114 protein-coding genes and 1 pseudogene (2 of these 115 only partly in view) are annotated in these 113157 nt (G+C 74.5%); 56 read left to right on the top strand and 59 right to left on the bottom strand.

Annotated elements, in window-relative coordinates:
- The 7 genes from KPL60_RS01205 to KPL60_RS01175 form a co-directional block, all read left to right on the top strand.
- Positions 1-1167 carry the 3' portion of a methane monooxygenase gene (locus tag KPL60_RS01205; RefSeq protein ID WP_043276429.1) on the top strand. Its footprint begins 471 nt before the window's first position, so the window shows 1167 of its 1638 coding nt (coding positions 472-1638); its start codon lies off the left edge, out of view; the stop codon is at positions 1165-1167.
- A gap of 206 nt (positions 1168-1373) precedes the next feature.
- Positions 1374-2438 carry a 2Fe-2S iron-sulfur cluster binding domain-containing protein gene (locus KPL60_RS01200; RefSeq protein ID WP_208824608.1) on the top strand — a complete coding sequence of 355 codons (1065 nt, stop codon included), beginning with the start codon at positions 1374-1376 and terminating at the stop codon, positions 2436-2438.
- Positions 2435-3643, top strand: a complete 1209-nt coding sequence (locus KPL60_RS01195; RefSeq protein ID WP_226364612.1) for a toluene hydroxylase — start codon at positions 2435-2437, stop codon at positions 3641-3643. The genes KPL60_RS01200 and KPL60_RS01195 overlap by 4 nt, the downstream gene beginning before the upstream one ends.
- On the top strand, positions 3640-3996 hold the full coding sequence (gene mimD / locus KPL60_RS01190) for a propane 2-monooxygenase effector subunit MimD (protein WP_374228581.1): 357 nt from the start codon (positions 3640-3642) through the stop codon (positions 3994-3996). Before KPL60_RS01195 ends, mimD begins: the two co-directional genes overlap by 4 nt.
- A 180-nt stretch (positions 3997-4176) precedes the next feature.
- Complete coding sequence (gene groL / locus KPL60_RS01185; protein ID WP_226354967.1) at positions 4177-5865, top strand: chaperonin GroEL; 1689 nt, start codon at positions 4177-4179, stop codon at positions 5863-5865.
- Between the two features lie 92 nt (positions 5866-5957).
- A complete protein-coding gene (locus KPL60_RS01180) occupies positions 5958-7106 on the top strand; it encodes an amidohydrolase family protein (protein WP_226354968.1) in 1149 nt (382 codons plus the stop codon).
- A 66-nt stretch (positions 7107-7172) separates the two neighbouring features.
- Positions 7173-8186 (top strand): ABC transporter substrate-binding protein, encoded by a 1014-nt coding sequence (locus KPL60_RS01175; RefSeq protein ID WP_226364611.1) that lies wholly within the window; start codon positions 7173-7175, stop codon positions 8184-8186.
- Positions 8187-8290: 104 nt separating this feature from the next.
- Here the strand turns inward: KPL60_RS01175 and KPL60_RS01170 are convergent, their stop codons facing one another.
- The 7 genes from KPL60_RS01170 to KPL60_RS01140 all read right to left on the bottom strand — a co-directional run bounded on the left by KPL60_RS01170 (position 8291) and on the right by KPL60_RS01140 (position 16608).
- Positions 8291-9448: an MFS transporter gene (locus KPL60_RS01170; protein ID WP_226364610.1), complete on the bottom strand. Its 1158-nt coding sequence runs from the start codon at positions 9446-9448 to the stop codon at positions 8291-8293.
- Positions 9449-9899: 451 nt separating this feature from the next.
- A complete protein-coding gene (locus KPL60_RS01165; protein WP_226364609.1) occupies positions 9900-10526 on the bottom strand; it encodes an MBL fold metallo-hydrolase in 627 nt (208 codons plus the stop codon).
- Positions 10526-11614 carry an S-(hydroxymethyl)mycothiol dehydrogenase gene (locus tag KPL60_RS01160; protein WP_226364608.1) on the bottom strand — a complete coding sequence of 363 codons (1089 nt, stop codon included), beginning with the start codon at positions 11612-11614 and terminating at the stop codon, positions 10526-10528. Before KPL60_RS01160 ends, KPL60_RS01165 begins: the two co-directional genes overlap by 1 nt.
- 198 nt (positions 11615-11812) lie before the next feature.
- A complete protein-coding gene (locus KPL60_RS01155) occupies positions 11813-12181 on the bottom strand; it encodes a hypothetical protein (protein ID WP_226354973.1) in 369 nt (122 codons plus the stop codon).
- A 301-nt stretch (positions 12182-12482) separates the two neighbouring features.
- Complete coding sequence (locus KPL60_RS01150) at positions 12483-13154, bottom strand: SRPBCC family protein (protein ID WP_226364607.1); 672 nt, start codon at positions 13152-13154, stop codon at positions 12483-12485.
- Between the two features lie 129 nt (positions 13155-13283).
- Positions 13284-15968: an AAA family ATPase gene (locus KPL60_RS01145; protein ID WP_226364606.1), complete on the bottom strand. Its 2685-nt coding sequence runs from the start codon at positions 15966-15968 to the stop codon at positions 13284-13286.
- 73 nt (positions 15969-16041) lie between these two features.
- Entirely contained in the window at positions 16042-16608 is a 567-nt protein-coding gene (locus KPL60_RS01140) for a hypothetical protein (RefSeq protein ID WP_226364605.1), read from the bottom strand.
- Positions 16609-16759: 151 nt separating this feature from the next.
- Here KPL60_RS01140 and KPL60_RS01135 point away from each other — a divergent pair, with 151 nt between their 5' ends.
- Entirely contained in the window at positions 16760-17935 is a 1176-nt protein-coding gene (locus KPL60_RS01135) for a fumarylacetoacetate hydrolase family protein (protein WP_226364604.1), read from the top strand.
- Positions 17936-17984: 49 nt separating this feature from the next.
- Here KPL60_RS01135 and KPL60_RS01130 read toward each other — a convergent pair whose 3' ends face one another.
- On the bottom strand, positions 17985-18422 hold the full coding sequence (locus KPL60_RS01130; RefSeq protein ID WP_073577845.1) for a thioesterase family protein: 438 nt from the start codon (positions 18420-18422) through the stop codon (positions 17985-17987).
- A gap of 30 nt (positions 18423-18452) precedes the next feature.
- Positions 18453-19241: a MerR family transcriptional regulator gene (locus tag KPL60_RS01125; RefSeq protein WP_226354979.1), complete on the bottom strand. Its 789-nt coding sequence runs from the start codon at positions 19239-19241 to the stop codon at positions 18453-18455.
- A 179-nt stretch (positions 19242-19420) separates the two neighbouring features.
- Here KPL60_RS01125 and KPL60_RS01120 point away from each other — a divergent pair, with 179 nt between their 5' ends.
- Both KPL60_RS01120 and KPL60_RS01115 read left to right on the top strand, forming a co-directional pair.
- Positions 19421-20641 carry an acetyl-CoA C-acetyltransferase gene (locus KPL60_RS01120; protein WP_226354980.1) on the top strand — a complete coding sequence of 407 codons (1221 nt, stop codon included), beginning with the start codon at positions 19421-19423 and terminating at the stop codon, positions 20639-20641.
- Positions 20642-20664: 23 nt separating this feature from the next.
- Positions 20665-22842, top strand: coding sequence for a 3-hydroxyacyl-CoA dehydrogenase NAD-binding domain-containing protein (locus tag KPL60_RS01115; protein ID WP_226364603.1), 2178 nt, complete (start codon positions 20665-20667; stop codon positions 22840-22842).
- A gap of 63 nt (positions 22843-22905) precedes the next feature.
- Here the strand turns inward: KPL60_RS01115 and KPL60_RS01110 are convergent, their stop codons facing one another.
- Positions 22906-23265: a DUF1330 domain-containing protein gene (locus KPL60_RS01110; protein WP_226364602.1), complete on the bottom strand. Its 360-nt coding sequence runs from the start codon at positions 23263-23265 to the stop codon at positions 22906-22908.
- A 63-nt stretch (positions 23266-23328) separates the two neighbouring features.
- Here KPL60_RS01110 and KPL60_RS01105 point away from each other — a divergent pair, with 63 nt between their 5' ends.
- From KPL60_RS01105 to KPL60_RS01090, 4 genes are all read left to right on the top strand, one after another.
- Positions 23329-23622, top strand: a complete 294-nt coding sequence (locus KPL60_RS01105) for a Dabb family protein (RefSeq protein WP_226354983.1) — start codon at positions 23329-23331, stop codon at positions 23620-23622.
- 55 nt (positions 23623-23677) lie between these two features.
- Complete coding sequence (locus KPL60_RS01100) at positions 23678-24310, top strand: DedA family protein (RefSeq protein ID WP_226354984.1); 633 nt, start codon at positions 23678-23680, stop codon at positions 24308-24310.
- 166 nt (positions 24311-24476) lie between these two features.
- On the top strand, positions 24477-25337 hold the full coding sequence (locus tag KPL60_RS01095) for an ATP-binding cassette domain-containing protein (protein ID WP_226364601.1): 861 nt from the start codon (positions 24477-24479) through the stop codon (positions 25335-25337).
- Positions 25334-26050: a hypothetical protein gene (locus tag KPL60_RS01090; protein ID WP_226364600.1), complete on the top strand. Its 717-nt coding sequence runs from the start codon at positions 25334-25336 to the stop codon at positions 26048-26050. The genes KPL60_RS01095 and KPL60_RS01090 overlap by 4 nt, the downstream gene beginning before the upstream one ends.
- A 50-nt stretch (positions 26051-26100) precedes the next feature.
- Here the strand turns inward: KPL60_RS01090 and KPL60_RS01085 are convergent, their stop codons facing one another.
- The 5 genes from KPL60_RS01085 to KPL60_RS01065 form a co-directional block, all read right to left on the bottom strand.
- Positions 26101-26787 (bottom strand): TetR/AcrR family transcriptional regulator, encoded by a 687-nt coding sequence (locus KPL60_RS01085; protein WP_226364599.1) that lies wholly within the window; start codon positions 26785-26787, stop codon positions 26101-26103.
- Positions 26788-26887: 100 nt separating this feature from the next.
- Positions 26888-27622, bottom strand: a complete 735-nt coding sequence (locus tag KPL60_RS01080; RefSeq protein ID WP_226364598.1) for a helix-turn-helix transcriptional regulator — start codon at positions 27620-27622, stop codon at positions 26888-26890.
- Positions 27619-28566 (bottom strand): DMT family transporter, encoded by a 948-nt coding sequence (locus KPL60_RS01075; RefSeq protein WP_226364597.1) that lies wholly within the window; start codon positions 28564-28566, stop codon positions 27619-27621. Before KPL60_RS01075 ends, KPL60_RS01080 begins: the two co-directional genes overlap by 4 nt.
- Before the next feature lie 43 nt (positions 28567-28609).
- On the bottom strand, positions 28610-29113 hold the full coding sequence (locus tag KPL60_RS01070; protein WP_226354990.1) for an SRPBCC family protein: 504 nt from the start codon (positions 29111-29113) through the stop codon (positions 28610-28612).
- Positions 29110-29436, bottom strand: a complete 327-nt coding sequence (locus KPL60_RS01065; RefSeq protein WP_226364596.1) for a helix-turn-helix transcriptional regulator — start codon at positions 29434-29436, stop codon at positions 29110-29112. Before KPL60_RS01065 ends, KPL60_RS01070 begins: the two co-directional genes overlap by 4 nt.
- 122 nt (positions 29437-29558) lie before the next feature.
- On the opposite strand from KPL60_RS01065, the gene KPL60_RS01060 reads away from it, so the two are divergent.
- Genes KPL60_RS01060 through KPL60_RS01050 form a run of 3 tightly spaced genes read left to right on the top strand, consistent with a single transcriptional unit; the run spans position 29559 to position 31560 of the window.
- Positions 29559-29918: a GntR family transcriptional regulator gene (locus KPL60_RS01060; RefSeq protein ID WP_226364760.1), complete on the top strand. Its 360-nt coding sequence runs from the start codon at positions 29559-29561 to the stop codon at positions 29916-29918.
- Positions 29915-30820 carry an ABC transporter ATP-binding protein gene (locus KPL60_RS01055; RefSeq protein ID WP_226354992.1) on the top strand — a complete coding sequence of 302 codons (906 nt, stop codon included), beginning with the start codon at positions 29915-29917 and terminating at the stop codon, positions 30818-30820. The genes KPL60_RS01060 and KPL60_RS01055 overlap by 4 nt, the downstream gene beginning before the upstream one ends.
- On the top strand, positions 30817-31560 hold the full coding sequence (locus KPL60_RS01050; protein WP_226354993.1) for a hypothetical protein: 744 nt from the start codon (positions 30817-30819) through the stop codon (positions 31558-31560). The genes KPL60_RS01055 and KPL60_RS01050 overlap by 4 nt, the downstream gene beginning before the upstream one ends.
- A gap of 50 nt (positions 31561-31610) precedes the next feature.
- Here KPL60_RS01050 and KPL60_RS01045 read toward each other — a convergent pair whose 3' ends face one another.
- Together KPL60_RS01045 and KPL60_RS01040 are read right to left on the bottom strand one after the other, a co-directional pair.
- Complete coding sequence (locus KPL60_RS01045) at positions 31611-32168, bottom strand: hypothetical protein (RefSeq protein ID WP_226364595.1); 558 nt, start codon at positions 32166-32168, stop codon at positions 31611-31613.
- On the bottom strand, positions 32165-33178 hold the full coding sequence (locus tag KPL60_RS01040) for an NAD(P)-dependent alcohol dehydrogenase (RefSeq protein WP_226354995.1): 1014 nt from the start codon (positions 33176-33178) through the stop codon (positions 32165-32167). Before KPL60_RS01040 ends, KPL60_RS01045 begins: the two co-directional genes overlap by 4 nt.
- Before the next feature lie 193 nt (positions 33179-33371).
- Here KPL60_RS01040 and KPL60_RS01035 point away from each other — a divergent pair, with 193 nt between their 5' ends.
- Complete coding sequence (locus KPL60_RS01035) at positions 33372-33812, top strand: VOC family protein (RefSeq protein ID WP_062399945.1); 441 nt, start codon at positions 33372-33374, stop codon at positions 33810-33812.
- Here KPL60_RS01035 and KPL60_RS01030 read toward each other — a convergent pair.
- Positions 33809-35257: an MFS transporter gene (locus tag KPL60_RS01030; protein WP_226364594.1), complete on the bottom strand. Its 1449-nt coding sequence runs from the start codon at positions 35255-35257 to the stop codon at positions 33809-33811. The genes KPL60_RS01035 and KPL60_RS01030 overlap by 4 nt on opposite strands.
- A 93-nt stretch (positions 35258-35350) precedes the next feature.
- Between KPL60_RS01030 and KPL60_RS01025 the strand changes: the two genes are divergently transcribed.
- On the top strand, positions 35351-35956 hold the full coding sequence (locus KPL60_RS01025; protein WP_226354997.1) for a TetR/AcrR family transcriptional regulator: 606 nt from the start codon (positions 35351-35353) through the stop codon (positions 35954-35956).
- On the opposite strand, the gene KPL60_RS01020 is transcribed toward KPL60_RS01025, so the two are convergent.
- Positions 35953-37140 carry a class I SAM-dependent methyltransferase gene (locus KPL60_RS01020; RefSeq protein WP_226364593.1) on the bottom strand — a complete coding sequence of 396 codons (1188 nt, stop codon included), beginning with the start codon at positions 37138-37140 and terminating at the stop codon, positions 35953-35955. The genes KPL60_RS01025 and KPL60_RS01020 overlap by 4 nt on opposite strands.
- Positions 37141-37178: 38 nt before the next feature.
- On the opposite strand from KPL60_RS01020, the gene KPL60_RS01015 reads away from it, so the two are divergent.
- From KPL60_RS01015 to KPL60_RS01000, 4 genes are all read left to right on the top strand, one after another.
- Complete coding sequence (locus KPL60_RS01015) at positions 37179-38495, top strand: MFS transporter (protein WP_308016621.1); 1317 nt, start codon at positions 37179-37181, stop codon at positions 38493-38495.
- Between the two features lie 292 nt (positions 38496-38787).
- Positions 38788-40377: a family 16 glycosylhydrolase gene (locus KPL60_RS34225; protein WP_305080641.1), complete on the top strand. Its 1590-nt coding sequence runs from the start codon at positions 38788-38790 to the stop codon at positions 40375-40377.
- Positions 40378-40415: 38 nt separating this feature from the next.
- A complete protein-coding gene (locus tag KPL60_RS01005) occupies positions 40416-40745 on the top strand; it encodes a hypothetical protein (protein WP_226364592.1) in 330 nt (109 codons plus the stop codon).
- Entirely contained in the window at positions 40739-41599 is an 861-nt protein-coding gene (locus KPL60_RS01000) for an HTTM domain-containing protein (protein WP_226364591.1), read from the top strand. The genes KPL60_RS01005 and KPL60_RS01000 overlap by 7 nt, the downstream gene beginning before the upstream one ends.
- Here KPL60_RS01000 and KPL60_RS00995 read toward each other — a convergent pair.
- Both KPL60_RS00995 and KPL60_RS00990 read right to left on the bottom strand, forming a co-directional pair.
- Positions 41586-41942, bottom strand: a complete 357-nt coding sequence (locus KPL60_RS00995; RefSeq protein ID WP_224403647.1) for a tetratricopeptide repeat protein — start codon at positions 41940-41942, stop codon at positions 41586-41588. The genes KPL60_RS01000 and KPL60_RS00995 overlap by 14 nt on opposite strands.
- A gap of 74 nt (positions 41943-42016) precedes the next feature.
- Positions 42017-42844, bottom strand: coding sequence for an NmrA family NAD(P)-binding protein (locus tag KPL60_RS00990; protein ID WP_226355002.1), 828 nt, complete (start codon positions 42842-42844; stop codon positions 42017-42019).
- A gap of 95 nt (positions 42845-42939) precedes the next feature.
- Here KPL60_RS00990 and KPL60_RS00985 point away from each other — a divergent pair, with 95 nt between their 5' ends.
- A complete protein-coding gene (locus tag KPL60_RS00985) occupies positions 42940-43317 on the top strand; it encodes a helix-turn-helix domain-containing protein (protein WP_062399957.1) in 378 nt (125 codons plus the stop codon).
- Between the two features lie 10 nt (positions 43318-43327).
- On the opposite strand, the gene KPL60_RS00980 is transcribed toward KPL60_RS00985, so the two are convergent.
- Positions 43328-44815 (bottom strand): SulP family inorganic anion transporter, encoded by a 1488-nt coding sequence (locus KPL60_RS00980; protein WP_226364590.1) that lies wholly within the window; start codon positions 44813-44815, stop codon positions 43328-43330.
- A 207-nt stretch (positions 44816-45022) separates the two neighbouring features.
- Here KPL60_RS00980 and KPL60_RS00975 point away from each other — a divergent pair, with 207 nt between their 5' ends.
- Positions 45023-46414 (top strand): glycosyltransferase family 2 protein, encoded by a 1392-nt coding sequence (locus KPL60_RS00975; RefSeq protein WP_226364589.1) that lies wholly within the window; start codon positions 45023-45025, stop codon positions 46412-46414.
- Between the two features lie 4 nt (positions 46415-46418).
- Here the strand turns inward: KPL60_RS00975 and KPL60_RS00970 are convergent, their stop codons facing one another.
- Both KPL60_RS00970 and KPL60_RS00965 read right to left on the bottom strand, forming a co-directional pair.
- A complete protein-coding gene (locus KPL60_RS00970; protein ID WP_226355006.1) occupies positions 46419-47564 on the bottom strand; it encodes an acyl-CoA dehydrogenase family protein in 1146 nt (381 codons plus the stop codon).
- Positions 47564-48289 (bottom strand): GntR family transcriptional regulator, encoded by a 726-nt coding sequence (locus tag KPL60_RS00965; RefSeq protein ID WP_226364588.1) that lies wholly within the window; start codon positions 48287-48289, stop codon positions 47564-47566. The genes KPL60_RS00970 and KPL60_RS00965 overlap by 1 nt, the downstream gene beginning before the upstream one ends.
- A gap of 59 nt (positions 48290-48348) precedes the next feature.
- Here KPL60_RS00965 and KPL60_RS00960 point away from each other — a divergent pair, with 59 nt between their 5' ends.
- The gene (locus KPL60_RS00960; protein WP_226364587.1) at positions 48349-49887 is read left to right on the top strand and encodes a long-chain-fatty-acid--CoA ligase; all 1539 of its coding nucleotides are present in this window, start codon (positions 48349-48351) and stop codon (positions 49885-49887) included.
- Positions 49888-49936: 49 nt separating this feature from the next.
- Positions 49937-50353: a hypothetical protein gene (locus KPL60_RS00955; RefSeq protein WP_226364586.1), complete on the top strand. Its 417-nt coding sequence runs from the start codon at positions 49937-49939 to the stop codon at positions 50351-50353.
- Here the strand turns inward: KPL60_RS00955 and KPL60_RS00950 are convergent.
- Positions 50338-50625: a DUF1540 domain-containing protein gene (locus tag KPL60_RS00950; protein ID WP_100879494.1), complete on the bottom strand. Its 288-nt coding sequence runs from the start codon at positions 50623-50625 to the stop codon at positions 50338-50340. The genes KPL60_RS00955 and KPL60_RS00950 overlap by 16 nt on opposite strands.
- Positions 50626-50888: 263 nt before the next feature.
- Here KPL60_RS00950 and KPL60_RS00945 point away from each other — a divergent pair, with 263 nt between their 5' ends.
- Positions 50889-51695 (top strand): SGNH/GDSL hydrolase family protein, encoded by an 807-nt coding sequence (locus KPL60_RS00945; protein ID WP_226364585.1) that lies wholly within the window; start codon positions 50889-50891, stop codon positions 51693-51695.
- A gap of 10 nt (positions 51696-51705) precedes the next feature.
- Here KPL60_RS00945 and bla read toward each other — a convergent pair whose 3' ends face one another.
- The gene (gene bla, locus KPL60_RS00940) at positions 51706-52611 is read right to left on the bottom strand and encodes a class A beta-lactamase (RefSeq protein ID WP_226364584.1); all 906 of its coding nucleotides are present in this window, start codon (positions 52609-52611) and stop codon (positions 51706-51708) included.
- 84 nt (positions 52612-52695) lie between these two features.
- Here bla and KPL60_RS00930 point away from each other — a divergent pair, with 84 nt between their 5' ends.
- A complete protein-coding gene (locus KPL60_RS00930; RefSeq protein ID WP_308016619.1) occupies positions 52696-53565 on the top strand; it encodes a LysR family transcriptional regulator in 870 nt (289 codons plus the stop codon).
- Complete coding sequence (locus tag KPL60_RS00925; protein WP_226364583.1) at positions 53562-54461, top strand: serine hydrolase; 900 nt, start codon at positions 53562-53564, stop codon at positions 54459-54461. The genes KPL60_RS00930 and KPL60_RS00925 overlap by 4 nt, the downstream gene beginning before the upstream one ends.
- Before the next feature lie 6 nt (positions 54462-54467).
- Here KPL60_RS00925 and KPL60_RS00920 read toward each other — a convergent pair whose 3' ends face one another.
- Entirely contained in the window at positions 54468-55697 is a 1230-nt protein-coding gene (locus tag KPL60_RS00920; RefSeq protein ID WP_226364582.1) for an amidohydrolase, read from the bottom strand.
- A gap of 178 nt (positions 55698-55875) precedes the next feature.
- Here KPL60_RS00920 and KPL60_RS00915 point away from each other — a divergent pair, with 178 nt between their 5' ends.
- The 8 genes and pseudogenes from KPL60_RS00915 (at position 55876) to KPL60_RS00880 (ending at position 65131) form a co-directional block, all read left to right on the top strand.
- On the top strand, positions 55876-57069 hold the full coding sequence (locus KPL60_RS00915; RefSeq protein WP_226364581.1) for a hypothetical protein: 1194 nt from the start codon (positions 55876-55878) through the stop codon (positions 57067-57069).
- Between the two features lie 49 nt (positions 57070-57118).
- Positions 57119-58207, top strand: a pseudogene (locus tag KPL60_RS00910) (oligosaccharide flippase family protein); the annotation flags it as partial.
- Between the two features lie 996 nt (positions 58208-59203).
- On the top strand, positions 59204-60049 hold the full coding sequence (locus KPL60_RS00905) for a 3-hydroxybutyryl-CoA dehydrogenase (protein WP_226364758.1): 846 nt from the start codon (positions 59204-59206) through the stop codon (positions 60047-60049).
- Between the two features lie 129 nt (positions 60050-60178).
- Positions 60179-62338 carry a molybdopterin-dependent oxidoreductase gene (locus tag KPL60_RS00900; protein ID WP_226355015.1) on the top strand — a complete coding sequence of 720 codons (2160 nt, stop codon included), beginning with the start codon at positions 60179-60181 and terminating at the stop codon, positions 62336-62338.
- Between the two features lie 82 nt (positions 62339-62420).
- Complete coding sequence (gene fdxA, locus KPL60_RS00895) at positions 62421-62735, top strand: ferredoxin (protein WP_226355016.1); 315 nt, start codon at positions 62421-62423, stop codon at positions 62733-62735.
- Positions 62732-63706, top strand: a complete 975-nt coding sequence (locus KPL60_RS00890) for an NAD(P)/FAD-dependent oxidoreductase (protein ID WP_226364580.1) — start codon at positions 62732-62734, stop codon at positions 63704-63706. Before fdxA ends, KPL60_RS00890 begins: the two co-directional genes overlap by 4 nt.
- Entirely contained in the window at positions 63703-64173 is a 471-nt protein-coding gene (locus KPL60_RS00885) for a CBS domain-containing protein (protein ID WP_226355018.1), read from the top strand. Before KPL60_RS00890 ends, KPL60_RS00885 begins: the two co-directional genes overlap by 4 nt.
- Before the next feature lie 22 nt (positions 64174-64195).
- Positions 64196-65131, top strand: a complete 936-nt coding sequence (locus KPL60_RS00880; RefSeq protein ID WP_226364579.1) for a helix-turn-helix domain-containing protein — start codon at positions 64196-64198, stop codon at positions 65129-65131.
- 9 nt (positions 65132-65140) lie between these two features.
- On the opposite strand, the gene KPL60_RS00875 is transcribed toward KPL60_RS00880, so the two are convergent.
- Positions 65141-66697 carry a class I adenylate-forming enzyme family protein gene (locus KPL60_RS00875; protein WP_226364578.1) on the bottom strand — a complete coding sequence of 519 codons (1557 nt, stop codon included), beginning with the start codon at positions 66695-66697 and terminating at the stop codon, positions 65141-65143.
- 19 nt (positions 66698-66716) lie between these two features.
- Positions 66717-67367, bottom strand: coding sequence for a nitroreductase family protein (locus KPL60_RS00870; RefSeq protein ID WP_226364577.1), 651 nt, complete (start codon positions 67365-67367; stop codon positions 66717-66719).
- Between the two features lie 86 nt (positions 67368-67453).
- Here KPL60_RS00870 and KPL60_RS00865 point away from each other — a divergent pair, with 86 nt between their 5' ends.
- Both KPL60_RS00865 and KPL60_RS00860 read left to right on the top strand, forming a co-directional pair.
- On the top strand, positions 67454-69331 hold the full coding sequence (locus KPL60_RS00865) for an NAD(P)/FAD-dependent oxidoreductase (protein WP_226364576.1): 1878 nt from the start codon (positions 67454-67456) through the stop codon (positions 69329-69331).
- Complete coding sequence (locus tag KPL60_RS00860; RefSeq protein WP_226355023.1) at positions 69328-69945, top strand: TetR/AcrR family transcriptional regulator; 618 nt, start codon at positions 69328-69330, stop codon at positions 69943-69945. The genes KPL60_RS00865 and KPL60_RS00860 overlap by 4 nt, the downstream gene beginning before the upstream one ends.
- Before the next feature lie 23 nt (positions 69946-69968).
- Here the strand turns inward: KPL60_RS00860 and KPL60_RS00855 are convergent, their stop codons facing one another.
- Complete coding sequence (locus tag KPL60_RS00855) at positions 69969-70778, bottom strand: alpha/beta fold hydrolase (RefSeq protein ID WP_226364575.1); 810 nt, start codon at positions 70776-70778, stop codon at positions 69969-69971.
- Positions 70779-70812: 34 nt separating this feature from the next.
- On the bottom strand, positions 70813-72285 hold the full coding sequence (locus tag KPL60_RS00850; protein WP_226355025.1) for an NAD(P)/FAD-dependent oxidoreductase: 1473 nt from the start codon (positions 72283-72285) through the stop codon (positions 70813-70815).
- Positions 72286-72426: 141 nt separating this feature from the next.
- Between KPL60_RS00850 and KPL60_RS00845 the strand changes: the two genes are divergently transcribed.
- Together KPL60_RS00845 and KPL60_RS00840 are read left to right on the top strand one after the other, a co-directional pair.
- Positions 72427-74148: a sigma-54-dependent Fis family transcriptional regulator gene (locus tag KPL60_RS00845; RefSeq protein WP_226364574.1), complete on the top strand. Its 1722-nt coding sequence runs from the start codon at positions 72427-72429 to the stop codon at positions 74146-74148.
- 104 nt (positions 74149-74252) lie between these two features.
- Positions 74253-74624, top strand: coding sequence for a hypothetical protein (locus KPL60_RS00840; RefSeq protein WP_226364573.1), 372 nt, complete (start codon positions 74253-74255; stop codon positions 74622-74624).
- A 47-nt stretch (positions 74625-74671) separates the two neighbouring features.
- Here the strand turns inward: KPL60_RS00840 and KPL60_RS00835 are convergent, their stop codons facing one another.
- Positions 74672-75745, bottom strand: coding sequence for a tartrate dehydrogenase (locus KPL60_RS00835; protein ID WP_062400013.1), 1074 nt, complete (start codon positions 75743-75745; stop codon positions 74672-74674).
- 104 nt (positions 75746-75849) lie between these two features.
- Here KPL60_RS00835 and KPL60_RS00830 point away from each other — a divergent pair, with 104 nt between their 5' ends.
- Positions 75850-76788, top strand: a complete 939-nt coding sequence (locus KPL60_RS00830; RefSeq protein ID WP_226355030.1) for a LysR family transcriptional regulator — start codon at positions 75850-75852, stop codon at positions 76786-76788.
- Here the strand turns inward: KPL60_RS00830 and KPL60_RS00825 are convergent.
- Genes KPL60_RS00825 through KPL60_RS00815 form a run of 3 tightly spaced genes read right to left on the bottom strand, consistent with a single transcriptional unit; the run spans position 76745 to position 78922 of the window.
- Entirely contained in the window at positions 76745-77449 is a 705-nt protein-coding gene (locus KPL60_RS00825; RefSeq protein WP_226355031.1) for a TIGR02206 family membrane protein, read from the bottom strand. The genes KPL60_RS00830 and KPL60_RS00825 overlap by 44 nt on opposite strands.
- Positions 77450-77456: 7 nt before the next feature.
- Positions 77457-77924, bottom strand: coding sequence for a cupin domain-containing protein (locus tag KPL60_RS00820; RefSeq protein WP_226355032.1), 468 nt, complete (start codon positions 77922-77924; stop codon positions 77457-77459).
- 14 nt (positions 77925-77938) lie between these two features.
- A complete protein-coding gene (locus KPL60_RS00815) occupies positions 77939-78922 on the bottom strand; it encodes a DUF808 domain-containing protein (RefSeq protein WP_226364572.1) in 984 nt (327 codons plus the stop codon).
- 133 nt (positions 78923-79055) lie between these two features.
- On the opposite strand from KPL60_RS00815, the gene KPL60_RS00810 reads away from it, so the two are divergent.
- The gene (locus KPL60_RS00810; RefSeq protein WP_226364571.1) at positions 79056-80333 is read left to right on the top strand and encodes a cytochrome P450; all 1278 of its coding nucleotides are present in this window, start codon (positions 79056-79058) and stop codon (positions 80331-80333) included.
- Positions 80334-80337: 4 nt separating this feature from the next.
- Here the strand turns inward: KPL60_RS00810 and KPL60_RS00805 are convergent, their stop codons facing one another.
- From KPL60_RS00805 to KPL60_RS00790, 4 genes are all read right to left on the bottom strand, one after another.
- Positions 80338-81171, bottom strand: coding sequence for an ABC transporter permease (locus tag KPL60_RS00805; protein ID WP_226355035.1), 834 nt, complete (start codon positions 81169-81171; stop codon positions 80338-80340).
- On the bottom strand, positions 81168-82118 hold the full coding sequence (locus KPL60_RS00800; protein WP_226364570.1) for an ABC transporter ATP-binding protein: 951 nt from the start codon (positions 82116-82118) through the stop codon (positions 81168-81170). The genes KPL60_RS00805 and KPL60_RS00800 overlap by 4 nt, the downstream gene beginning before the upstream one ends.
- 51 nt (positions 82119-82169) lie before the next feature.
- A complete protein-coding gene (locus tag KPL60_RS00795; RefSeq protein ID WP_226364569.1) occupies positions 82170-83015 on the bottom strand; it encodes a DUF4097 family beta strand repeat-containing protein in 846 nt (281 codons plus the stop codon).
- Positions 83016-83082: 67 nt separating this feature from the next.
- Positions 83083-83598, bottom strand: coding sequence for a hypothetical protein (locus KPL60_RS00790; protein WP_226355038.1), 516 nt, complete (start codon positions 83596-83598; stop codon positions 83083-83085).
- A 94-nt stretch (positions 83599-83692) separates the two neighbouring features.
- On the opposite strand from KPL60_RS00790, the gene KPL60_RS34405 reads away from it, so the two are divergent.
- Both KPL60_RS34405 and KPL60_RS00780 read left to right on the top strand, forming a co-directional pair.
- Positions 83693-84937 carry a cytochrome P450 gene (locus tag KPL60_RS34405; protein ID WP_226364568.1) on the top strand — a complete coding sequence of 415 codons (1245 nt, stop codon included), beginning with the start codon at positions 83693-83695 and terminating at the stop codon, positions 84935-84937.
- Positions 84938-84992: 55 nt separating this feature from the next.
- Positions 84993-86243, top strand: coding sequence for a sorbosone dehydrogenase family protein (locus KPL60_RS00780; RefSeq protein ID WP_226364567.1), 1251 nt, complete (start codon positions 84993-84995; stop codon positions 86241-86243).
- A gap of 39 nt (positions 86244-86282) precedes the next feature.
- Here KPL60_RS00780 and dctA read toward each other — a convergent pair whose 3' ends face one another.
- A complete protein-coding gene (gene dctA / locus KPL60_RS00775; protein WP_226364566.1) occupies positions 86283-87773 on the bottom strand; it encodes a C4-dicarboxylate transporter DctA in 1491 nt (496 codons plus the stop codon).
- Between the two features lie 129 nt (positions 87774-87902).
- Between dctA and KPL60_RS00770 the strand changes: the two genes are divergently transcribed.
- On the top strand, positions 87903-88841 hold the full coding sequence (locus KPL60_RS00770) for a TAXI family TRAP transporter solute-binding subunit (RefSeq protein WP_226364565.1): 939 nt from the start codon (positions 87903-87905) through the stop codon (positions 88839-88841).
- A 10-nt stretch (positions 88842-88851) separates the two neighbouring features.
- Here KPL60_RS00770 and KPL60_RS34400 read toward each other — a convergent pair whose 3' ends face one another.
- The gene (locus KPL60_RS34400; RefSeq protein WP_226364564.1) at positions 88852-90243 is read right to left on the bottom strand and encodes a HAMP domain-containing sensor histidine kinase; all 1392 of its coding nucleotides are present in this window, start codon (positions 90241-90243) and stop codon (positions 88852-88854) included.
- Entirely contained in the window at positions 90240-90911 is a 672-nt protein-coding gene (locus KPL60_RS00760; RefSeq protein WP_226364563.1) for a response regulator transcription factor, read from the bottom strand. Before KPL60_RS00760 ends, KPL60_RS34400 begins: the two co-directional genes overlap by 4 nt.
- Positions 90912-91006: 95 nt before the next feature.
- On the opposite strand from KPL60_RS00760, the gene KPL60_RS00755 reads away from it, so the two are divergent.
- Positions 91007-91288 carry a hypothetical protein gene (locus tag KPL60_RS00755; RefSeq protein ID WP_226364562.1) on the top strand — a complete coding sequence of 94 codons (282 nt, stop codon included), beginning with the start codon at positions 91007-91009 and terminating at the stop codon, positions 91286-91288.
- Between the two features lie 10 nt (positions 91289-91298).
- Here the strand turns inward: KPL60_RS00755 and KPL60_RS00750 are convergent, their stop codons facing one another.
- From KPL60_RS00750 to KPL60_RS00740, 3 genes are all read right to left on the bottom strand, one after another.
- Complete coding sequence (locus KPL60_RS00750; RefSeq protein ID WP_226364561.1) at positions 91299-92387, bottom strand: alpha/beta hydrolase fold domain-containing protein; 1089 nt, start codon at positions 92385-92387, stop codon at positions 91299-91301.
- A gap of 44 nt (positions 92388-92431) precedes the next feature.
- Complete coding sequence (locus tag KPL60_RS00745) at positions 92432-93307, bottom strand: CHASE3 domain-containing protein (RefSeq protein WP_226364560.1); 876 nt, start codon at positions 93305-93307, stop codon at positions 92432-92434.
- A gap of 74 nt (positions 93308-93381) precedes the next feature.
- A complete protein-coding gene (locus KPL60_RS00740) occupies positions 93382-94008 on the bottom strand; it encodes a TetR/AcrR family transcriptional regulator (protein ID WP_226364559.1) in 627 nt (208 codons plus the stop codon).
- A gap of 91 nt (positions 94009-94099) precedes the next feature.
- Between KPL60_RS00740 and KPL60_RS00735 the strand changes: the two genes are divergently transcribed.
- A complete protein-coding gene (locus KPL60_RS00735) occupies positions 94100-95347 on the top strand; it encodes an FAD-dependent monooxygenase (RefSeq protein ID WP_226364558.1) in 1248 nt (415 codons plus the stop codon).
- Between the two features lie 14 nt (positions 95348-95361).
- Here KPL60_RS00735 and KPL60_RS00730 read toward each other — a convergent pair whose 3' ends face one another.
- From KPL60_RS00730 to KPL60_RS00705, 6 genes are read right to left on the bottom strand one after another with little or no spacing between them, the layout of a single operon-like run.
- Complete coding sequence (locus tag KPL60_RS00730) at positions 95362-96381, bottom strand: MerR family transcriptional regulator (protein WP_226364557.1); 1020 nt, start codon at positions 96379-96381, stop codon at positions 95362-95364.
- Complete coding sequence (locus KPL60_RS00725) at positions 96375-97028, bottom strand: HEAT repeat domain-containing protein (protein ID WP_226355051.1); 654 nt, start codon at positions 97026-97028, stop codon at positions 96375-96377. The genes KPL60_RS00730 and KPL60_RS00725 overlap by 7 nt, the downstream gene beginning before the upstream one ends.
- A 20-nt stretch (positions 97029-97048) precedes the next feature.
- Positions 97049-97624, bottom strand: a complete 576-nt coding sequence (locus KPL60_RS00720) for a TetR/AcrR family transcriptional regulator (RefSeq protein ID WP_226364556.1) — start codon at positions 97622-97624, stop codon at positions 97049-97051.
- Entirely contained in the window at positions 97621-98211 is a 591-nt protein-coding gene (locus tag KPL60_RS00715) for an NADPH-dependent FMN reductase (protein WP_226364555.1), read from the bottom strand. The genes KPL60_RS00720 and KPL60_RS00715 overlap by 4 nt, the downstream gene beginning before the upstream one ends.
- Positions 98212-98250: 39 nt before the next feature.
- The gene (locus KPL60_RS00710; RefSeq protein ID WP_226364554.1) at positions 98251-98832 is read right to left on the bottom strand and encodes a hypothetical protein; all 582 of its coding nucleotides are present in this window, start codon (positions 98830-98832) and stop codon (positions 98251-98253) included.
- Positions 98826-99527: a haloacid dehalogenase type II gene (locus KPL60_RS00705; protein WP_226364553.1), complete on the bottom strand. Its 702-nt coding sequence runs from the start codon at positions 99525-99527 to the stop codon at positions 98826-98828. The genes KPL60_RS00710 and KPL60_RS00705 overlap by 7 nt, the downstream gene beginning before the upstream one ends.
- 93 nt (positions 99528-99620) lie before the next feature.
- Here KPL60_RS00705 and KPL60_RS00700 point away from each other — a divergent pair, with 93 nt between their 5' ends.
- On the top strand, positions 99621-100163 hold the full coding sequence (locus tag KPL60_RS00700) for an ABATE domain-containing protein (RefSeq protein WP_226364552.1): 543 nt from the start codon (positions 99621-99623) through the stop codon (positions 100161-100163).
- Positions 100164-100180: 17 nt separating this feature from the next.
- Positions 100181-101386 carry an acyl-CoA dehydrogenase family protein gene (locus KPL60_RS00695; RefSeq protein ID WP_226355056.1) on the top strand — a complete coding sequence of 402 codons (1206 nt, stop codon included), beginning with the start codon at positions 100181-100183 and terminating at the stop codon, positions 101384-101386.
- Positions 101387-101432: 46 nt separating this feature from the next.
- Here the strand turns inward: KPL60_RS00695 and KPL60_RS00690 are convergent, their stop codons facing one another.
- Together KPL60_RS00690 and KPL60_RS34395 are read right to left on the bottom strand one after the other, a co-directional pair.
- Positions 101433-102479 (bottom strand): alcohol dehydrogenase catalytic domain-containing protein, encoded by a 1047-nt coding sequence (locus tag KPL60_RS00690; RefSeq protein WP_226355057.1) that lies wholly within the window; start codon positions 102477-102479, stop codon positions 101433-101435.
- A 149-nt stretch (positions 102480-102628) separates the two neighbouring features.
- Positions 102629-104506, bottom strand: coding sequence for a helix-turn-helix domain-containing protein (locus KPL60_RS34395; RefSeq protein ID WP_226364551.1), 1878 nt, complete (start codon positions 104504-104506; stop codon positions 102629-102631).
- Positions 104507-104888: 382 nt separating this feature from the next.
- On the opposite strand from KPL60_RS34395, the gene KPL60_RS00680 reads away from it, so the two are divergent.
- The gene (locus KPL60_RS00680) at positions 104889-105365 is read left to right on the top strand and encodes a DUF5994 family protein (RefSeq protein WP_226364550.1); all 477 of its coding nucleotides are present in this window, start codon (positions 104889-104891) and stop codon (positions 105363-105365) included.
- A 31-nt stretch (positions 105366-105396) separates the two neighbouring features.
- Entirely contained in the window at positions 105397-106188 is a 792-nt protein-coding gene (locus KPL60_RS00675) for a GAF and ANTAR domain-containing protein (RefSeq protein WP_226364549.1), read from the top strand.
- On the opposite strand, the gene KPL60_RS00670 is transcribed toward KPL60_RS00675, so the two are convergent.
- Positions 106130-106447: a sigma factor gene (locus tag KPL60_RS00670; RefSeq protein WP_226364548.1), complete on the bottom strand. Its 318-nt coding sequence runs from the start codon at positions 106445-106447 to the stop codon at positions 106130-106132. The two genes, KPL60_RS00675 and KPL60_RS00670, sit on opposite strands and share 59 nt — an antisense overlap.
- 206 nt (positions 106448-106653) lie before the next feature.
- On the opposite strand from KPL60_RS00670, the gene KPL60_RS00665 reads away from it, so the two are divergent.
- Positions 106654-108000, top strand: a complete 1347-nt coding sequence (locus tag KPL60_RS00665; protein WP_226364547.1) for a PP2C family protein-serine/threonine phosphatase — start codon at positions 106654-106656, stop codon at positions 107998-108000.
- Here the strand turns inward: KPL60_RS00665 and KPL60_RS00660 are convergent.
- On the bottom strand, positions 107993-109036 hold the full coding sequence (locus KPL60_RS00660) for an isopenicillin N synthase family oxygenase (RefSeq protein ID WP_226364546.1): 1044 nt from the start codon (positions 109034-109036) through the stop codon (positions 107993-107995). The genes KPL60_RS00665 and KPL60_RS00660 overlap by 8 nt on opposite strands.
- Before the next feature lie 185 nt (positions 109037-109221).
- Here KPL60_RS00660 and KPL60_RS00655 point away from each other — a divergent pair, with 185 nt between their 5' ends.
- Together KPL60_RS00655 and KPL60_RS00650 are read left to right on the top strand one after the other, a co-directional pair.
- Complete coding sequence (locus KPL60_RS00655) at positions 109222-109983, top strand: DUF3761 domain-containing protein (protein ID WP_226364545.1); 762 nt, start codon at positions 109222-109224, stop codon at positions 109981-109983.
- A gap of 88 nt (positions 109984-110071) precedes the next feature.
- A complete protein-coding gene (locus tag KPL60_RS00650) occupies positions 110072-110584 on the top strand; it encodes a hypothetical protein (protein ID WP_226364544.1) in 513 nt (170 codons plus the stop codon).
- Here KPL60_RS00650 and KPL60_RS00645 read toward each other — a convergent pair whose 3' ends face one another.
- The 4 genes from KPL60_RS00645 to KPL60_RS00630 all read right to left on the bottom strand — a co-directional run.
- Entirely contained in the window at positions 110585-111259 is a 675-nt protein-coding gene (locus tag KPL60_RS00645; RefSeq protein WP_226364543.1) for a class F sortase, read from the bottom strand.
- Positions 111260-111364: 105 nt separating this feature from the next.
- The gene (locus KPL60_RS00640; RefSeq protein WP_226355067.1) at positions 111365-112165 is read right to left on the bottom strand and encodes a hypothetical protein; all 801 of its coding nucleotides are present in this window, start codon (positions 112163-112165) and stop codon (positions 111365-111367) included.
- A 176-nt stretch (positions 112166-112341) separates the two neighbouring features.
- Positions 112342-112587 (bottom strand): hypothetical protein, encoded by a 246-nt coding sequence (locus tag KPL60_RS00635; protein WP_226364542.1) that lies wholly within the window; start codon positions 112585-112587, stop codon positions 112342-112344.
- Between the two features lie 73 nt (positions 112588-112660).
- Positions 112661-113157, bottom strand: partial view of a CE1758 family FMN-dependent luciferase-like monooxygenase gene (locus KPL60_RS00630; protein WP_226364541.1) — the 3' portion only. It continues 688 nt past the right edge of the window; the window shows 497 of its 1185 coding nt (coding positions 689-1185); the start codon falls outside the window, past its right edge — the gene reads right to left on this strand; it ends in the stop codon at positions 112661-112663.

Below are 113157 nucleotides of genomic sequence, written 5' to 3'. Positions count from 1 at the left end.
TGCGGCACCATCGGCCGCCAGTTCGCGGAGGGGTTCATCACCGGTGACGCCATCACCGCCGCGTCGATCTACCTGACCATCGTCGCGGAGACCGCGTTCACGAACACCCTGTTCGTGGCGATGCCGGCAGAGGCGGCCGCCAACGGCGACTACCTGCTGCCGACGGTGTTCCACTCGGTGCAGTCCGACGAGTCGCGGCACATCTCCAACGGCTACGCCACGCTCCTGATGGCGCTGTCGGACGAGGACAACCGCCAGCTGCTCGAGCGCGACCTGCGCTACGCGTGGTGGAACAACCACCGCGTCGTCGACGCCGCCATCGGTACCTTCATCGAGTACGGCACGAAGGACCGCCGCAAGGACCGCGAGTCCTACGCGGAGATGTGGCGCCGCTGGATCTACGACGACTACTACCGCAGCTACCTGCTGCCGCTCGAGAAGTACGGCCTGGTGATCCCGCACGACCTGGTCGAGGAGTCCTGGAACCAGATCTGGAACAAGGGCTACGTCCACGAGGTCGCGCAGTTCTTCGCCACCGGCTGGTGCGCCAACTACTGGCGCATCGACGGCATGACCGACACCGACTTCGAGTGGTTCGAGTACAAGTACCCGGGCTGGTACGACCGGTACGGCAAGTGGTGGGAGAACTACAACCGCCTCGCCAAGCCGAACGGTCACCACGCCATCGTGGCCGAGGACGTCGACTACGTGTACCCGCACCGCTGCTGGACCTGCATGGTCCCGTGTCTGGTGCGCGAGGACATGGTCGTCGACAAGGTGGACGGCCAGTGGCGCACGTACTGCCACGAGGTCTGCCGCTGGACCGACGCCGAGGCCTTCCGGCCCGTGTACCAGGGTCGCGAGACCCCGAACATGGGCAAGCTCGTGGGTCACCGCGAGTGGGAGACGCTCTACCACGGCTGGAACTGGGCCGACGTCATCCAGGACATGGGCTTCGTCCGTGACGACGGCAAGACGCTGACCGCTCAGCCGCACCTCGATCTCGACCCGAAGAAGATGTGGACGCTGGACCACATGCGGCGCATGCCGCACCTGGCCAGCCCCAACGTCATCCTCAACGAGATGAGCGACGCCGAGCGCGAGGCGTTCGTGGCGGACTACAACCGCCAGGGGCCGGGAGGCCGGCCCGCGCCCACCGACGCCTGAGCGCGGGTCAGGCGAGGGGAGGGGGTTCCCGTCACGCCATGACGGGTCCCTCTTCCCGCGGCCCGGCCGGGGGGTCGTCTTCCCCGGCCGGGTCACCCCGGGACTCCCGTCCGCCGGGCGGGGCCCGGGGCGACGCCTCCCCCCATCTGTCCGATTGGTCTTTTTTCTCACGCCACTAGTCACGCCAAGAGAGGTGGTCTGCGCTCGTGGGCGACAAACACGTCGTGCGGTTCGAGCCCGTCGGCATCGAGATCGAGGTCGACGAGGACCAGAACATCCTCCGCGCCGCGGCCGAGCAGGGCGTCCAGCTCATGCACGGCTGCAAGGAGGGCCAGTGCTCGGCCTGCAAGTCCTTCGTGCTCGAGGGCGAGGACATCGAGTACGACAGCTACTCGACCTTCGCGCTCCCGGACTACGAGAAGGAGGAGGGCCACACCCTCCTGTGCCGGGCGCACGCCTATGAGGACCTGGTCATCGAGCTGACCAACTACGACGAGGAGATCATCCGCTCCGGCCTGCCCCTCACCAAGGGCGTGGTCGAGGTCGTGTCGGTCGAGGCCGTCACCCACGACATGCGGCACCTGACCGTCAAGCTGGTCGAGCCGTCGGAGATCAAGTTCTTCCCCGGGCAGTACATGGACCTCGTCTGCCCCGGGACCGAGGAGAGCCGTTCGTTCTCCATGGCCAACACCCCCAACCGGGACGGCCTGTACGAGTTCGTGATCAAGGTCTACCCGGGTGGGCTGTTCGGGACCTGGCTCGACGAGAAGGCCGCTCCCGGTGACCGGCTCGACGTCGAGGCGCCCTTCGGCACCTTCACCCTCCGCCAGAACCGCAGCTCGCCGATCGTCTTCGTCGGCGGTGGCGCTGGCATGGCGCCGGTACTGGGCCTGCTGCGGGCGATGGCCGAGGGCGGCGTCGAACGACGGGCCACCTTCTACTACGGCGCGCGCACCGCGGCCGATCTCTGCTTCGAGAAGGAGATCGCCGAACTGGCGCCCCAGCTCAACGGCTTCCGGTACGTCCCCGCCCTGTCCGACGTCGACGGCGGCGACGGCGGGGACTGGGCCGGCGAGACCGGCCTGATCACGGAGGTGGTCAGGCGGAACGAATCCGATCTGAAGGGAGCGGATGCCTACGTCTGCGGTCCCCCGCCGATGGTCGACGCGGCGATCGCGACGCTGACCCAGCTGGGTGTGAGTGAGACCAACATCTTCTACGACAAGTTCACCACGACCGGTGAGCAAGAAGGCGAGGACGGACAGCAATGACTCAGTCCCCCACCACGCAGGACACGTCGTCCGGTTCGCAGCGCAGCGTTCCCAAGCCCGTCTTCACCGACGCGGAGGCCGGGGCGCGGGAGTTCCCCGACTCGAGCTCGAACGCGCGCCGCTACAACTACTACGCGCCCGCCAAGCGCAAGCAGACGCTGTACGAGGACACGACCGTCGAGGTCCAGCCGGACCCGCGGCACTACCTCTCGCAGGGCTGGATCTACGGCTTCGCGAACGGCGAGGGCGGCTACCCGCTGCACTGGACCAAGCTCAAGGCCTGGGGTGTCGACGAGCCGGAGCCGCAGCGCGGCATCGGCAGCGGCGGCATGCACGTGAAGAACTGGCCGGCCCACGGCTGGCACGAGTTCCGCGACCCGAACGAGGAGTGGGAGCAGAGCCTCTTCCGCTACAACGCGAACGTCGTACGGCAGCTCACCCAGAACATCGAGAACGCCCGCAACGCGAAGGCGTTCGAGCTCTGGAACTCGAACTGGGTGCGCTTCGTCGAGCGCAACGTCGGCGCCTGGATGCACATCGAGCACATCCTCGGCCTCTACGTCTTCGCGTCCAACGAGCGGTCCGCGCCGACCAACATGCACAACACGGCGCTCGCGGCGAACTCCACCCGCAAGATCCGCTTCGCCCAGGACCTCGCGCTCTACAACCTGACGCTCTCCGAGGAGATCGACGGGTTCGACGGCGCCGCCCACCTCGACGCGTGGGACAACGCGCCGGAGTGGCAGGGCGCCCGCAAGTTCACCGAGGCCCTCACCGCGGTCCAGGACGACTGGGGCGAGGCCATCTTCGCGGCCAACTGCGTCTTCGAGCCGCTGGTCGGTGAGCTGTTCCGCTCGAACCTGGTCATGCAGTCCGCCGCCACCAACGGCGACTACGTGACCCCGACGGTCATGGGGGCCGGCGAGTACGACTACGCCCAGCGCGACCTGCGCTGGTCGATCGCCTGCTTCGCGCCGCTCACCCAGGACCGCGAGTTCGCCGAGCACAACCGCTCGCTGATGGGCGGCTGGCTGCGGACCTACGTCCCGCAGGCACTGGAGGCCGCCCGGACCATGCAGCCGATGTGGTCCCAGTCGGACTCGAAGCCCCCCACGTTCGAGGACTCCCTCGACCGCGCCAAGAACCGGTTCGCCGGGATCTGCAGCGATCTCGGCCTCGACGTCCCCGAGGAGCTGAAGCAGTGACCAGCACCAGCCCGTTCAAGCAGGACAGCACCGCGTCGAACATGTGCGGCTTCACGCTGATGAACAACCAGATCGGCGCGGTCATCGCGACCGTCCTGGACCGTCAGGAGAACGTGACCGTGCAGCACCTGCCCTCGATGATCCGCGTCGACGGCACGGGCAAGTTCGAGCTGGACTACGTCGCGATGGACGAGGAGGCCGGCCAGGAGGAGGGCTGGTTCGACGCCGCCCAGTTCGAGGAGAACATGTCCACCCACTACGGGCGGATGGTCCACCTCGATGACAAGACCATCATGTTCGCCAATCCCGAGGACGCCGCCGAGTACATCGACTTCGACCTGAAGCCGGTGTAAGGACCCGCTCCTCACCCGGATCGCACCGCCCGGGACGACGACCCGTCCCCGGCCCACCACGCCCGGCGACGGCCCGGGCGGTGCGCTCCACCCGCGCAGCGCGCCTCCGCGGCGCCACGGCTGCGCACGTTGATCCACACCCGCGCACCTGGACCGACTCTTTCTCCGGGAGGACCCACCATGGCCAAGGAACTCCGCTTCGGCGCCGAGGGCCGTCATCTGCTGCAGGCCGGCGTCGACCAGCTGGCCGAAGCCGTCAAGAGCACGCTCGGCCCCAAGGGCCGCAACGTCATCCTGGAGAAGATCACGGGCTCGCCCGAGGTCACGAACGACGGCGTCACGATCGCCCGCGAGATCCACCTGCGCGACCCCTTCGAGAACATGGGCGCCCAGCTGGTCAAGGAAGCGGCGGTCAAGACCAACGACACGGTCGGCGACGGCACCACGACCGCGACCGTCATCGCCCAGGCCATCGTCAAGCAGGGCATGAGCGCCATCGAGCGCGGTGGCAACCCGGTGCTGGTCAAGCGGGGCATCGACATCGCGGTCAACGCGCTCGTCGACCGCCTGCAGACGGTGTCGCACCCGGTCAGCACCGAGGAGGACTACGCCCGCGTCGCCTCCATCTCGGCCAACGACGACTACACGATCGGCCGGGTCGTCGCGAAGGCGCTGCACACCGTCGGCGACGACGGCGTGGTCACCGTCGACGACACCCCGCTGCCGGGCGTCTCGGTGGACTTCGTCGAGGACTTCGAGTTCGACAACGGGTACGTCTCGCCGTACATGGTGACCAACCCCGGCACGCTCGAGGCGATCGTCGACGACCCCTACATCCTGTTCACCGCGCACAAGATCAAGGACGTCCAGCAGATCATGCCGGTGCTGGACCGGATCATGCGCAACGACCGGCGCCCGCTCGTCATCGTCGCGGAGACCGTCGAGGGCACCGCCCTGCAGATGCTGGTCCACAACCACGTCAACGGGCATTTCCAGGCCGTCGCGATCAAGGCGCCCGGCTTCGGCGAGAAGCGCATCCACCTGCTGGAGGACATGGCCGCGCTCTGCGGCGGGCAGGTGCACTCCAAGAGCTCCTCGTTCTCGCTCGAGCAGATCGACGTCGAGCACCTGGGGCGCGCGGTGCAGGTGCAGGTCACCAGCGAGGGCACCACGATCATCGGCGGCCGCGGGGACAAGCAGAAGCTGGAGTACCGGCTGTCGCAGCTGCGCGCCGAGCTGGCCCGCGCGACCATCGGCACCGACGAGGACTTCTTCTCCGACCGCATCGCCCGGCTGTCCGGGAAGGCCGCGATCATCTCGGTCGGGGCACCGACCAACGCCGAGGCCCGCGAGATCCGGCACCGCGTGGACGACTCGCTGCAGGCGACCCGGGCCGCGGTGGCCGAGGGCATCGTCGCCGGTGGCGGCGCGGCGCTGCTGCACGCCGAGCCCGCCCTCGACGAGCTGGACGTGACCGGGGACTACCGGATCGGCGTCGAGATCGTCCGGCACGCGCTCACCGAGCCCGTGCACCTCATCGCCTCCAACGCCGGCTACGACGGCGACGAGGTGGTCAAGCAGGTCACGACCATGGGCGTCGACGAGGGCTTCGACGCCCTGGAGGGCCGCTTCGGGGACATGGTCGAGATGGGCATCATCGACCCGCTGCGGGTCGTGCGCTCCGCCCTGCAGAACGGCGCCTCGGTCGCCGGGCTGATCCTCACCACCAACTCGCTGGTGGCCGAGGAGGTCACGCCCTGGAACAAGGCGCTCATGACCGAGTTCGGCCAGCTCGACGAGGGCATCCCGCAGCCCAGCCCGGACTCGAGCACGCCCCAGTCGATGGGGCTCGGCCCGTCGGTCGGGTAGGTACCGGCCCGTCCGGTCACAGGAACAGGGGGAGCGGCCCGGCACGCGCTGCGCGTGCCGGGCCGCTCCGCGACAGTGGAGAGGTGGTCGGCGTGGACCGGTGCTGCGAAGCGCCCCAGGGGCGTGGTGGTCTCCCGGCGGTCGTCGACGCCCAGGTGCACGGCTGGGACGGCCGGCCGCACAACCAGGCGGGCCCGGCTGGGGAGCAGTTCGTCGCCGACCTGCTGCACCGTCACCGGATGGTCGACCCGTCGCCGCGCCCGCTGTCCGCGGACGCGTTCGAGCTAGTCACGCCCCAGGCGCTGGCCGCGCACGTGCTCTCCGCGGTGGACCGCGCGGTGCTCGTCCCGGCCGGGTTCGAGGACCTGTTCGTGCTCGGGTTCGCCGCACCGGCCTGGCACGCCGAGCTCGCCGCCGAGCACCCCGGGCGGCTCGCGCTGGCGGGGGAGCTCGACCCCGCCGACCGGGCCCGCGCCCGCGGCATCGGGGCCCGGGTCGGGCGCGACGGTCTGCGCGCGCTGACCGTGCTGCCCGCCCGCCGACCGGAGACCGCGCTGTCGCTGCGGGCGCCGTGGCTGCGCCGCACCCTGATCCGGGCCGAGCAGGCCGGCGCCGGGGTGGTCCACATCGGGATCGCGCCGACCGCGCGACCGTCGCGCGCGGCACCGGAGTGGGCGCACGCGGGCGTCGTCGCCGAGGGCGACGCCGTACCGCGGCCCCGGTGGCCGGAGTGGGCCGAGCCGGTCCGCGCCGGGTCCGCGCTCCCGGTCCGGGTGCGCAGCGCCGGGCCGCTGCCGGCCGGTGCCGTCGACGTCACCGAGGTCGCCGCGCTGGCCACGGCCCTGCCCAAGATCCGGTTCGTGGTCGGCGCCGCCTGCGCCCCGACCGCGTCGCTGGTCCGGCTGGCCCGCCTGCCCAACGTCTACGTGCTGCTCACCGACCTGCTGATCGCCCTGCGTCGGCACCGGGTGCCCGCCGCCGAGGCGCTCGGCGAGCTGCTGGCCGCCTATGGTCCGGACCGGCTGATGTTCGGCAGCGGCTACCCGCTGGTACGCCCGGCGCGCCTGATCCGCGACCTCATGACCTTCCGCTACCCCGACGAGCTGCGCGGACGGTTCCCCGAGCTCGACGACGACGTCCGCGCCGCCCTGCTCGGCGGCACCGCGGCACGGGTCCACGGGCTCGACCTGGCCTGCGCCACCGTGCGTCCGCGCCGCCGAGGAGTGTTGAGCCCCACCTGAATGCAGGGGAGGCAACCCTCAGAAGGTGTCCTATCCTTCCGCCGGACGAGCGAAGGGAAAACGGACATGGGACTCACCCGACGGCAGATGCTCCTCACGACGCTGGCTGCGGCCGGCGGCGCCGTACTGGCCGGGTGTGGCGGGGGCGGCAGGTCGGAGACCGGCACCGGTGCCGCGACGGGGAGCGCCGGGTTCCCGGTGACGATCGACGGCAAGCTCGGTGCGGCGACGATCCCGCAGGCCCCGCAGCGGGTGGTGTCCGTGGGCTACACCGACCACGACGCGATCCTCGCGCTCGGCGTGGCGCCGGTGGCGGCCCGCTACTGGTACGGCGACGAGAAGGTCGTCGTGCAGCCGTGGGCCCAGGCGGCCGCGCAGGCGGTGGGCGCGGCACCGGCGGTGCTGAACATGTCCTCCATCGAGCCGGAGAAGATCGCAGCGCAGCGCCCCGACCTGGTGATCGGCCTCTACTCCGACCTCGACGCCCAGAACTATCCGGTGGTGAGCGCCGTCGCGCCGACCGTCGGACCGCCCCGGGGGTTCGACGACTACGGCGCACCGTGGCAGGAATCCACCCGCGAGACCGGACGGGCGCTGGGCAAGGAGGCCGAGGCCGAGAAGCTGGTCACCGACCTGGAGGCCAGGTTCGTCGCCGCCCGCGATGCCGACCCGCAGTGGAAGGGGCGCTCGGTCGTCGTCGCGAGCCGCAGCGCGGACAAGATCAGCGTGTTCTCTTCGCAGGACCCCCGCTCGCGGTTCTTCACCCAGCTGGGGTTCACGGTGCCGCCCCGGATCGACGAGCTGGCCGCGGGCAAATTCTACACCGAGTTCAGCTTCGAGCAGGCGAGCGAACTCGACCACGACCTCATCGTGTGGGATCAGCTGTCGTTCACCCCCGGCGGCAAGGCGACGGTCGTCGGGGATCCGCTGCTGTCGCGGCTGCCCGCGATGCGCGACGGGCGCACCGTGTTCCTGGAGGGGGCCACCGAGCTGGCCTTCGCCTGGCAGACCGTGCTCAGTCTTCCGTCCGTGCTCGACGCGGTCGTCCCCCAGCTGCAGCGGGCGATTCCGAAGACCTGACCCGCTGGCGCCGAGGAGGGGCGCCCCCGTACCCCCCCCCCGGGGTCCGCCCCGCCACGCGACGCTCCTGCCTGACCGCCGCTCCGGTGTTGCCGTGGCGGTGGTCAGGCACGGCGACGCCGGACGGTCGGGGTGAGCAGGAGCAGCACCGCGGCCGTCGTGCCGAAGGCGGCGGCGAACCCGAAGGGCTCGGCGATCGCGCCGAGCCCGGTCGCGCCCAGGCCCGTCCCGGCGTCGTAGGCGATGTTCCAGGCGGCGCTGGCCGCGCCGTAGTGCAGCGGCCCGGCGGCGGCGAACAGGGCGACCATCGCGTCGTTCTGCACCAGCCCGAACCCGGCGCCGACGACGGCCGCCCCCACCACCAGCAGGACCGACGCGTACGGCGCGGCGAGCACCCCGAGCAACCCGACCGTGGCGCACGCCGTCCCGACCGGCAGCAGCGCCCCGGGGCGTCCGCTGCGGTCGGTGAGGGTGCCCGCGACACCGCGGCCGAGCAGCGCGCCGAGCGCGGTGGCGAACAGCGCGGCGGGCACCGCGACCGTCGCCCCGGGTGCGACGAGCGGGGCGAAGGTGATCACGCCGCCCTGCGCGGTGGAGCAGCCCAGCATCGCCAGCACCGGCGCGGCGGGGAGCCGGCGGCGGTGCTCCCGGGGGTGCTCCCGGGTGTGCGGGACGGCGTCGTCGCGGCGGGGTGCCGGAGCGCGCCGGGGACCCCGCACGAACGCCACGACCAGCGCCCCGGCGACCGGGGTGATCCCGGCCAGCAGGAACACCCCGGTGAACCCCAGCGCGTCGACGACCGCGACTCCCGCCGGCAGGAACAGCAGCTGGGGCAGGCCGACGGCGTAGCCGTAGCGCGCCGACGCGCGACCGTGAGCGGAGGGCTCGACCAGCTCCGCGACGAGCGCGCTCCCGGCGACCGTGGCCAGCCCGAACCCGATCCCGCGGACGGTGGAGATCGCCAGCACCGGACCGAGGTCGGCGGTCAGCGCGAGCAACGGCGTCGGGAGGCCGAGCAGCAGCGACCCCACGACCAGCACCGGACGGTGCCCGACCCGGCGCAGCATCGCGGGCACCAGCAGCTGGGTGGCCACGGTGGCCGCCATCAGCACACCGGTGCTCAGCCCCGCGCCGAACTCGCCGGAGCCGCCCCGGGACACCCACAGCGGCACGACCGGCAGGAGCAGGGCGTACCCGCCGAACGCCAGCGCGGTCGCGGCGAGGAGCAGGCGGAACGGGAGCGACGACAGCGAGCGGGGCACGCCCCACCGTGTCAGACATCCCCGTCGCGCCGCGCCGCGCCCGGGCCCGCCGAGATGCGGCTCAGGGCTGCGCCGGACCGGAGGCGACGACCGTGCAGCGCATCTCGACGAGGGCCCGGTGCGCGGAGCTACCCGGCCGCTGGGGCCGGTCCGGCTCGGGAGGCCCCCTGCCCAGGGTCCGGGCCGTCGGCGCGGGCGCACGTCGCCGAGATGCAGCTGAGCGGGAGTTGTGGATCTCCCCGGCCCGCTGAGGTGCATCTCGGCGACGGAATCCGCGTCGAGATGCAGCTCAGGGCTGTCCGTGGCGCCCGGGGACGACCCTGAGGTGCTTCTCGGCGTCGGTCGGTGCGCAGGGCGGCCCGGCCGCTGGGGTGCGATCCGGTCGGGGAACGGCTGCGGCCCGGTCCCTCGGGGTGAGGGGCCGGGCCGCGTCGTGCGTCCAGGGGCGGGGTCAGGATCCGTTGCGGATCCATTCCTCCAGGTGGGGCGCCTCGTCGCCGATGCTGGTGGAGTCGCCGTGTCCGGTGCGGACGCGGGTGTCGGCGGGCAGGGGCAGCAGCGTGGTCCGGATCGACTCGATGATCGTGTCGAAGCTGGAGTAGGACCGTCCGGTGGCGCCGGGTCCGCCCTGGAACAGGGTGTCGCCGGTGAACACGATGCCGAGTTCGGGTGCGTAGAGGCAGGACGAGCCCGGTGAGTGGCCGGGGGTCTGCAGCACGGTCAGGTCGATCCCGCCGGCGGAGAGGACCTGGCCGTCGGCGAGTTCCTGGTCGGGCTTGCGGTCGGGCCAGGTCATGTCCCACAGCACCTGCTCGGCGGGGTTGAGCAGGATCGGCGCGCTGAACCGGTCGGCGAGGGCGGGGGCCTGGTTGACGTGGTCGTCGTGGGCGTGGGTGCACACGACGGCCTTGACGCGGCGGTCGCCGACGGCGGTGGCGATGGCGTCGGCGTCGTGGGCGGCGTCGATGACGAACACCTCGCGGTCGTCGCCGACGATCCAGACGTTGTTGTCGACGTCGAAGGATCCGCCGTCGAGGTTGAAGGTGCCGGAGGTGACGACGTGGTCGACCGGGGCCATCAGAGGATCACCACCGAGCGGAGGACCTCACCGGCGTGCATCTTCTCGAAGGCCTGCTCGACGCCGTCGATCCCGATCTCCTCGGTGACGAACTTGTCGAGCGGGAAGCGTCCCTGCAGGAACAGGTCGACGTACATCGGGAAGTCGCGGCTGGGCAGGCAGTCGCCGTACCAGGAGGACTTGAGGGCGCCGCCGCGGCCGAAGTAGTCGATGAGCGGGATCTCGGGTGCCTGCAGGTCCGGGGTCGGGACCCCGACGAGGACGACGGTGCCGGCGAGGTCGCGGGCGTAGAAGGCCTGCTTGTAGGTCTCGGGGCGTCCGACGGCTTCGATGACGACGTCGGCGCCGTTGCCGTCGGTCACGCTCTGGATGTACTCGACGGGGTCGGTGTCCTTGGCGTTGACGGTGTGGGTCGCGCCGAACTCGCGGGCCCAGTCGAGTTTCCGGGGGTCGGTGTCGACGGCGATGATGGTGGTGGCGCCGGCGAGCTTGGCGCCGGCGATGGCGGCGTCGCCGACGCCGCCGCAGCCGATGACGGCGATGGAGTCGCCGCGTCCGACGCCGCCGGTGTTGACCGCAGCGCCGAGTCCGGCCATGACGCCGCAGCCGAGCAGGCCGGCGACCTTGGCGGGGGCGTCGGGGTTGACCTTCGTGCACTGTCCGGAGTGGACGAGGGTCTTCTCGATGAACGCGCCGATGCCGAGTGCGGGGGACAGTTCGGTGCCGTCGTCGAGGGTCATCTTCTGGGCGGCGTTGTGGGTGTCGAAGCAGTACTGGGGTTTGCCTTTCTTGCAGGCCCGGCAGTTGCCGCAGACGGCGCGCCAGTTCAGGACGACGTAGTCGCCGGGTTCGACGTCGGTGACGCCCTCGCCGACGGATTCGACGATGCCGGCGGCTTCGTGGCCGAGCAGGAAGGGGAACTCGTCGTTGATGCCGCCGAGTTTGTAGTGCAGGTCGGTGTGGCAGACCCCGCAGGCCTGGATCTTGACCACGGCCTCACCGGGACCGGGATCGGGCACGTTGATCGTCTCGACGGTGACCGGCTCACCCTTGGCGCGGGCCACGACCCCGCGTACCTGCTGTGCCATAACTCGTACTCCACTCGTCCTCGATGCCGTCCGCGCGGGACGGATGCTCGGATGGCGACTCTGGCATGGGTGACCGGACGGTGCCAGGTCGGCTCCGGCCCTGCAACAGATGTTTCGGCATGTGGGGGAACCGGTGGCTGCGATCGCCGGTCGCAGCCACCGGTCGGCGCTCCGGTCCGGCTGGATGCACGTGGACGGTCACGCCGCTGCCCGGCCGGCGGCGCCCCGCGACCGGAAGCGGAGGACCGTGAGCGCGACGGCCACGAGGACCCCGGTCGCGACGACCACCGCCGTGGCGGTCGGGCTCAGGTACGTGGTCAGGCTGGGCGCCTCGCTCGAGGAGAACCGCCACGATGCCAGCGGGATGAGGTAGGCCAGTGCCATGACGGCGGTCAGGACACGCTGCGCACGTGCGCAGCGACCGCGGACCGCGGAGATCACGGCCGCGATCACGGGCAGGCCCGAGATCAGTGCGAAACCGCCGACGACGAAGACCGGGAACGCCCACGCCGAGATCAGGGCGACGCGGGACGGGCCGACCGGCGGGGCGTCGGGTGGCGTACTCATGGTGCACATCCTGTGTGAGTCGGGTGGTGATCCGACGTCTGCGCCGTGCGTACGTGCACGTCGCGCCAGCCGTGCCACGCGCGGCACAGCACGTAGGCGACGGCCGTCGTGACCACGACGATCCCCCCTGCGAACGCGACGAGGGTGGCGAGCGCGTCGAGAACCATGAGGCCCCGGCCGATGCGGTCCGCCCAGGGAGCCGGGGCGGCCCGTGTGGACGTGGTGGAGGTGCGGATGGTCGACATGAACGGTCTCGCTCTCGTGGTGTCGGCACGTACTCGCGCTGTCGATGGTCGGGCGTTCACCGGGGAGCGGGACCCTCGGCGGCTGTCGTCAGCTCGTCCAGCCACGTCTCGAGTCCCGCGCCGAGCGCCGAGGTGGCCAGGGGGACGTCGGCCTCGACCTGTGCGCCGGTCCAGGTCTCCTCGGTGCGCACGAGGACGCCCCCGTCCGCCGGGGTGAAGGTCCAGACGTGGGTGCCCTCGTCGATGTTCAGGCCGGTGCCGACGGCGGGCCCCGTCCACCGCAGGCAGCTCTCCTTCTCGACCTGCTGCAGGCTGGAGGTGACGGTCAGCGTCGTGGCCGGTGTGGCGGGGGTGGCGGGGATCGGCGTCGTCCACCGGAACTGCGAGCCGGGCTGCAGCGGGCGGTCCCCGTCGAGCCGTTCGATGGTCGACACGGCCGTCTGCCACGTCGGGTAGCGCTCGACGTCGGTCTGCAGGTCCCAGACCCTGTCGAGCGGCGCCTTGACCAGTCGCTCGGAGCCGTAGCGGATGGTCGCCGTCGGGTCGACACCCGCGCCGTCGCAGGTCAGCCCGCTGGTCTGCCCCGGGGCTGCGGCGGCCGTGGTCGTGGGGGGAGCTGCCGGCGCCGGCGGTGCCGCCGGTGCGCAGGCGGCCACGCCGATCACGGCCGTGACGACGAGCGGGACCGCCCACCGGGTCGCTGCGCGTGGGCTGCTGGACGTGGTCATCAGATCCTCCGTGGGGGCCGTGGAGCCGGTACGGACAGACCGTCTCCCACGCAGCACGGGCATCGCGTCGGCAAGAGTTACCTACGCGCTCCGCGGAGGGTTCCTCCGGACCGGCCGCCCGGTCCCCGATCAGCTGAGGATGTCCGGCCGGTCCCGGAGCTGACGGCGGGAGGTGATGTCCAGCTTGCGGAAAATGTTGCGCAGGTGCGCATCGATGGTGCGCCGGCTCAGGAACAGCCGGCCCGCGACCTCGTTGGACGTCGCTCCGGTGGCGACCAGCCGGGCGATGGACATCTCCTGCATGGTGAGCTGGTCGAAGCCGTGCCCGGACCGCTTGCGGGCCCGTTCACCGGTGGCCCGCAGCTCGTCGGCGGACCGTCGGGCGAACGCCTCGATCCCGGCGCCGGAGAACAGGTCGTGGGCGGTGCGCAGCTGCTCGCGGGAGTCCCGGCGGCGGCCCTCGCGCCGCAGCCATTCGCCGTAGAGGAGGTGGGCCCGTCCGCGGTAGGGCAGGAGCGGGCTGTCCGCCAGGAGCTCGATCGCCTCCCGGTGGTGACCCTCGACGCCGGTCACCAGGCCACGCGCGTACGCCGCGATGCCCAGCCCGGTCCCGGTGGACGCGGCCTCGGTGCGCTCGGTCAACGCCTCCAGCGCGGCGGCGGCGGTGTCGTCCTCGCCGCAGCGCACGGCCGCCTCCACCAGCTCGGGCAGGCTGAAGGCGGCGGGTCCGAGATCGTCGTGTGCGACGGCCCGCCGGGCCGCGGCGAGTGCGGCCGGGTAGTCGGCCGAGCCGTTGTTCAGGACCGCTGCGGCCCAGTCCGCCGTCACGACGAGCTGCTCACCGCCGTCCGCTTCGGCCTCCGCGGCGGCGGACCGGAACACCTCGTCGGCCTCCCCGCGGCGGCCCCGCATCGCCGCCAGGTACAGCCGCGGGTAGAGCACCGGCGGCAGCCCGACCGCGTCGGCGATCGCCGCCTCCTCCGCGATCGCGGCCATCGCCTGCCCGATGTCACCGGTCAACGCGGAGTGGGAGGTGGTCAGCGCGAGCCCGAGGCGCAGCACGAGCGGCGACCCGGACTGGCGACCGGACTTGACCAGCCACTCGACGATCTCCCCGTGCAGGTCGGGGTCCCACAGCTCCACCGCCAGTACCGAGGCGAGCGCGGGGCGGTGGGTCCAGAGCGGGCCGTCGTCGCCGTCGAGGACGGTCCGCAGCAGCGGGACCGCGGCGCGGTGTCCGTCGGTGGTCAGCAGCGTCAGCGCGTCCAGGACGTCCGGGGGGCGTGTGGGACGCGCCGGCCCGGCCGCGTCGAGGACCCGGTCCAGCACGCCACCGGCCCGGCCGACGACGAGCGCCATCTCGAGGGCGTCCACCAGGCAGTCCCGGGCCCGGGCCGGATCGAGGTCCGCGAGCCGTCGCGCGGCGCGCAGGACGAACGACGGGCCGTCCCCGTCGTGGCGGCGGACGAAGGCGACCTGCCCGCGCAGCAGGTCGGCGGTGGCGTGCCGGGTCTCGTCCAGCACCGCGTCGTCGACGGTGGTGAGCAGCTCCGCGGCCGTGTCCGTGGCACCCGCCTCGAGCGTGGCCCGGGCGGCCTCGAGCGTGCGCTCGACCCGCTCGGCCGGGTCCAGCGACAGGGCCGCGGCACGCTCGAGGAATGCCGCAGCGGCTGCGACGCCCCCACGGGAGCGCGCGCGGGACGCCGAGCGCTCCAGCTCGGCGGCGACCTCGTCGTCGGGACCGGCGCAGGCCTGGGCCCGGTGCCACGCCCTCCGGTCCGGGTCCATGGCCGGTTCGACCACCTCGGCCAGCGCCCGGTGGGCCGCCCGGCGCTGCTCGGCGCCCGCGGCCCGGTACACGGCGGACCGGGCCAGCGGATGGCAGAAGCGGATGCGGGTGCCGAACTCGACGAGACCGGAGGCGGCCGCGGCCGTGCCGGCCGGCGGCACGTCGATGGCCAACCGCTGCGCGGCGGCCCACAGCAGAGCCGCATCGCCGGTCGGGTCGGCACTGGCGACGGTCAGCAACAGCTGTGCGTCGGCCGGCAGCCCGGCCGACCTGGCCCGGAAGCTGCGCTCGATCCGGCTCGGCACCGACGAGGCGTCCGGTGGAGCGAAGCCGCCGGCCCTGGGGAGCTCGCGCAGGGCCAGCGGATTGCCGCGTGCCTCGGCCAGCAGGCGGTCGCGCACCTGGTCGTCGAGCATCACGTAGCTCCCGGCGGCCAACAGGGAACGCGCGTCCGCGTCGCTCAACCCGTCGACGACGAACCCCGGCAGCTCGTCGAGCTCGCCTCCCGCCACGGGCAGGCGGACGGCGAACAGCAGGGCGACCGGTTCGGCGGCGACGCGTCGGGCGAGGAACGCCAACGCCCGCGACGACGCCACATCGAGCCACTGCGCGTCGTCGACCGCACACAGCAACGGGCGGTCCCGCGCCGCGGACGCCAGCAGCTCCAGGGCCGCCAGCCCGACGCGGAACGGGTCGGGCTCACCCTGGGCCAGGCCGAACGCGATCCGGAGGGCCTCACGGTGCCGGGCAGGCAGGTCGTCGAGATGCGCCATCACCGGTGCGCACAGCTGGTGCAGGGCGGCGAAGGGCAGTTCCGACTCGAACTCCGCACCCTCGGCGTCGATCACCCGCAGTCCGGTGGCGGCCCGGCGGGCGTGGTCGAGCAGCGCCGTCTTGCCGATGCCCGCCTCACCACGCAGGACCAGCGCGCCGCCCGTCCTCGCCCGCGTGGCGCCGATCAGCTCCTCGAGGCGCCGGGCCTCGCTCCGCCTGCCCGTGAGCGCGGGAGGGGTGCCGACGTCCACACGCGCCCACGCTAATGCGTCGCCCGTGCGGGGACGCGCGGGCTCGGTGCCCGCGCGTCCCCGCCGGGGGACCTCAGAAGTCGAAGTCACCACCCATGTCCATGCCGCCGTCGTCGAAGCCGGGATCCTCGGCCGGGGGCTCCTCGGCCGCGGCCACGTCCTCACCGGCACCGGCGTCGTCGAACATCGCGCCGGCGATCGCCGTGCCGATGAACGCGCCCGCGACACCCGCGAGCAGCGACCCGGCGATCATCCCGCCCATGCCCGGGCCACGGCCGCCGCCGAGCGAGCGCTCCATCGTGCCGGGGTTGCGCATCTCGGCGCGGGTCGCCATCCGCGCAAGCTCCTGCGGGTCGGTCGACCGCGCCCGCTCGGCCTCGGGGACCTGCGCGCCGACGTCGTTCAGCACCGCCTGCCGCTGCTCGGGGGTGAGCTTCGCGAAGGCCTCCGCGTGCGCCTGCTCCACCTGCTCCGGCGGGGCGGTGCGGAGCATGTAGCGGTAGCGCTCGATCGCCTGCTGGTCGGGATCCTGCTGCTGCGCCCGGCCGTAGCCCTGGTGGGGCGCGCCCCCGAAGTCCTGCTGCGGCTGTGCCTGCGCGCCTCCGGTGAGGCGCTCCTTGAGCTTGTCGAGCAGACCCATCTGCGGGTGTCCTCCTGCGTTCCGGGTGCGTTCCCGGTGGTGTGTCGGTACGTGTCCGATCCGGACGGACCGGGCACACCGGTCGAACGCGTGACAACCGCGGCGAGTTCCCACACCCACGCCGTCGCCGGATCGCCTACGGTCGGGGACCGTGACGACTGCGCCACCGCCGACGACCGTTCCCGCCCTCGCACTCGGCGCCGTCGCCGGGAAGGGGCGCCCCGGGAGCTCGCGCATCGCCTGCCCGCTGCCCGACGGCGGCCTGCTCGACGTCGGCTCGCTGGCCACCGCGCAGCGCGGCCCGTACCCGGACCTGCTGACCGCGCCCGACCTGACCCCGCTGCTCGACGCCGGTGCCCCGGCCTGGCGCGAGGTCGTCCAGTGGCTGCGCGGCTGGCGCGAGGACCACGAGCGGGCCGCCGCGCACCGCCTGCCCGACGAGGGACTGGTCCCGGTGCTGCCCTTCGCCGTCGCCGACTACGTCGACTTCTACGCCTGCGAGCAGCACGCACGGAACGCCGGACTGATCTTCCGTCCGGACGCCGAGGACCCGCTCACCCCGAACTGGCGGCGGATGCCGGTCGGGTACCACGGCCGCTCCGGCACGGTCCGGGTCAGCGGCACCCCGGTCGCGCGCCCGTCGGGGCAGCGCGGGCCCGAGGACTTCGGTCCCTGCGCCAAGCTCGACTTCGAGGCCGAGCTCGGATTCGTCCTCGGCGGGCCGGTCCCGGGGCCGGTCGGGATCGACGACGCCGCCGACCACGTCTTCGGCGTCGTGCTGCTCAACGACTGGTCCGCCCGCGACATCCAGTTCTTCGAGTCCCGCCCGCTCGGCCCGCACCTGGGGAAGTCGTTCGCGACGTCGATCTCGGCGTGGGTGACCCCGCTCGAGGAGCTGTCCGCGGCCCGGGTCCCGCTGCCCGCGCACGACCCCGCGCCGCTGCCCTACCTCACCCCGGGCGAGCCCGCGCTCGGCCTGGACCTCGACCTCGCCGTGCACGTCAACGGCGAGCTGGTCGCGTCCCCGCCCGCGAGGGACCTGTACTGGTCCCCGGAGCAGATGGTGGCCCACCTGACCTCGGGCGGCGCCGGGCTGCGCGCCGGCGACCTGCTCGGCTCGGGCACGGTCTCCGGCCCGGAGCGCAGCGGGTTCGGCTCGATGCTGGAGCTGTCCTGGAACGGCCGCGACCCGGTCGTGCTCGCCGGTGGCGCCTCGCGCACCTGGCTGGAGGACGGCGACGAGGTCGTGATGACCGCGACCGCGCCCGCCCGCGAGGGCGGTCGGGTCGCCCTCGGCGAGGTCCGCGGCCGGATCCGCGGCGCCTGACCGCCGGAGCCGGTGGGGGAGACGCCCGGCCGGATCCGCGCCGGGGTGCTCAGGGGCGCAGCGGCATCAGCGGCTCGGGGTCGCCGAGCGCGTTCAGGATCAGCGCCGGCACCTCCTGCTTGCCGCTGCCGTCGACGGCGATGACCACGTAGACGGTGCGGCAGTCGCAGGTGACGATGCGTTCGCCCGCGTCGTCGAGGGCGCGGACCTGGAAGTCGAGCGCGAAGCTGGTCCGGCCGATCCGCGCCGTCGACACCGCGACGACGACGTCCTCGCCCCACCCGACCCCGGCCCGCCAGTCGAGCTCGGTGTGGACGAGCTGGACGTCGTAGCCGGCGTCGAGCATCGCCCGGTAGGTGAGGCCGCGGGACTCGAGGAACTCGGTCATCGCCTCGTCGAACCAGGCCAGGTACCAGGCGTTGAAGACGACGCCCTGGGCGTCGACCTCGTGGTAGCGCACCCGGACCGGGAACTCGAAGCTCGCCATGGGCCGATGCTACGACTCACCCGGCCGGGCTCACCCCTCGTGCCGGTCGGAGCCCCCGGAGGAGTCGACGCGCTCCCGGATGGCCCGGTTGACCGCCCGCCCGAACGCCGCGACGACGCCCTGCACGGTGATCGGCTTGAGCCGGGAGAAGGCGGCGGCGAGCCGTCGTCGCTCGTCGGCGGGGCGGCCGCGGTCCCGGTAGGGCTGGAGGACCTCGTCCTGGAACAGCGTCATCAGGTCCTCGGCGAGCGCGGCGGTGTGCCGCTCGATGAGGTCGTGCGAACGCTTCCACAGCTCGGGGGGCAGGCCGGAGTCCAGTGCCTCCAGCGCGGAGCCGAGCGCGACCGCCCCGTGCAGCCGGACGGTCGCCGGGCCGTCGCCGGGCAGCCGGGTCAGGGCACCGAGCCGTTCGAGGGTGGTGACGTCGTCGTCGGACAGGCGGCGGCCGGCGCGCCGGTCGAGTCCGGCCCGGTCCAGCTCCTCGTCGACCTCGGGCAGCCAGGGCGTGAGCAGCGCGCGCTGCAGAGCCAGCTCCTCCGGCGTGGTCTCCAGCGGCACCCGTTCCAGCTGCCGTTCGATCGCGGCGAGGGTGAAGCCCAGCCCGGTGAGCTCGCCGATCAGCTCCAGCCGGGCGCGGTGCGCGGCGTCGTAGAGACCCGTGCGGCCGCGCAGCCGGGGCGCGGGGATGAGTCCCTTGCTCGCGTAGAAGCGGATGGTGCGCACCGACATCCCGGTCCGCTCGGCGAGCTGGTCGACGGTGAGGAGATCCCCGTCGTCGGGGGTCGGGCTCCCCGCGGAGCTGTCGATGGCGGCGGACATGGCGAGCAGGTTACGGGTCGTCCGCTCGATATGACAGTGCCGGTGTGACATCATCCGTGTCACATGGACGCCGGTCCGTCTTGACCCATGTGACAGTGCTGCTGTAACAAAAGCTACCAGTAAGTAGGGGCAGTGCCGCCTGTACCGCCCCGGTGCCGACCACCCCACGAGAGGTTCGGATGAGCGAGATTCCCGAGGCCTACATCTACGACGCGATCCGTACACCGCGCGGACGGGGCAAGGCCTCCGGTTCGCTGCACGAGGTCAAGCCGATCTCGCTGGTGACCGGGCTGATCGACGCGGTCCGCGAGCGTCACCCGGACCTGGACACCAACACCATCGACGACCTCGTGCTCGGCGTCGTCTCGCCGATCGGCGACCAGGGCGGCGACATCGCCAAGACCGCTGCGATCGCGTCCGGACTGCCCGACACCGTCGCCGGTGTGCAGCTCAACCGCTTCTGCGCCTCCGGCCTGGAGGCCGTGAACACCGCCGCGCAGAAGGTCCGCTCCGGCATGGAGGAGCTCGTCCTCGCCGGTGGCGTCGAGGGCATGAGCCGGGTGCCGATGGGCTCCGACGGCGGCGCCTGGGCGATGGACCCCGACACCGCGTACACCACCGGCTTCGTGCCCCAGGGCATCGGCGCCGACCTCATCGCGACGCTCGAGGGCTGGTCCCGCACCGACGTCGACACCTTCGCCGTCGAGTCGCAGACCCGCGCCGCCAAGGCGTGGGCCGACGGCCGCTTCGCGAACTCGGTCATCCCGGTCAAGGACCGCAACGGCCTGACCGTCCTCGACCGCGACGAGCACATCCGTGCCGGCGCGACCGTCGAGGCGCTCGGCGGGCTCAAGCCGTCCTTCGAGATGATGGGCCGCGACGGCGGGTTCGACGCCGTGGCGCTGCAGAAGTACCACTGGGTCGAGAAGATCGACCACGTCCACCACGCGGGCAACAGCTCCGGCATCGTCGACGGTGCCGCGCTCACCCTGATCGGCACCGAGGCCGCGGGCAAGGCCAACGGCCTGACCCCGCGTGCCCGCATCGTCGCCACCGCGCTGTCCGGCGCCGACCCGACGATCATGCTGACCGGTCCGGCGCCCGCCGCCCGCAAGGCGCTGGCCAAGGCCGGGCTGTCGGTCGGCGACATCGACCTGTTCGAGATCAACGAGGCCTTCGCGGCCGTCGCCCTGCGCTTCATGCGCGACATGGACATCTCGCACGAGATCACCAACGTCAACGGCGGCGCCATCGCGATGGGCCACCCGCTCGGCGCCACCGGCGCGATGATCATCGGCACCCTCGTCGACGAGCTGGAGCGCCGTGACCTGCGCCGCGGTCTGGCCACGCTGTGCGTGGGCGGCGGCATGGGCATCGCCACCATCGTCGAGCGCGTCTGAATCCCGGAAGGACTGAACAAGCAGTGAGTGAGCAGAAGGCCGTCCGCTGGGAGAAGGACAGCGACGGCATCGCCGTCGTCACCCTCGACGACCCCGCCAGCAGCGCCAACACCATGAACGACGCCTACCGCGAGGCCATGCGGGAGGTCGTCGACGACCTGGAGAAGAACAAGGACGACATCGTCGGTGTCGTCATCACCTCGGCGAAGAAGACCTTCTTCGCCGGCGGGAACCTGGAGCAGCTCTCGTCCGCCGGCCCGGACGACGCCGGGAAGATCTTCGAGCTGGTCACCGAGGTCAAGGCCCAGCTGCGCAAGCTGGAGACCTTCGGCCGCCCGGTCGCCTCCGCGCTCGTCGGCACCGCGCTCGGCGGTGGCCTGGAGATCGCGCTCGCCACCCACCACCGGGTCGGCGTCGACGCGAAGGGCGTCGTCTACGGCCTGCCCGAGGTGAGCCTGGGCCTGCTGCCCGGCGGCGGCGGCGTCACCCGCGTCACCCGCATGCTGGGCATCGCGAACGGCTTCATGAACGTCCTCGCGCAGGGTCAGCGGCACAAGCCGGCCAAGGCGCTCGAGCTCGGTCTGATCGACGAGCTCGCGGCCACCCGCGAGGAGGCCTTCGGCAAGGCCCGCGCCTGGGTGCTCGCCAACCCCGAGCACACCACCCAGCCCTGGGACCAGCCGAAGTACCGGATCCCCGGCGGTACGCCGTCGAGCCCGTCGCTGGCCTCGATCCTCCCGGCGTTCCCGGCGAACCTGCGCAAGCAGCTCAAGGGTGCGCCGATGCCGGCCCCGCGCAACATCCTCGCCGCGGCCGTCGAGGGCAGCCAGGTCGACTTCGAGACCGCGCAGAAGATCGAGGGCCGCTACTTCGCGGAGCTCGTGACCGGCCAGGTCTCGAAGAACATGACCAAGGCGTTCTTCTTCGACCTCAACGCCATCAACGGCGGCAAGTCCCGTCCGGACGGCCCCGCGAAGTGGCAGCCGACCAAGGTCGCCGTGCTCGGCGCCGGGATGATGGGCGCGGGCATCGCCTACGTCTGCTCCCTCGCCGGCTGGGACGTCGTCCTCAAGGACGTCTCGAAGGAGGCCGCCGAGAAGGGCAAGGCCTACTCGCAGGGTCTGGTCGAGAAGGGTGTCAAGCGCGGGAAGACCACGCAGGAGAAGGGCGACGCGCTGCTCGGTCGCATCCTGCCGACCGACGACTACGCCGACCTCGCCGGCTGCGACGTCGTCATCGAGGCCGTCTTCGAGTCCGTCGAGCTGAAGCAGGAGGTGTTCCGCGAGGCCGCGAAGTACATCAACTCCGACGCGCTCCTGTGCTCGAACACCTCGACGCTGCCCATCACCGAGCTGGCCAAGGGCGTCGACCGCCCGGACGACTTCATCGGTCTGCACTTCTTCTCGCCGGTCGACAAGATGCCGCTGGTCGAGATCATCAAGGGTGAGCGCACGAACGACGACGCCCTGGCCAAGGCGTTCGACCTGACGCTGGGGATCAGGAAGACCCCGATCGTCGTCAACGACTCCCGCGGCTTCTTCACCAGCCGCGTGATCGGCACCTTCATCAACGAGGGCGTCGCGATGATCGCCGAGGGCATCGACCCGCAGACGATCGAGCAGGCGTCGTCGCAGGCCGGGTACCCGGCCCCGGTGCTGCAGCTGATGGACGAGCTGACCCTCACGCTGCCGCGCAAGATCCGCGAGGAGACGAAGAAGGGCGTCGAGGCCGCCGGTGGCACCTGGACCCCGCACCCGTCCGACCCGGTGATCGACCGGCTCGTCGACGAGTTCGACCGCAAGGGCAAGAGCACCGGCGCCGGGTTCTACGACTACGCCGACGGCAAGCGCACCGGCCTCTGGCCCGGCCTGCGCGAGCAGTTCGGCGCGACGAACCACGACGTCGACCTGCACGAGCTGTCCGAGCGGATGCTCATCATCGAGTCGATCGAGACCGTGAAGTGCGTCGACGAGGGTGTGCTGACCACCGTCGCCGACGCGAACATCGGCTCGATCTTCGGCATCGGCTTCCCGGCCTGGACCGGCGGTGTGCTGCAGTACATCGAGGGCTACCCCGGTGGCCCGGCCGGCTTCGTGGCCCGCGCCGACGAGCTGAAGGCGAAGTACGGCGAGCGCTTCGAGGTCCCGCAGTCGCTGCGTGACCGCGCGGCGAAGGGGGAGTCGGCCACCGCGGCCGCCTGATCCCGCCCGACACGGACCCCCGCCGGCCCCTGGCCGGCGGGGGTCCGTGCGTTCCGGCTCCGTTCAGCGGGGCACGGTGGGCTGCAGCGTCGCCTCGACCAGCGCCTCGGTCCGGATGTGGGTCCCCTCCTGGTAGCCGGGGTCGCGGACCATCTCGGAGAACGCCCGCCGGCTCGGGTAGGACACCAGGAGCACCGCGTCCCACTCCTGGCCCGGCTCGGCGACGACCGGTGCCAGCCCGCGCCCGAAGTAGACGACCTCGGCGCCGAACCGGGCGGCGGTGGCCCGGAAGTGGGTGACGTAGTCGTCGTAGCGGGCCTCGCCGCCCTCGGCGAAGCGGAGCAGGTTCAGCATCACGATCGGCTGGTCGGGGTCCTCGGCGAGGAAGGCCGTCATGTCCGCGCCGGTCGGGTTCACTGCCATCGGCCGAGTCTAGGGTCGGTCGGCGGGGGAGAGCCCCGGACGACGACGGAAGGAGCCCGGGACATGATCCGCAACGTGGTGGTCGGCCGGCTGAAGGACGACGTGGCCCCGGCCGATATCGAGAAGGGGCTGCAGGCGCTGCGCGACCTGCGGATCGAGGGCCTCGACCTCGACCTGAAGGCCGGCCTGGACCTGGGGCTGCGCGAGGGCAACGCGCACTTCGTGCTCACCCTCGACCTGCCCGACGAGGAGTCCTACCGCGTCTACGACGCCGACGACGAGCACAACCGGATCCGCCGCGAGCTGTTCGCCCCGCTCTGCTCGTCGATCGAGCGGATCCAGTTCCGCCTGCCCTGACCGGGGAGGAACCGGACCAACAGGACGGACGCGCCCATCAGGCACCATGGTGTGCGTGACGCAGTGGGTGTTCGACATCGTGGACCGGCTCGGCGCCGCCGGCATCGGGTTGCTGATCTTCCTGGAGAACGTGATCCCGCCGATCCCGTCGGAGGTGATCCTCCCGCTGGGTGGCTTCCGCGCCTCGACCGGCGCGATGAGCCCGGTCGGCGTCTGGGCGGCGGCCACGATGGGTGCCGTCGCCGGTGCACTGGTGCTCTACGCACTGGGGCACTGGCTCGGCTACGAGCGGGTGCACCGGCTCTGCGGCCGCCGCTGGTTCGTCGTCTCCAGCCAGAAGGACCTGGAGAAGGGGCTCGCGCTGTTCGAGCGCTGGGGGAACTGGTTCGTCCTCGGCGGGCGCTGCATCCCGATCGTGCGCAGCCTCATCTCGATCCCGGCCGGGATCGCCCGGATGCCGCTGCTGCGGTTCACCGCGCTGTCCGCGCTCGGCAGCGGCGTGTGGAACGCGCTGTTCGTCTACCTCGGGTTCGTGCTCGGCGAGCGCTGGGAGGTCATCGAGGTCTACATGTCGCCGATCAGCAAGGTCGTCGCCGTGCTCGGCGCGGCGGTGATCGTGTGGCTGGTCGTGCGGAAGCTCCGCCAGCGCCGCCACCGCGACGCCGGGGTGTCGACCGGGACCGGCTGAACGCGCCGAGCCGACGCCCGGCTGCGCCGGGCGGGTGATCACGACAGCCCTGCGTACCGGTCCCGCCACGGGCCGTACCGCCGTGCCACCGCCGGGCCGTGGGCCCGCGCCGCTGTGCGAACCTGATCGTCACGCACGGGCGGCGACGAGCGGTGGAGGTGGTCGGGTGCGCCTGGTCGGGATCCACCACACCCACCCGTCGGGAGCGGTCGCCCTGCGCGGTGCCGACCTCGACGTCGACCCGGCCGTGCCGACCGTCGTGCGGGGAGGCAACGGCGCGGGCAAGTCCACGCTGCTGCGGATCGCCGCCGGTGCGCTCGCCCCGACCGCGGGCGAGGTCGAGGACGTCCCCGAGGTCGTCGGCTACCTGCCCGACCGGTTCCCGGCCGCCCGCAAGCTGACCCCGCGACGCTGGCTCGACCACATCGCCCGGGTGCGCGGCGTCGACATCGACGACGCCGCCGACCGCGCCGAGGTGCTGCTGACCGAGCTCGGGTACGACGGCGACGACGACGAGCCGATGGCCGACCTGTCCACCGGCAACGCCCGCAAGGTCGGGCTGGTGCAGGCGCTGGCCTGCGAGCCCGGTGTGCTCGTGCTCGACGAACCCTGGAACGGTCTCGACGACGACGCCGCGGACGCCCTGACCCGGCTGCTCACCGCCCGCGCCGCCCCGACCCTGCTGACCGACCACACCGGTACCGCGGCCGGTCTGCCCGGCGCCCGTCTGCACCGGCTGCGCGAGGGCCGGATCGCGACCGCCTCCGACCCGGACTCCGTGCCGTTGCCGACCGCTCCGCCGCCCGGGGCGATGATGCGCCTGGACATGGCCTGTGCGGGAGACCCCCGCCCGCTGCTGGAACGGGTGCTGCCACCGGCCCGCGTCGAGGGCGCGGCGCCGGGCCGGTTCACCGTGCGGGTCCCCGCCCCCGAGAGCGACGCCTGGCTGGCGGCCGCGCTCGCCGCGGGCTGCGCGGTCCGCTCGGTGCGGCCGGTCCGCCCGGCTCCCCGGGAGGGCGGCCGGTGAGGCGGCGGGTGCGCTCGGCGTTCGCCGTGGCGATGCTGCTGGGCGAGGACGTCGGCCGCACCGAACGCTTCGTCGCGCCGCTGGTGCTCTACGCCGGCGCCCTCGCCGTGCTGTTCGGCGGCGCGCCCGGCCCGCTGCCCGCGCCGTGGGCGGCCAGCGCGCTGTTGCTCTACCCGGTCGGGGCCTGGCTGGCGCACGCGCTTGCCGAGTCCGAGGACGACGACGCCCGCACCGTCACCCTGTCCGCCGCGGGCGGCCCCTGGCCGGTCGCGGCCGGCGTGCTGATCGCCGCGACGGCGGGCGTGGCGCTGCTCGGGCTGCTCGCCGTGGTGTGGGGCGTGGTCGCGGCCTGGGGCACGGCGACGACCGGGAGCCTGCTCGACGGGCTGCTCGCCCACCTGGCCTGCGGGATCACCGGCGCCGCGGTGGGGTCGGTGTTCTCCCGGCCGGTGGTCCGCAACGAGGGTGTCGCGCTGATCGGTGCGCTGGTCGTGCTCGTGGTGACCGGGACGCAGTCGTGGCTGCCGCCGGTCGGGACCGCGGCCGCGGCCCTGGGGAGCGGACGGCTCGGGGTGGGCCCGTTCGGCGACCTGGTCGTCGCGCTGCTGGTGGCGGTGGCGGCGACGGCGCTGGTGGTCCGGGTCGAGCAGGGCGGCGGGCTGCGCGAGCTGGGCGCACGTCTCGGCCGGCTCGCCGGCCGCCTGCGCCGCTGACCCCGTCCCACCCGACCGTCCCGCCCTGGCCGGCCCCGTTCACGGGCCGGTCAGCGGACCAGGCCCGCGACCCGGCCCAGGCGCTCGACGGTGCCGGCGAACAGGGCGTCGCGGGCGTCGACGGCGTTGTCGAACTGGCCGAACAGCTCGAAGGAGAGGTGCCCGAACAGGCCGGTCCACGCGGTGAGGGCGGCGAGCACGGCCCCGTCGGACAAGTCAGGGAGGTCCAGCGCGGCGCGGACGCGGGCGGCGTCGGCGGCGAGCGCGGGGTCCGGGGCGGGCGCCTCGGGGAGGGTGCCCGCGGCGTGCGCGGCGCCCAGGGCGCGGGCGAGCGGCTCCAGGACGCGTGCCGCGGCCGGGACGGTGTCGGTCGGCGCGCGGTATCCGGGCACGGGGGAGCCGTAGATCAACGCGTACTCGTGCGGACGGGCCAGCGCCCAGCCGCGCACGGCGTGCGCGACGGCCCGCCAGTGCTCCGCCGGGCCGGTGCCGGGATCGGCCGCGGCGAGGGCGTCGGCGAGCCCGTCGTAGCTCTGCACGATCAGGGCGGTGAGCAGGTCGTCGCGGGTGGGGAAGTAGCGGTGCAGCGCCGAGGACACCATTCCGATCTCGCGGGACACCGCACGCATGGACAACGCGGCCGCGCCGGTCTCGGCCAGCTGCCGCCGGGCTGCCGCGGTGATCTCGGCGACGAGCTCGGCGCGGGCCCGCTCGCGGGCGGTGCGGGAGGCGTTCACGCGGCCACGGTAGAGCATCGGTCTGTTCCCCGAGCGCTGAGCTGATCGAAGAGCGGTGATCTCGTTCGGTGGCCGTCGCCCCGGTGGGTCTCCGCTGCCGTCAGTCCGGCAGTGCCACCCCGACCAGCGCCGGGAGCGCGGTGCGACCCGACGCCGTGAGGCGCACGGACCGCCGGTCGCGGCCGCGTTCGACCCAGCCGCGGTCGAACAGGGCCCGGCACAGCACCGCGCCCGCCGTCCCCGCGAGGTGGTGGCGGCGTTCGGTCCAGTCCAGGCACGCCCGCACCACCGGGCGGCCGCGGCGGGTGAGCGCATCCGGTCCGGCGAGCCCGGCGAACCACAGCCGCCCGGCGGGTGTGAGGGCGAGGCCGTCGCCGGTCGCGAGCAGGTCGTCGGCGACGAGCCCGTCGAAGAGCGCGACACCCAGGGTGCCTGCAAGGTGGTCGTAGCAGGTCCGGGCGGTGGCGAGCCTGGCCGCGGCGCGCGAGGCCCGCAGCGTCGGGGCCGCCGGGGCGGGCGCGGTGCCCGCGGCGAGCGTCTCGATCGTGCGCGCGACGTCCGGTCCGCCGAGTCGCAGGTAGCGGTGCCGGCCCTGCCGCTCGGCGACGAGCAGGCCCGCGTCGACCAGCCGGTCCAGATGGGCCGACGCCGTCGACGGGGCGACGCCGGCGTGCCGGGCCAGCTCGCCCGCGGTCCAGGCGCGACCGTCGATCAGCGCGAGGCAGAACGCGGCCCGGGTCCGGTCCGCGAGCAGCGCGGCCCGGGCGGCGAGGGCGGCCGGGTCGATCGGGCCCCCGGAGCCGCGGACGCCGCCCGTGCCGGGAGCGCCGGTCACCGACGGCCCCGGTCCCCGCCGGACCCCGGCACCCCGCCTGCCGCGACCCGGCTCTCCCGCACCGGTCGCCCCCGGTGGCGGGACAGCGCCACCCCTGTCAGCGCGAGCACCCCGCCGAGCAGCGCCAGCGGTGGCGGCAGCTCCCCGAGCACCGGCCACGCCATGAGGACCACCAGCGTCGGGACGAGGTAGGTGGTGACGCCGAGCCGCCCCGCGTCGGTCCGCGACAGGGCGTACGCCCAGGTCCCGAACGCGAGCGCCGTCGGCACCAGCCCGAGGTAGACCATCCCGGCGACCTCCGGTCCGGACGCCGTGCCGAGGGCGTCGGCCAGGTCCCCGGCCCACGGCAGGGTGGTGATCGCGCCGACCACGCAGGAGACCTGGGTGACCTGCACCGCCGGCAGGCGCCGGAGCACGGGCTTCTGGGTGAGCACCCCGATCGTCCAGGTCGCGGCGGCCAGGAGGCACAGCAGTGCGCCCACGGGACCCCCGGCGCCGGCCGGACCGGCGCCCGATGTGGCGAACCCGATCAGCACCGCGCCGGCGAACCCGATCCCGGCGCCCGCGAGCAGCGGGCGCGGGAAGCCCTCCCGCAGCACGACGCCGGCGGACAGCGCGATGAGGATCGGTCCGACGTTCACCAGCATCGCCGCGGTCCCGGCGTCGAGACGTTCCTCCGCCGCGTTGAGCGCGACGTTGTACACCGCGAACCAGCTCACCCCGCACACCACCATCAGCAGCCACTCCCGCGCGGTCGGCCGGACCCAGGACTGCGACGCCAGCACCGCGAGCGTGAGCGCCGCCCCGCCGACCACCAGCCGTCCGAGCGCGAGCGCGCCGGCGCCGAACGCCGGGCCGACCGCCCGGATCGCCACGAACGCCGACGCCCACGCCAGCACGGTCACCCCGGCCGCCGCGGCGACCCGCATCCCTGTTCCCGTCACGGGAGGCGACGCTAGGCGCCCGACGTTTCGGTGTGCACCGAATTCAGCTGCGGTAGTACGGCGACGTCGCCGCGAGGGTCGCCTCCCAGTCCGGCATCGGCGCCCCGGCCAGGACCGCGGCGAGCCGGTCGAGGTACCAGTGCCAGCCCGGGCCGGCGTCGGCCGGGGAGAACCCGTCGGGCAGTACCTGCTCGAACACGAGCACGGTGCCCCCGCCCTCCGGGGTGAGCGTCACCGACAGCTCCCACGGCTCGCCGTCGCCCTCCCGGATGTCGACGACCAGCCGGTGCGGGGGATCGCAGTCCCGGACGAGCACGGTGGACGGGGCGCCGCCGCCGTCCTCGTCGCTGGTCAGGACGAGCTCGACGGTGCCGCCGGGTCGCCCGTCGCCGCTCCACCGCCCGAACCACCGCGCGCAGCGGTCCGGGTCGGTGACTGCCGACCAGACGTCGGCGACGGGTTCGTCGTGGACGCGGCGGAACCGCAGCACGGCACGCCCGTCGGTGCCGCGGACCACCTCCCCGGCACGGCCTCCGGTATCGGTCACGGGTTCCTCCTCGATCCACGGGCCAGTTCGGTGTCGAGCGCGTCGAACCGGTGCGCCCAGAAGCCGCGCAGCCCGGCCAGCCACTGCTCGGCCGCAGCAGGCCCGGACGGGTCGACCGCGTAGAGCCGCCGGGTCCCCTCCGCGCGGACGGTGGCGAACCCGTTGTCCCGCAGCACACGCAGGTGCCGGGAGACGGCCGGCTGCGAGATCCCGAACTCGGTGCGGACGACCTCGGTCACCCGCCCTGCCGTCCGCTCGCCGCCGGCGAGGAGCTCCAGGATGCGCCGCCGGACGGGGTCGCCCAGCACGTCGAACGCTTCCACAACTCCGAGCTTATATAACTTGGAGCGGAAATAGTAGGCCTCTGGACGGATCGGTTCGTCGCCGCTATGGTTCATTACATGAGTAACGAACCACTGCACTACGGCACCGGGAGGTCGCCGTGATCGACGACGGACGCCCGCTGTTCGCACAGATCGCGGAGGACATCGCGTCCGCCGTCGTGGACGGGACCTATCCGGAGGAGACCCAGGTGCCGTCCAGCAACGAGCTCGCCGCCTTCCACCGGATCAACCCGGCCACCGCGGCGAAGGGTCTCAACCAGCTGGTCGCGCAGGGCGTGCTCTACAAGAGACGGGGGATCGGCATGTTCGTCGCCGAGGGGGCACGGTCCCGGCTGCTGGAGAGCCGTCGCGAGGACTTCGCCCGGCAGTACATCGCTCCGCTGGTCACCGAGGCCCGCAAGCTCGGCATCGACCCCGAGCAGCTCAAGAAGATGATCGACGTCTGGGGGGACGACCGATGAGCACCGACGTGATCGCCATGCACGGCGTCACGAAGCGCTACGGCGACGTGACCGCGCTCGACGACGTGACGTTCGCGCTGGAGGAGAACCGCATCCACGGGCTGCTCGGCCGCAACGGCGCCGGCAAGACCACCGCGATGCAGATCCTCACCGCACAGAACTTCGCGACCTCCGGGCGCGCCGAGATCTTCGGCGAGCAGCCCTACGAGAACGCCCGGGTGCTCGCCCGCACCTGCTTCATCCGCGAGTCGCTGAAGTACCCGGACGAGTACCGGGTCCACCACGCGCTCCGGGCCGCCGCGAGCGTGTACCCGCAGTGGGACCAGGCCTTCGCCGACCGGCTCGTCGGGGAGTTCGGGCTGCCGCTCACCCGGATCTGCAAGAAGCTCTCCCGCGGCCAGCAGTCCGCGGTCGGGGTGATCATCGGACTGGCCTCGCGCGCCCCGCTGACCTTCTTCGACGAGCCCTACCTGGGCCTCGACGCCGTCGCCCGGCAGATGTTCTACGACCACCTGCTCGCCGACTTCGCCGAGCACCCGCGCACCGTCGTGCTCTCGACGCACCTGATCGACGAGGTCTCCGACCTGATCGAGCACGTCGTCCTGATCGACCGGGGTCGGGTGCTCATCGACGAGGAGGCCGAGGCACTGCGCGGCCGGGCCGTCACCGTCTCCGGGCCCGCCGAGTCGGTCGAGCGGTTCGCCCGCGGCCACACCGAGCTGCACCGGGAGCGCCTCGGCGGCTTCCTGCGCGTCACCCTCTCCGGGGTCGCGCCGACCCGCACCGGCCCCACCGAGCCGAACCTGCAGTTCGAGCCGGTCTCGCTGCAGCAGCTCGTCGTCCGTACGACCCAGCACAGCGCGGCGCCGGGCGCCGGCGTCGCCGAGGAGGTCCTGTCATGACCGCCGTCACCGCCGACCGCAGCCCGGTCGATGCCGCGCCCGCCCGGGTGCGCGCCGCGATCCGGATGGGCACGGTCAACTGGGGCCGCCGGTTCGGGATGGCCTGGCTGATCCTCGGGGTCGTCTTCGTGCTGCACCAGACCGTGTGGTGGGTGGTGCGCAGCAACGGCGGCGACGAGCCGACCGGCTACACCGGCGCGCTGACCTCGTTCTTCTTCATCCTGGCCAGCACCTACCTCGCGCTGATGACCCAGGTGATGCCGTTCGCGCTGAGCCTGGGCATCACGCGACGGCACTTCTACCTCGGCACCGTCCTGCTGGTGGCCGCCGAGACCCTGGTCAGCGCGATCGGGCTCAGCGTGCTGCTGGCCGTCGAGCGGGCCACCGACGGCTGGGGCCTGCGGGTCGAGTTCTTCGAGATGGGCTTCATGGGCCAGTCGAACCCGGTCGCCCAGGTGCTGGCGTACTGGGTGCCGCTGCTGACGCTCTCGCTGGTGTTCGTGCTCTTCGGCGCGGTGTTCCGGCGCTGGGGACAGCTCGGGATCTGGGCCGCTGTCCTGGTGCCCGTGCTGGTGGTCGCGGCCGGGGTGATGCTCCTGACCTGGCAGGACGCCTGGGGGGCGTTCGGCCGGTTCTTCGTCGAGACGCCGACGCTGGCGCTGCTCGCCGGCTATCCGCTGATCCTCGCCGCGGTCGCGGCGGGGGCCGGGTACCTGGTGCTGCGCCGCGCGACTCCCTGACGGAGGACCCGGCGGGGCCCGGCACCCTCGTGGGGGGTGGTGCCGGGCCCTCAGCCGTCCAGCACGAGATCGGCCCGTTCCGGTGCGCCACCGGAGCGGGCCAGCTCCTGTTCGGCGCGCCGCCAGCCGTCGCGGTACGGGGCGTAGCCCGGCCAGTCCGCCCGTCGGTGCAGCCGCCGCTCCCGCTCGTCCGCCGACGCCTCCACCCAGATCGCCAGCGAGGTCACCGGCGCCAGTGCGGCCGCGCCGCTCCCGCACCCCTCCAGTACGACGACGGTCGCCGGCGCCAGCGTGCGTTCCGGTCCCGGCCGGTCGTGCACCCAGTCCCACGACGTCCAGCGCAGCGTCGTACCGGCCGCCAGCGGGTCACCGATCCCGCGCCGGGCCAGCGCCGGGACCCGGGGCAGCCCGTCCCAGCCGGGGCACAGGTCCTCGATCTCGAGCAGCGGGGCCCCGAGCCGGTCGGCGAGCTCGCGGGCCCGGGTGGACTTCCCGGCCCCGGAGAACCCGTCCACGGTGACCAGGCGGTTCCCGGCGGGCCCGGCGGGGGCGGCGTGCACGAGCCGGGCGACCGTGTCGGTCCAGTCCCGGTCCGCGACCGTCCTCACGGCCGGACGACCACCTTGACCTGCGACGCGTCGGGGGACAGGGCGTCGCCGACGTGGTCGAGGTCGACGTGCCCGGTCACCAGCCGGTCCAGGTCCACCGCGCCCGACGCGGCCAGGCGCACCGCCGTGGGCCAGGTGTTGGCGTAGCGGAAGGTGCCGGTCAGGGTGATCTCGCGCGACTGCAGCATCGACACCGGCAGCGTCATCTCGTCGGCACCCATCCCGACGAGCACCGCGGCGCCGCCCGGCCGGACCGCGGGCAGCCCGCCCAGCACCGCGGCCGGCACCCCGGAGCAGTCGACGAAGGCGTCCACACGGGACACGTCGGCGCCCGGTGCGACGACGTCGGTCGCGCCGAACTCGCGGGCCAGTGCGGCGCGCGCCGGGTCCGGGTCGCTGACGACGACCTCGGCGGCGCCCTGCACCGCCGCCACCTGCGCGACGAGCAGCCCGATCGGCCCCGCCCCGGCGACGAGCACCCGCGACCCGACCCCGGTGCCCGCCCTGTGGTTCGCCCACAGCGCGACCGACAGCGGTTCGAGCAGCGCGGCGGCGTCGTCGGAGACGTGCTCGGGAACGGGGTGGGCGAAGTCGTCGGCGATCGTCACGTACTCGGCGAACGCGCCGTCGACCGGCGGGGTCGCGAAGAACACCATGTCCGGGCACAGGTTGTAGGCGCCGGTGTGGCAGTACCGGCAGCGGCGGCAGGGCACGCCCGGCTCCAGCGAGACACGCTCGCCGATCCGCCCCGCGTCGACGCCCTCCCCGACGCCGACGATCCGCCCGGACGGCTCGTGCCCGAGCACCATCGGCTCGCGCAGCACGAAGTCGCCGATCCGGCCGTGCCGGAAGTAGTGCACGTCGGAGCCGCAGGTGCCGACCGCCGCCACCCGCACCAGCACCTCCCGGGGGCCGGGCCGGGGGACCGGTCGCTGCTGCACCTCCAGCTCACCGGCGGCACGCAGCACGCTGCACCGCATCGACTCCGGCACCTCGGCGATCGTCGTCACGGGCACGACGGTGGCACGCGCGGCCGGGCCGGGCAACGCGGTGCGCCGACCGCGCCGGACGTACCGGTGCGCGCACGGTCGATCATTCCGGCGGACGTCGTCCGCCCCCGGGAGGTCCGCCGGTGGTGTACTGCTCCGCGACGAGAGGGAGGACCGGCCGCCCCGCGGGCGGCCGGCGACGAGAAGGACGCCCATGGGCTCGGCCATCGAACGACCGGCGGTCACCGGCTTCCACCACGTGTCGGCGGCCGTGACCGACGTGGAGTCCAGTGCGCTCTGGTACCAGCGTGTCCTCGGGCTGCAACGGCTGCCGATGACCTTCCCGCACCACGACGCCGCCGACGGCTCGTCGGAGAAGGCGGCGCTGCTCCTCGACGTCGTGACCGGGGTGATGATCGAGCTGCACGCCCCGGCCGACGGCGACGGCGGCGGCCCCCGCGGCGCGCTCGACCACCTGGCGTTCGGCGTCGCCGACCGCGCGACCCTCGACGCCTGGGCCGCCTGGCTGGACAGCCTCACGGTGCCGCACGGCGGCGTCGTCGACCGGACCGACCCGACCGGCTACGCGACGCTGGAGTTCCGCGACCCGGACGGCATCGCGCTGGAGTTCATCCACTTCCCCGGCCGCGGTTAGGCGACCGGTGCCGGGGCCACGGCGGCCCGGCGGGCGCGGAGCACGCCCCAGCCGACCAGGGCGGCCGCGAGCACGGTGAGCGCCGCCCCGGCGACGACGGTCCCGGTCCGGAACTGCCCGGTCTGCTCCGGGCTCCAGCCCGCGGCGGCGAGCGGCCCGGTGAACAGCGCGGCCAGCGCGGTCCCGGCGACGGCGACCCCGATCCCGGAGGTGATCTCGGAGGCGGTGTCGACCAGCGCGACGCCGATCGTGGTGCGTTCCTCGGGGAGGCCCCGCAGCACGTTGGTGGCGGCGACGACGCCGACCACCCGCAGCCCGGCCGCGGTGAGGGCGAGCGCGGCGGCGATCCCGGGGTAGCCGAGGGTGCCGAGACCGGTGTAGACGGCCAGCCCGGCGACGATCGCGACCGCGCCCACCCACGAGGCCCGGGTGAACCCGAACCGCCGCACGAACGGGGTGACCAGCGCGCCGCCCGCGAGCAGGACGACCACCTGCGGCAGCATCCCGAGCGAGGCCGCCGCGGGGCTCCACCCCAGGTCGAGCTGCAGCTGCAGGGTCACCAGGTAGCCGAGCCCGGCGATCGCCAGGCCGGCCGCGGCCTTGAAGGCCAGCCCGCTCGACACCAGCGGATGGGCGACGAGCGCCAGGTCGAGCAGCGGGTGGCGGGCGGTGCGCTCGCGCAGCACGAACAGCACCGCGGCGAGGACGGCGACGACGCCCGCGGCCCACGGCAGCGCCGAGCCGGAGCCGTGCTCGACGAACAGGGTGGGGGTGAGCAGCGCGGACACGATCGTCGTCGTGCCCAGGGCGGCGCCGGCGAGGTCGAGCGGCACCCGGTGCAGCGACGCCGGGTCGTCGGCGGCGATGCCGCGCCCGATCCCGACGATCGCCAGCAGCGCGATCGGCACGTTGACCAGCAGCAGCACCTGCCACGGGGCGACCGCCAGGACGAGCCCGCCGACCGTCGGGCCGATCGCGAGGCCGACGATCCCGACGGTCGAGATGAGGTTGATCGCGCGGACGCGCAGGTCGTCGTCGCGGAACAGGCGGAACGCCAGCGCCATCGAGCCGGGGGTGGTCATCGCGGCGGCGACGCCCGTCGCCACCCGGACGGCGATCAGCTCGCCCGCCGTGGTGACGAACGCGGTCGCGAGGCTCGACGCGGCGAGCAGGACCAGGCCGACGAGCATGACGCGACGCCGGCCGACCCGGTCCGAGAGCGCGCCGAGGGCGAGCATCAGCCCGCCGAAGACCACGGAGTAGGCGCCGGTGACCCACTGCAGGTCGGTGGCCGAGGCGTGCAGGTCGCGCCCGATCGTCGGCAGCGCGACGTTCAGGACGGAGTTGTCCAGCATCTCGAACAGGAAGACGGCGGACAGGCCGGTCAGGGCGGGCCAGGCCGCCCGGAGCGACCCGGGGGACGCGGTGGACGTGGGCTCGTGCACGGTGGGTTCCTCCCTCCGACGGTGGTGGGTCGGCGTGGCCCACGACGAGTAAGTTAACTGACTAAATTTAGTTAGTCAAGAGAGGTGGTCGGGATGCCCAGGACGGGACCGCGCGGCGGGCCGCGGACACGTGCGCGGATCGCGGAGGTCGCGGGCCGGTTGTTCCATGAGCGCGGGTTCGACGCGGTGACCGTCGCCGAGGTCGCGCGGGAGGCCGGGGTCTCGAGCGTGACCGTCTACAACCATTTCCCGCGCAAGGAGGACCTGTTCCTCGACCGCACCGACGAGGCGGCCGAGCTGCTGCGCGCGGCGGTCCGCGACCGGCCCGGGGGCGACGACGTGCCGGCGGGTCTGCGGCGCGCCGTCGACGACCTGGTCGAGGCCGGGCACCCGCTGGCGGGCACCGACCCGCGCTCGCTGCCTTTCTACCGGGCGGTCGCGACGTCGCCGTCGCTGCTGGCCCGGGCGCGCGAGATCGGCACCGAGCTGGAGGGTGTCCTCGCCGCCGAGATCGCCGCGGACGGGACGTTCGACGGCGACGGCGACCTGCTCGCCGCGCTGTTCGTCGGCGGCTACGCGGCGGTCCTCGCCGGGACCGCGCGACGGCTGCTGGCCGGCGAGGAGCGCGACGTCGTGCTGGCCGACCACCGGGCCCGGTTCGGCACGCTGGCCGAGGTGCTCCGCCGGGGCTTCGCCTAGCGGGGGTCCACGCAGACCAGGCCCCACGGCCGGTCGTCGACCCGGGTCATCACCACGGTGGCGTGCCGCGACCCGCGGCCGCGCAGCTTCCGGGCGATCGCCTCGACGTCACCGGCCAGGCCGCGGCGCCGCACGTCGACCGCGCCGACGTCGAGGTCGCGCAGCAGCCGGGGCAGCCGCTTCTGGTCCCACGGGCGGGAGTCGAGCACCCGCAGCGGTCGCGCGAACGGCGTGGCCGGGGGCTCGTCGTCGCCGGTCAGGAAGGCGATCCGCGGGTCGATCCGGGCGGTGCCGGTGGCCCGGGCCAGCGCGGAGACCAGCCCGGCCCGGGTGACGGCCGGGTTCGGGTCGAGCAGCCAGGCGCCCGGTTCGCCGACCGCGATCCCGGTGTCCCCGTCCGGCGGGTCCGGCTCGCCGTGCAGGTCGTGCACACCGTCGTCGTCGACGACGGTGGCGCGCGTGCGGGCGCCGGCCAGCGCGGGGGACCAGGCGCAGGCCTCCTTCAGCTCGCGCCCGAGCGCGAGGAACTCGATCTCCCAGTCCGGCGGGACGGTGTCGTGGTCGATCCCCGGTGCCGCCTTGATCCCGACCGCGCCGACCCGCCGCTCCAGCTCCAGGCACCAGTCCAGCGGCGGCTCGGACTCGCCGGTCCGCATCCGGCCGCCGCCGGTGCGCCGGGCCGGGTCGACGAACACGCCGTCGGCGCCGGACAGGTCGGCGTCGCGCACGTCGCACCGCACCGTCCGGGCCGAGCCGCCGTGCACGGCCGCGTTGCGGTCGGCCATCCACAGGTGCACCGGATCCAGGTCGACGCCGGTGACGTCGTGGCCCGCCGCGACCAGCGAGACCAGGTCGCCGCCGATCCCGCAGCACAGGTCGACGACCGCGCGCCCGGTGAAGCGGGCGGCCCGGTGCCGCGCGATCACCTCCGACGACGCCTGCTCCAGCCCGTCGCGCGTGAACCACATCCGCGCCGCCCGTGCGAACTTGCGGGCGGCCCGGTCCCGCAGCCCGGCCTGGGCCATGGCGTCGGCGACCAGCCCGGCGTCGTGCTCGCGGCGCAGCGCGGTCCCCAGCCGGAGCGCGGCGTCACCGTCCCGGTCGGCGACGGCGAGCCGGTCCAGCAGCGCCGTCCCCTCCGGCCCGGCGAGCCGCTCCAGCCGGGCGATCGGATCGTCGTCCACGACGACAGTGTCCACGGCGCCGTCCCCGGCACCGTCGTGTGCCCGCACCGGCGTCGGCCGCCGCGGACCCCGGGCGTACGGTCGTCGGCCGGGACATCGGAGCGGAGGAGCACGTGGTCGAGCACGACGGCCGCGACCCCGCCGTACACGGCGCACCGGTGCCCGAGCCCCCCACGGTGCGGGGTGCGACGGCGCTGCCCCGCGAGATCGGCGTCCTGGTCGGGTCGGCGTTCGCGATCGCCATCGGGTTCGGGCTGGTCGCGCCGGTGCTGCCGGCGTTCGCGCGCTCGTTCGACGTCGGGGTGACCGCGGCCGCCGCCGTGATCAGCGTGTTCGCCTTCTCCCGGCTGGTGTTCGCCCCGCTGTCCGGCACGGTCGTCGGCCGGTTCGGCGAGCTGCGGGTGTTCGTCGCCGGGCTCGCCGTCGTCGCCGTGACGACGGCCGGTCTGGCCTTCGCGACGGCGTACTGGCAGCTGATCGCGCTGCGCCTGGTCGCGGGCGTCGGGTCGACGATGTTCACGATCTCGGCGGTGTCGCTGCTCGTGCGGCTGTCCCCGCCACACCTGCGGGGCCGCGCGACGAGCCTGTGGGCGACCGGGTTCCTGCTCGGCAACATCGCCGGGCCGCTGCTCGGCGGCACCCTCGCCGCGATCGACGTCCGCGCCCCGTTCCTGATCTACGCGGCGCTGCTGGTGCTGGTGATCGTCGTGGGCGGGCCGCTGCTGCGCCGGCCGGAGGGCCCGGTCGACGAGGCGCCCCCGCCGCGCACCAGGTTCCGCGACGCGCTGCGCCACCGTGCCTACCGGGCGTCGCTGGTGGGGAACTTCGCGAACGGCTGGGCGGTGTTCGGCGTCCGCATCGCGCTGGTCCCGCTGGTGGTGGTCGAGGCGTTGGGGCGCGAGGACGCGTTCGGTGGCATCGCGCTGTCGGTGTTCGCGGCCGGGAACGCGGCGACCCTGCTGCTGGCCGGACGTCTCGCCGACCGCTCCGGTCGCAGGCCCCCGCTGATCGCCGGCCTCGCGGTGTCGGGTGCGTCGACGGCCGTCCTCGGCTGGGTGCTCGACCCCTGGGCGTTCCTGGCGCTCTCACTCGTCGCGGGGCTCGGCAGCGGACTGGTGAACCCGCCGCTCAACGCGGCCGTCGCCGACGTCATCGGGGAGCGCGCCCGCGGCGGCTCGGTGCTGGCGGGCTTCCAGATGGCGGCCGACCTCGGGGCGATCGCCGGGCCGCTGGTGGCCGGGGCGCTCGCCGAGGTCTGGGGGTACGGGCCGGCGTTCGCCGTGACCGGGGTGCTGTCGCTGGTCGCGGCGCTGGTCTGGTGGCGGGCGCCGGAGACCCTCCCGTCCCGGTCCTGACCTGGGGCGTTGCCCGCCGGGGTGACACCGGTGCCGGTCGCTCCGTCCCGCTGGTCCCGATCGTCCCCCGGTTCCCACCCGTCACGCCGGTCCGCCGGTTCGGGTGACCTCCTCCGGAGTGACCTCACCCCACCGACGGGTGGCGAGTGTGGCTGGTGTGCACAGGGTGCTTCTAGCGTCGTGGATATCGGACAAGCCGGACACGGATGGGGACGGGAACGAAGCCATGAGGCGCGGACTGGCACGACGTACGGTGATGAGCGCGGCGGCGGTGGTGACGGTGAGTGCTGTCATGTTCACCGGAGGGGTCCTGGCGCTCACCGACGGTGCGGCCGTGTCCGCGGCCGCGGCACCCACGGTGCCCGGCGCCGTCGCGCAGGCCGCGGTCCCGGAGGCACCGAGCGTGCTCGCCGGGCCGACGACCACCCCGTCGGGCGCCGCGGCGTTCCCGACCGACTCCGCTCTGCGGTCGTCGTCGGAGGCCGCCGGGGGCTCGGGTGCCGCCGCGGCCGCTCGGCCCGCGGAGACGGACGCCGTCCGCGGGGCCGAGGGCTCCGGTGACGCCGGACCGGCCCGCCCGGCCGCCACCGGGTCGTCCGGCTCCGAGAGCCCGGTCCCGCCGTCCGCGACGGGGCCTGCCGACGCCGCGAAGCCTGCCGACGGGGCGAAGCCCGCTGACGGTGCGAAGCCTGCCGACGCCGCGAAGCCCGCCGACACGCCCGCCGACGCGCCGTCCGGCCCCGCGGACGAACCGACGACGCCGGTCGCCCCCGCCGAGAGGCCCGCCGATCCGGCGCCGCCCGCGGACGAGCCCAACGGTCCCGCGGCCGGGCCGGCTGCTCCCGCGGAGAAGCCCGCCGCTCCCGCGGACGAGCCCGCCGCTCCCGCGGAGACACCGGGTGGGCCTGCCGAGAAGCCGGCGGATACTGGGGAGACGCCGGCCGACCCGGCGCCCGCACCCGCCGACGCCGGGACGACGCCCGCCGACGCCGGGACGGGGCCCGCCGACACGGGGACGGAGCCCGCCGCCCCCGCGAAGCCCACCGACCCGGAGGAGAAGCCCGTCGACCCCGCGGACACGCCCGTCGAGACGCCGACCGACCCCGCGGCCGCGCCCGCCGCGCCCGCCGACCCCTCGGCCCGACCGGCCGACCAGAGCACGCCCCGCCCCGGCGCCACCAGCGCGGCCGAGCGCTACGGCTGGGGCGCGCCGCTGCCGGCGTCGGACGAGTTCGGCTACACCGGACCGCCCGACCCGGCGAAGTGGAACCAGGCGGGCGAGTGCTGGCCCGGTCACGCGGGCAACGGCGGCCGCTGTGCCAGCCGGTCCACGGTGAAGGACGGCAAGCTGATCCAGACCGGGCTGCGCAACGGCGACTCGGCGTGGATCTCGTCGAAGTTCAACCAGCAGTACGGCCGCTGGGAGGCCCGCGTCCGGTCCGAGGCCACCGGCCCGGACAACGGCAGGCAGTACCACCCGCTGCTGATCATCTGGCCGCAGTCGGACCGCTGGCCCCAGGACGGCGAGTACGACTTCCTCGAGAACGGCGCGCCCGGCGAGCAGTGCGCCGAGGCATTCATCCACTACCCGCACGGCCGCGGCGCGGTCCAGCAGGAGTACGCCAAGGAGAAGGACTGCGGCGCACCGCTGAGCGAGTGGCACAACGTCGCCATCGAATGGACGCCCGACCACGTGAAGGGCTTCATCGACGGCAAGGAGTGGTTCTCCTTCTCCGGCGGTGCCCGGCCCGGCCGCAAGAACATCCAGGACATGCCCAGCGGGCACCTGACGATCCAGCTCGACAACTTCTTCGGCGGCAACATGCAGCCGGCGACGTACGAGGTGGACTGGGTCCGGATCTACTCCCTCGACGGGAAGTGACCGGCTAACACCGGACCGTTGCGGGGCGATGAGTGGACGTGCCGCTTCTCACACGCAGGACCGCGGGGTGGCTGCTCGCGGGCGTCGTGGCCCTGGAGGTCACGATCCCCGCGGTCGGCCTGGCCACCACCGAGCCGCCGCGCCGCTACTCCTGGAGCATGTTCGTCGCGTCGTCGACGGAGTACGCCTACACCGGGCGGACCGCCGACGGCGCGTCCCGCGCCCTCGACACCGAGGCCCTGCCGTGGCCGCAGCGGACCGTCCACTACGGAGCCAGGGTCCCGCAGCTGCTGTGCGCGGCGACCCCGGACCTCGTCGCGGTGTCGCGGACCCGGGACGGCGCCCCGGAGTGGGAGCAGCCGTGCTGAGGCTCCCCGACACGCTCCCCGCACGTCCGCTGGCCGGGTACCGGATCCTGGTCGGGCTCGTCGCCGGGCTGAAGGCCGTCGAGCTCGGCGCGAGCCCGCTGCTCGGGACCCGGGCCGGGCCGCTGTTCGGGGTCGGCCCGGTGCTGCCCGCCCCGGTCTGGCTCGCGCTCGGCGCGGTGATGGGGCTGGCGGCGCTGGCCGTCGTCGTGGGGTGGAACGCGCGGGCGGCGGCCCTGGTGGTCGGGCTGTGCACCGCCGGCTTCGTCTGGGGCGCGGGCTACTACTCCAACCACACCTACCTGCTGTTCACCGCGGCGGTGCTGCTGTCGTTCTCCGACTGCGACGCCGCCTGGTCGCTCCGGTCCCGGCGCGGACACGGCGCCGACCGGGTGTGGGCGGCGCCGGTGCTGGTGCTGCGGGCGCAGATCACGATCGTCTACTTCTACGCCGCGATCTCGAAGATCCGTCCGGACTTCCTGTCCGGCAACGGGCTGGCGTCCTGGGCGTGGGACTCGGTGCTGGTCCCGGCGGCGCTGCTGACGCCGGTGTTCCTGGTGCCGATGGCGTTCGGCGCGGTGCTCACCGAGCTGTTCGTCGCGTTCGGGCTGTGGTCGTCGCGGCTGCGGCCGGTCGCCGTCGTCGCCGGGATCGGGCTGCACCTCGGCATGATCGCGATGCTCTCCGACGGGCTGCACGCCGCGGTCGAGCTGGGGCTGTTCGCCACCCTCACCTGCGGTAGCTACCTGCTGTTCGCGGACCGCGTCCCGGTCGTCGACGGGCTCACCGGCGCGGTGGTGGTGCCCCGGCAGCGCCGGTCGGAACCGGCGCTGCCGAGCACGGTCACCCGGCGCTGACGCCCATCGCCTCGGCCAGCCGCAGGTGCGGCGCGGCCTCGTCGTGGCGCGAACGGCGCTGCAGGGTGCGCCCGAGGAGCAGGTGGGCGTACCCGTCGGCCGGCTCGCGGCGCACCAGCTCGCGGAGCTCGGTCTCGGCCCGGCCGAGCTGCGCGGAGTGGTAGTACGCGCGGGCCAGCAGCAGCCGGACCGCGGCGGCCTCGGGCTGCTCGGCGACGAGCTCGGCGAGCACCGTCGCGGCCCCCGCGGGGTCGCCGGAGTCGAAGAGGTACCCGGCGTGCTCCCACCGGTCGGCAGGCCCTGCTTCCGTCCCGGTCATCCAGGACAGCGCGTCGATCCTCATCGGTGCGGCCTCCTTCCGGCCCATTCGGTTGATACGTCAACCACAACCGCGGCGCCGGGTGTTCTGTTCCCGGCTCAGGCCAGGGCGGCGCGGACCAGCTCGGGCATCCCGGTCGCCGGACGGCCGAGCAGCGTCGCGAGGTCCTCCGACGGCTCGGCGAACATCCCCGACGAGACGAACTCGCCGATGAAGGCCGGAGCCGGGGCCCGGTCGAGCGGTACCCGGCGGTGGGACACCGGCCGGCCGGACTCCGCGGCGATCGTCGCGGCCAGCTCGTCGTAGGTCCACAGCGGTCCGCGCAGCTCGTAGGCGCGCCCGGCGTGCTCCTGCGGCCCCCCGGCCACGACGACGGCGGCGGCCCGCGCCAGGTCCGCGATCGTGGCGGTGTTGAGCGCCCGGCCGCCGTCCGCGGCGACCGTCCCGCCGGACTCCAGCGCGGCGGCGACCACGTCCGGGTTGACGAACATGTCCGAGTAGAAGGTGTTGCGCAGCGGCGTCACCGGCAGCCCGGAGTCGCGCAGCAGCTCCTCGGTGACGGTGTGGTCGGCGAGGAAGGCGGGCGCGCCGGGCCGGTCCGCGCCGATCGCGCTGGTGTAGACGACGTGCCCGACACCCGCCTCGGCCGCGGCACGGACCACGTTGCCGTGCTGGCGCTCGCGCACCCCGGGTGTCACGTCGGAGCCGGACACGAACAGCAGCCCGTCGGCGCCGGTGAACGCCGCCTTCAGCGAGGCCGGGTCCTCGTAGTCGCCGACGTGCACCCGGACCCCGGCCGCGGCCAGGTCGGCCACCTTCTCCGCGGACCGGGCGAGGACGCCCACCCGCTCCGCCGGCACGGTCTCCAGCAGCGCCCGCACGGCCGCGCCGCCCAGCTTCCCGCTCGCCCCGGTCACGATGATCATCGCTGTCTCCCCATCTCGTCGTGAACGGTGACGACACTGCCGGATAGGCTTACGTTCGGTAAGTACGTACCTTCTGGTAAGTAGGTGGGTGGACGGTGAGCACGCAGGTGGAGCGGCCCACGGGCCTGTTCTCGGGTGACGCGTTCGACAGCAGCTGCCCCTCGCGGTCGGTCCTCGACCACGTGACGTCGAAGTGGGCGGTCCTCGTGCTCGTCGTCCTGTCCCGCGAGGACCACCGCTTCTCCGCGCTGCGGCGCGCCGTCGGCGGGATCAGCGAGAAGATGCTGGCCCAGACCCTGCGCACCCTGGAGGGCGACGGCTTCGTGCACCGCGAGGTCGCCGCGACCACCCCGCCGCAGGTCAGCTACGGCCTCACCGAGCTCGGCCACGGCGTGACCGGCCACCTCGCCGGCCTCGTCGGCTGGATCGAGGACCGGATCCCCGAGGTGCTGGCGGCACGCGAGCGGGCCTAGGTCCCGGTGGTCAGTGCCCGCCGCCCAGGTGCCCGGCGAGCCGCTCGTGGCGGTTGCGGCTGTCGTCGTTCATCCCGGTGACGACGAGCGTGCGGCCGGACCGCGCGTAGCGGCGCCGCAGGTCGTCGAGGACGGCGACGGTCGAGGCGTCCCACACGTGCGCGCCGGACAGGTCGACGGTCACCTCGTCGGGGTCCCCGTCGGGGGCGAACGCCGTGCTCAGCTCGCTGCTGGAGGCGAAGAACAGCTGGCCGGTGACGCGGTAGACGACCGCCCCGCCGTCGTCGACGGTGCGGTCCACCCCGACCAGCCGTGACACCCGGTTCGCGAACAGCACCGAGGCGACGAGCACGCCGGCGCCCACGCCGAAGGCGAGGTTGTGGGTGCCGACGGTGACCACGACGGTCGTCAGCATCACCGCCGTCTCGCTGCGCGGCATCCGGCGCAGCGTCGCCGGACGGATGCTGTGCCAGTCGAACGTCCCGACCGACACCATGACCATCACCGCGACCAGGGCGGCCATCGGGATCAGTGCGACGACGTCGCCGAGTGCGACCACGAGGACCAGCAGGAACACCCCCGCCAGGAACGTGGACAGCCGCGTCCTGGCCCCGGACGCCTTCACGTTGATCATCGTCTGGCCGATCATCGCGCAGCCGCCCATGCCGCCGGTGAAACCGGTGACGATGTTCGCGACGCCCTGGCCCCACGACTCGCGGGTCTTGTCCGAGCCGGTCTGCGTGATGTCGTCGACCAGGCGTGCGGTCATCAGCGACTCGATCAGCCCGACCAGCGCGACGCCCAGCGCGTAGGGCGCGACGATCCGCAGCGTCTCCCACGTCAGCGGCACCGCGGGGAGGTGCGGGAGCGGCACCGTGTCCGGCAGCGCGCCCTGGTCGCCGACGGTCGGCACGGCGACCGCGGCCGTCACCGTGACCACGGTCAGCCCGACGATCGCGACCAGCGGTGCCGGGACGACGCGGGTCAGCCGCGGCAGCCCGACGATGACCACCAGGCCCACGGCGACCAGCGGGTAGACCGCCCAGGGCACGCCGATCAGCTGGGGCACCTGCGAGGTGAAGATCAGGATCGCGAGCGCGTTGACGAAGCCCACCATCACGCTGCGTGGCAGGAAGCGCATCAGTCGCGCGACGCCCGCGGCGGCCAGCGCGATCTGCAGCACCCCGCCCAGCACGACCGCGGCGAACAGGTACTCGACGCCGTACTCCCGCGAGAGCGGGGCCACGACCAGCGCGATCGCACCGGTCGCGGCCGAGATCATCGCCGGTCGCCCGCCGCAGACCGCGATGACCACGGCCATGGTGAACGAGGCGTACAGGCCGACCCGGGGGTCCACCCCGGCGATGATCGAGAACGCGATGGCCTCGGGGATCAGGGCGAGCGCGACGACGAGTCCGGCGAGCACCTCGGTGCGCACCAGGCGGGGTGTCCAGCGGGCACGCAGCGTGGCGAGGTCGGGCAGGGCGGAGCGGGGCACGATACGACGGTCGCTTTCACGTCGGGGGAGGGGCGAGGCCGCGGGCCACGACGGCGGGAGCGCGCGAACGGCCCGACCGTACTCTCACGTGAGGGGAGGGTCTGCGGTGCGGGGCCCGGAACCCGTCCGGGGTGGCGCGCCCCACACTCCGTTGTCCCACAGGCCGATCTCAGCGTCGTCACAGCGACGGTGAGCACGATGGGGTCCATGGCGATGACTCCCGACGTACCGACCTGGGTGGGTGAGCTCGACCGGCTCGCCCCGGCCCGCGACCTCGAGGTCGACCGGCGCTTCGCCGCCGCACGGCTGCTGGTCACCGTCGGTGGCACCCCGCAGGGTCAGGTCACCGTGCCGCTGCGCGCCGGGCGCGCGACCGCCGCGGAGCTCTCGCTCGCCGTCGCCGCGCTGCCCGCGGCCGGCACCGTCGCCGTCGCGCCGTCCGCGGCCGACCCGGTCACCGTGGTCGTCGCGACCCGCAACCGGCCCGAGTCGCTGGCCCGCTGCCTGCGCGCGGTCCTCGCCTCGGACCACCCGGCGCTGTCGGTCGTCGTCGTCGACAACGACCCGGACGACGAGCGGACCGAGCTGGTCGTGCGGGCCGCGGGCTCCGACCGGGTCCGCTACGTCCGCGAGCCGCGGCGCGGTGCGTCCATCGGGCGCAACCGGGGCCTGGCCGAGGCCCGCACCGAGATCGTCGCCTTCACCGACGACGACACCGAGGTCGACCCCGCCTGGGCCTCGCGCATCGCCGGCGCGTTCGCCGCGGACCCCGAGCTCGCCTGCGTCTCCGGCCCGGTACTGGCCGCCCGCCTGGGCAGCCCCGAGGAGCGCGCCGCCGACGTCGCCCTGGCCTGGAACAAGGGCTTCACCCCGCGCCGGTTCACCCTCGCCGAGCCCCCCGCGGACTCCCCGATCTTCCCGTTCGCACCCGGCCTGTTCGGCATCGGCGCCAACCTCGCCGTGCGGGCCGGGGCCGCCCGCGCCGTCGGCGGCTTCGACGAGGCCATGGGCCCGGGCACCCCGACCCACGGCGGCGAGGACTGCGAGTTCCTCGTCCGCATGATCCTGGCCGGGAACGTCCTCGGCTACGCCCCGGGCGCCTACCTCTGGCACCACCACCGCCCCGACCAGGCGGCGCTGAACACCCAGCTCGAGGGCTACGCGATCGGGCTGGGCAGCTTCCTGGCGAAGGTGGCGCTGTCGCCGCAGGGGCGTTCGGTCGCGCTGCGCCGGCTCCCGGCCGCGGTCGCCCGGCTGCGTCACATCTCCGACCGCGAGGCCGGGGCCGGCGACGCGATGCCCGACAGCGGACTGCTGGAGCGCGGCGGCCGGATCGCCCGCGGCGGCTGGGCCTACGTGCAGCGGTCCCGCGAGGTGCGGCGCAACGGTGGCGCGGTGCCGCCGATGCTGCTGCCCGCGCGCTCGGCGCTCGTCCCGGCGCACATCCGCCGTGCCGCCGAGGCCGCGCGGGTCCGGGCCGAGGCCGGCGCCCACGTCGGCCCGACGGCCGTCCCGGCTCCGCGTCCCGACCGGCAGGCCGAGGCCGAGGCCGGCGACGACCGCGGGGCCGCGGAGTTCGCCCGGAACTCCGCGGCCTGAGCCGCTACAGCCCGTAGGACTTCCCGATGATGTCGCGCTGGATCTCGCTGGTCCCGCCGTACACCGTCGAGACGACGCTCTGGCGGAGCAGCCGCTCCATGCCGTACTCGGTGGCGTAGCCGTAGCCGCCGAGCATCTGCATCCCCTCCAGGGACAGGTGCTTGGCGAGCTCGGTGGCCTTGAGCTTGGCCATCGACGCCTCGCGCGGGAACAGCGCACCCGCGGGGGCCTCGTCGATCACCCGCGCGGTGTCGTGCACCAGCAGGCTGGTGGCCGCCAGCTCGGTGGCGTTGTCGGCGATGCGGTGGCGCATCGCCTGGAAGCTCCCGACGGGGCGGCCGAACTGCTTGCGCTCCTTGACGTAGGCGACGGTGTCGTCGAAGGCGCGCCGCGCCAGCCCGAGCATGAGCCCGGCCAGGATCATCCGCTCCAGGTTCAGCCCGGCCATGAGCTGTCGCCAGCCCTGCCCCTCGACGCCGACGACGGCGTCGGCGGGCAGCTCGCACCCGTCGAAGTAGAGGTCGTTGACCTCCTTGCCACCCATCGTCTCGATGCCGTGGATCGACAGGCCCGCCGCGTCGGCGGGCACGACGAACATGGTCAGGCCGTCGTGCTTGCCGCCCTCGGTGGAGGTGCGGGCGACCAGCAGGATGTGCGACGCGATGTGCGCGTTCGAGCACCAGGTCTTCTGGCCGTCGATCCGCCAGCCGGTCTCCGTCTTCGTGGCCTTGCACTTCAGCCCGCCGACGTCGGACCCGGCCTCCGGCTCGGACATCGAGATCGACAGCACGTCACCGCGGCACATCCCGCCCAGCAGCTCCTGCTTCTGGGCCTCGGTGCCGAACTTCTCGATCGCCGCGGCGGTGATGGTGGTCGTGCCGAACCCGGCGATCGGGGCCTGGCCGTACGCGGACTCCTCCAGGAAGACCAGCAGGTCACGCATGCCCTGGCCGGCGCCGCCGTACTCCTCGGGGGTGGCGATGCCGAGCCAGCCGAGGTCGGCCATCTTGCGGTAGATCTCGTCGGAGTGGGCGTGCCGCCCGCCGCCGGTCAGCTCGTCGCGGCGCTCCTTGCTGCCGATCTCGCGACGGCAGAAGTCGCCGATCGCCTTCGCCAGGTCGGTCTGGTCCTCGGTCAGGGTGACGGGCATCAGGGATCTCCTCGGTCGTCGGACCACATTCCGGTGCGGTCCAGGTGGGCGAGCAGCAGGTCGCGGCCGTCGAGCACGTGGCGGCGCATCGCCGCCCGCGCGGCGTCGGGGTCGGCGGCGCCGAGCGCGTCGAGCAGGACGACGTGGGCGTCGACCGCGCCGGCCCGCCACTCGGGCGAGCCGGTGTAGAAGTGCGCCGGAAGGTAGTGCGACGAGCGCCCCACCAGCCAGGCGAGCTTGCGCGAGCCGGCCAGCCGGTTGACCTCGGCGTGCAGCCGGTGCTCGGCGGACACGAGCGGGTCCAGCTCGGCCGGGTCGTGGGTCTCGGGGGTGCGCGCGCACAGTGCGGCGATCCGGTCGGCGAGCTCGCGCAGCGGTGCGAGGTCGGCGGGGGACAGCCGCTGCGCCGCGCGTGCGGCCAGCGTCCCGGTCAGGTCGGCCTGCACCTCGAACAGGTCCGCGACGTCGTCACGGGTCAGCTCGGCGACGACGAACCCGCGCCGCGGCACCGCGTGGACCATGTCCTCGGCGCGCAGCGACTGCAGGGCCTCGCGGACCGGGGTGTGGCTGACGCCGAGGTCCGCGGCGATCCGGTCCATCCGCAGGAAGGTGCCCGGCCGCAGCTCGCCGGACAGGATCCGGTCCCGCAGGACGAGCGCGATGCGGTCGGGCAGCTGCGGGGCGCGGCCCGGTGAGAGCTCACGCACGAAGTCGGCCGTCGACACGGCGACTATCATATACGATTTCGGCGAACCTGCGTCGCCGCCGACCGAGGGAGAACACCGTGCCGGGTCAGAGCCCTGCCGAGGATTTCCGCCTGACCGACATCCTCGCCGATCCCGACCGCGCCGACCTCGTCGCGCTGTCGTTCGACGGCGTGACGACCACCTACGGCGAGCTCGAAGAGCGCGCCGGGCGCACCGCGGCGGCCCTGCGCGACCTCGGCCTCGGGGCCGGGGACCGCGTCGTGTGGATCGGGAAGAACCGGCCGGAGTTCCTGGAGCTGCTCTTCGCCGCGCCGCGGATCGGCGCGGTGTCGGTCCCGCTCAACACCCGGCTCACCGAGGCCGACCTGCTGGCGCTCGTCGACGACGCCCGGGCCGGGCTCGTCGTGCTGGGGCCGGACTTCGCGGGGCTGCGCGGTGCGCTCGACGGGCGCCGGGTCGTCGTCGTGGGGGAGGACCACGCGGACTGGCGTGACGCGGCCGCCGACGTGCTGCCGCCGTCGCCGCCGGCCGGGTCCGCCACGGACGACACCGTGCTGCAGCTCTACACCTCCGGCACCACGGGGCTGCCCAAGGGCGTGCTGCTCGCGCACCGGCAGTTCTCGGCGCTGCTGCTCGCCGCCGGGCACTGGTCGATCGACCCCACCTCGACCGCGCTGGTCGCGATGCCGCTGTTCCACATCGGCGGCGTCGGCTACGCCCTGGTCTGCCTGGCCGCCGGGGCGCGGTGCGTGCTCGTCGCCGACATCGTCCCCGGGCCGCTGCTCGACACGATGTCCGACGAGCGCGTCACGAACGCCTTCCTCGTGCCGGCCGTGCTGCAGATGCTCTCCGCGGTGCCCGGTGCCGCCGACCGCGACTGGTCCGCGCTGCGGTCGATCGCCTACGGCGCCTCGCCGATCACCGTCGGCGCGCTGCGGGCGGTCGTCGAGACCTTCCGGGCGCCGCTGTTCCAGGTCTACGGCGCGACCGAGACCACCGGTGCGATCACCCAGCTCGACCCGGCCGACCACGACCCGGACGGCCCCCGGGCGCACCTCATGCGCTCGGCCGGGCGGGCGTACCCGTGGGTGCGGCTGACGATCGTGGACCCGGCGACCGGCCGGGAGCTGCCGCCCGGCGAGGTGGGGGAGGTCCGGATCCACTCCGACCAGGTCACCGCCGGCTACTGGAACCGGCCCGAGGACACCGCGGCCGCGCTCGGCGACGACGCGACGCTGCGCACCGGCGACGGCGGCTACCTCGACGCCGAGGGCTACCTGTTCCTCACCGACCGGATCAAGGACATGATCGTGACCGGCGCGGAGAACGTGTATCCGATCGAGGTGGAGAGCGTGCTGTCCGAGCACCCGGACGTCGCCGACGTCGCGGTGATCGGGGTGCCCGACGAGCGCTGGGGCGAGGCGGTGAAGGCCGTCGTCGTGCCGCGGCCGGGGGCGACGATCGATCCGGACGCCCTCATCGTGTGGATCCGGCCGCGGATCGCGGGCTTCAAGCGGCCCCGCTCGGTCGACGTCGTGGAGGCGCTCCCGCGCAACCCGAGCGGCAAGATCCTCAAGCGCGAGCTGCGTGAGACCCACCGCAGGGCCTTCACCTGATCGCAATCGTCGGTTAGCCTCGCCTCAGTACCGGTGAGGGAGGGCTTCCATGTCTCTGCGTCTGCCGACCGGCAGCATCACCGTGCTGCTCGGGCCGTCGGTGCAACGCCGCCGCATGATGAACCGGCTGGACGACGCGAGCGGCCGGTGCGCCGACGGGCACGACGCCGTGGTCCGCAGGCTGGGTGCCCGCGTGACCGAGTCGGCGGCGGACCGGCTGGCCACCGTCGACGCGGCCCGCCGGGGCCCCACCGCGATGGTCCTCGCCGACCGCCTGACCGACGGTCTCGACGCACACGACCGCAGCACGGTGCTGTCCGCGCTGCGGGCGGTCGCTGCGGACGGGGTCGCCGTCCTCGTCGACGACATCGACCCCGTCGCGGCCCTCGCCGTCGCCGACGGCGCCCTGCGCGTCGACGAGCGTGGCGAGGTCCGGGTGGAGGAGCTGGCCTACTTGGCCTCGTAGGTGAGGCAGTCGGCGGCGTCGGCGCCCGCGCCGATGTTCACCGACGACGCGGTGCACTCGAGCTTCTCGTTGAACCGGCAGTCCGAACGGTGGCAGGCACCGACGAGGCCGTTGCCGCTGCCGCCGCGGAACGAGATCTCGACGAAGGTGCCGCAGTGGGCGTGGTCACCGGAGATCGTGATCGCCCCCGCGCCGCAGCTCGAGTCGGAGTTGTAGGAGCAGCTGGTGGCGGAGCACTGCTGAACCTGGGGCATGTCCTGGGCCGTGGTCATGGCGCTCAGGTTGTCGGGGTCGTGCGGTGCGCGCCAGGCAACAGAGGCTCGCCTGACCGGCGGTGCGGGCCGCCTCATTTACGCCCTCCACCTGGGCGATCGGTCCGGCAAACGCGACACATGTGTGTTGTGAATCACATTGCTTGCCCGTCGGACGGGTGATCCGCGTCGGTCGCGGAGGTGACCGGTCGGTGACGACCGACCGGGGGTGGGCGATGATCCCCCCGCCGGACCCGGTGGACCGGGCCGGAGAGGGAGGCGACGTGGACGAGGACCTGATGGGCCGGCTCATCCGGTTCGCCGACCTGACCGCCTGGCCGGCGTTCGCGGCGTTCGGGGTGCAGGAGGAGTCGATCGACCGGCTGCTCGCGACGACCGCGGGCCTGGACCCGTCGGCCGTCGCCGGGGTGCGGGCCGGGCTCGCCGGGCGGGTCCGCGCCGCGGCGCGGGCACTGCGGAACGAGCCGCCGGTCGCGGACGGCCTGCACCGGATGGCGCTGCGCCCGGGCGAGCGGATCGTGGTCGTCGGTGACTCCCTGTCCGCCGACCGGCTGAGCTGGGCACGGCTGTTCGCCGAGCTGGTCCCGATGGTCGAACCGGAGGCCTCGGTCGAGGTGCTCGCGCTGTCCGGGCGGACCAGCTCCGAGGCGCTCGCGCTCGGCCCGGTCCTGGTCTCCCGGGTGCCGACCCGGGTGCTGGTCATGCTGGGCACCAACGACATCCGCCGGGAGGGCGCGACCACCGGGATCCGGATGGTGTCGATCAGCGAGACGGCACGGAACCTGCGGGCGCTGCGCCTGCTGCTGGAGACCGAGAGCGGCGCCCGGGTGCGGTTCGTCGTCCCGCCGCCGGTCGACCCCGGACGGGTGGCCGCCACCCGCGAGCTCACCGGCGAGTGGTGGGACCCGGCCGACGTCCCCGGGCTCGTCGCGACGGTCCTGGAGGTCGACCCGGACGCGGTCGACCTGTCCCGGATGCCGATCCGGCCCGACTTCTGGGAGGACGACGGCCTGCACCCCAGCCCGATCGGGCAGGTCGCGATCCTGCGGGCGGTGCTGGCCCGGATCTGACCCGGCCCGCTCAGCCGCGCAGCGCGGCGACCGCCGCCCGGGCCGCGGCGGCGACCGCGGCCTCCCCGCGCGCCTTATCGGCCGGGTCGGCCGGGACGGTGAAGACCGTCAGGACCAGCGGTGCGCCGTCCGGCGGGTACAGCACCCCGGAGTCGTTGCGTTCCCCGAGCGGCCCGGAGCCGGTCTTGTCGCCGACGGTCCAGCCGGCCGGGACCGCCGCGCGGAACTGCCGGTCGCCGGTGGTGTTCGCCCGCAGCCAGCCGGTCAGCCGGTCGCGCTGCGCGGGCGGCAGGGCGTCGCCGAGGACCAGGGTGCGCAGCGTGGACGCCAGCGCGGCCGGGGTCGAGGTGTCGCGCTCGCCGTCGCGGTCGTTCAGCGCGGTCTCGGCCCGGTCGGACCGGGTGACGGTGTCCCCGGTCGTGCGCAGCCACGCGGTCAGCTCGGCGGGGGAGCCGACCTCGCGCAGCAGCAGGTTGTGCGCGGTGTTGTCCGAGACGGTGACGGCGGCCTCGCACAGCCGGCCCACTGTCATCCCCGTCGCCAGGTTCCGGGTGGTGACGGGTGCGTACTCCAGCAGGTCGGCGCGCCCGTAGCGGACCGGGCGGTCGAGCAGGCCGGGCTCGGACAGCGAGCGGTGCAGCACGAAACCGGCCATCAGCGCCTTGGCCACCGAGCACATCAGGAAGCGGTCGCCGTCGCGGTGCCCGGCCGCCGCGCCGGTGCCGGTGTCGAGCACGTGCACCCCGATCGTGCGGGCGTACTCGCGTTCGACGTCGGCCAGCGCGGGGATCGGCGCGGTCCCGGCGCCCGGGCCCGCCGGGGCGGGCGCCGCGGGTGCGGCCGGTGCGCAGCCGGTCAGCGCGGCGCCGCCCAGTGCGGCACCGGCCAGGAGCAGGGAGCGACGGGTGATCGTCATGGGCGCACCGTGTCGCATCCGGGTCGATAGCGCGAATACGATCGTGCTTCGCGTGTGATAGCCGTTCGATATGGGGCGAGGCCGGTGGACCTGCTGCGGCACCTGACGTTCTTCGTCGCCGTCGCCGAGGAGCGGCACTTCGGGCGGGCCGCCGCCCGGCTCGGCATGACGCAGCCGCCGCTGTCCCAGGGTCTGCGACGGCTGGAGGCCCGGCTCGGCACCCCGCTGTTCGACCGCGGGCCCGGCGGCGTCTCCCCGACGGCGGCCGGTCACGACCTGCTGCCCCGCGCCCGTGCCCTGATCGAGGACGCCGAGGCGCTCGGCCGCGCCGCCGCCCGGCACGCGGAGGCGGCCCGGGTGCTGCGGCTCGGCGTCGTCGCCGACCTCGGCCCGGCCGCCACCGCCCGGCTGGCGGTCCGCGCCGCCGCCGCGACCGGCCTGCGGGTCGCGCCCACCGTGGCGACCACCGTCGCGCTGGTCGACGCGGTGTCGGACGGGACGGTGGACGTCGCCGTCGTCGCGCACCCGACGGTGCTGGAGTCGGCGCGGGCCGGACCGGTCGTCGCGCTGCCGACCGAGGTCCTGCTGCCCGCCGGCCACCCCGCCGCGGCCGGGCCGGGGCCGGTGGTGCTGCGCACCCTGCGCGGGACGGCGCCGGCCACGGCGCCGCGGACGCACGCCCCGGCCGCCCACGACCTGCTGCTCGACACCCTCGACGCCCGCGGGTGCCCGGCCGGCCCGGCCGACGCGGCGTCCCCGGCGGAGGCGCTGGCGCTGGTCGCGACCGGTGCCGCGTTCCTCCTCACCGCCGATCCCGGCCTCACCGGCGACGGCGTGGTCCGCAGGCCGGTGGCGGGGGAGCCGGTGCCCTACCGGGTCCGGGTGGTGCACCGCGACGGCGTCCCGGACGGCCTGGTCGGAGCGCTCGCCGACGCGCTGCGGGAGGGTGTGTGACCCCGGCCGCCGAGGTCCGCGCGGTGTTCCGCGACGCCGGGGTGCGCGGCTGGCTGCACGCCCGCCCGGTCACCGGCGACGGGATCCGCCCGACGGCGCGCGAGGTCGGTGTCGGCGCGCACGTGCCGGTCGTGATGGCCTCGGTCTACAAGGTGTTCGTGCTGGTCGCGTACTGCCGGGCGGTCGACGTCGGCACGATCGACCCGCGCGAGCCCGTCGTCGTCCCGGTGCGGCGCACGCCCGGGATCACCGGGATCTCCGCGCTGGCCGACCCGGTGACGATGAGCTGGCGGGACCTGGTCACCTCGATGGTGACGGCCTCGGACAACGCCGCGGCCGACGTCGTCCACACCCGGGTGGGGCGCGACCGGGTGGCCGCGCTGCCCGCCGAGCTGGGGCTCACCGGCACCCGGATCCGTGGCGGCACCGACGACGTGTTCGCCGACCTGCTCGCCGACACCGGTACCGACGACGTCGCCGCGGCCTTCGGGGTGCTCGCCGACAACGACGTGCCGGTGCGGACCCGCGCACTCAGCCCGGTCTACGGCTCCTCCACCACGGCGGCGGACACCACCGCGCTGCTCGGGCTGCTGTGGCGCGGCGAGCTCGCCTCGGACGGGTCCACCGCGTTCGCCCGCCGGGTGCTCGGCGCCCAGATCTGGCCGCACCGGCTGCGCGCCGGGTTCCCCGCGGCCGCGCGGGTGGCGGGCAAGACCGGCACGGTCGGCGCGGTCCGCAACGAGGTCGGCGTGGTGACCTACCCGGGGGAGCACCCGGTCGCCGTCGCCGTCTACACCCACGCCGCGCGCAGCGACGCCGCCGTCCCGCGGGCGGACGCGGCGATCGGGGCCGCCGCGCGGGTCGCGGTGCACGCGCTGCGTGCACCGGCCCTCTGACCCCGGTCAGCCGGCCGGCAGCCACTCCCGCGCCGCCGCGACCAGCGCCGCGACGCCGACCGACAGCGTCGGCTCGACCACCGGCGCGTAGCGGGGGGAGTGGTTCGACGGCAGCGCCGCGGTCCGCTCCCGGATCTCCGCGACGGTGCCCGCGCCCTCGAACGCGGCCGGGTCGGCCCCGCCGAGCAGCCAGTACACGCACGGCACCCCGGCGGCGACGGCGAACCGGCCCACGTCCTCGCTGCCGGTGACCGGCCCCGGGTCGACGACCGGGAGCGGGGTGACCGCGGCCAGTGCGGCCCGGGTGCGCTCGGCGGCGTCGGCGTCGTTGACGACCGGCGGGAAGGACTCCAGCAGCCGGACCTCGGGGTCGGTCGGCGCCCCGGAGGCCGCGGCCTCGCCGCGCACGGTGCGCTCGATCCCGGCGAGCACCCGGTCCCGGACGCCCGGGGTGTAGGACCGCACGGTCAGGCCCAGCTCGGCGGAGTCGGGGATGACGTTCTCCTTCGTGCCCGCCCGCAGCATGCCGACGCTGAGCACGGCGGTCTCGGTCGCGGCCACCTCCCGCGGCACGACGGTGTGCAGGCGCAGCACCGTCGCGGCGGCGAGCAGCACCGGGTCGACCGTCGTCTCCGGGCGCGAGCCGTGCCCGCCGGAGCCGTGCAGGGTCACCCGCACGGTGTCGCTGCCCGCGAACGCCGGTCCGGCGGCGAGGGCCAGCAGCCCCGCGGGCAGCGGCGCGACGTGCTGGCCCAGCACGACGTCCGGGGTGCCGAAGCGGGCGAACAGGCCGTCGTCGAGCATCGCGTCGGCGCCGGCGCCGAACTCCTCGGCGGGCTGGAACACCACCAGCAGCGTGCCCCGCCAGGTGTCGCGGGCGGCGGCCAGCTCGGCGGCCGCGCCCACCAGGCAGGTGACGTGCATGTCGTGCCCGCAGGCGTGGGCGACGGCGGTCTCCTCCCCGTCGCGGCCGGTGGCGCGGACGGTGCTGGCGTAGTCCAGGCCGGTGTCCTCGGCGACCGGCAGCGCGTCCATGTCGGCCCGCAGCAGCGCGGTCGGGCCGTCGCCGTTGCGGAGGACCCCGACCACACCGGTGCGTCCGACCCCCTCGGTGACGTCGTAGCCGGCGTCGCGCAGCCGGGCCGCGGCGATGCCCGCGGTGCGGGTCTCGGCGAAGGACAGCTCGGGGTGACGGTGCAGGTCGCGGTACAGGTCGGCGAGTTCGGCGCTGCTCACACGAGTGAACCTAGGCGGCAGGTGCCGGGGCCGGCTGGGCCGGACGAGGTCCCTCCGATGCCGTCACACGGACCGGTGAATCCGCCATCCCGGGGACAACCACAGGACCGGTCGAGTTAACCGTTTGTTCAAGGGGGTCCTATCATTCGATCATGGCGCAACCTTTCGGGACGAGTCGGTGACCCTCGAGGAGGTCCGGCCCACCGCACGGGCCGCGGCCGACCGCTGGCGCGGTCTGGCCGTGTTCGTCGTGCGGTCCGCGGCGGCGCCCCTGCTCGACGAGGCCGTCGCCGGTGTCGCCCGCGGGCTGGAGATCCTCGACGTCGTCGTCCTGGACGACGCGCAGGTCGCCCGGGTCCGCGGCACGCTGCCCGCCCCGGCGTCGCGCCCGGTCCCGTCCGGTGCGCCGTACGCCCTGATCGTCGCCTGCGACGTCGTCGCCCCGGTCGGGACGTCGGGCGTGCGGGCGGTCGCCGACCGGGTCCTCGCCGTCCTGGACTACACCGACAAGCGGGTCCTGCGCCGCGTCCCGCCGCGGGACCACTACCTGCCGGTGCAGGCGTCGTCGTCGCCGGAGCACGCTCTCGCCCTGCTCGACGCGCTCGGCGACCCGGGGATCCTGCACCGCATCGCCGGACCGGTCGAGGACCTCGGCCGCCGGTGCGCGATGCCCTTCCCGGTCGTGCGGATGCTCGGCGGCACCTCGCCCGGGTTCCGCGCCCGCGTCGCGCTGGTCCACCACCCGGTGCACGGGCCGTCGGTGTGCAAGGTGTTCCGGCCCGGGGCGCACGAGGCCTACGACCGCGAGCTGCGGGCCCGCCTCGACCTCGGCGACCTGCCCGAGGTCCCGGAGCTGCTCGAGCACGGCCCGAACTGGCTGCTCACCCCGTTCTACGGCGACACCGGACGGCACGTCGTGCGCCGGCTGCCCGGCGAGCTCGCCCAGCTGCGCCCGGAGGTCGTGCGGACGCTGCTGCGGTTCTGCCGTGACCTGCACGAGCGTGGCCGCTTCGTGCTCGACCTGTCCCCGCACAACCTGGTCTGGGACGAGCGGGCCGGGCTCAAGGTCCTCGACCTGGAGTTCGTCCTCGACTACCCGGGCGAGCCGCCGGCGTGGTCGGACTGCTGGAGCCTGCGCGGCGTGCCGCAGGCCTACCGCGCCTCGGTCGAGGGGCTGCCCGACCTGGTGCTGACCCGTGGCGTCGGGAACTCGGTGTTCCACCCGGCGATCTCCGGGATGCGCCGCGCCCGGCTGCTCGCCGAGCCCCGCCGGGGCGAGGCCGCGCACAGCGGGGCCACCCAGCTCGCCTGGTTCAGCGCCCTCGGTACCGTCGGGCGGTTGCATCCCGCACTCCGCGGGAAGCGGCACTGACGGCGCGACCCCCGACGCGCCGACCCGCCCCGACGACCGGAGGACCCGCGTGACCGGACCCGGTGGCGACCTGCCCGACGATGCGACCCGGCCGTTGCGGCCCGTGCCCCCGGAGCCCGCACCGGCCCCCGGCCCGCCGGGTGGGACGGGTCCGTCGGCACCGTCCGGGTCGTCGCTGACCGCGCGGACCGCGCGCGGGTTCGCGTGGGCGTTCACCGGCACCGTCGGACAGGCGGTGCTGCAGATCGGCGCCACCGTCGCGCTGGCCCGCCTGCTCACCCCGGAGGAGTTCGGTGCGGCCGCGGCCGCGTTGCTGATCGTCGGGCTGACCCAGCTGGTCACCCAGCTCGGCGTCGCCGCCTCCCTGGTGCACCGCAAGGACCTCGACGACCGCGACGTGACGGCGGCGTTCTGGTTCTCGGTGCTGGTCGCGGCGGTGTTCGCCGCGGTGCTGGCCGTCGGCTCGCCGGTGATCAGCCCGCTCGTCGGGCTTCCGGCCGACTCCGCGCTGCTGCCGCTGCTGTCGATCGCGCTGCTGTTCGCCGGGGCCTCGGCGACCCCGCTCGGCCTGCTCCAGCGTGACCTGCGGTTCCGCTCGATGGCGACGGTCGACCTGCTCGCGGCGGGTCCGGCGCTGATCGGGGTCAGCGTCGTCCTGGCCGCGGCCGGGTTCGGCGCCTCCGCGCTCGCGTTCGGCGAGATCGCCGCCGCCGTCGCCAAGTGCGCGGGCTACCTCGCGCTGACCCGGCCGCGGTTCCGCCCCGAGGGGCCCACCGCGAGCTGGGGCCGGCTGCGGCCGCTGCTCGGCTACGGCGCCGGGTTCTCCATCGCCCAGCTCGGCAACTGGTTCGCGCTCAACGCCGACAAGCTCGTCGTCGCCAACGCGCTGGGCACCGGCCCGCTCGGTGTCTACGGCCGCGCCTACAACCTGCTCTCCGAACCCGCGAACATCATCGGCGGTGCCGCCGACAAGGCACTGTTCCCGGCGATGGCCCGGGTCCGCGACGACGGCCCCCGCCTGCGCGCCGCCTACGTGCGCAGCGCGAGCCTGGTCGCCCTGGTCACCGCCCCGGCCGCGGTGCTGCTCTGCGTGCTCGCCCCCGAGGTCGTCCGGGTGCTGCTCGGCGCCCAGTGGGACGAGGTCGTGCCGCTGGTGCAGCTGTTCGCGCTGGTCCTGCTGCCGCGCACCTCGTACAAGATCAGCACCTCGCTGACCCGGGCCACCGGTGCCGTCTACCGGGCGGCCTGGCGGCAGTGGCTCTACGCCGGCTACGTCGTCGTGCTCACCGTGACCGGCGGGCTGCTGTGGGGCCTGGTCGGCGTCGCGGCCGGGGCGTCGCTGGCGATCGTCGTCCACTTCCTGGTGATGCTGCAGTTCTCCGCACGCGTCTCGCCCGGTCTGATGGGCGCGGTGCTGCGGATGTACGTCAAGCACGTCCCGGCGCTGGTGCTGACCGTGGCCGCGACCTGGGGCGTGGCGGTGCTGGTGCGCCCGCTCGGGATCGACCTGGTGACCCTGGTCGCCGCGGCCCTGGCCGGCGGGGTCGCGTCGATCGGCACGCTGGTCGTGCTGCGCGGCCGCTTCGCCGCCGAGCTGTCGGTGGTGCGGAGCCTGCGCGGGGGCGGCGCGCCGCGCGGGCCGAGGCCGGACCGCCCGGCCCCGGCGGACCCCGCCGACCCGGCCGTCTCCGCGGCCGACGCCGGTCCGGCCGCGCCGACCGGCCCCGCCGCACCGGAGGCACCGACCGGGCCGCCCGTGGTCACCGGTGGCACTGGCAGGCACGACGGCGCCGCCCGCGGCCCGGTGGCCCCGTCGGCGCCGGTCCGGCGGCGACGGGGGGCCACCGTCGCCTCCCCGACGACGCCACCGTGCAGCTGCCCGCCGTCGGTCGCGGGGACGCGCCCCGCGCCGTGGGGCACCCGGCCGACCGTCGCTGAGCCGACGGCCTGCGCCGGAGCGGGCGGTGTCCGGGACCGCCGCACGCGTGCGCGGCCGCCGCACCGGCCGCACCGGCGGAGTGAGGCCGGGCACCCGTCGTCGCGCCGGGTTGTGCCCCGCCCCCCGCCGACGGAAGTCTCGATGGTTCGACCGCGTCCCGGAGATCCCGGGACGCGCAGAGGGAACGAGGTGCTCATGGAGCGCGTAGGCGTCGTCGGCTGCGGTCAGATGGGATCCGGGATCGCGGAGGTTGCGGCACGGGCCGGGTACGGGGTGCGGGTCGTCGAGACCTCCGCCGCCGCGGTGGAGGCGGGCCGGGCCCGCCTGGAGTCGTCGCTGGCCCGGGCGGAGAAGCGCGGCCGGATCGACTCCGCCGAGGAGGTCCTGACCCGCCTCGAGGTCGTCGAGGGGCTGGACGCGCTGGCCGACCGGGAGCTCGTCGTCGAGGCGATCGCCGAGGACGAGGCGCTCAAGACCGGCGTCTTCCGGGAGCTGGACCGGCTCGTCACCGACACCGGTGCGGTGCTGGCGTCGAACACGTCGTCCATCCCGATCATGAAGCTGGCGGTGGCGACGAAGCGGCCCGAGCAGGTCGTCGGCATCCACTTCTTCAACCCGGTGCCGGTGCTGTCGCTGGTCGAGCTCGTCCCGAGCCTGATGACCTCCGAGGACACCCTGGCCCGGGCGCGGAGCTTCGTCTCCGACGGCCTGGGCAAGAAGGCGATCGACTGCCAGGACCGCGCCGGCTTCGTCGTCAACGCGCTGCTGGTGCCGTTCCTGCTGTCGGCGATCCGGATGATGGAGTCCGGCTTCGCCACCGCCGAGGACATCGACGAGGGCCTGGTCCGCGGCTGTGCGCACCCGCAGGGCCCGCTCGCGCTGTCCGACCTGATCGGCCTGGACACCGTGCAGGCCGTCGCGGAGTCGATGTACTCGGAGTTCAAGGAGCCGCTGTACGCGCCGCCGCCGCTGCTGGCCCGGATGGTCGACGCCGGCCTGCTCGGCAAGAAGACCGGGCGGGGCTTCCACACCTACGCCTGACCGGGCGTCCCGGGGGGCGCGATTGTGCTCCCCGGGACAACGTCAGTGCTCCTGGTGCCAAGACCGGCGCGCGGCAGGCGACGAGTCTCGTGGGCGACGCCATCCCACCACGAGGCGAGGAGCACCCCCATGACCGCGACGCACGAGGCCCCGGCCACGCCGCTGACCGAGAAGGTGGTCAAGGCCGCCTGTCCGCAGGACTGTCCGGACACCTGCGCGATGCTGGTGACCGTCGACGGCTCGGGAACGGCGACCTCGGTCGTCGGCGACCCGGACCACCCGTACACCAACGGCGGCCTCTGCGTGAAGGTCAACAACTATCTCGACCGCGTGTACGACCCGGGCCGCGTGCTGTTCCCGATGCGCCGGACCGGGCCCAAGGGCAGCGGCCGCTTCGAGCGGATCACCTGGGACGACGCCGTCACCGAGATCGCCACCCGCTTCAAGGCCATCGCCGACGAGCACGGCCCCGAGGCGATCATGCCGGTCAGCTACCTGGGCACCCAGGGCATCCTGAACGGCCTCAACGTCGGCGACCCCTTCTTCGCGAAGCTGGGCGCCACCGTCGCCGAGCGCACCTACTGCGACTCCGGCTCCTGCACCGCCTACGCCATGACCATCGGCGACACCGCCGGGGTGGACCCGGAGAGCCTCGTGCACTCCAAGTTCATCCTGGTGTGGGCCTGCAACATCATGAGCACCAACCTGCACCTCTGGCCCTACATCGCGAAGGCGAAGAAGAACGGCGCGAAGGTCGTGGTCGTCGACCCGATCCGCACCCGCACCGCGGCCGCCGCGGACCAGCACATCGCGATCCGCCCCGGCACCGACGGCGCGCTCGCGCTGGCCATGGCGCACGTGATCATCGCCGAGGGCCTCACCGACGACGACTACATCGCGAACCACACCGTCGGCTACGACGAGTTCGCCGAGCGCGTCTCCCGCTACACCCCCGAGTGGGCCGAGACCGAGACCGGCGTGCCCGCCGAGACCATCCGGGTGCTCGCCCGCGAGTACGCCGGTGCGCAGCCGTCGGTCATCCGGATCGGCGTCGCCGTCGAGCGGCACGCCGGCGGTGGCCAGACCGTGCGCGCCCTGTCCTGCCTGCCCGGCCTCGTCGGCGCCTGGCGCAAGCCCGGCGGCGGCATCCTGCAGCTGCCGCTGTGGGCGTTCCCCGTCAACTGGGGCGCCTTCATGCACCCGGAGATGCTCACCCCCGGCACCCGGGTCATCAACCAGTACCGGCTCGGTGCCGCGCTCGCCGGTGACCTGCCCGCCGGCCCGCCGATCAAGGGCCTGATGGTCTACAACTCCAACCCGGTCGTCACGACGCCCGACCAGGACCGGCTGATCAAGGGCCTGGAGAGCGAGGACCTGTTCACCGTCGTGTCGGAGCAGTTCATGACCGACACCGCGGAGTACGCCGACATCGTCCTGCCGGCCACGACGCAGCTCGAGCAGGACGACATCATGTTCTCCTGGGGCCACCTGTTCGTGACCTACAACCACCAGTCCATCGAGCCGCTGGGCGAGGCCGTCCCGAACACCGAGATGTTCCGCAGGCTCGCCGCCGCGATGGGCTTCGACGACCCGGTCTTCCAGCGCACCGACGAGGAGATGATCGCCGAGGCGTTCGACTGGTCCCACCCGCACATGGAGGGGATCACCGTCGAGTCGCTGAAGGAGCAGGGCTGGCAGCGGCTCAACGTGGCCCCGCCTGAGGCCTACGCCCCGCACGCCGAGGGGAACTTCCCGACGCCGTCGGGCAAGGCCGAGTTCGTCTCCGCCGCCGCGGCGGGTGGCAACTTCGTCGTCCCGCTGTTCCGGCAGGGTTCCAACGACCACCAGCCCGGCCAGCCGGTCGACCCGCTGCCGCACTACATCCCGCCGCGCGAGTCCGCCGCGTCCGACCCGGAGCTCGCCGCCCGCTACCCGCTCAACCTGCTCACGCCCAAGTCGCACGCGTTCCTGAACTCGAGCTTCGGCAGCCACGAGTTCCACCGCCGCGTCGCGAACGAGCACACCCTGATCATCCACCCCGACGACGCCGCCGCCCGCGGCATCGCCGAGGGGTCGCCGGTGCGCGTGTTCAACGACCGGGGCGAGTTCACCGTCGTCGCGTCGCTGCAGGACACCGTGTCCCGCGGGGTCGTGGTGAGCCCGATGGGCGGCTGGCGCAAGAACTCCAAGGCCGGCGCCACCCTGGCTGCGGTCAACCCGACCGTGTTCGGCGACCTGGGCAACGCGCCCACGTTCTCCGACACGCTCGTCGAGGTCGAGACCGCCTGAGTCGCACGGCCCGGCCGGATCGCCCTTCTCGGCCCGGCCGGGCCGTGCCCCACCCTGACCGTCCACATCGGAGGAAATACTCGTGGCCTACGTCGTCACCGAGGCCTGCATCGACATCCAGGACCGCTCCTGCATGGAGGAGTGTCCGGTCGACTGCATCTACCCCGGCGAGCGGATGATGTACATCCACCCCGACGAGTGCGTCGACTGCGGCAAGTGCATGCCCGCCTGCCCCAGCGAGGCCATCCACTGGGAGCACAAGATGCCCGCGGACCTGCTCCCGTTCGTCGACGCCAACGCGGCGTTCGTGCGCGAGCAGGGGTTCTCCGGTGGTGGCGAGGACGCCGACCCGGCAGACAGCGACCACCCACTGGTCACGCAGCGGAAGCCGCGATGACCGCGGAGCTCACGGCCGACCTGGTCGTCGTCGGCGCCGGGCCCACCGGCCTCTACGCCACCTACTACGCCGGCTTCCGCGGCCTGTCCGTGGTCGTCGTCGACGCCCTGGACCAGCTGGGCGGGCAGATGTCGGTGCTCTACCCGGAGAAGCCGGTCTTCGACGTCGCGGGCTTCCCCCGGGTCCGCGCGCAGGACCTCGTCGACTCGCTCGTCGAGCAGGCCGCGCTGGCCGAGCCGACCTACCTGCTCGGTCACGACGCCACCGTCCTGGAGCAGTTCGACGACGGGGTCGCCGTCACCACCGACCGCGGCGTACGGATCCGGGCCGGGGCGCTGCTGGTCACCGGCGGGATGGGCCGGTTCACCCCGCGCCCGCTCCCGGCCGGTGGCGACTACGCGGGCCGCGGGCTGCGCTACGCGGTCCCGCGCCCGGCCGAGCTGACCGGCAAGGACGTGCTGATCGTCGGCGGCGGGGACTCGGCCGTGGACTGGGCGCTGTGCCTGGAGCCGCTCGCGGCGTCGGTGACCCTGGTGCACCGCCGCGACGCGTTCCGCGCGCACGAGCGCAGCGTCACCGAGCTGCGCGGCTCGTCGGTACGGCTGCTGACCCCCTACGAGGTGCACGATGTCCGCGGCGACGGCCGCGTCTCCGAGGTCGACGTGTCCGGCCCGGACGGCGTCGAGACCCTGCGGGTCGACGAGATCGTCGCCGCGCTGGGGTTCAAGGCCGACCTCACGGCGCTGTCGAGCTGGGGGATCGGGATGAGCCGCCGGCACATCGCCGTCGACCGGTCGATGCGCACGACGCTGCCCCGGGTGTTCGCGGCCGGGGACATCACCGACTTCGAGGGCAAGGTCCGGCTGATCTCGGTCGGTTTCGGCGAGGCCGCGCTGGCGGTCAACAACCTCGTCCCGCTGGTGCGCCCCGACCTCCCGGTGGTGCCCGGACACTCGAGCGACGCGGCATGACCGGCGCGGTGCCCGACCGGTCCGGGGTGGGGTGGGTCCCCGGCAGCACCGGCGCGGCGATGATCGGGCACCCCCGGACGTGCGGGCGCACCACCACGGTGCACCAGGCCCGGGAGGTGTTCCGCGACGACCACGTGCACGCGCTGCTCGTCGTCGACCGGGGTGTGCTGCTGGCCGTGGTGGAGCGCGGCGACCTCGCCGGCCGTCCCGCCGCGGCGCCGATCCGCTGGCTCGGCACCCTGGCCGGGCGCACCGTCGCCCCCACCGCGCCGGCGACCGCGACGCGCGACCGGATGCGGGCCGACGGGCGCAGGCGGCTCGCCGTCGTCGACGGGCACGGCAGGCTGCTCGGCCTGCTCTGCCTCAAGCGGTCCGGGGCCGGCTTCTGCACGGACGAGGGGGTGCGGGCCCGGGCGGCCGAACGTGCCGCGCGACGACGTCCTCACATCGGAGCAACACGTTCGTGACGTGGACGTGCCATGCTCGGGTATGGCATTGGTCACGATCGACACCACCACCGTGGCCGAGACCGACCGGCTGGACTTCTGGCGCGCGACGGTGTGCGACCAGTTCGTCGCGCTGGACGTGACACCGTCCACCACCGGGTTGGTCTCCGGACGGGTCACCGCCTCGTCGGTGGCCGGTACGCATCTGCGGCGGATCTCCTCGGTTCCACACCGCTTCGACAGGACGACACGCCAGGTTCGTGCCGCAGACGAGGACTATCTGCAGATCGCGCTGGCCCGCCGTGGCCGCACACTCGTCGCGCAGGACGGGCGGGAGGCGGTGATCGGCCCCGGCGAGTTCGTGATCTACGACAGCAGCAGGCCGTTCACCTTCGTCACCACCGACAGCTTCGAGTACCAGGTCTGCCTGCATCCCAAGAGCGCGCTGCCGCTGTCCCGGGCGGAGATGGCTGAGTCCACCGCGGTCGCCCTCGACGGCCGTCGCGGCGTCGGCGCGATGCTGCCGCCGCTGCTGTCCTCGCTGGACCGGGCGATCGGCGACGACGTCCCCCTGGCCGCGCAGGAGGCCGTCGCGCGGACCATCGGGGACGTGTTCGTCGCGCTGGTCCGCAGCACCGTGCCCGCGTCCGCGCCGGAGAACCTGCACGTCGCGCGGGCCCGCGGGCACATCCGCGAGCACATCACCGACCGCGACCTCGACCCCGCGGGCGTCGCCGCCGCCTGCGCGATCTCGGTGAGCTACCTGCACAAGCTGTTCGCCGAGGAGGGCACCACGGTGGCCGGGGCCATCCGCGAGGAACGCCTGCAGGGCGCGTGGACCGACCTGCGCCGCCCCGAGCTCGCCCACGTCGGGGTCGGCGCGGTCGGCGCCCGCTGGGGGATGCCCGACCCGGCCGCGTTCAGCCGGGCCTTCCGGGCGCGCTTCGGGCGGTCCCCGAAGGCGCACCGGGAGTCCTGACCGGCCCGGTCAGGACCGTGCGGGCTCCGTCGTGCGCAGGCGGCGCTTGAGGATCTTGCCCTGCGGGTCGACCGGCAGCTCGGACACCAGGTGGACCGCCTTGGGCACCTTGTAGGCGGCGAGCCGGGCCCGGCAGTGCGCGACGAGCTCCTCGGCGGTGGGCTCGCAGCCCTGCCGGGCCACGACGAAGGCGGTGACGGCCTCGGACCAGTACGGGTCGGGCAGCCCCACCACGGCGGCACGCTCCACGCCCGCGTGCTCGTGCACCACCCGCTCGACCTCCTGCGACGACACGTTCATGCCGCCGGTCTTGATCATGTCCTTGAGCCGGTCGTGGAAGAACAGGTTCCCGTCGGCGTCGATCCGCACCATGTCGCCGGTGCGCACCCAGCCGTCGCGGAAGACGGCGGCGGTGCGCTCGGGGTCGTCCAGGTAGCCGAGCATCGCCGACGGCGAGCGGCAGATCAGCTCACCCACCTCGGCGTCGTGGTCCTCGGCGTCCACGACCCGGATCTCCAGGTGGGTGACCGGCTTCCCGATCCAGGTCGGGTCGCCGTCCGGGACGTCGTCGAGGGTCCGGAAGAAGCCGACCGTGCCGAGCTGGGACAGCTCGGACTGCCCCCAGTAGGTGCCCCACAGGACCTCGGGCGCGGCCGCCGACCACGCGTCGATCACGTGCGGCGGGATCTGCCCGCCGTAGGTCATGCAGCGCCGCACCTGGCCGACGGTGTCCGGGCCGAAGCCGTCCTGGGCGGACAGCGCGATGTAGAAGGTGGGGGTCTGCGCGATCACCGTGACCCGCTCGCGCCCGATCACCGCGAGCGCCGTCGCGGGGTCGGCGCTCGACGGGAGCACGAGGGTGGCGCCCATCAGGGTCAGACTGGTCATCGACCCGAGCCCGGCGATCGTGTGGAACGGCATCACGAACAGCCAGGTGTCGCGCGGCCCGGTGTCCAGGCCCCAGCCCCAGGCCGGGGCGGTGGACGCGAGGTAGTTGCGGTGCAGGATCAGTACGCCCTTCGGGGCGGCCTCGGTGCCGGAGGTGTAGACGATCAGGGCGACGTCGTTCTCGTCGAGGTCCACCTCCGGCTCGGTGGCGGGCTGCGCGGCGAGCAGCGCGTCCAGCTCCGCGCCGTAGCCGAGCCGGTCGACCCCGGCGGGCCGGGCCGCGTCGACGACGGGGGCGAACGCGTCGTCGGCGAGCACCAGCGCCGCACCGCTGTGCCCGAGCTGGTGGGCCACCTCGGCCTCCCGGTAGAGCGGGTTGACGCCGGTGAAGGCGGCGCCGATCTTCAGCGCGCCGTAGTAGGCGGCCACCACGTCGACCGCGTTGCGCGCCATCGACGCGATCCGGCCGCCGCGCCCGATCCCCCGGGCGGTGAACAGCTGCGCGAAGCGGTTCGCGCGCTCGTCGAGCTCGCGGTAGGTGGTCTCGGAGCGGACGCCCGCGGCGTCGTAGGCGACGAACGCGATCTTGTCCGGCCGGGTGCGCGCGTGCCGGCGGAGCTGGTCGCCGATGGTCGCGCGGCCCAGGAGCGTGCGGTGGTGCGGGGCGAGGTCGGCCACGGTCTCCTCCGGTGCCCGGTCAGACGCCGGCGGCGGCGAAGAACGGACGGCCGTAGGTCTCGGCCGAGACGATGTCCTCCACGGGGCTGCGGGTCAGCGACGAGGGGAAGCCCTTCCCCGGGTACCCCACCGCGACGTGCGCGGCGGTGAGCACCCCGTCCGGGATCTCCAGCAGCTTGCGGACGGCCGCCTCGTGGTGGCAGAGCAGCGTGGTCACCGCGGAGCCGACGCCCTGGTCGCGCAGCGCGAGGCAGAAGTTCTGCACGGTCGGGTAGATCGACGCGCCGCCGACCACCGACACCCGGTCCAGCTCCAGGTCGGTCGGGTGCAGCCCGTCGATCTCCGCGCAGACGACGACGATCGCGGGCACGGTCGCGAGGTTCTCGGCGAAGTGGTCGGCGTCGCGGACGGTCCTCGGCAGCGCACCGACGTTCACGGTGCCGTCGCCGATCCCGCCCAGGTAGGCCTTCCACATCGGCAGGTAGAGGTCGGCGAGCGCCTGCTTGCGGGCGGTGTCGCGCACGACGACCCAGCGGACCGGCTGGCGGTTGCCGCCCTGCGGGCCGAACCGGGCGACGTCGAAGGCCCGGCGCAGCACCGCGTCCGGTACCGGGTCGGCGGTGAAGTACCGGCAGGTCCCCACGGTGCGCATCGCCTCGGTCAGCTCCATCGCCAACTCCTACCTATCTGTGGTTAGGTTCTGGAGCGGATAGTGGTGTGACCCCGTGCACATGTCAAGCGACCGAGGAGGACGACGTGGCCTCGACCGACCCGGAGCTGCTGCGCGCTCTGGAACACGCGAACCTGCCCTCGCTCGTCCCGGTGCTCCACCAGCTGACCGGCGACCGCCGCTGGCTGCGCGACCCGTACCGGCCCACCCGCAGCCGGGGGATGGACGACAACGACCCCGGGGGGTTCGCCCCCGAGGTCGCCGCGGAGATCCGCGAGGCGGTCGCCGAGGCGGTCGCCGCGCACGACGCGGGCCGCCCGCCCGCGGTGCCCGCCCCGACCGGTGAGGCCCTGCGCGAGCTGCTGGAGCTGGCCAACGGCGAGCCCGTCCCGCCGGAGTACGCCGAGATGCTCGCCGAGGACATGGGTTTCGCCCCCGCCCCGGTCCGCGTCGCGCCGGACACCGACATCGACGCCGTGGTCATCGGGGCGGGCGTCTCCGGGATGCTCGCCGCGATCAAGCTGGCCGAGGCCGGGATCGCCCACGTCGTCCTGGAGAAGAACGACGACGTCGGCGGCGGGTGGTACGAGAACACCTACCCGGGGGCCGGCGTCGACACCCCGAGCCACCTGTACTCCTACTCGTTCCACCCGCGGGACTGGAGCACCCACTTCGGCAAGCGGGACGAGGTCCAGGCCTACCTGCGCGACGTCGCGGACACCCACGGGCTGCGCGAGCGGATCCGGTTCGGCACCGAGGTCGTCGGGGCCGACTGGGACGACGAGCGCGGCACCTGGACCACCCGCACCGCCGACGGTGCCGTGTTCACCTCCCGGATCCTGGTCAGCGCCACGGGCGCGCTGAACCGGCCGCGGATCCCGGACATCCCCGGGCTCGACACGTTCGCAGGCCCGGCGTTCCACACCGCGCAGTGGCCGGCCGACCTCGACCTCGACGGCAGGCGGGTCGCCGTCGTCGGGGCGGGGGCGAGCGCGATGCAGGTCGTGCCCGCGATCGCCGGCCGGGTGCGGGAGCTGACCGTGTTCCAGCGCTCGCCGCAGTGGGTCGCGCCCAACGACGTCTACTTCACCCCGGTCGACCCGGCCGTCGCGCTGCTCATGGCGCGGGTGCCGTTCTACCGCCGCTGGTACCGGGCCCGGCTGGCCTGGAACTTCAACGACCGGGTGCACCCGAGCCTGCAGGTGGACCCGGAGTGGGAGCACCCGCAGCGGTCGGTGAACGCCGTCAACGACGCCCACCGCCGGGTGTTCACCCGCTACCTGGAGTCCGAGCTGGACGGCCGCCCGGACCTCGTCGAGAAGGCGCTGCCCACCTATCCGCCGTTCGGTAAGCGGATGCTGCTGGACAACGGCTGGTACCGGGCGCTGCGCCGGGACGACGTCACGCTCGTGACCGAGGGGGTCGCCGAGGTCACCCCGACCGGGCTGCGCGGTGACGGCGGCACCGAGGTGGAGGCCGACGTCGTCGTCCTCGCCACCGGGTTCCACACCCACCGCTACCTGTGGCCGATCGAGATCCGCGGCCGCGACGGCGTCCGGCTCGCCGACGTGTGGGGGCCCGAGGACGCGCGCGCCCACCTGGGCATCACCGTCCCCGGCTTCCCGAACCTGTTCGTGACCTGCGGCCCGGGCACCGTGCTGGGGCACGGCGGCAGCTACATCACCATCGCCGAGTGCCAGGTCCGCTACCTGGTCGACCTGGTCGTCACGATGGCGGAGCGGGGGCTGCGCACCGTCGAGGTCCGCCCCGAGGTCGAGGCCGAGTGGACCCGGCGGCACGACGAGGCGCACGCCCGGATGCTGTGGACCCACCCGGGGATGACGAACTGGTACCGCAACGCCGCGGGCCGGGTGGTGTGCACGATGCCGTGGCGGATCGTCGACTATTGGCGGATGACCCGCACCGCCGACCTCGCCGACTTCCGGGCCGGGGCCGCAGGGTGACCGCCCCGGACCGGATCCCGCAGCCCGCGGCCCGGCGCAAGCGGACCACCGAGCGCCGGGCCGAGATCGTCCGGGCCGCCGCCCGGATCTTCGCCGACCAGGGCTACGCGCAGGTCGGGATGCGCGACATCGCCGACGCGATCGGCATCCGCGGGGCGAGCCTCTACCACCACTTCCGGTCCAAGGAGGAGATCCTCTACGCGATCTGCCTGACCGTGACCCGGGAGCCGGTGGAGGAGAACCTGCCCCTGCTCGACGCGGCCGGGACCCCCGCCGAGCGGCTGGCCGAGCTGGTCCGTGCGCACGTCCGGCACCTGCTGCGCCGGCGCACCGAGTACCTCGTGGGCCTGCACGAGCGCGCGGCGCTGACCCCGGAGCACCGCGCCGAGATCGACGCCCACGTGCGGCTCTACCACCGCCGCGTCCGCGACGTGCTCGCCGCCGGCATGCGCGGCGGCGAGCTGCGGGAGACCGACCCGACGCTGGCCGCGCTCGGGCTGCTCGACATGCTGAACGGGGTGAGCGGCTGGATCCGCGGGGAGTCCGACGCCGACGCCGACGAGGTCGTCGCGGCGCACACGGCGCTGCTGTTCGACGGCCTGCGGGTCCGCTGACCCCCCCCGCGGGTCCGACCCCGTCAGACGCGCTGCCCGCCCAGGAACCCGGTGACGAGCTTCGAGATGTCGTCGGGCCGCTCGATGTGCATTCCGTGGCTCGACCCCGGTCCGCCGACCAGCTCGAACGTCGCACCCGGGATCGCGTCGGCGACCGCGCGGGACTGCCACGGCGGGGTCAGCAGGTCCTGCTCCCCGACGAGGACGAGCGTCGGCGCGGTGACCCCGCCGAGCCGGTCGAGCGTGTCGTGGACCAGGTCGGCGTCCCACTGCTCGACGGTCACCTGCATCTGCGCCTCGTTCTGCGGGAACGCCGGGAGCATCGGCTCCAGCATCGCCGCGAAGTCCGGGTGGTCGAGCAGCTGCGGGGAGAACGCCAGGCCCGAGGTGGCCAGCGCGGACTCCATGTCGCGGTGCACGTAGGGCAGCCGCAGTGCGCTGAGCACCGAGCGCTGGAAGCCGTCGCACCGTCCCCAGGTGCACAGCAGCACCGCGGACGCGACCTGCTCGGGGCGGGTCAGCGCCATCTCCTGCGCGACCGCGGACCCGAGCGACCAGCCGAGCACGTGTGCCCGCGGGATCTCCAGGGCGTCGAGCAGGGCGGAGGTGTCCGCGGCCATCGACCCGACGCTGATCGGGCCGGCGCCGCGGTCGCTGCCGCCCAGGCCCCGGTTGTCGAAGGTGATCACACGGTGGGTCTCGGCGAGCCGGGACGCGAGCTCGCCCCACAGCGGGATCGCGCCGGACGTCCCCATGATCATGAGCAGTGGGTCGCCGTCGCCTGCGGTCTCGTAGTTCAGCTCGACGCCGGTGGACACGGGGATGCGGGGCACGGTGGGTCTCCTCGGGGTGTGCGGTCGGTCGGGGTCAGCGGTACTGCAGGCCGTCGTCGAGGTCGGCCTTCGGCAGCTCGACCCGGTCGACGTCGTGCTCGTGCATGTGGGTCCAGGGCTCGCGGTCGCCCTGCCCGAACATGCGGTGCTGGGAGCGTCCGATGTAGCCGGGGTTGAAGTTGTCCTCCGAGACCCACGGCAGCCGCGGCATGTCGGCGTCCTGCTCCCGCAGCGTGGGCACGACGACCCGGTCCCCGCGCTCGTCCATGCGCGCCAGGATGCGGCCGATCAGGTCGTTGACCAGGTCGATCCGCAGCGTCCAGCTGTGCCGGAAGTACCCGAAGGCGTAGGCCATGTTCGGGATGTCGCTGATCATCAGACCGCGCCAGGTGACGTGCCGGGTGAAGTCGACCGGCTCGCCGTCGACGGTGAAGGGGATGTCGCCGAACACCGCCAGGTCGAAGCCCGTCGCGGTGACGACGACGTCGGCCTCGATCACCTCGCCGGAGGAGACCTGCACGCCCTTCTCGGTGAACTCGGAGATGGTGTCGGTGACGACCGAGGCCTTCCCCTCGCGCATCGCGGCGAAGAAGTCGCCGTCGGGCACGAACGCGATGCGCTGCTGCCACGGCCGGTAGCGGGGGACGAAGTGCTTCTCGACGTCGGTGCCCTCGGGCAGCAGCGGCCGGATGGACTCGACCAGGAACTCGTGCAGCGCGTCCGGGTCGTCGCGGCCGGTGGTCGCCAGCCAGTCGAGCTGCTGGACGTAGGTGCGGCGCAGGATCTCGTGGGTCCACTCGCCGGGCAGGTCGAGCGGCTCCAGCATCGTCGCGAGCTCGTGCACGGTCGGCGCCGGGAACCAGTACGACGGCGAGCGCTGCAGCATCGTCACGTGCCCGGCGGTCGCGGCCGTCGCCGGGACGACCGTCGCCGCGGTCGCGCCGGACCCGATGACCAGCACCTTCTTCCCCGTGACGTCGAGGTCCGACGGCCAGGACTGCGGGTGCACGACCGTCCCGGCGAAGCGCTCGGTGCCCGGCCACTCCGGGGTGTAGGGCTCGTCGTGGTTGTAGTAGCCCTGGCACATCCACAGGAACGACGCGGTCATCCGCAGGGTCTCGCCGGTGTCGGTGCGCGTCACCTCCGCGGTCCACCGGTTCTCCTCCGACGACCAGCTCAGCGCGGTGACGCGGTGGTGGTAGCGGATGTGCCCGGCGAGGTCGTCCTCGTCGATGACCTCGTGGAGGTAGGACAGGATCTCCCCGCCCGCGGCGATCGACGGTCCCTTCCACGGCTTGTGCCGGTAGCCGTAGGTGAACAGGTCGCTGTCCGAGCGGGCACCGGGGAAGCGGTGCGTCCACCAGGTCCCACCGGGGGCGTCCTGGGCCTCCAGCAGCACGAAGCTCCGCTCCGGGAACTCCTCCCGCAGCCGGTGCGCGGCGCCGATGCCGGACACCCCGGCCCCGACGATCAGGACGTCGACGTGCTCGGTGGTCGTGGCGGCCATGGGGGTCCTCCCGGTGCAGGGGTGACGACGGTCACCCGACGCTAGGTCGGAGCGGGCGTCCCACGGGTGTCCGAACTTCGGACAGCGACAGGTGTTGACCGGTGACGCATCATGTGATGACGAGCACAGAGAGGTGCGTCGATGGGGGATCTGCTCGCACGCCGCCGCGAGCTCGTGTCCGCGCGGGCCGAGCTGCTCGACCGGCCCGACGTCGCGCTGCCCGGCGTGCCCGGCCACGTCGTCGCGTCGTGGCGGCGCAGCATCGCGGGCGGGGTGGACCCGGCGATGATCGTGAACCGGTTCCACCCCGACCTCGACACCGGCTCCCGGCTGGTCCGCTGTGCGCGCCCGGTGATGGAGCAGCTGGTCGAGCAGGTCGCCGGGATCGGGGTGTGCGTCGCGCTCACCGACCACCGGGCCCGGCTGCTGGTGCGGCTGGACACCGACGCGGTGATCGCCCGGTCCGCGGACGTCAACGCGTTCGCCGCCGGGTTCGGCTACGCGGAGGGCGCGGTGGGCACCAACGGGGTCGGGACCGTGCTGGAGTCCGGCCGGCCGGTGCACATCGTCGGCGCCGAGCACTTCGTCGAGCAGCTCCACGACTACGCCTGCGCCGGCGCCCCGGTGCGCGACCCGGCGACCGGGCGGATCGAGGCGGTGCTCGACCTGTCCTGCCGCGCCGAGCACTCCTCGCCGCTGCTGCTGTCGCTGGTGCGCTCCGCGGCCGCGCGCATCTCCGACGCCCTGCTGCACGACCGCGACCCCGCCCAGCAGGCCCTGTTCGACGCCTACGCCCGCACCGAGTCCCGCACCCGGCGGGCGGTGCTCGCCGTCGGGCGCCGCACGGTGCTGGCGAACACCGCGATGCAGACCCTGCTCGACGCGGGCGACCACGCCGCGCTCACCGACCACGCCCGGTTCCTGCTGCTTCGCGGCCCCGGCGTCGACGACCGGGTGGACCTGCCGTCGGGGACGCGGGCCCGGCTGCGCGGCGCGGTCGTCCCGGTCGGCGGGTCGGTCGCCGGCCTGGTGGCGGTGGTGACGCTGCTGCGCGAGCCCGACGGCGGCGGCCCCGCCGGACCGGTCGCGGCGACCCCGCGGCCCGACGCCGACGGGGTGAGCCCGGCCTGGCGGGCGGCGCGGGCCGCCGTCGCCGGGGCGCTGGGGGCGGGGGAACCGCTGCTGGTCACCGGCGAGCCCGGCTCCGGCCGGGCGCGGCTGGTCACGGACTCCTGGCCCGGCCCGGTGGTCGAGGTCGGCCCGGACGACGACGGCGCCGACCTCGACGACCGCGTCCGGCGGGCCGGGCAGCGGGCGCTGGTGTTGCTGCGCGACCTCGACCGGCGCGACGCCGGGGTGCCGCCCGCCGTCGCGCGCGGGGACCTGCCGACGGCTGGCACCCGCGCGGACACCGCCGTCCCCGACCCCGTCCGCGACGCCGTGCTGGCCCGGTTCCGGGTGTCGGTGCCGGTCCCGCCGCTGCGCGGCCGCCCCGGTGACCTCCCCGGCCTGGTCGCCGCGCTGCTCACCGAGCTCGCCCCCGGCCGCGACGTGCGGCTGTCCGCCGGGGCGCTGCGGACGGTGAGCAGGCACCCGTGGCCGGGGAACGTGACCGAGCTGCGCGACGCGCTGACCGCGGCCCTGGGCCGGCGGCCGGTGGGTGTGGTCGAGGCGACCGACCTGCCCGAGTCCTGCCAGAGCGCGCCGTCCGGGACGCTGCGGGCGGTGGACCGGGCCGAGCGGGACGCGATCGTCGCCGCGCTGCGCGACACCGGCGGGAACCGGGCCGCCGCTGCCGCGGCGCTGGGGGTGGCCCGGTCGACGCTCTACCGGAAGATCGCGCAGTACCGGATCACGGGGTGAGACAGGGCCGGCCGCGGTCGTGGCGTGGTCCGCACCCCGTCGTCCGCGCTCGGTCCACCGTGCCCGGCGAGCGTGCGCGATCCCGGTGCGGTACGACCGGGACCGTGCCCCGCCCCCACGCCGCCTCGCCGGACACCGTGCTGCCCGGGACCGTCCTGCTCTGGGACGCCGATGAGGTCGCCGACCCGCCCGCGGAGCCCTGCTGCCTGGCCGGGACCGCGCCGGGCGATCGGGCCGTGGTCTACCGCACCGGGCCGGGCGGCGGCGTGATGGCGCTGTTCGCGTTCACCGGTCCCGCCGAGCCGCACCCCGGCGGACGGCACGCGGCGGGCGTCGTCGTGCCGGTCGGACGGCCGGTGCCGCGGGCCGAGCTGCTGGCCGACCCGGTGCTCGCGCCGGTGTTCCGGCACCTGCGCGGCCGTCGCAGGCTGCCGCCCGACGCGGCCCGTCGCCTGGTCGCGCTCCTCGCGGGCTGAGCCGCGACGCCCGGCCGCCGCGGCGCACCGGCCGGGGCCGGACGGGCTCATCCCCGCACGACCTCGGCGATCGCCGCGCCCAGCTCGGCGGTCGTCGCGGTGCCGCCCAGGTCCGGGGTGACGGTCGCGCCGCCCCGCCCGACGACGTCCTCGACCGCGGCCAGCACGGCCGCCGCCGCCTCGTGCTCGCCGAGGTGCTCCAGCATCATCGACCCGCACCAGATCTGGCCGACCGGGTTCGCGACGCCCTTCCCGGCGATGTCCGGTGCGGACCCGTGCACCGGCTCGAACAGGCTCGGGAACTCCCGCTCCGGGTTGATGTTCGCGCTCGGCGCGATGCCGATCGTCCCGGTGCAGGCCGGTCCGAGGTCGGACAGGATGTCGCCGAACAGGTTGCTGGCGACCACGACGTCGAACCGCTCTGGACTCATCACGAACCGCGCCGCGAGGATGTCGATGTGGGAGGAGTCGACGTCGACGTCGGGGTACTGCGCCGCCATCGCCGCGACCCGCTCGTCCCAGTACGGCATGGTGATCGCGATGCCGTTGGACTTCGTCGCCGAGGTCAGGTGCCGGTTCGGGTGCCGCCGCGCGAGCTCGAAGGCGTAGCGCAGGATCCGGTCGACGCCGGTGCGCGTCATGACGGTCTCCTGGATCACGACCTCGCGGTCGGTGCCCTCGAACATCCGCCCGCCCACCGACGAGTACTCGCCCTCGGTGTTCTCCCGGACGATCAGCATGTCGATGTCGCCGGGGGAGCGGCCGGCGAGCGGGGCGGCGACGCCGGGCAGCAACCGGGCCGGGCGCAGGTTGACGTACTGGTCGAAGCGACGGCGGAACTGCAGCAGGCTGCCCCACAGCGACACGTGGTCGGGCAGCACCTCGGGCCACCCGACGGCGCCGAAGAACAACGCGTCGAAGCCGCGCAGCTGCTCGAACCAGTCCTCGGGCAGCATCGTGCCGTGCTCGAGCCAGTGGTCGGCGCTCGCGAAGCCGAACTCGGTGAACTCCAGCCCGATCCCGAACCGCTCCGCGGCCGCGGTCAGCACACGGACGCCCTCCGGGACGACCTCCTTGCCGATCCCGTCGCCCGGGATGACGGCGATGCGGTGCGCGGTCATGTCGTGTCCTCCTCGACTCGGTTGCTTCTATCCTGATCGGCGAACCGGGCGCGGTGAACCGTCGTCCGGGCCGGACAGTCTTTCCGCAGGGGAAAGGAGCAGGCGTGGAGCTGCCCGAGTTCGACGACCTGCGCTTCTTCGCCGGGGTCGCCGCCGCGGGCACGCTGACCGAGGTGGCGCGCCAGTGGGGTGTGTCGGTGTCGGCGGTCAGCAAGCGGCTCGCCCGCCTGGAACGACGCCTGGGCGTGCGCCTGGTCAACCGGTCCACCCGGCGTCTCACCCTGACCGACGAGGGCCGCCGCTACGCCGAGGGCGCCCGCGACGTGCTGGGCCGGATCGACGACCTGGAGGACGAGATCGGCCGTCGTCGCTCGGGGCTGCACGGGCGGATCGCGGTGCACTCGTCGATGGGGTTCGGCCGGGCGCACGTCGCGCCGCTGCTCGGCACGTTCGAGGCGGCCAACCCGGACCTGCGCATCGACCTGGAGCTGTCGCACCTGCCGGTCGCGGTCGGCGGCTCCGGCTACGACTTCGCGGTGCGCGTCGGACCGCTGCCCGACTCGCGGCTGCACGCCCGGGTGCTGCACCGCAACCGGCGCGTGGTGTGTGCGGCGCCGTCGTACCTGGGGCGCCGCGGGGCCCCGCGCACCCCCGCCGACCTGGCCGGACACGACTGCATCGTGATCCGGGAGAACGACACCGCCTACGCCCACTGGCGCTTCGGGACCGACGCCGACGCCGCCGGGGTCCGCGTGACGGGCGCGATGACCTGCAACGACGGCGAGGTCGCGACGGCGTGGTGCCGGGCCGGGCGCGGGCTGGTGATGCGCTCGCTGTGGCAGGTCGCGCCGCTGATCGCGTCGGGGGAGCTGGTGCAGGTGCTGGCGGACATCCCGACCCCGTCGGCGGACCTGCTGGCGGTGCACGGGGCCGACCCGCCCCGGCGGGTCCGCGCGGTGCTCGACCACCTCGTCGACGGGCTGGCGGAGCGGCTGCCGGTCAGGCCGGTTCCCGCTCCCGCCGCCGCGTCCACGGCCACGTGATCACCGCCCATCCCACCGCGACCAGCACGAACTCGACGACCAGGTAGACCGGCCACGGGCCCAACAGGTCCAGCGCGGAGGCGTTGGTCGGCTTGTGGGCGAGGAAGCCGTAGTTGGTGCCCGCCGCCAGGTTGAACGGCAGCACCACCGCCGCCCAGGCGATCGTGGCCGCCAGCGTCACGCCCATCCCGCGCCAGGTCGGCCGCACCCCGGCGCCCCAGGTCAGGTACACCGCGGCCCAGGTCACCAGCAGGTGCAGCGCCCAGAAGTGCAGGAACGCGACGTGCGGGAAGTCGGGGGAGTCGGTCGCCGGGGTGAGCAGCGCCTGCGGGGTCAGCGTGAGACCCCAGTAGTACAGCGGCGCGCACGCCCACCAGCGCCGTGTCCACAGGGCGACCGCGGCGGTGACCCAGGACAGGTCCGAGAGCTGCAGCGGCAGCGAGATGTGCACGTCGAAGGTCTGCGGGGTCAGCAGCCGCAGCTGCAGCGGCACCAGCAGCACGACGACCACGACGGCGAACGCCCGCGAGACGCGCAGCTCGGCGGGGGTGCCGCGCAGCCGTCGTCCCAGGGCCACCAGCGCGACGGCGCCGAGGACCCCGACGGTCAGCGCGGCCCAGTGGGTCGCGCCGTAGGGCACGAAGACGCCGGTGTCTCCCATCGCCCGATCATGACGGACCGGGCAGCGCCGCGAGCAACCGCCACAGCGGGCGCTGCACCGCGTCGGGGATCCCGGCGAGGGAGAAGTCCAGGTCGTGGGCGACGTTGAGCCGCGCGAGGCGGCGCAGCGGCGGCAGCCGCCCGGCCGTCGCCAGGATCCGGAACTGCTCCTCCAGGGACCCGGCGGGGGTCTCGACGGTGCGCACGCGCACCGGGCCGTCGCTCCCGTTGTCGAACGAGTGCGTGACGCCGGGCGGCACCACGATCCCGTCGCCGGGGTGCAGCAGGCTCGTCCAGCCCCCGACCCGTACCCGCAGGACGCCCTCGAGCACGGTGAACGACTCGGTGGCGCCCCGGTGCCGGTGCGGCGGGGGACCGGCCACCCCGGGCGGGACGACGGCCTCGAACTCGAAGGCCGGGGCGCCGCTGTGCAGCACGTCGATGGTCTCGCCGGACGGCATCTCGATGCGGCTCACGGCGGCCTCCCGGGTCAGGCGCCGGCGGTCCCGGCGGTCTCGGCGGTGTCGTCGGTGTCGTTCTTCTTCCGCTTCGGGATCAGGTGCGCCACGGCGACGATCACCGCGCCGACGACGACCCCGAGGATCGCCGAGCCGACGGTGTTGGTGAGCCAGCCCAGGAACCCGCCCAGCGCACCGGTCGCGTCGGCGACGGCCACCTCCAGATGGTGCACCAGGTCGTAGATCGGGGAGAAGCCCAGCTCGTCCATCCCGACGAGCAGGATGTGCCCGCCGACCCACAGCATCGCCGCGACGCCGACGACCGACAGCGTCGTCAGCACGATCGGCATGGCCTTCACCAGCCCGCGCCCGAACGACGCGACGGGGCCGGAGCCGCGCTTCGCCAGGGCCAGGCCGGCGTCGTCCATCTTCACGATGAGCGCGACCGCGCCGTAGACGAGCGCGGTGATCGCGACGGCGACGACGGCCAGGATGACCGCCCGGGCGACGATGCCCTCGCTCGCGACCTCGTTCAGCGCGATGACCATGATCTCGGCGGACAGGATGAAGTCGGTGCGCACGGCACCGGAGACGACCCGGCGCTCGTTCTCCGCCGGGTCCGCGGCGACCTTCTCGTCGCGCTCCTCAGGGTGCTCGGAGTGACCGGAGAAGTACTCCCAGAGCTTCTCCGCGCCCTCGTAGGCCAGGTAGCAGCCGCCGACCATCAGGATCGGGGTCAGCAGCCACGGCGCGAACTGGGAGAGGATCAGCGCGACCGGCAGGATGAACACGATCTTGTTGCGCAGCGAGCCCTTGGCGATCCGCCAGATGATCGACAGCTCGCGCTCGGGCTTGAGTCCCTGCACGTAGCGGGGGGTGACGGCGGCGTCGTCGACGACCACACCCGCGGCCTTGGCCCCGGCGCGCCCGGCGGCCCCGGCGACGTCGTCGAGGGAGGCCGTCGTCAGGCGCACCAGCGCCGCGACGTCGTCGAGCAGGGCGAACAGTCCGCTCACCGGGTCACCGTCCGTTGCATGGCCGAATCCGTGCGCACGCGCGGAGCCTACGGGGAGAGCGGGACGAACGGGACCGAACCCGCCCGATCGCAGGGCTTGACCGTGCCGCGACGGCACGGTGTCGACTGGGCCCATGGCAGAGGACACGACCATCACCCCGGCTGCGGCGACCTCCGGGCCGGACACCGTGGACCCGTCGGACCCGGTCGCCGCCTTCTCGGGGATGCGCGAGGTGGCCGCGGCCGTCGAGATCCCGCTGGAGGTGCCCGGGCGGCCGACCCAGCAGGGGCTGATGGTGACCCGGCACGCCGAGGTCCGCGCGATGCTCACCGACGACCGCTTCCGGCACGACGCCGCCGCGGTGCCGGAGGCGGAGAACTTCCTGCGCAACGCCCAGACCGGCCTGATCGGGCTGCCCGAGGACCTCGACCTGCTCCGCCGTCCGATGCTGGGCCGCGACGGCGAGGACCACGCGCGGCTGCGCCGGCTGGTGTCGCGCGCGTTCACGGTGCGCCGGGTGAACGGGCTGCGCCCCCGGGTCGGGGCGATCGTGGACGGTCTGCTCGACGACGTCGCCGCGGCCGGTGCCGACGGCACCCCGGTCGACCTGGTGGAGGCGCTGGCCTACCCGGTGCCGATCGCGGTCATCTGCGAGCTCGTCGGCGTGCCGGAGGCCGACCGGGACCGCTGGCGGGAGTTCGCCCGGCTGCTGATCCAGCCCGACCCCGGGCGGATGCCCGACGTCGCCCGGGGGATGGTCGCCCACGTCCGGGACCTGATCGGGGCCCGTCGCCGGGAGCCGGCCGACGACCTGCTGTCCGGGCTGGTCGCGGCACACGACGAGGACGGCGACCGGCTCTCGGAGCAGGAGCTCGTCGACATGACGGTGAACCTGACCGTCGCCGGGTTCGAGACGACCGCGCACGTGCTGGCCAAGGGCACCCTCGCGCTGCTCAGCCGCCCGGACGAGCTCGCCGCGCTGCGGGCCGACCCGCAGCTGTGGCCGACGGCGGTGCACGAGCTGGTCCGCACCTGCGGCCCGATCCCGGCCGGTGCCCCGCGCTACGCGGCCGAGGACCTGGAGATCGCCGGGACGTCGGTGCCCGCCGGGACCGCGGTGCTGCCCGGCCTGCTGCCGGCGAACTTCGACCCGCGCGTCGTCGACCGGCCCGACGAGCTGGACGTGCGCCGTGACCCCGGCCGCGGCGAGGGGCACCTCGGGTTCGGGCACGGTGCGCACTACTGCCTCGGCGCCGCGCTGGCCCGACAGGAGGTCGAGGTCGTGCTGTCGGCGCTGGTCACGCGCTTCCCGGGGCTCCGGCTCGCCGAACCGGCGGACGGCCCGTCGCGGCTGGGGTTCGAGCGGCTGCCCGCCCTGCCCGTCCACGTCGACCGTCCGCCGGCGGAGTAGACGCTCAGCGCGCCGCGCGGGTCTCGTAGAGCCGGCGCGACCACAGCAGGCTCCCGACGGTGATCACCACGCACCAGCCGACGGCGAGCGCGGCGTCGGTGCCGAGCCCGGCCCCGCTGCCGGGCCCGGCACCGAGCAGACCGCGCAGGGTGTCGATGACCGGGGTGAACGGCTGGTAGGCGGCGAACCAGCGCAGCCCGGCCGGCAGCGAGTCCACGGGCACGAACCCGCTGCCCAGGAACGGCAGCAGCACCAGGAACATCGGGGTGTTGCTGGCCGTCTCCACGCTGCGGGCGGCCAGACCGAACGCGACGGTGAGCCAGGTCAGCGCGAGCGTGAGCAGCGCCAGCAGACCGGCGACGCCCAGCCACGCGAGCGGGCCCGCGTCGCTGCGGAACCCGAGCAGCAGCGCCACGCCGAGCACCACCACCAGGCCGACCGCGGTCTGGACGAACGCGCCGCCGACGTGCCCGGTGAGCACGCTGGACCGGGCGATCGCCATCGTCCGGAACCGGGCGACGACCCCCTCGGTCATGTCGGTGGCGACGCCGATCGCGGTGCCGAGCGCGACGCTCGCGACGGTCATCAGCAGCACGGCCGGGGTGATGAAGGCCAGGTAGGCGTCGCGGTCACCGCCCGGACCGGCCAGGCCGGCGCCCATCGTGGCGCCGAAGACGAACACGAACAGCAGCAGGAACACGATCGGCTGGCCGATCAGCATGATCGTCAGCGACGGGTAGCGGCGCAGGTGCCGGACCCGGCGGCGCAGCATCGTCGCCGAGTCGGCGACCAGCCGGGGACGGTCGAGGGGCGCGGTGTCCGTGACGGGGGCGCTCATGACGCGGCCACCTCCGGGGTGGTCGGGTGGCCGGTGAGGGCCAGGAAGACGTCGTCGAGGTCGGGCGTGTGGGTGGTCAGCTCCTCGGGCTCCACCCCGGTCCCGGCGAGGCGGTCCAGCAGGTCCCGCAGGTCGCGGGCCCCGACGGCGGGCAGCTGCAGGGTCACCGCGGCCGGGTCGGCCACCGCCGCGGGCAGCACGGAGCGGGCGGCGGCGAGGGCGCCGTCGTCGGCGAAGCGCAGGCGCACGTGCCCGCCGGGGACCCGGGCCTTGAGCTGCGCCGGGGTGCCGCGCGCGACGAGCCGGCCCCCGTCCAGGACGGCGACGTCGTCGGCGAGCTGGTCGGCCTCCTCCAGGTACTGGGTGGTCAGCAGCACGGTCACGCCGCGGCCGACGAGGTCGCGCACGGCGTCCCACAGGTCGCGGCGGCTGCGCGGGTCCAGCCCGGTGGTCGGCTCGTCGAGGAACAGCACGTCGGGGTCGGCGACGAGGGTCATGGCCAGGTCGAGGCGGCGCCGCATCCCGCCGGAGTACGTCCCCGCGCGCCGGTCCGCGGCGTCGGCGAGGCCGAAGCGGTCGAGCAGCTCCCGGGTGCGGGCGCGGCCGGCGTCGCGGGGCAGGTGGTGCAGGTCGGCCATCAGCCGCAGGTTCTCCACACCGGTGAGCAGGCCGTCGACGGCCGAGAACTGGCCGGTCACCCCGATCGCGGCGCGGACGCCGTCGGGGTCGGTCGCCGGGTCGCGCCCGGCGATGCGGATGCGTCCGGAGTCCGGTGGCAGCAGCGTGGACAGGATCCGGACCAGCGTCGTCTTGCCGGCCCCGTTGGGGCCGAGCAGAGCGAGCACCGTCCCGGCGGGGACGTCGAGGTCGATGCCGCGGAGCACGGCGTGGTCGCCGTAGGACTTGTGCAGGGCGGCGACGGCGATCGCGGGCGGAGGTGTGGGCACGGTGGTTCCTCTCGTGGACGGGCTCGTGGGTGGGATCGCGGACGGCGGGGGTCAGGCGCGGCGGACGACGATGTCGCCCTCGCGGGACCGGGCGTGCACGGCGACGGTGTCGACGGCGTCGCCGTCCGGGGCCTCGCGCGGTGCGAGGTCGTTGCCGACCCGGCCGGTGGTGTCGAGGTCGAGCCAGGCGGCGCTGCCCTGCGCGACGCCGATCTCCAGCCGGCCGTGCGTGCTGGTCAGCGACACCTCGCCGCGGTGGACGCGGCCGAGCCGGACGTCGCCGTAGGCGGTGCGCACGCGGGCGCCCGCGCCGAGCTCGTCGACGTCGATGGGGCCGTGCGTGCCGGTCAGCTCGGCGTCGCCGGTCAGCTCGTCGGCGCGGATGCCGCCGTGCTTGCTGCTCAGCGTCGCGGTGCCGCCGATGCGGTGGATCTGCATGCCGCCGTGGTCGGAGCGGACCGTGGCGTCCCCGGTGACGGTGCCGCCGATCCGGACGTGGCCGAAGCCGGTGCTCAGGTCGGCGGAGGCGGCGTCGTCGACGCGGACGTCGCCGAAGCGGGTGCGGGCCTCGCAGGCCCCGAGCGGGCCCTCGACGACGATCCCGCCGTAGGTGGTGGCGGCGGTCAGCGCCGACCCGGCGGGCAGGGCGATCCCGACCTCGATCGAGCGGCCGGGGGTGCGCGGGGTGAGCTTCTGCAGCAGCCCGAGCTGCGGGCCGGTGACGCGCAGCTCCCGCCCGGTCAGCTCGACCCGGACCCGGTCGGCGTGGGCACGGTCGGTGTCGGAGCTGCGGACCTCGACGACGGTGTCGGTGCGGTCCGACGCGGTCACCCGCAGCTCGCCGATGGCGAGGTCGACGATCGCGGTGACGGGCTCGGGGGTGTCGTAGGTGGGCACGGGGCATCGCCTCCTCGGCGTCGCGGTGACGCCGTGAGTCAGGGGTGGGTGGCAGGGGTCGGGTGGCTCAGCCGAACCAGCCGACGCGGCCGCGGCGGGCGGCGTCGGGACGGTCGGGCGCGGTGGCGGGGCGGTCCAGCGCGGCCGCGGCCACCCGGGTCAGCCAGGTGTTCACGCTGAGGCCGTCCCGCCCGGCGGCCTCCTCGATCCGGGTCTTGAGCGTCTCCGGCGGCCGGAAGTTGATCCGGGCGACCGGCCCGGACTCGCCGTCGGCGCCCGCCGGCGCCGATGGCGCCACGGGTGGCGCCTCCGTCGTCGCCGGGGGTGCCGACGGTGCGGCCGACCCCGCGGTGACGACGAACTCGGGGTCGCTGCCGCGCAGCCGCACGTGCACCGACCCCGGTGCGAGCTCGAGGGTGATCTCGTCGGCCGCCGCGGCCAGCGCCTCGAGCAGGACCAGGCGGGTCGTCGACGTCAGGGGCGTGAGCAGCCGTTCCGCGGCCGCCCGCGTGTCCTCGCCCGCGGCCTCGCCCAGTGCGGCGAACTCGGTGCGCAGGCGGTCGACATATCCGTCCAACTCCATGGCGCAACTGTGGCGCACGATGGCGTCAGCGTCAAGGGTGTGGCGCCACGGAGGTCGGTCGGCGGTGCGGGCTTGACCCTGCCGCGACGGCACGGTGTCCGATGGACCGGACCTGCTGACGCCGTCGAAGGAGTACGTCGTGGACCGCACCACCTGCCCGGTCGCCGCCTTCGGGTGCCTGCGCGAACAGGGGCCCGTCGTCGCGATGCCGGAGTCGCCGATGGGCGCCGCGTCGCTCGTCACCCGGCACGACGACGTGCACGCCCTGCTGCTCGACCCGCGGTTCCGCAACGACCCCACCGGGGTGCCCGGTGCCGGGGACGTCATGGGCGCGCTCCTGACGGGGCTCGGGCTGCCGCCGGACCTCGACCACCTCGGCCGGGGCCTGCTCGTCCGCGACGGCGCCGACCACGCCCGGCTGCGCCGGCTCGTCTCGCGGGCGTTCACCGTGCGCCGGGTCGCCGCGCTGCGCCCGCGCGTGGAGCAGCTCACCGCCGAGCTGCTCGACGACGTCGCGGCCGCCGGTGCCGACGGCAGTCCGGTCGACCTGCTGCCCACGGTGTTCCGCGCGCTGCCTATCGCGGTGATCTGCGAGCTCGTCGGCGTCCCGGTGGAGCAGCGCGGACTCTGGCGGGAGCTGGCCGCGCTGCTCGTCGCACCCGACCCGGAGCGGATGCCCGACGTGGCGCGCGCCGTCGTCGCGCAGATCCACGAGCTCGTCGCGGCCCGGCGGGCCGACCCGCGCGACGACCTGGTCGACGTGCTCGTCGCGGTGCACGACGACGGCGACCGGCTCACCGCCGACGAGCTGGACGTCCTGTTGTTCGACCTGGTCGTCGCCGGGTTCGAGACGACCTCGCACGTGCTGTCCCGGGCGACGCTGGCCCTGCTGACCCGCCCCGACCAGCTCGCGACGCTGCGCGCCGAGCCGTGGCGGTGGCCCACCGCGGTGCACGAGATCGTGCGGACCTGCGGCGCGGTCCCGGTGAGCACGCCCCGGTACGTGAGCACCGACGTCGTCGTCGGCGACACCCGGATCGCGGCGGGGGAGTCGGTGACGGCCGGGCTGGTCACCGCGAACTTCGACCCGCGCCGGCACGACCGGCCCGACGAGCTCGACGTGACCCGGGACCCGGGTCGTGGCGAGGGGCACCTCGGGTTCGGCCAGGGCGCCCACTACTGCCTGGGGGCCGCGCTGGCCCGCCAGGAGATCGAGGTGGCGCTGCACGCGCTGGTCGAGCGGTTCCCCGCGCTGCGGCTCGCCACGCCGGCCGACGGGCCGTCGGACCTGGGGTTCGAGCGCCTCGGGTCGCTCGAGGTGCGGGTCGACGCGCCCTGACCGCCGGTGTTGCGCGACCACACCCGTGCTGCCGTCGTGCCCGGCTCCGGCCAGGATGACCGGTGTGACCCGTGACCCGCACCCCGCCCGTCTCCGCCGCGCCGGGACGGCGGCCGCGGCCGTCGCCCTGATGGTCGCCGCCGGGTGCGGCGCCGCAGCGCCCGCGCCCGCCGGACCGGCGCCCGCGCCGCCCACCACCGACGCCCCGGCGGCGGCCGGGGACCTGGCGTCGGTCGTCGTCGCGGGCGGGCTCTCCCACGTCTGGAGCGTCGGGGTGCTGCCCGACGGGCGCGCGCTGGTCACCGAGCGGGACGGGCGCCTGTCGCTGCTCGCCTCGCTCGACCCGGGCACCGCGGTCACCCCGGTCGCCGCCGACCTCGGCGACGTGTTCGCCCGCGGCGAGGGCGGGCTGATGGGCCTGGCCGTGCACGCCGACTTCGCGACGTCGAACCGGTTCACCACCTGCCAGACCCATGCCGAGAACGGGAACCCGGTCGACGTCCGGCTGGTCACCTGGACGCTGTCCGCGGACGGGGCCACCGCGACCCGGGTCGCGGACCCGCTGGTCGGCGGCCTGCCGATCGCCTCGGGCGGACGGCACTCGGGCTGCCGGGTCGCCGTCGACGACACCGGGGCGCTCGTCGTCGGGACCGGCGACGCGGCCATGCCCGCCACCCCGCAGGACCTCACCTCGCTCGGCGGCAAGACGCTGCGGGTCGACCCGGCCACCGGCGGGCCCGCGGCCGGCAACCCCTTCGCCGACGCCGCCGACCCGGCCCAGCGGCTCGTGTACACCTCCGGGCACCGCAACGTGCAGGGCGTCGCGGTCGAGCCGGGCACCGGGCGGGTCTTCACCGCCGAGCACGGCCCCACCCGCGACGACGAGGTGAACCTGCTGCGCCCGGGCGGCAACTACGGCTGGGACCCCTCGCAGGGCGGCACGGTGACCACCTACGACGAGTCGGTCCCGATGACCGACCGGGAACGCTTCCCCGACGCCGTCCCCGCCGTGTGGGCCTCCGGCAGCCCGCCCGAGGCGCTGGCCGGCGCCGCGTTCCTCGACGGCGACGCGTGGGGGCAGCGGAACGGGATGCTCGCCGTCGCCGCGCTGCGCGGGCAGAAGCTGCTGCTGATGCGGGTCGGCCCGGAGGGCACCGACGGCGCGGTCTCCGACGTCGAGATCCCGGCGACGCTCGACGGGGACTCCGGCCGGCTGCGCGGGGTGTACGCCGTGCCCGGCGGTCCGCTGCTGGTCACGACCTCGAACGGCGACGACGACCGGATCCTGCGGATCGACCCGAGCTGACCCCGCGGTGCGGGGCCGGCCCGGGCCGGTGGTGCCGGGTCAGCGCCCGGGGTCGGTCCGTTCCCGCAGCTCGGTGCCGGTGGCGACCTCGCCGCCCCCGGTCCCGACGGTCGCCACGGCGGCCTTGCGCTCGACGGCGCGGGCGGCGTCGTCGTCGGTGCCGGGCTCCGCGGCGGCGTCGTTCTCGGCCCTCATCAGCTGGTCGACGTCGACCTGCCCGGGGTCGTCGAGCACGGCCCGCAGCCGGTCGCGGTCCAGCTCCCCGGTCCAGCGGGCGATGACGAGGGTGCCGATGCCGTTGCCGGTGAGGTTGGTCAGCGCGCGGCCCTCGGACATGAACCGGTCGATGCCCACGATCAGGGCCAGCCCGACCAGCGGGATGATGTGGTCGAACGCCGCCAGCGACGCGGCGAGGGTCACCAGCCCGGCGCCGGACACCCCGGCCGCGCCGTTGGACGAGATCAGCATGAACAGCAGGATCCCGATCTGGGTGGCGAGCGGGACGTCCACGCCGAACGCCTGGGCGATGAACATCGCGCCCATCGTCATGTAGATCGCGGTGCCGTCGAGGTTGAACGAGTAGCCGGTGGGGATGGTCAGCCCGACGACGTGCTTCGGCGTGCCGGCCGCCTCCAGCTTGCGCATCATCCGCGGCAGCACCGTCTCCGACGACGACGTGCCGAGCACGATCAGCAGCTCGTCCTTGATGTAGCGCAGGTACTTGAGCAGCGAGAACCCGGCGAGCCGGCAGATCGGGCTGAGCACCACGAAGATGAAGATCAGGCAGGTCGCCCAGAAGGTCAGCATGAACCCGGCCAGGCTGCCCAGGATCGAGCTGCCGTGCTGGCCGATGGTGAACGCGATCCCGCCGAACGCGCCGAGCGGGGCGACCCACATGACCAGCTTGATCACGCCGAACATGACCTGGGCGAACGAGTCCAGGGCGCGGGTGATGCCCTTGCCCCGCTCGCCGAGCATGGTGATCGCGACGCCGACCAGGATCGCCAGCAGCAGCACCTGCAGGAGCTGGCCGTCGGTGAAGGCCGAGGCGAACGAGTCCGGCACCAGCGCCAGCAGGAAGTCGGTGATGCCCCCGCCCGCGGCGGCCCCGGCCGACTCGATGGTGGAGTCCGCGGCCGAGCCGTCGAAGCTCTCCCGGTCGTAGCCGAGCCCGACGCCCGGGGCGATGACGTTGATCGTCAGCAGGCCCAGGGCCAGCGCGATCAGGGTGGTGACGTTGAAGTAGACCACCGTGCGCCCGGCGAGCCCGCCGACCTTGGCGAGGTTGCCGAGACCGGCGATCCCGACCACCACGGTCGCGAAGATGACCGGCGCGATCACGACCTTCACCAGGCTGATGAACAGCGTGGCGAGCCACTGCATCTGCGCGCCCACCTCGGGCAGCAGCAGGCCGACGAGGATCCCCGCGGCGATGCCGGCGAGCACCCAGACGTAGAGGTGCTTGTAGATCGGGGTCCTCGTCCGGGGCCGTGGTGCGGCCGGGACGGCGTCCGCCGTTGGACTGCTCATGCTCGCTCCCTCGCGTGACGATGCTGGACGGAGAGTGGTCGGGCGGGGCGTCGCGCGGGGCCGGACGGCCGGAATCTTGGGCTGTTCTTGGGATTACCGGCATACCGGACGAAAACGTAGGATGCGGACATGGCCGGATGGTCGCGCCGCGACGTGCTGCGCGGCGGCGGACTGCTCGCCGGGACCCTGCTCGCCGGTGGTGCGCTGACCGGCTGCGCGGCGCCGCCACCCCGCCCGCCGTCGCCGTTCCGGCTGGCCACGGGCCCGGAGGGGGCGGTCTACCGCGAGATCGGCGCCGCGCTGGCCGGGCTGCTGGACCGCGAGTGGGGCCGCGAGGTCGTCGAGGTCGTGCACACCGACTCGGCCCCGGAGAACGTCGCGCTGCTGACCTCCGGGCGGGCCGAGCTGGCGTTCGTCAACGTCGACGTCGCGCTCGCCCACCCGGAGCCGGTCGTCGCGCTGGCCCGGGTGTTCGACTCGGTGCTCCACGCGCTCGTGCCCGCCGCGAGCCCGGCCCGCGACGCCCGCGACCTCGACGGCCTGACCCTCGCCTGCGGTGCGCCGCGCTCCGGGACCCGGTTCGTCACCGAGCGGCTGCTGGAGGTCGCCGGGGTCCGGGCGACGCTGCGCAGCCACACCCAGGCCGACTCGGTGCGGGCGTTCCGGGCGGGGGAGGTCGACGGCGTCCTGAGCCTCACCGGCATGCCGACGCCCGCGGTCACCGAGCTGGCCTCCTCCGGCGGGGTCCGGCTGCTGGACCTGACCGCGCAGGTGGAGGCGCTGATCGCGCGGCACCCGCTGGAGTACGTGCCGGTCGTGGTGCCCGCGACGATGTACCCGCCGCTGGAGGCCGCGCCCGCCCCGGCCGTCCCGACGCTGCTCGCGGTGTCGCCGTCGATGGACGACGCCCTCGCGCACTGGCTCACCGACCAGCTGTTCGTCCACTCCGACGAGCTGTCCCGGGTCCGGCTGGAGGCGGGCCAGATCAACCCGCGCACCGGCGCGGCGACGACGCCGGTCCCGCTGCACCCGGCCGCGCGCCGCTGGTTCCGCGGCCACAAGCCCTGACCTCCGTGCGCTACCCCGGTGCCACGGTGACGACCGCGGTGAGGCCGCCGCCCGGGGTGGCGTCGAGCGACAGCGTGCCGCCGGCGTCGTCGAGCACCTGCGCGACGATCGCCAGCCCCAGACCGGTGCCCGGCACGTTCTGGTCCCGCGGCGAGCGCCAGAAGCGCTCGGTGGCCCGCCGCCGCCCGGCGGGGTCGAGCCCGCGGCCGTCGTCGGCGACGGCGAGGCGGTAGCCGCCGTCCGGGGCCGCGGCCCCGCGCACGGTGAGGGTGCGCCCGGCCGAGAGCCGGCAGGCGTTCGCGACCAGCTCGTCGACGGCGGCGGCGAGCCCGCCGGTGGGTTCGCGCACCGTGGTGGCGGTGTCGGCCAGCTCGGCGGTGAAGGCCAGCCCGGCGTCGTCGGCCACGCCCCGCCAGATCTCGGCGCGCCGCCCGAGCGCCCCGGCGACGGTCGCGGTGCCCGCCGGGCGGTCCCGCAGTGCGGTCGCGGCGAGCATCCCGTCGACGACCGAGCTCATCCGGTCCAGGTCGTCGACGGCGTCGTCGTAGGTCGCGCGGGCGTCCGGGTCGCGCTCGGACAGGTGCGGGGCGAGGTTCTCCACCGACAGCCGGGCCGAGGCGATCGGGTTGCGCAGCTGGTGCGCGGCGTCGGCGACGAAGCGCTGCTGGCGCTCGATGGTGCGGTGCACGGCCTCGACCATGTCGTTGAACCCGGCGGCGAGGTGACGCAGCTCCGGCGGGCCGCCGGCCGGGGCGGCCCGGGCACCGAGGTCACCGGCGCGGACGGCGGCGGCGCTGCGCTCCAGGTCGGTGACCGGCCGCAGGATCCACCGCGTCATCGGGCCGACCGCCCCGATCACCAGGGCCGCGACCAGGGCGAACAGCCCGCCGAGCAGGGCCCAGTCGCGCAGGATCTCCCCGCGGACGGTGTCGGTCGGCACCGCGAACACCAGCGCCGCGACGACCTGTGAGTCCCGCCCGACCGGCGTCACGACGATCTCGTCGGCGGTGTCCCACGGCCATACGGTGCGCTCCAGCGGCGGCAGCCGCCCGGCCATCGCACCGGTGAGCCGGGGCAGCGCCGCGTCCGGCGGGCTGCCCGCGTGCCCGGGCCCGGTCGCGTGCAGGACGTGCTGCTCGCGGTCGAGGAACCAGACGCCGGTGTCGTACAGGTCGGCGTACTCGTCGAGCTCGGCACGCAGCCGAGCCAGGTCGGCCTCCAGTGCGGTGCCGCCGGTCAACGCGGTCAGCGCCAGCACCGAGAACCGCGACGCGTCGGCGAGCCGGTCCGAGACCAGCGTGGCGGTGTGCCGCTCGGCGACCGTCGCCGCCGTCGGCACCAGCACCCCGAGCAGCAGCAGGACCAGCAGCGGGGTGACCGCGACGACGAGCCGTCGCCTCACGGCCCGGCCTGGTAGCCGACCCCGCGCAGGGTACGGATCCGCAGGTGCCCCTCGACCTTCCCGCGCAGCGTCGCCATGTGGGTGTCCAGGGTGCGTGAGCGCGCCTCGGACGGGGCCGACCACACCCGGTCGAGGATGACGCCGCGCTCGACCGGGCCGTCGTGGGTGAGCAGCAGCGCCAGGACGGCCGACTCGGTCGCGGTGAGGGCGACCGACCAGCCGTCGTCGGTGTCGGACAGGGTCCGGGCGGTCGTGTCGAGCTCGAGCGACCCCCGCCGGTGCACCACCGGCGCCGGTGCCTCGCGCAGGGCGCGGGTCCGCCGGCTGACCGCCTCGATCCGGGCGAGCAGCTCGGCGAGGCTGAACGGCTTCACGACGTAGTCGTCGGCGCCGGCGCGCAGCCCGACGACCCGGTCGGTCTCGCCGTCCTGCGCGGTGACGATCAGGACCCCGGTCGCCGGGTGGTCGCGCAGCCGTCGCACGACGGCGGAGCCGTGCCCGTCTGGCAGCCCCATGTCGACCAGGGCCAGGTCGGGGACCTGCTCGGCGATGGCCTCGTACGCCTCGGCGACGTCGGCGGCGCGCACGACCCGGTAGCCCGCGCGCAGCAGGGCGCGCACGAGGCCGCGGGCCACGCGGTCGTCGTCCTCGACCACCAGGATGCGCACGAGGCCCAGGATAGTCCGACAAGGCAGACAAAACGCGCAGAAAGGGTGCCCGGAGGTCTGAACCGCCCGGAGTCGGGTAGGCGGCGCGGATGGTCGTGCCCGAGGAACCCGTGACGGTGTCGCTCCCGGCCGGGGCGGCGCTGTCCGGGCTGTCCGCCTACGACGTCTGGGTCCGCTACGCGGGTCTCGGCGGGACCGGCACCGAGCACGACGTCGCCGACATGCTGACCGACCCGGCGGCGGGTGCCCGGGCCGACCGGGTCCTGCTCGCCCGGGTGCTCGACGCACACCTGGTCGTGCTGGGGTGCCGCCGCCGGGTGCGCCCGGACACCGGCGACGACCCGGCCCCGCCCGCCGGCCCGCCCGCCGTGTCCTGACCCGGCGGGCTCAGCCGCGCACCGACCGGGCGAAGCCGACGACGTCGCGCACGGCGTGCGCGTAGACGTCGGGCATCGCGTCGCGGAACAGGATCATGCCGACGTGGCAGAGCCCCGGGTACACGAGCCCGACCGACGGCACCCCGGCGGCGAGCAGCCGACGGTGGTGGGCGAGCCCCTCGTCGCGCAGCGGGTCCAGCTCCGCGCACGCGATCACGTGCGGCGGGAGCCCCTGCAGGTCCTCGGGGCCTGCGGCCGCGGCCCAGCAGGTCGGGTCGTCGGCGTGCGCGGAGCCGGGGTCGTAGACCTCGGCGAGCAGCGGGAACAGCTCCCGGTTGAGCCAGTAGCGGTCGTTCTCCCACAGCGACGCCAGGTCCGCGGGCGGCCGGTCCCAGGACCCCAGCACGTAGGGGCACTGGGCGTAGACCCCGGCGATCCGCCCGGACCAGCCGTCGCGCCCGGCCCGGATCGCCAGCCCGAGCGCGAGGTTCGCCCCGCCGGAGTCCCCGGTGACGACGACGTGCGTGCCGCCCAGCTCGGCGAGGTGCTCGTGCACCCAGTGCAGGCCGGTGACGCAGTCGTCCAGGCCCGCCGGGAACGGGTGCGGCCCGAGCCGCCCGCCGCCGTTGCGGTACTCGACCCCCACGACGACGGCGCCCTCGGCGGCCAGCTCGTCGCGCCAGCGCACGTAGAGCGGTCCCTCGGCGGCCAGCATGACCATCCCGCCGCCGTGGACCTGGTAGATCACCGGCAGCGGCCCGTCGACGCCGGTGGGGCGGTGCACGTACAGGGTGATCGGGTGCCCGTCGGCGCCCGGGACGGTCCGGGTCGTGCGGTCGACCCCGGCCAGCGGGGTCCAGCCCGTGGCGAGCGCGGCGAACAGGCCCTCGAAGCCCTCCTCGGCGGCGTCGACGAAGCCGAGCAGCGCCGGGCGGCCCGCGGTGCGGTCGAGCGGGGCGTCGTCGGCGTGCCCGGTCAGGCCGAAGCCCTCCAGCACCGCGACCATCCGCGGGTCGGCCCGCGGGTCGTCGCCGATCGTCGTCGCCGGGTCCCCGAGCCTGCCGGGTGCGCGGGTGGATACGGAGGCGTCGGTGCTCATGCGGGCTCCTCGGGCAGCGGGTGGGCGCCCGATCGTGTCCCGCGTCACACGCGTCCGTCAACGGCGTCGTCGCGCCGCGCCGGGACCGCCGGTTCGAGCAGGTGGACCTCCCGTTCGAGCTCGCCCATCCGGTCCCGCTTCACCGGCGGCGGCTCGGGCACCGGGCCGCCCTCGCGGATGACGCGCACGGTGTCGGCGAGCCGGTCCACCCGGCGCAGGATGCCGTTGCGGTGCAGGAACCAGGCGAGGAACCGGGTCAGCACGGCGACCGCGAGCGCGATGCCGACCGACAGGTAGTCGCGGAGGCGGATCTGGTTGATCTCGTCGATGCGGTCGTCGAGCAGCTCCCGCTCGCCGGTCCGCATCTGGTCGACGCGGCTGCGGATGCCGTCCATGAGGTTCTTGCCGTAGGCGAGGTCCTGCCGGATCTCGCCGTCGGTGTCCCCGCCCGCGGCGACGACGTCGCGCTGCCGGGCCAGGTCGATCATCTGCTTCGACGTCAGGTCCTGCAGCTCGGCGATCCGGGCCAGCTTGTCCGTGCGCGGCTTCTCCCCGGGCTCCGCCGCGGCCAGCGACTCCAGCCGTCCCAGCACCGTCGGGAGCTCCGCCGACGCGTCGGTGAAGGGCTCCAGGTACTCCGTGCGCCCGGTGAGCTGGTAGCCGCGCACACCGGTCTCGGCGTCGACCATGAGCGTGGTGAGCTCGCCGAGCGAGCCGGTCATCTCGAACTTGCGCTGGATGTCGGTCTCGATGTCGACGCGCTGCAGGTTCCCGGTCAGGGCCAGCCCGGCCGAGATCAGCACCGCGACGAGCGGCAGGCCGATCGTGATGCGCCCCTGCACGCGCATGGGGAGGTTGTTCCAGTACCGCAGGACGGGTCGCGCCGGAGCGCTCAGGGTGTCGCGAAGGCTCCTGGCCACGGCGGGAGTCTACGGACGGGTGATGCCGGCCGGCCCGTCCGAGTGGCGGCGGCCGCCGGGGGTGGCCGACTCCGCTATCCCGGGTGCCGGTCGTCGACCGCTCCCGCGGACCGTTCGGCCGTGTCGGGCGTCGACGACGCCCGGACGACGGCCAGGGCGGCGTCGACCAGGCGCCCGGTGTCGGTCGCGGGGTCGAGGGGGGCGCCGAGCTGCGCCCACACGTACGCGGGGTAGATCACGAGCTCGACGAGCTGCAGTCCGCCCACGCCCGTCACGCCGGCGGCCTCCAGCATCGCGCGGAAGTCGTCGACGCGCGGCTGCATGATCGTCATGACCTCCTGCGGGTCCGTCGAGGCGCGGGAGGCGGCGATCAGCGCACGGAGCATCCCGAGTGCGCGCGGGCCGCGCAGGCTGGTCAGGAGGCGGCCGACGTAGTCGGTGAGGTCGGCGTGCAGGTCGCCGCTCGCCGGGACCGGGGACGACGTCTGCACGTCACCGACCACGGCGTCGAGCAGCAGCGACTCGATGGTCCGCCATCGCCGGTAGACGGTGGTGGGGTGCACCCCGGCGCGCTCGGCGACCGCGGGGACGGTGAGCTCCGCGTCCGGGTCGGCGAGCGTCTCGCGGACGGCGGCGAGGACGGCCTCCCGGGTCCGCGCGGTGCGTCCACCCGGGCGTATCGATCCGGTCGTCTCGGGCATGCGGCCACAGTAATGCATCGCCGATTGCGTTTGCAGGCGTTGTCGGTCTACCGTTAACGCAGTCGGAGTTGCATGAGTGGGGAGAACGCGGATGGCACACGCACTCGTCGTCGGGGCCGGGATCGCCGGCGAGACCCTGGCCGTCACCCTGGCCCGGGACGGATGGCGCGTCACCGTGGTCGAGATCGCGCCGGCGCTCCGTACCGGTGGTCAGACGGTCGACCTGCGCGGGGACTCCCGCCAGGTCCTGGTCGACCTCGGGCTGATCGACGAGGTGCTCGGGCACCTCGTGCCGCAGCGGGGAATCGCGTGGATCAGGGCCGACGGCAGCCGGACGGCCGCGATGCCGGTCGAGGCCTTCGGCGGCAACGGGCTCATCTCGACCGAGGAGCTCCTCCGGTCCGACCTCGCCCGCGTGCTCCACGCGGCGGCCCGTGACGCGGGCGTCGAGCACCGGTTCGCCGACACCGTCGAGCAGCTCACCGATACCGCGGACGGTGTGGAGGTGCGGTTCCGCTCCGGCTCCGCGGAGGTGTTCGACATCGTCGCCGGGGCGGACGGGTCGCACTCCCGGATCCGGTCCCTGCGCTTCGGCCCGGAGCAGGCGTACCGGCGGCCGCTGGGCCTGGCCCACGCCTGGTTCACGCTGGAGGAGGGGCCCGGCACGCCGCCGCTCGACGGGTGGGCGCTGTCCTACAACGAGCCCGGGTGCCGCGGGCTGACCGCGCGGCCCGGGCACGCGGGGCAGCAGGAGGTCGGGATGACGTTCGCGGCCTCGGCCGTCCCCCGCGACCGGGACGCGCGGCTCGCCACGCTGGAGGACGCCTTCGGGGGCGCTGGGTGGCGGGCCGCGGAGTTCCTCGCCGCCGCACGCACCGCCCCGGACCTCGCACTCGACACCTACGACCAGATCCACGTCGACGGATCCTGGTCCGACGGGCGGGTCGTGCTCGTGGGCGACGCCGCCTGGTGCGCGAGCCCGCTGAGCGGACTCGGCACCGCGCTCGGTCTGTGCGGAGCGGCGGAGCTCGCCGCGGCGCTGCGGGGGCATGCGGTGTCCGCGGAGCCGACCGCGGAACGGATCCGGGCGGCCTTCTCGACGTTCGAGGCCGCGATGCGGCCCCGCGCGACCGCCGCGCAGAAGCTCCTCCCCGGGCGCGTCCGCATGGTGGCGCCGAGGACCCGGTGGGGCATCCGGGCCAACGCCCTGCTGATGCGGATCGTGCAGGCCCGCGTCCTCCTGCCGCTCGTCGCGTTCCTCGCCGGCGGTCGCGGCCACGACGACGCCGCCACGGGTGCCGGGCCGTCCGTGCGCGGCCGGTCCCGCCACGCCGGGTGACGTGTGGGGTGCGCTCAGACCCGGCGTTCCGCGAAGGCCCCCGCGACGAGCGCGACGGTCCGGTCGGTGTCGTCGGCGAGCCGGCGGAGCACGTCCTGCGGGCCGGGGCCGGGCAGCTCGACCAGAGCCTGTGCGACCCGGATCCGGGTCGCGGGGTCGGTGCCGTCCAGGTCGCGGGTCAGCGCAGCGAGAACGTGCCCGGTGGTCGCCGGGTCCTCGTGCGACAGCAACGCGAGGATCTCCGCGGCCTCGACGTCGTCGACGCCCGCGCGCACCATCGCCACCAGCTCCGGGACGGCTCCGACGCCGCCGGCCCGCCCGACGGCCGTCGCGACGCGGCGACGCACCACCGGGTCCGGGTCGGCGAGGGCGTCGACGAGCGCCGCGTGCGCCGCCGGGGACGGTGCGGCGTCGGCCAGCGCGTCGGCCGCCCTCCGCCGGACCCCGGGATCGCCCGAGCGCAGACCCGCCGCGAGCGCGGCCACGGCCGCCCCGTCCGGGTCGCCCGCGCGGGCCACGGCCCGGCGCAGGGCCCAGCGCAGCGCGCCCGCGGCGTGCGGGTCGGTCTCGGCGAGCAGCGTGCGGGCCAGCACCTCCGCGGGCAGCGCGGGCCCGTCGCCCGCGGCCAGCGCGGCCTGCTGGCGGCGCCCCGCCGTGGCCGAGGCGAGCTCCCGCAGCAGCCCGACGACGTCGGCGACCTCCGCCCACGTCCCCGGCCCGGCGGCGTCGACGGTGCGCAGCCGGGCGAGCAGCTCCCGGTCCCGTTCCAGGCGCTCCTCGGTGGCCCGGACCAGGTCCGTGACCAGCGCGGACGGGTCGAACCCCGGGTCGCTCAGGGCGTCGCGGACCTGGGCCAGCGAGAGCCCGAGCGTCCGCAGACCCTCCACGTGGAAGAGCCTGCGGACGTCGGCGGGGGAGTACTCCCGGTAGCCGCCGACGGTGCGTCCGGTCGGCCGGAGCAGGCCGACGGCGTCGTAGTGGCGCAGCATCCGCACGCTCACCCCGCTGCGGCGGGCGACCTCCCCGATCAGCACGACGCCACCTCGTGTCCCGGGCCGAGCGCGACCACCCGGCGGGCCTGTTCCACGGCGTCGTCGAACCCCGCGTCGGGGTCGGCGCGCAGGAGCAGGGTGGCCCGTGCGTGCGTCGCGACCGCCGGGTCCGGGGCGGCCGCGGCCCGGGCCAGGACGGCGTCGGCCGCCTCGCCCAGGTCGGTCAGCGCCCGGGACAGGCTCAGCCGCACCGCCCGGTCGCCCCGGCCCAGCTGCCGGCCCAGCTCCGCGGCGAGCGCGGGCCGGCCGTCGGCGGGGACGAGCACGACGGCGGTGCGCCACGCGGTGCGGGCGACCTCGTCGTCGGGGTCGCGCAGCAGGGCGGGGGTGACCCGGGCCGCGCTCGCCGGGTCGGCGATCTTGGACAGGGTGTGCAGCGCCTGGGCCCTGGCCCGCGGCCGCGGCGAGTCCAGCTCGACGTACAGCCGGGGCAGCACGGTCGCGGCGGGGAGCCGGGTCAGCGCCCAGGACAGCATGTCGCGGACGAAGAAGTCCGGCTCCTCGCCGCAGCGCACCACCAGGGCGTCGAGCAGGGCCGGGTCGGCGGCCGACCCGGCGGCGAGCGCGGCCCGCAGCCGGACCGACGGGTCGGTGGCGGACAGGGACGCGGTGATGTCCGGTGGTGTCATGACCGCCACCCCAGCGCCTGTCACGGTGTCAGGGTCAAGCCCGCCGCGCCGCGGGCGCACGCGACGGCGACGGCGACCACCGGATCGCGGGGCTCGCTGCGCCCGGCGAGGACGGCGCGGTCCACGGCGGTGGTGATGCCGCCGACGACGAACCCGGCGACCAGGTCCGCCTCCCGGGCACCGCGGTCGAGCAGGAACGCCCGCAGGTCGGTGACCAGCACGTTGTCCGAGAGCGCCTCCCGGCCCGTGACGGGCCTGCCGTGGAACAGCGCGTCGTGCAGGGCCAGGTCGTCGAGGTAGCCGTGCACGACGCCCGCGGTCCACGCCGCGAGCACCTCCCCGGGCGGTGCGCCCTCCGGCGCCGCGTCGGCGGCGGCCCTGGCCCGGCCCAGGATCCCGTCGGTGAACCGCTGCTCCAGGGCTGCGACCAGCTCGTCCTTCGAGGCGAAGTGGTGGTAGACCGCGCCCTTGGAGACACCGGCGCGGGCGGCGACGCGGTCGATGCTCGTGCCGCCCACGCCGTGCTCGACGACCAGCTCGTGCGTGGCGTCGAGCAGCGCCGCCCGCCGCTGCGACGCCGGAAGGGTCCGGCTCACGCGGGTACCGCGACGTGGCCGGCGACCCAGACGTCGAAGGCGGTGAGGAACCCGGTCAGCAGCTCCCGCACCGCGTCGGACCGCAGCGTCCCGTCCGTGCCGAGCATCTCGTCGCTGCCGCCCAGGTAGGCCTCCGGCTGCTGCATGGTCGGCATGTCCAGGAACACCAGCGACTGCCGTAGGTGGTGGTTGGCGCCGAACGCGCCCATGCGCCCCGGGGACAGGCTGACGATCCCGGCGGGGCGCCCGGCGAACACGTTCCGCCCGTGTGGGGCCGACCCGACGTCGACGGCGTTCTTCAGCGGCGCGGGCACCGACCGGTTGTACTCCGGGGTGACGAACAGTATCGCGTCCACCGCGCGGACCTCGGCCCGGAAGCGGGCCCACGGCGCGGGCGGCGGGCCGTCGTCGAGGTCCTCGTCGTAGAGCGGCAGGTCGTCGATGCGCAGCGGGCGCAGGGTGAGACCGGCGGGGACCAGCCCGGCCATCGCCGTCGCCACCTTCCGGCTGACCGAGTCGCGCCGGATGCTGCCCACCAGCACCCCGGCGGTGAACCCGTCGGTCGCGGGGGACGTCGAGTCGCTCATGCCGAAAGCGTAGCCGACCGACCGTCGGTCGGTCGAGAGTCAGTGCTGCTCCAGCCATGGCCGCAGGTGCTCGCGGTCGTAGCCGACGCCGGGCGGGATCAGCGTGAGCATCCGCCGGACCCGCTCGGCGGCGTCGCGGGTGAGGTGGAAGTCGTCGTCACGGGTCATCGGCTGCTCCGGGCCGAACCGGCGGGCGGCCCCGACGATGTGCGGCACCTCCGTGCGCAGGTCGTCGAGGTCGTCGCCGGCGACGGCGGGGTCCAGGCCGGCGTCGCGCAGTCGCTCCCCGGGGTGGGAGAGCTGCTCGGTGAGCCAGCCCCACGGGTCCGCGGTCAGCCCGGGGGAGAAGACCCGGTCGCTGGGCTCGACGCCGTCGAAGTGGGGGTGCACGTGGGCTGCGGCCCACGCGCCGGGCCGATCGGTGCGGTCGAACAGGTCGGCCCGCCAGAACGGCGTGTCCACGACCAGCCGCTGCGCCGCGGACTCGCTGCCGCGGTGCGGCTGCGGGTCGAGCAGGAGCAGCTCCACCCGGGCGCCGCGTTCGGTCGTGGCGTCCGGCCCGATCTCGAACCAGCGCCGCACCTGTACGGCGAGCCGGGTGAAGGAGAAGGTGATCAGCACGGGTGGGCTCCCGGTCGGCTGGTGGCGAGCGTCGCGGCGAGCTCGGCCATGTCGGTCACGTGCAGGTCGACGCAGTCGTCGTCGGCGGGCGGGTCCCCGCCGGGGCGGGGCAGGTACGCGGTGCGCATCCCGGCCGCCGCCGCACCCCGAAGATCCCACGCGTGCGCCGCGACGAGCAGGGTCCGCCCGGGTGGGGCCCCGGCGAGGTCGACCGCGAGCCGGTAGACCGCCGGCGCGGGCTTGTAGGTGCGCGCGTCCTGCGCCGAGAGTGCCTGGTGCCAGCGCAGCCCGGCGCCGGCGGCGAGGCGCAGCAGCGTCGTGCGGCTCGCGTTCGACAGGCCGACCACCGGGAACGCTCGGGCGAGCCGGGCCAGGCCGTCGGCCGAGTCCGGCCACGCCGGCAGCCGGGTCCCGGCGTCGCCGAGGGTCGCGACGACGTCCGGGTCGTCGACCCCGGCGGCCCGCGCGACGACGGCCGCGGCCTCGGCGTCCAGCACGTGGCCGGGCACGAACGCCCGCCCGCCCCCGACGATGCGCTCCTGCTCGCCCGCGACGTGCGCCTGCCACAGCCGGGCCAGGTCCGCGGCGGTGTCCTGGTCCATGCCGGGCACGGCCGCGGCGACCGCGTCGCGCAGGCCGGACGGCTCGTCGACCAGCGTGCCCAGCACGTCGAACACGACGACGTCGATCGTCATCAGCGGCTCCCCGGGATCGTCCGGCGACGGCGTCACCGGTTCGACTGGTGACGCAGTTTGCGGGACCGATGCGTCACCGGTCAAGATGGTGACGTGGGTTTCGCGTTCGTGAGCGGCAGTGCCGCGCTCGACCTGGTCGGCACCGTCACCTGGCGGCGCACCGACCCGACCGAGCTGCTCACCGGGCCCGCCGACCTCGCCCGCTGGCTCGACGCCTGCGCCGACCTCCCGGACGGCGTGACCGTGACCCCGGAGGTCCTCGGGTGCGCGCGGGACCTGCGGGAGGCGGTCCACCGGCTCGCGACCGACCGGCTGGCCGGGCGGGCGTTCGACCCCGCCGCGCTGGCAGTCGTCAACGGCACGGCCCGCGGTCCCGGCCTGACCGTGCAGCTCGACGACCACGGCACCCGCCGCACCGGCGACGCCGACGCCGTCCTCGCGGAGCTGGCGCGCGACGCCGTCGCCGTCCTCGCCGACCGGGACACACCGGTGAAGGAGTGCGGCCGGCCCGCCTGCACCCGGCTCTACCTCGACCGCTCCCGCGGCGCGCGGCGCACCTGGTGCGGCATGGACGAGTGCGGGAACCGGGTGAAGGCGGCCGCCTACCGCGCTCGCAGGAGGACGATCACCGGCTGAGCTGCCAGGGTGATCCGATGACGACCGTCGAGCCGAGCTCTGATCTGGCCCGGGCCCAGGGCACCGACTTCTTCTCCACGGAGGACTGGCTGACCGACGACGAGCGCGCGATCCGCGACCGGGTGCGCACCTTCGTCGACGAGCGCCTGGTCCCGGTGGCCAACCACTACTGGGAGGCCGCGGAGTTCCCGCGCGAGCTGATCGAGCCCTACGCCGCGCTGGAGGTCGCGGGCGGTTCGGTGCGGGGCCACGGCTGTCCCGGGATGAGCGCCGTCGCCGAGGGACTGGTGACCACCGAGCTGGCCCGCGGCGACGGCAGCTTCTCCACGTTCAACTCCATCCACGGCGGCCTGGTCATGTCGGCGATCGACATGCTCGGCTCGGAGGATCAGAAGGAGCGCTGGCTGCCCCGGATGGCCCGCTGCGAGCTGCTCGGCGGGTTCGCCCTCACCGAGCCCGACCACGGCTCGGACGTCGTCCGGCTCGCCACCGCCGCCCGCCGCGACGGCGACGAGTGGGTCCTCGACGGCCGCAAGCGCTGGATCGGCAACGGCACGATGGGCGACGTCGTCATCGTCTGGGCGCGCGACGAGGAGGGGAACGTCGGCGGGTTCGTCGTCGACCGCAGCGAGGGCGAGCTGCCCGGCTACCACGCGTCGGTGATCACCGGGAAGACCAGCAACCGGGCGCTCTGGCAGGCCGACATCCACCTCGACGGCGTCCGGATCCCGGCCGACGACCGGCTGGCCGGCGCCCGGACCTTCGCCGACACCAACAAGGCGCTCACCAAGAGCCGCCAGGCCATCGCCTGGGAGGGGCTCGGCCACGCGATCGGCGCCTACGAGTACGCACTGGCCTACGCCCGCGAGCGCGAGCAGTTCGGGCGCCCCATAGCCGGGTTCCAGCTCGTCCAGGACAAGCTCTCGCACATGCTGTCCGACATCACCGGGATGCAGCTGACCTGCCTGCGGATGGCCCAGCTGCAGGACCAGGGCCGGGTCGGGATCGAGCACGCGGCGCTGGCGAAGCTGCAGACCGCCTCGGGCGCGCGGCGGGTCTGCGCGATGGCGCGCGACATCCTGGGCGGCAACGGGATCCTGCTCGACCACCACGTCGCCCGGCACCACGCCGACATGGAGGCCGTCTACACCTACGAGGGCACCGACACGGTGCAGTCGCTGATCGTCGGGCGGGCGGTGACCGGGCTGAACGCGTTCTCCTGACGGCCCCGCACGAGGCCCCGGCGCGGGCGGGGCCCCGGAGCGGACGTCAGGCCGGGGTGATGACCACCTTGAGCGCCTGGTTGGCCGCGGCGTTCTTGAACACGTCGTAGGCCTCGTCCATCTGGTCGAAGGTGAACGAGTGGGTGCCCATCTTCTCCGCCGGGATCCGCCCGCCGGCGACCATCTTGAGCAGCGTCGGGATGGAGACGGTGTCGACCAGGCCCATCGTCAGCGTGACGTTGGAGATCCACATGTCCTGCATGGGCAGCTCCACCGGGGTGCCGTGGACACCCACGTTGGCGATCGTGCCGCCCGGGCGCACCAGCGACGCCGCCGTCAGCAGCGTCTCCGGGTAGCCGACGGCCTCGATCGCGACGTCCACGCCGAGCCCGTCGGTCAGCGCGGTCACGTCGGCGACGGTGCCCGGCCCGACCTCGACGCTGTCGGTCGCGCCGAACTCGATGGCCTTCTCCAGCCGGAACTTGTTGGAGTCGATCGCGATGACCTTCGACGCGCCCCACAGGCCGGTCGTGAGGATCGCCGAGAGGCCGACCGCACCCGCGCCGACGACGGCGACGGTGTCACCCGGCCGTACGTTCCCGGCGAGCACACCGACCTCGTAGCCGGTCGGCAGCGAGTCGGCGAGGAAGATCGCCTGCTCGTCGGTGACCGACTCCGGCACGGCGTAGAGCGAGGTGTCGGCGTAGGGGACCCGGACGTACTCGGCCTGGGTGCCGTCGATGAGGTGGCCGAAGATCCAGCCGATCCCGCCGACGGTCTGGCAGTGCGACGGCATGCCGCGCTGGCAGTAGTCGCAGCGGCCGCACTTGGTGATCGCCGGGACGAGGACGCGGTCGCCGACGGCGAAGCCGGACACGGCGTCACCGACGGCGGTGATCGTGCCGACGGCCTCGTGGCCGAGGATGCGGCCGTCGGTGACGGCCGGGACGTCGCCCTGCAGGATGTGCAGGTCGGTGCCGCAGATCGTGGTGGTGTCGACCTTGACGATCACGTCGGTGGGGTCCTGGATCGTCGGGTCCGGGACCTCCTCCCAGGCCTTGGCGTCCGGTCCGTGGTAGACGAGTGCCTTCATCTGCTCACTCCGTTGGTCGCAGGGGGTGCCGAGAGCGTCGGCGGGCCCGACGCTAATGCGGGAGTGCGCATGTGACTGTCCCGTTCTGGGACGACTCCGCGGGCGGCACGACCCCCGGCGACGGCCGTGTGTCCCGGTCCCGGGACACCTCAGCCGATGTAGCTGATCCCGAACGCGTCGATCTTGCGGTAGAGCGAGGACCGGGCGATCCCCAGCAGCTCGGCGGCCTGGTAGCGGTTGCCGCGCGCCTCGTAGAGGGCCTGGATGATCACGTCGCACTGCGCCGCCTCGAGCATCGACATCCGCGGTGCGCCGCCGGTGAAGCACGACGACGGCAGGTCCGGTGCCTGCACGACGCCGACCGGCTTGCGGGCGATGACGTAGCGCAGCACGTCCTCCAGCTCGCGCAGGTTCCCCGGCCAGGCGTAGCCCTCCAGGACCCGCACCACCTGCATGCTCAGGCTCAGCGACCGGCCGCCGGACAGCGAGTGCAGCACCGACCGCGCGAGCTCGCCGAGCTCGTCGGCCCGGTACCGCAGCGCGGGCACCCGGACCGTGTCGTGGAAGTGGCGCAGCAGCAGCCCGTAGGGCCGGGTGGCGTCGACCGAGGGCGTGTCGATGCACCCGACGACCGTCGGTGCCGCGGGTGTGGCCACCAGCAGCCGCAGCGACTCGTCGAGGCGCCGCGCGGCGACCGACCCGAGCAGCGAGAGCCGGCGCAGGACGAGCAGCCGCGGCCGGTCCCCGTCGGTGCCGCGTACCGTCGGCAGGAGGGGGCCGCCGGACTCCGCGATCCGCGCGCAGTCGAGCACCTGCACCGTCCCGGTCGGGTGGCTGCGGCGGAACTGCTCGACGGCCAGGGTCTGCTTCCCGACCCCCGGCTCGCCGACGAGGAGCAGGTGCCTGGTCCGGGCGGCGACCGCGGTCGCGACGTCGCGGCGGGCGCGCAGGTAGGGGCTGAGCAGCTCGCGGTTCGCGCGGCGCCGCACCTCGGCGGCGGCGCCGTCGGCGTGGGCGTCCCGGAAGTCGGCCGCGAAGTCCCGGCGGGCCGTCGGCGCGACGTGCGACCCCTGGCGTCGCATCGCGTCCGCCGTCCGGGACCCGGCCGGTACGGGCGCGCAGCGCCGCCCGGAGCTGACGTGGCCCACGACGGCACCGTGGTCCCGGACGACGCAGGTGACGACGTCGTCGCGGCGCCCCGACGGCAGGTCGGCCGTGGATCCGGTGGGCGGCGGCTCGGCGAGCGCGGCGTCGGCGAGCGCCCGGTCGAGCAGGTGGTCCCGGTCCTCGCGGGGCAGGGCCCGGAACCCGGGGTTGCACAGGGTCGCCCGGCCGTCGGTCGCGACGACCCACTCCGCCCCGGACCGTGCGCAGACCTCGTCGAAGCGGGCGTGCAGCATCCGCCCGGCCCGGAGCCCGCGGTCCCGGACGCGTTCGCCGACCTGGCGGGCCAGCTCCGCGGCGACGGCCGCACGCAGCGCCGACGCACCGCCCGGCGTCGACAGGTGCGTCACGACCACCACCGTCTGCGGTGCCGCGTCGGTGTCCGACGGCACCGGTGCGGCGGCCTCGGCCAGGCAGGCGAGGTCGGGGTGGAGGTGCTCGGGACCGTCCACCCGGGCGAGGCGACCGGTGGCCCGCACGAGCGCGGACGCCGTCGTCGCCACGTCCTGCTCGGCGATCCGGAAGCCCGGTGCGACCAGGACGGCGTCGAGCAGCGCGGCGAGGTCCGGGCAGGCGTCGTGGCGGAGGCGGACCACCCCGTCGCCGTCGACGAGCAGCACCGAGCAGTCCAGGTCGTCGGCGCCGGCGAGGAAGCGGTCGAACACCTCGTCCGCCTCGGCGACGGCGGCGGGGCCGGGTTCGTGCCCGACGTAGGTCGCGGACCGGGCGAGGTCGACGCCCAGGTCGACCGACCGCTGCCAGGACTCCGCGACGACCGGGCGGACGTGGGCGCCCACGTCACCGACGTGCCGGGCGTGCCGCACCCGCCGGGCGGCGGCCTCGACCCCGGCGCCGGCATCCACCGGACGAGCGTAGCCACCCGGGGCCCTGCCCCGCGAGGGTCGTTGACACCCGACCGGGCGGCGGGGAGCGTCGGGACCGACGTCAGCCCCAGCCCCCGGCCGATGACATTCGGGTCACCGGGAGGAGGGGCTGTGGACACGGAGCGTCGCGTCCGACCCCGCGGGGCCCGCCCGGTCGGAGTACCGTCGGTGGCACGGCCACGTGCTGCTGGACAGCCGGATGCCCCACCACCTCGGGGCACGCACGATCCGGAGGATCTGCCGGGGTTCCCGGGTCCACACGGCGAGGCGTCCCGCTCCGCCGTGACCACGCCCGCGTCCCCGGACGGCCGCCCTGCAGGGTGCCGTGCGGCGGTCCGCGGCGGCCGAACGGAGCCACACCGTGAGCGCACCGCGCACCCCGTCACCCACCCGTCGTCCCGCCCCGGCGCAGCCTGCCCCGGCGCAGCCCGCCGCGGCGCGCGTCGCGCTCAAGGACGACCCGAGGCCGGTCGGGGAGGTCGACGGGGCCTGGTGGCCGCGCTCGCGCGTCCTGGTCGACGAGCTGCGCGAGCTGAGCGCGGGCGTCGACGACCGGCTCGGCCCGGTGACCCGGGTCGGGTACAACCTGCGCATCTGGCCGTCGGTGCCGCGCCGGACCACGACCGACGGGCACCTGGTCCGCCTCGGCGGCTTCGCCAGCACCCCGCCCGACGTCGTCGACGTGTTCGGGGCGCACGGCCGGCTGTGCCTGCTCGTCGTGCCGCCGGAGAGCTCGGACGCCGACGCGCGGCGCTGCCTGGACCGGGCGTCGGCGGCCGGGAACGACGACGTCGCGACGCTGCTGGCCGGAGCAGGAGGAGAGCGCACCGACGCCTGACGGAGACGACGGCCCCACCGGAGGGAGGCGCGTGAGCGCCAGCGACGACCACGCCGTGCGCACCGCCCTGGTCCGGGCGGCCACCGGCCTGACCGCGCCCCTGACCGACGAGTCGGGGGACACCTCGTGGGATCGGCGGCTCGTCCAGCTGACCCGGGTCGCCGCCCGCACCGTCCCCGGGGCCGACCTGGTCGGCCTGACGCTGCGGGACCGGTACGGCGTCTGCACCACACCCGGTGCGGACCTCGCCGAGCTGGACCGGCTCCAGATCGGGCTGCGCGAGGGGCCGAGCCTGGACGCGATCCGGGGCGGGGTGCCCACCGTGGTCGCGGTCGGCGACCTCGACGACGAGCGCGACCGGTGGCCGCGGTTCGCGCCCGCCGCGGTGCACAGGGGCGTGCACGGCGTCCTGTCCGTCGCGCTGGTGCGGCCGGGCGCCGTCCGGGGCGCGGTGACCGTCTACTCACGGACCCGGCACGGCTTCGACACCTCGGCGACGGCCATCGCCGACGCGTTCGCGCTGCAGGCCGCCGTCGCGCTGCACGGGGCCACGAAGGCCTACCACCTGGAACGGGCCCTGGAGACCCGCGACCTGATCGGGCAGGCCAAGGGCATCCTGATGCACCGGCACGGGATCGACGCCGACCGCGCCTTCCGCATGCTGGTCGGCGCGTCACAGGCGACGAACATGAAGCTCCCGGACGTCGCCCGGTGGCTGACCTCCGACGCCGGGGCCCCCGTCGAGGTCCTGCCCGAGGCCGGGGTCACGGACCCTGCGGATGGTCCTCCAGCTCCTGCCGCACCGCGCGCAACAGGAACGTGAGGGCGCAGGGGTGACCGGGGTCGAGGGTCGGCGCCGTGCGCCACACCCACAGGAAGCAGCGTTCCGTCGCCTCCGCGGCCCGGTCCTGGTCCCGCAGCGCGGTGCGCAGGAGCCCGAAGACCAGCGTCCCGGTCCCGTCGTACAACCGACGGAGCGCGTCGAGGTCCCCGTCGCGGATCGCGCGGAGCAGCGCGGCGAGCTCACGCGAGCTCGGGACCAGACCTTCCGGTGCCCGCTGCAGCTCCGCCGGATTCCGCATGTCGCCGTCGTGACCCACCATTGCTCCATCACCGTCGGAACGTCGCCGGGGTCAGGGGCGGCGGACGCATCTCTCGTACGGTCGGGAGACCGTGGTGCGAACGCTACCGTCATGTCCGCCGACCCGCATGATCCGTCGACGCCGCCGGGTCCCGCCGACCGGTACGGTCCGGGTCGGTCGCCCGCACCGGTCCGGAGGTGACAGCAGTGACCGAGGTCCCCGTGCAGCGCCCCACACCGCTGCACTCCGTGTCGACGGCACGCCGGTCGGCGGAGCGGCTGCGCGCCGTCGACCGGGCCGGGCTGTCGACCGCCTCCGACGACCGGGTCCTGTCCGACCTGTGCGACGTGGCCCGGGAGCTGGCCGCCGGCGGCTACGCGACGGTGTCGGCGACCGACGGCGTGACGTCGTGGATCTGCGCCGCGAGCGGTGACGGGCCGGCGGCGGGGACGGTGGAGGGCGCGGGCGGCGCCGTCGAGCACGCGGTGGTCGACTCCGGCGTACCCCTGGTGCTGGACGCCCTGCCCGGCACCCCGGACGGCGGCGACCCCGCCCCGGACACCCCCGGCCGGTCCGGCTCGGTGTGCAGCGTCCCGGTCTTCGGCGAGGCGGGCCACGTCGTCGCCGCGCTGCGGGTGGCGCGCACCGGCTCCGGCGAGTGGACGCCCCGCACGGTACGGCTGCTGACCGCCCTCGCCCGGACCCTCGGCGCGCACCTGCGGATGGCCGGGTCGATGCGGGTCAGCCAGGACCTCGCCGACCGGCTCGGCGCCCGGCTGGCCCGGTCGGAGTCCCAGCAGCAGACGCTGTCGGACGAGCTGGGCGACTCCCAGCGGCGTACCGACCTGCTGGAGTCGGGGCTGCTGCCACCGGTCCTCCCGGAGATCGCGGGGGCCGAGGTCGCCGCCGTCTACGTCCCTGGTGCGGTGGGCGAGCACGTGGTCGGGGACTTCTACGACCTGTTCGCCGTCGGCGACCGGTACTGCCTGGTGATCGGCGACGTCTGCGGGAAGGGTGTGCAGGCGTCGCAGATCGCGGTCGTGGCCCGCTACACGATCCGTGGCGCCGCGGCGCGGGACCTCGAGGTCGGGTCGATCGTCGCGAGTGTCGACGGGACCGTCCGGACCATGGACGAGCGGGCGATGCTGACCGTCGTCGTGGTCGTCCTCGAACACGACCCGGACGGCGGGCTGCGCGCGGAGATCGCCAGCGCCGGGCACGAGCCCGCACTGGTGCTCCGCGCCGACGGCGCCGTGGAGCGCCACGGCACCGGCGGCACGATGCTCGGCCTCCCGATCCCGTGCCGGGTCGCCACCGACGTGGTCCGGCTCGGCAGCGGCGACGCGCTGCTGCTCTACACCGACGGCGTCACCGAGGCCCGGCCCGTCGCGGGCGCCGACCTGTTCGGCGACGACCGGCTCACCGACCTGTTCCGCACGTGTGCCGGGCTCGACGCCGCGGGCACCGTCGCCGCGGTCCACCGGGGCGTGTCCGCCTACGCCCGCGGCATGACCAAGGACGACACCGCGATCGTGGCGCTGCGGGTCACCTGACCGTCGGCGGGGCGGCCCGTCGCGCCAGCACGTCGGACCAATGCCGCTGCGCGACCCGGGGGTGCGAGCGCAGCCAGCCGGTCAGCGCGTTCTCCCCGTAGCGCGCGTCGAGCGGGTTGTCGGCGTCCTCGCTGATCCCGCGCGCGTCCGCGGCCAGCTCGGCCGGCAGGTCGAGCGGCGCGACGACGGCGTCCAGGCGCGGCGCGAGGAAGAACGGCACCGAGATCCGGTCGACCCCGGGCGGCGGCGACACCACCCGGTGCCGGGTCGCGGTGAGGTAGCCGCGGGTGGCGATCTCCAGCATCTCGCCGATGTTCACCACGAACGAGCCCGGTACCGGGAGGGCGTCGATCCAGCCGCCGTCGGGGCCCTCGACCTGCAGCCCGCCGACCTCGTCCTGCTGCAGCAGGGCGAGGTAGCCGTAGTCCTTGTGGGCGCCGACGCCCTGGTCGGAGTCCGGGTCCGGGCGCCCGGGATAGCGCACGATCTTGAGGTGCAGCGAGGACTCCTCGTCGAACCAGCCGTCGAAGTAGGTCTCGTCCTGGCCGAGCGCGGCGGCCAGGGCACGCAGCACCTCACGGGAGACCCGCAGCGCCTCGGCCTGCCAGCCCAGCACGACCTCGCGCAGCTCGGGCAGTGCCGGCGGCCACTGGTTCGGCCCGATCAGCCGCAGCCAGTCCGGCTCCCCGGGGCCAGGCTCGACCACGGCGCGCTCGGGTCCGATGTCGATCTGCTCGCGCCAGTCGGCGGTGCCGCCGGTGTGCTCGGTCCCGGTCCGGGTGTAGCCGCGGAACTGGGGGGAGTGGACGTTCTCGATCGCGAGACGGTCCGCCGGCGGCAGCGCGAAGAAGCGGCGGGCGAGCGCGTCCATGCCGGTCAGGACGTCGTCGGGGACGCCGTGACCGGTGACGTAGAAGAACCCGACCTCGCGCGCGGCGCGACGCAGCTCCGCGAGGAAGGCCGCCCGCTCGTCCGGACCGGCGCGGAAGCGGGACAGGTCGACGACCGGGAGCCGGTCGGTGGCGAGGGGCGGCATGGTGCCTCCGACGGGGTGGCGGGCGGGCACCTCGGACGTGGTGCGCCGGGCGCACCAGCCAACCCGGCCGTCGGAGCGGGCGTCAAGGAGCGGTGCCCGCCGGCCGTCTCACCAACTTTGCGTACTACCGGCGGTAACGCCCGTACGTCCGCAACGTCCTGATCATCCCGATCGATGCAGCACTCGTGAACGGACCCGGAAGATCGTGGTACGACGACTCGCCGACGGAGCGGCTGGGCGTCGTCCCTCCGGCCCGCAACCGTCTGGCCACCGTCGGCATCGTCCTGGTGGTGCTGTCGGCGGCGTTCCTGCTGACCACGGCGACGATCCCGATGGGTGCTCTGCTGGCCCTGGCCGCGACCGGGTGCGCCGCGATCGCCGCGTGGCGAGGTCGTGGCGGGCGCGCGCCCCACCGTGGCCGTGCGGTCACGGCGCTCGTCGCCGCGCCCGCGCTGGTGGTCGCCGCCGTGGTGCTCGCCCCGTCCCCGGTCCCGACGACCACCGGCACCACCGAGGCCGCCGCCCTCGTCGCCGCCCCGACCACGACGCCGACCCCGGTGCCCGCCCCGGCCGGGGAGAACCCCCCGGTGGCTCCGGCGGCGGCGCCGTCGCCGACCACGACGCGGGCACCCGTGTCCGCGCCGGAGGCGCAGCTGCGGACGGCGCCGGCCTCGCAGGAGGCCGCGTCCCCGCGGCCGCAGGCCCTCGCGTCGGCCCCCACACCCCGCACGACGACGGCGAAGCCGCCTCCGGCCGCGCGACCGTCGGCGTGCGACACGGACACGCACTACGTCAACTCGGCCGGCACCTGCGTGCCCCGCCCGACCCGGTCCGGCGGCGACGCCCCGGCCGGGGCGACGGCGAAGTGCAAGGACGGCACCTACAGCCACAGCCGGTCCCGGTCCGGGACGTGCTCAGGGCACGGTGGGGTCGCCACCTGGCTGTAGAGGGGGACCAGTGATGCGGGGCGGACCCGATCACGAGCGGCTGCAGGAGCCCGGTCGCGGCCGGGTGTGGCGGAGGCGTGGGACGAGCGTGACGCTCGTCGGGCTCGTGCTGGTGAGCTCCCCCTGGGGGCTCGCGAGCGAGCGCGATCTCGGCCGGTGGGGCGACGTGCTGACCGTCGTCGTCCTGGCCGTCGTGGTGCCGCTCGCCGCGGTCGTCTGGCGGGAGTCGACCCGGCCGTACCCGCACGACCGGACGATGGTCGTCCTCCGCCGGGCCGTCCCGCCGGCCCAGCGCGCGGCCGTCGCGACGGCGCTGCGGCGGGGGAGGCCCGAGGACATCCCTCCCGGGCACCTCGCCTACGCCCGGGCGTGGACGGCGCAGCGCGGGGCCGGACTCGTGTCGCCGTCGGCGCTGGCCGTGCTGATGTGGGCGCAGATGCTGAACGCGGCCGCCCGGGCCGCCAACCCCTGGTTCTTCCTCGTCGGCCTCAGCGGGGCCGCGGTCTTCACCGTGGCCGCGGGAGTCGAGGTGGCGCTGCAACGACGACGGGACCGCTGCCTGTCCACCGACCGGCCGGATGCCGGGGACCGACCGTCGTGATCAGCCGCGGCTGCTGCCGACGAGATGGGCGAACACCACGGTGTTGTCCCGATAACTCCGTGCACTCGAGTCGAAAGATCCACCACAGGTGATCAGACGCAGTTCCGCCCGGTCGACGTCGCCGTAGACGGACTCGGTCGGGAATTCGTTCTTGGGAAATGATCGGACCTCGTCGACGCGGAACGTCGCGGCGATCCCGTCGGCCCGTGTCACGGTGATGTCCTCGCCCGGACGCATCCGGCCGAGGTCGTAGAACACCGACGGTCCCTCGGAGGCCGAGTCGACGTGGCCGAGGATGACCGACGGGCCGCGGAAGCCCGGTGCCGACGACCCGCGGTACCAGGACGCCCGGTCGTAGCCGGGGCCCGGGGCCGGGACCTCGAGGGTGCCGTCCGGCGCGAGACCGGACTGGTCGACGACCGACTCCACCCCGATCGACGGGATCGAGATCGACCGGGGCGGGGAGGGCGGGAGCACCTCGCCCACCGGCCGGGCCCCCGCGGGCGCGGTGCCCACCACGGCCGGTCCCACCGGGCCGGTGGCCGCGGCCACCGGCTCCGGGGGACCGCCCGCGGTCAGCGCCAGCACGAGCACGACCACACCCGCGACGCCCAGCAGCAGCGCGCCCAGCGGAGCGAGCAGCCGCCGGAGGCGGGACGGGTGTGGTGCGGTCATCGGGTGCTCCGGTCCTGGTGCCGATCGGGGAACCGGTCGTGGTGGTCCACCACGACCGGAGCCGGGGGTGCCGCCCGCCTGTGCGGACGGCACCCCCGGAGTGGATCAGTGCCCGCGGACGCCGCGACGGCGGACGACGAGCACCAGCGCGGAGCCGGCGAGCAGCGCGACACCGGTCACGACCAGCGCGGTGTCGGTGCCCGAGGTGCTGCCACCACCGGTCTCGACGCCACCCTGCGGCATCGGCATGGTCCCGCTCGTCGTGTTGACGACGATCGTCGCGATGCCGATGGTGGTGCCGCCCTTGAGGGCGTCGGTCTTGAAGGCGCCGTTCAGGGCCTCGGCGGCCCCGGCGTTCAGGGTGACGGTCGTGCCGGTCAGCGTCGCGGTGCCCGCCGACTGGTCGATCGTGATCGGCTTCAGGGTCGAGCCGTTGAGGTCGAACAGCGTGGTCGACTCGGCGACGGTCTGGCCGCCGGCGCGGACCCGGCCGGTCAGCACGGCGGGGTCGCCCGGGTCGATCACGAAGTTGTCGAGCGTGACCTCGGTGTCACCCTTGGTGAGAGTGAGCCCGCTGCCCATGTGCTCGATCTTGCCCTGCACGTACGGCAGGACCTCGTTCGGCTTGTAGACGGTCACGTTGCCGCCGGTGATCGGGAACGACGCCGTGCCGTCGGAGATCGAGGCGGACCCGAACGGGCCGGGGGTGACGTCGAGCGAGGTCAGCGCGTCGGTGAAGCCCTTGTCCAGCGCGACCGAGGTGCTCTTGCCGGTCAGGTTGGAGATCATCGCGACCGGCGGAGGGGTCTCCTGTGCGGAGGCGACCCCGGCGCCCAGCGCGGTCGTCGCGGCGGCGACCAGGCCGATCGTGGCCAGGCCGATCACACGTCGTACGGAATTCGCCATTGTGGTTCTCCTTGGATCGCACCGACCGACGGGCGATTCCCGGCGACCTTTGCTCCTGTATTCGACGGCCGGAGCGCGGGGGTTCGGAGAAATGCGGGGAAAAATGTCCCGGGGCCCGGATATCACCGCGGGTGACGTGTTCCGGGCCCCGGGCAGCGGAGCGTGTGCGGCGGGGCTCAGCCCCCGGGGCGGCCGAGCCGGTGGTGCCGGATGCGGGCCTTCATCTCGGCGACGCCGTCGGCGAACCGCTCCTCGTAGACCTCCTCGACGGCGGCCGCACCGGCCGCGGTGACGCTCCCGTCCGCGTCGATGAGGCCGAGGGCGAGCAGGTGCCGGGCCACCGCCGGGCGCAGCAGGTCGACGTCCACCTCGCGCGCGTCGAGCAGTTCCAGGGCCCGTGACTCGTCGTCGGTCAGGAGCATCCGCCTCACCTCCACCCTGGGTTCGTGCGCGGGGCGCGAGGGGTTCACCCCGGTGGACGCGGCCGGACCGCGGTCAGGCGGCCGGGTAGCGGGTCGGGGTCGTGGTGTCGCTGTCGAGGTACGGGGCGTCCCCGGTCAGGTTGTCCCCCCGGTTGGGGCGGGGCCGCGGATCGCGCGGTGACTCCTCGCCGTAGGTCGCCCGCACCAGCGACGCGTGGGTGGGCGCCTCCGGGACGCCGGGCGCGCGGCGTGCCGCCATCTCGCGGCGCAGCACCGGCACGACCTCGGTGGCGAGCAGCTCGACCTGCTCGAGCACCGTGCCCTCCGGGACACCGAGGCTGTCCAGCGCCCACAGCTGACGCTGGTAGTCCCCGAAGCCGTCCTGGAAGGTCAGGGTCTTGTCGATGACCTCCTGCGGGCTGCCGACGCTGAGCGGCGTGCGGTCCGCGTAGTCCTCGAGGCGGGTCCCGCGGAACAGGACGTGGTTCTCGAAGTAGGGACGGAACGCGGCGTAGGCGTCCTGGGAGCGGCGGGCGACGAACGCGTGCCCCCCGAGGCCCACGATCGCCT

Source organism: Pseudonocardia sp. ICBG162, from assembly GCF_020496225.1.
Taxonomy (GTDB): Bacteria; Actinomycetota; Actinomycetes; order Mycobacteriales; family Pseudonocardiaceae; genus Pseudonocardia; species Pseudonocardia alni.
The sequence above is the reverse complement of the archived record's forward strand: the minus strand, read 5'-3'. Positions and strand labels throughout refer to the sequence as shown.

Bases quoted from the DNA above. Each gene is read 5' to 3' on its own strand.
- KPL60_RS00690 (WP_226355057.1), bottom strand. From the start codon at position 102,479: ATGAAGGCACTCGTCTACCACGGACCGGACGCCAAGGCCTGGGAGGAG.
- KPL60_RS00750 (WP_226364561.1), bottom strand. From the start codon at position 92,387: ATGAGCACCGACGCCTCCGTATCCACCCGCGCACCCGGCAGGCTCGGG.
- KPL60_RS00890 (WP_226364580.1), top strand. From the start codon at position 62,732: ATGACCGCGGAGCTCACGGCCGACCTGGTCGTCGTCGGCGCCGGGCCC.
- KPL60_RS00950 (WP_100879494.1), bottom strand. From the start codon at position 50,625: ATGACCACGGCCCAGGACATGCCCCAGGTTCAGCAGTGCTCCGCCACC.
- KPL60_RS01195 (WP_226364612.1), top strand. From the start codon at position 2,435: ATGACTCAGTCCCCCACCACGCAGGACACGTCGTCCGGTTCGCAGCGC.
- KPL60_RS00715 (WP_226364555.1), bottom strand. From the start codon at position 98,211: ATGAGCGACTCGACGTCCCCCGCGACCGACGGGTTCACCGCCGGGGTG.
- KPL60_RS00640 (WP_226355067.1), bottom strand. From the start codon at position 112,165: ATGGCGAATTCCGTACGACGTGTGATCGGCCTGGCCACGATCGGCCTG.
- KPL60_RS01050 (WP_226354993.1), top strand. From the start codon at position 30,817: ATGACCGCCGTCACCGCCGACCGCAGCCCGGTCGATGCCGCGCCCGCC.
- KPL60_RS01025 (WP_226354997.1), top strand. From the start codon at position 35,351: ATGCCCAGGACGGGACCGCGCGGCGGGCCGCGGACACGTGCGCGGATC.
- KPL60_RS00670 (WP_226364548.1), bottom strand. From the start codon at position 106,447: ATGCGGAATCCGGCGGAGCTGCAGCGGGCACCGGAAGGTCTGGTCCCG.
- KPL60_RS01055 (WP_226354992.1), top strand. From the start codon at position 29,915: ATGAGCACCGACGTGATCGCCATGCACGGCGTCACGAAGCGCTACGGC.
- KPL60_RS00645 (WP_226364543.1), bottom strand. From the start codon at position 111,259: ATGACCGCACCACACCCGTCCCGCCTCCGGCGGCTGCTCGCTCCGCTG.
- KPL60_RS01110 (WP_226364602.1), bottom strand. From the start codon at position 23,265: ATGGCAGTGAACCCGACCGGCGCGGACATGACGGCCTTCCTCGCCGAG.
- KPL60_RS01155 (WP_226354973.1), bottom strand. From the start codon at position 12,181: ATGAGTACGCCACCCGACGCCCCGCCGGTCGGCCCGTCCCGCGTCGCC.
- KPL60_RS00955 (WP_226364586.1), top strand. From the start codon at position 49,937: ATGTCTCTGCGTCTGCCGACCGGCAGCATCACCGTGCTGCTCGGGCCG.
- KPL60_RS00885 (WP_226355018.1), top strand. From the start codon at position 63,703: ATGACCGGCGCGGTGCCCGACCGGTCCGGGGTGGGGTGGGTCCCCGGC.
- KPL60_RS34225 (WP_305080641.1), top strand. From the start codon at position 38,788: ATGTTCACCGGAGGGGTCCTGGCGCTCACCGACGGTGCGGCCGTGTCC.
- dctA (WP_226364566.1), bottom strand. From the start codon at position 87,773: ATGAGCAGTCCAACGGCGGACGCCGTCCCGGCCGCACCACGGCCCCGG.
- KPL60_RS00660 (WP_226364546.1), bottom strand. From the start codon at position 109,036: ATGCCGCCCCTCGCCACCGACCGGCTCCCGGTCGTCGACCTGTCCCGC.
- KPL60_RS00770 (WP_226364565.1), top strand. From the start codon at position 87,903: ATGGCCGGATGGTCGCGCCGCGACGTGCTGCGCGGCGGCGGACTGCTC.
- KPL60_RS00635 (WP_226364542.1), bottom strand. From the start codon at position 112,587: ATGCTCCTGACCGACGACGAGTCACGGGCCCTGGAACTGCTCGACGCG.
- KPL60_RS00825 (WP_226355031.1), bottom strand. From the start codon at position 77,449: ATGGGAGACACCGGCGTCTTCGTGCCCTACGGCGCGACCCACTGGGCC.
- KPL60_RS00735 (WP_226364558.1), top strand. From the start codon at position 94,100: ATGGCACACGCACTCGTCGTCGGGGCCGGGATCGCCGGCGAGACCCTG.
- KPL60_RS01130 (WP_073577845.1), bottom strand. From the start codon at position 18,422: ATGGCGAGCTTCGAGTTCCCGGTCCGGGTGCGCTACCACGAGGTCGAC.
- KPL60_RS01165 (WP_226364609.1), bottom strand. From the start codon at position 10,526: ATGGCCCCGGTCGACCACGTCGTCACCTCCGGCACCTTCAACCTCGAC.
- KPL60_RS01125 (WP_226354979.1), bottom strand. From the start codon at position 19,241: ATGTCCGCCGCCATCGACAGCTCCGCGGGGAGCCCGACCCCCGACGAC.
- KPL60_RS00740 (WP_226364559.1), bottom strand. From the start codon at position 94,008: ATGCCCGAGACGACCGGATCGATACGCCCGGGTGGACGCACCGCGCGG.
- KPL60_RS00970 (WP_226355006.1), bottom strand. From the start codon at position 47,564: ATGCCCGTCACCCTGACCGAGGACCAGACCGACCTGGCGAAGGCGATC.
- KPL60_RS00975 (WP_226364589.1), top strand. From the start codon at position 45,023: ATGGCGATGACTCCCGACGTACCGACCTGGGTGGGTGAGCTCGACCGG.
- KPL60_RS01160 (WP_226364608.1), bottom strand. From the start codon at position 11,614: ATGGCACAGCAGGTACGCGGGGTCGTGGCCCGCGCCAAGGGTGAGCCG.
- KPL60_RS00790 (WP_226355038.1), bottom strand. From the start codon at position 83,598: ATGGAGTTGGACGGATATGTCGACCGCCTGCGCACCGAGTTCGCCGCA.
- KPL60_RS00805 (WP_226355035.1), bottom strand. From the start codon at position 81,171: ATGAGCGCCCCCGTCACGGACACCGCGCCCCTCGACCGTCCCCGGCTG.
- bla (WP_226364584.1), bottom strand. From the start codon at position 52,611: ATGACGATCACCCGTCGCTCCCTGCTCCTGGCCGGTGCCGCACTGGGC.
- KPL60_RS01150 (WP_226364607.1), bottom strand. From the start codon at position 13,154: ATGACCACGTCCAGCAGCCCACGCGCAGCGACCCGGTGGGCGGTCCCG.
- KPL60_RS00990 (WP_226355002.1), bottom strand. From the start codon at position 42,844: ATGATCATCGTGACCGGGGCGAGCGGGAAGCTGGGCGGCGCGGCCGTG.
- KPL60_RS00835 (WP_062400013.1), bottom strand. From the start codon at position 75,745: ATGACCGCGCACCGCATCGCCGTCATCCCGGGCGACGGGATCGGCAAG.
- KPL60_RS00850 (WP_226355025.1), bottom strand. From the start codon at position 72,285: ATGGCCGCCACGACCACCGAGCACGTCGACGTCCTGATCGTCGGGGCC.
- KPL60_RS00725 (WP_226355051.1), bottom strand. From the start codon at position 97,028: ATGACACCACCGGACATCACCGCGTCCCTGTCCGCCACCGACCCGTCG.
- KPL60_RS00995 (WP_224403647.1), bottom strand. From the start codon at position 41,942: ATGAGGATCGACGCGCTGTCCTGGATGACCGGGACGGAAGCAGGGCCT.
- KPL60_RS01175 (WP_226364611.1), top strand. From the start codon at position 7,173: ATGGGACTCACCCGACGGCAGATGCTCCTCACGACGCTGGCTGCGGCC.
- KPL60_RS01105 (WP_226354983.1), top strand. From the start codon at position 23,329: ATGATCCGCAACGTGGTGGTCGGCCGGCTGAAGGACGACGTGGCCCCG.
- KPL60_RS00695 (WP_226355056.1), top strand. From the start codon at position 100,181: ATGACGACCGTCGAGCCGAGCTCTGATCTGGCCCGGGCCCAGGGCACC.
- groL (WP_226354967.1), top strand. From the start codon at position 4,177: ATGGCCAAGGAACTCCGCTTCGGCGCCGAGGGCCGTCATCTGCTGCAG.
- KPL60_RS00905 (WP_226364758.1), top strand. From the start codon at position 59,204: ATGGAGCGCGTAGGCGTCGTCGGCTGCGGTCAGATGGGATCCGGGATC.
- KPL60_RS00705 (WP_226364553.1), bottom strand. From the start codon at position 99,527: ATGACGATCGACGTCGTCGTGTTCGACGTGCTGGGCACGCTGGTCGAC.
- KPL60_RS01120 (WP_226354980.1), top strand. From the start codon at position 19,421: ATGAGCGAGATTCCCGAGGCCTACATCTACGACGCGATCCGTACACCG.
- KPL60_RS00810 (WP_226364571.1), top strand. From the start codon at position 79,056: ATGGCAGAGGACACGACCATCACCCCGGCTGCGGCGACCTCCGGGCCG.
- KPL60_RS00845 (WP_226364574.1), top strand. From the start codon at position 72,427: ATGGGGGATCTGCTCGCACGCCGCCGCGAGCTCGTGTCCGCGCGGGCC.
- KPL60_RS00870 (WP_226364577.1), bottom strand. From the start codon at position 67,367: ATGGAGCTGACCGAGGCGATGCGCACCGTGGGGACCTGCCGGTACTTC.
- KPL60_RS00880 (WP_226364579.1), top strand. From the start codon at position 64,196: ATGGCATTGGTCACGATCGACACCACCACCGTGGCCGAGACCGACCGG.
- KPL60_RS00900 (WP_226355015.1), top strand. From the start codon at position 60,179: ATGACCGCGACGCACGAGGCCCCGGCCACGCCGCTGACCGAGAAGGTG.
- KPL60_RS01140 (WP_226364605.1), bottom strand. From the start codon at position 16,608: ATGGGTCTGCTCGACAAGCTCAAGGAGCGCCTCACCGGAGGCGCGCAG.
- KPL60_RS00780 (WP_226364567.1), top strand. From the start codon at position 84,993: ATGACCGGTGTGACCCGTGACCCGCACCCCGCCCGTCTCCGCCGCGCC.
- KPL60_RS01035 (WP_062399945.1), top strand. From the start codon at position 33,372: ATGGGCTCGGCCATCGAACGACCGGCGGTCACCGGCTTCCACCACGTG.